Origin of the sequence: Lentzea kristufekii, assembly GCF_033949925.1 — a bacterium.
Classification (GTDB): Bacteria; Actinomycetota; Actinomycetes; order Mycobacteriales; family Pseudonocardiaceae; genus Lentzea; species Lentzea kristufekii.
The window spans coordinates 171951-284966 of record NZ_JAXAVV010000004.1; the positions used below are offsets into that span (position 1 = coordinate 171951).

General features: G+C 70.2%; 113 protein-coding genes (1 of these 113 cut by a window edge). 47 read left to right on the top strand and 66 right to left on the bottom strand.

Annotation, left to right across the window (positions count from 1 at the left end; all coding sequences use genetic code 11):
- Window positions 1-45, bottom strand: the start of a protein-coding gene (locus SK571_RS10015; RefSeq protein WP_319983746.1) for a hypothetical protein. Its footprint begins 1104 nt before the window's first position; only the first 45 of its 1149 coding nucleotides appear in the window; it begins with the start codon at window positions 43-45; its stop codon lies off the left edge, out of view.
- Between the two features lie 157 nt (window positions 46-202).
- Between SK571_RS10015 and SK571_RS10020 the strand changes: the two genes are divergently transcribed.
- Entirely contained in the window at window positions 203-835 is a 633-nt protein-coding gene (locus SK571_RS10020) for a hypothetical protein (protein ID WP_319983747.1), read from the top strand.
- A gap of 3 nt (window positions 836-838) precedes the next feature.
- The gene (locus SK571_RS10025; protein WP_319983748.1) at window positions 839-1942 is read left to right on the top strand and encodes an RES domain-containing protein; all 1104 of its coding nucleotides are present in this window, start codon (window positions 839-841) and stop codon (window positions 1940-1942) included.
- Between the two features lie 36 nt (window positions 1943-1978).
- Here SK571_RS10025 and SK571_RS10030 read toward each other — a convergent pair whose 3' ends face one another.
- The 5 genes from SK571_RS10030 to SK571_RS10050 are packed head-to-tail and all read right to left on the bottom strand — an operon-like array spanning window position 1979 to window position 7743.
- The gene (locus tag SK571_RS10030; RefSeq protein ID WP_319983749.1) at window positions 1979-3346 is read right to left on the bottom strand and encodes a cellulose binding domain-containing protein; all 1368 of its coding nucleotides are present in this window, start codon (window positions 3344-3346) and stop codon (window positions 1979-1981) included.
- Window positions 3331-4752 (bottom strand): beta-N-acetylhexosaminidase, encoded by a 1422-nt coding sequence (locus tag SK571_RS10035; RefSeq protein WP_319983750.1) that lies wholly within the window; start codon window positions 4750-4752, stop codon window positions 3331-3333. The genes SK571_RS10030 and SK571_RS10035 overlap by 16 nt, the downstream gene beginning before the upstream one ends.
- Complete coding sequence (locus SK571_RS10040) at window positions 4749-5570, bottom strand: carbohydrate ABC transporter permease (RefSeq protein ID WP_266037124.1); 822 nt, start codon at window positions 5568-5570, stop codon at window positions 4749-4751. Before SK571_RS10040 ends, SK571_RS10035 begins: the two co-directional genes overlap by 4 nt.
- On the bottom strand, window positions 5567-6511 hold the full coding sequence (locus SK571_RS10045) for a carbohydrate ABC transporter permease (protein ID WP_319983751.1): 945 nt from the start codon (window positions 6509-6511) through the stop codon (window positions 5567-5569). Before SK571_RS10045 ends, SK571_RS10040 begins: the two co-directional genes overlap by 4 nt.
- Window positions 6508-7743: an extracellular solute-binding protein gene (locus SK571_RS10050; protein WP_319983752.1), complete on the bottom strand. Its 1236-nt coding sequence runs from the start codon at window positions 7741-7743 to the stop codon at window positions 6508-6510. The genes SK571_RS10045 and SK571_RS10050 overlap by 4 nt, the downstream gene beginning before the upstream one ends.
- Before the next feature lie 179 nt (window positions 7744-7922).
- Between SK571_RS10050 and SK571_RS10055 the strand changes: the two genes are divergently transcribed.
- A complete protein-coding gene (locus SK571_RS10055; RefSeq protein ID WP_319983753.1) occupies window positions 7923-8684 on the top strand; it encodes a GntR family transcriptional regulator in 762 nt (253 codons plus the stop codon).
- Here SK571_RS10055 and SK571_RS10060 read toward each other — a convergent pair whose 3' ends face one another.
- Together SK571_RS10060 and SK571_RS10065 are read right to left on the bottom strand one after the other, a co-directional pair.
- A complete protein-coding gene (locus SK571_RS10060; RefSeq protein WP_319983754.1) occupies window positions 8685-10382 on the bottom strand; it encodes a cation:proton antiporter in 1698 nt (565 codons plus the stop codon).
- 51 nt (window positions 10383-10433) lie between these two features.
- Window positions 10434-12047, bottom strand: coding sequence for a purine-cytosine permease family protein (locus SK571_RS10065; protein ID WP_319983755.1), 1614 nt, complete (start codon window positions 12045-12047; stop codon window positions 10434-10436).
- Window positions 12048-12125: 78 nt separating this feature from the next.
- On the opposite strand from SK571_RS10065, the gene SK571_RS10070 reads away from it, so the two are divergent.
- Window positions 12126-12593, top strand: a complete 468-nt coding sequence (locus tag SK571_RS10070; RefSeq protein WP_319983756.1) for a hypothetical protein — start codon at window positions 12126-12128, stop codon at window positions 12591-12593.
- Window positions 12594-12944: 351 nt separating this feature from the next.
- Here SK571_RS10070 and SK571_RS10075 read toward each other — a convergent pair whose 3' ends face one another.
- Window positions 12945-14918 (bottom strand): WD40 repeat domain-containing serine/threonine protein kinase, encoded by a 1974-nt coding sequence (locus SK571_RS10075; RefSeq protein ID WP_319983757.1) that lies wholly within the window; start codon window positions 14916-14918, stop codon window positions 12945-12947.
- Between the two features lie 123 nt (window positions 14919-15041).
- The gene (locus tag SK571_RS10080; RefSeq protein ID WP_319983758.1) at window positions 15042-15668 is read right to left on the bottom strand and encodes a class I SAM-dependent methyltransferase; all 627 of its coding nucleotides are present in this window, start codon (window positions 15666-15668) and stop codon (window positions 15042-15044) included.
- Window positions 15669-15738: 70 nt separating this feature from the next.
- On the opposite strand from SK571_RS10080, the gene SK571_RS10085 reads away from it, so the two are divergent.
- A complete protein-coding gene (locus SK571_RS10085; protein ID WP_319983759.1) occupies window positions 15739-16659 on the top strand; it encodes an AraC family transcriptional regulator in 921 nt (306 codons plus the stop codon).
- Window positions 16660-16733: 74 nt separating this feature from the next.
- Complete coding sequence (locus SK571_RS10090; protein ID WP_406601961.1) at window positions 16734-17219, top strand: GtrA family protein; 486 nt, start codon at window positions 16734-16736, stop codon at window positions 17217-17219.
- A 27-nt stretch (window positions 17220-17246) separates the two neighbouring features.
- Here SK571_RS10090 and SK571_RS10095 read toward each other — a convergent pair whose 3' ends face one another.
- Together SK571_RS10095 and SK571_RS10100 are read right to left on the bottom strand one after the other, a co-directional pair.
- The gene (locus SK571_RS10095; RefSeq protein ID WP_319983760.1) at window positions 17247-18485 is read right to left on the bottom strand and encodes an RNA-guided endonuclease InsQ/TnpB family protein; all 1239 of its coding nucleotides are present in this window, start codon (window positions 18483-18485) and stop codon (window positions 17247-17249) included.
- A gap of 386 nt (window positions 18486-18871) precedes the next feature.
- Entirely contained in the window at window positions 18872-19228 is a 357-nt protein-coding gene (locus tag SK571_RS10100) for a VOC family protein (RefSeq protein ID WP_319984023.1), read from the bottom strand.
- 217 nt (window positions 19229-19445) lie between these two features.
- Here SK571_RS10100 and SK571_RS10105 point away from each other — a divergent pair, with 217 nt between their 5' ends.
- Genes SK571_RS10105 through SK571_RS10115 form a run of 3 tightly spaced genes read left to right on the top strand, consistent with a single transcriptional unit; the run spans window position 19446 to window position 21263 of the window.
- Window positions 19446-20294 carry a lytic polysaccharide monooxygenase gene (locus SK571_RS10105; protein ID WP_319983761.1) on the top strand — a complete coding sequence of 283 codons (849 nt, stop codon included), beginning with the start codon at window positions 19446-19448 and terminating at the stop codon, window positions 20292-20294.
- A complete protein-coding gene (locus SK571_RS10110; RefSeq protein ID WP_319983762.1) occupies window positions 20294-20827 on the top strand; it encodes a DUF305 domain-containing protein in 534 nt (177 codons plus the stop codon). Before SK571_RS10105 ends, SK571_RS10110 begins: the two co-directional genes overlap by 1 nt.
- 34 nt (window positions 20828-20861) lie before the next feature.
- Window positions 20862-21263 carry a PRC-barrel domain containing protein gene (locus SK571_RS10115; protein WP_319983763.1) on the top strand — a complete coding sequence of 134 codons (402 nt, stop codon included), beginning with the start codon at window positions 20862-20864 and terminating at the stop codon, window positions 21261-21263.
- On the opposite strand, the gene vanX is transcribed toward SK571_RS10115, so the two are convergent.
- The 4 genes from vanX to SK571_RS10135 all read right to left on the bottom strand — a co-directional run bounded on the left by vanX (window position 21260) and on the right by SK571_RS10135 (window position 24521).
- The gene (gene vanX / locus SK571_RS10120) at window positions 21260-21859 is read right to left on the bottom strand and encodes a D-Ala-D-Ala dipeptidase VanX (RefSeq protein ID WP_319983764.1); all 600 of its coding nucleotides are present in this window, start codon (window positions 21857-21859) and stop codon (window positions 21260-21262) included. The two genes, SK571_RS10115 and vanX, sit on opposite strands and share 4 nt — an antisense overlap.
- Window positions 21856-22854 (bottom strand): D-alanine--D-alanine ligase family protein, encoded by a 999-nt coding sequence (locus SK571_RS10125; RefSeq protein ID WP_319983765.1) that lies wholly within the window; start codon window positions 22852-22854, stop codon window positions 21856-21858. Before SK571_RS10125 ends, vanX begins: the two co-directional genes overlap by 4 nt.
- The gene (locus tag SK571_RS10130; protein WP_319983766.1) at window positions 22851-23813 is read right to left on the bottom strand and encodes a D-isomer specific 2-hydroxyacid dehydrogenase family protein; all 963 of its coding nucleotides are present in this window, start codon (window positions 23811-23813) and stop codon (window positions 22851-22853) included. The genes SK571_RS10125 and SK571_RS10130 overlap by 4 nt, the downstream gene beginning before the upstream one ends.
- 69 nt (window positions 23814-23882) lie before the next feature.
- A complete protein-coding gene (locus tag SK571_RS10135; protein ID WP_319983767.1) occupies window positions 23883-24521 on the bottom strand; it encodes a TetR/AcrR family transcriptional regulator in 639 nt (212 codons plus the stop codon).
- 134 nt (window positions 24522-24655) lie between these two features.
- On the opposite strand from SK571_RS10135, the gene SK571_RS10140 reads away from it, so the two are divergent.
- The 3 genes from SK571_RS10140 to SK571_RS10150 are packed head-to-tail and all read left to right on the top strand — an operon-like array spanning window position 24656 to window position 28126.
- On the top strand, window positions 24656-25459 hold the full coding sequence (locus SK571_RS10140; protein ID WP_319983768.1) for an SDR family NAD(P)-dependent oxidoreductase: 804 nt from the start codon (window positions 24656-24658) through the stop codon (window positions 25457-25459).
- A 4-nt stretch (window positions 25460-25463) separates the two neighbouring features.
- On the top strand, window positions 25464-26591 hold the full coding sequence (locus SK571_RS10145; RefSeq protein ID WP_319983769.1) for a DUF5938 domain-containing protein: 1128 nt from the start codon (window positions 25464-25466) through the stop codon (window positions 26589-26591).
- On the top strand, window positions 26591-28126 hold the full coding sequence (locus SK571_RS10150) for an acyl-CoA synthetase (protein ID WP_319983770.1): 1536 nt from the start codon (window positions 26591-26593) through the stop codon (window positions 28124-28126). The genes SK571_RS10145 and SK571_RS10150 overlap by 1 nt, the downstream gene beginning before the upstream one ends.
- On the opposite strand, the gene SK571_RS10155 is transcribed toward SK571_RS10150, so the two are convergent.
- Window positions 28101-28529, bottom strand: coding sequence for a hypothetical protein (locus SK571_RS10155; RefSeq protein ID WP_319983771.1), 429 nt, complete (start codon window positions 28527-28529; stop codon window positions 28101-28103). The genes SK571_RS10150 and SK571_RS10155 overlap by 26 nt on opposite strands.
- Before the next feature lie 130 nt (window positions 28530-28659).
- Here SK571_RS10155 and SK571_RS10160 point away from each other — a divergent pair, with 130 nt between their 5' ends.
- Window positions 28660-29268 carry a TetR/AcrR family transcriptional regulator gene (locus SK571_RS10160; protein ID WP_319983772.1) on the top strand — a complete coding sequence of 203 codons (609 nt, stop codon included), beginning with the start codon at window positions 28660-28662 and terminating at the stop codon, window positions 29266-29268.
- Here the strand turns inward: SK571_RS10160 and SK571_RS10165 are convergent.
- Together SK571_RS10165 and SK571_RS10170 are read right to left on the bottom strand one after the other, a co-directional pair.
- Complete coding sequence (locus SK571_RS10165) at window positions 29265-32267, bottom strand: MGH1-like glycoside hydrolase domain-containing protein (RefSeq protein ID WP_319983773.1); 3003 nt, start codon at window positions 32265-32267, stop codon at window positions 29265-29267. The two genes, SK571_RS10160 and SK571_RS10165, sit on opposite strands and share 4 nt — an antisense overlap.
- 24 nt (window positions 32268-32291) lie before the next feature.
- Window positions 32292-33449, bottom strand: a complete 1158-nt coding sequence (locus SK571_RS10170; protein WP_319983774.1) for a glycosyltransferase — start codon at window positions 33447-33449, stop codon at window positions 32292-32294.
- Window positions 33450-33507: 58 nt separating this feature from the next.
- Here SK571_RS10170 and SK571_RS10175 point away from each other — a divergent pair, with 58 nt between their 5' ends.
- Entirely contained in the window at window positions 33508-34161 is a 654-nt protein-coding gene (locus SK571_RS10175; protein WP_319983775.1) for a class I SAM-dependent methyltransferase, read from the top strand.
- On the opposite strand, the gene SK571_RS10180 is transcribed toward SK571_RS10175, so the two are convergent.
- On the bottom strand, window positions 34118-34741 hold the full coding sequence (locus SK571_RS10180) for a cation diffusion facilitator family transporter (RefSeq protein WP_319983776.1): 624 nt from the start codon (window positions 34739-34741) through the stop codon (window positions 34118-34120). The two genes, SK571_RS10175 and SK571_RS10180, sit on opposite strands and share 44 nt — an antisense overlap.
- A complete protein-coding gene (gene cmtR, locus SK571_RS10185; RefSeq protein WP_319983777.1) occupies window positions 34734-35051 on the bottom strand; it encodes a Cd(II)/Pb(II)-sensing metalloregulatory transcriptional regulator CmtR in 318 nt (105 codons plus the stop codon). Before cmtR ends, SK571_RS10180 begins: the two co-directional genes overlap by 8 nt.
- A gap of 229 nt (window positions 35052-35280) precedes the next feature.
- On the opposite strand from cmtR, the gene SK571_RS10190 reads away from it, so the two are divergent.
- Both SK571_RS10190 and SK571_RS10195 read left to right on the top strand, forming a co-directional pair.
- Window positions 35281-35673, top strand: coding sequence for a class I SAM-dependent methyltransferase (locus tag SK571_RS10190; protein WP_319983778.1), 393 nt, complete (start codon window positions 35281-35283; stop codon window positions 35671-35673).
- A gap of 142 nt (window positions 35674-35815) precedes the next feature.
- Window positions 35816-37177: an alpha-amylase gene (locus SK571_RS10195; RefSeq protein ID WP_319983779.1), complete on the top strand. Its 1362-nt coding sequence runs from the start codon at window positions 35816-35818 to the stop codon at window positions 37175-37177.
- Between the two features lie 52 nt (window positions 37178-37229).
- Here SK571_RS10195 and SK571_RS10200 read toward each other — a convergent pair whose 3' ends face one another.
- From SK571_RS10200 to SK571_RS10215, 4 genes are all read right to left on the bottom strand, one after another.
- A complete protein-coding gene (locus tag SK571_RS10200; protein WP_319983780.1) occupies window positions 37230-38363 on the bottom strand; it encodes a S1 family peptidase in 1134 nt (377 codons plus the stop codon).
- 158 nt (window positions 38364-38521) lie between these two features.
- Window positions 38522-39622 carry a zinc-binding dehydrogenase gene (locus SK571_RS10205; RefSeq protein ID WP_319983781.1) on the bottom strand — a complete coding sequence of 367 codons (1101 nt, stop codon included), beginning with the start codon at window positions 39620-39622 and terminating at the stop codon, window positions 38522-38524.
- Window positions 39619-40032 carry an acyl-CoA thioesterase gene (locus tag SK571_RS10210; protein ID WP_319983782.1) on the bottom strand — a complete coding sequence of 138 codons (414 nt, stop codon included), beginning with the start codon at window positions 40030-40032 and terminating at the stop codon, window positions 39619-39621. Before SK571_RS10210 ends, SK571_RS10205 begins: the two co-directional genes overlap by 4 nt.
- 13 nt (window positions 40033-40045) lie before the next feature.
- A complete protein-coding gene (locus SK571_RS10215; protein ID WP_319983783.1) occupies window positions 40046-42415 on the bottom strand; it encodes a helix-turn-helix transcriptional regulator in 2370 nt (789 codons plus the stop codon).
- A gap of 203 nt (window positions 42416-42618) precedes the next feature.
- On the opposite strand from SK571_RS10215, the gene bdeA reads away from it, so the two are divergent.
- On the top strand, window positions 42619-43455 hold the full coding sequence (bdeA, locus tag SK571_RS10220) for a bis(hydroxyethyl) terephthalate hydrolase (protein ID WP_454780183.1): 837 nt from the start codon (window positions 42619-42621) through the stop codon (window positions 43453-43455).
- Between the two features lie 94 nt (window positions 43456-43549).
- On the opposite strand, the gene SK571_RS10225 is transcribed toward bdeA, so the two are convergent.
- Both SK571_RS10225 and SK571_RS10230 read right to left on the bottom strand, forming a co-directional pair.
- Window positions 43550-44773, bottom strand: a complete 1224-nt coding sequence (locus SK571_RS10225; RefSeq protein WP_319983784.1) for an MFS transporter — start codon at window positions 44771-44773, stop codon at window positions 43550-43552.
- Window positions 44770-45744 carry a helix-turn-helix transcriptional regulator gene (locus SK571_RS10230; RefSeq protein WP_319983785.1) on the bottom strand — a complete coding sequence of 325 codons (975 nt, stop codon included), beginning with the start codon at window positions 45742-45744 and terminating at the stop codon, window positions 44770-44772. The genes SK571_RS10225 and SK571_RS10230 overlap by 4 nt, the downstream gene beginning before the upstream one ends.
- A 95-nt stretch (window positions 45745-45839) precedes the next feature.
- Here SK571_RS10230 and SK571_RS10235 point away from each other — a divergent pair, with 95 nt between their 5' ends.
- Window positions 45840-46235: a RidA family protein gene (locus SK571_RS10235; protein WP_319984025.1), complete on the top strand. Its 396-nt coding sequence runs from the start codon at window positions 45840-45842 to the stop codon at window positions 46233-46235.
- Between the two features lie 184 nt (window positions 46236-46419).
- Here the strand turns inward: SK571_RS10235 and SK571_RS10240 are convergent, their stop codons facing one another.
- A complete protein-coding gene (locus SK571_RS10240; protein ID WP_319983786.1) occupies window positions 46420-47223 on the bottom strand; it encodes a PaaX family transcriptional regulator in 804 nt (267 codons plus the stop codon).
- Window positions 47224-47314: 91 nt separating this feature from the next.
- Here SK571_RS10240 and SK571_RS10245 point away from each other — a divergent pair, with 91 nt between their 5' ends.
- Genes SK571_RS10245 through SK571_RS10265 form a run of 5 tightly spaced genes read left to right on the top strand, consistent with a single transcriptional unit; the run spans window position 47315 to window position 52236 of the window.
- Complete coding sequence (locus SK571_RS10245; protein WP_319983787.1) at window positions 47315-48193, top strand: SDR family oxidoreductase; 879 nt, start codon at window positions 47315-47317, stop codon at window positions 48191-48193.
- Between the two features lie 11 nt (window positions 48194-48204).
- Window positions 48205-49080 (top strand): amidohydrolase family protein, encoded by an 876-nt coding sequence (locus SK571_RS10250; RefSeq protein WP_319984026.1) that lies wholly within the window; start codon window positions 48205-48207, stop codon window positions 49078-49080.
- Window positions 49077-49535 carry a MaoC family dehydratase gene (locus SK571_RS10255; protein ID WP_319983788.1) on the top strand — a complete coding sequence of 153 codons (459 nt, stop codon included), beginning with the start codon at window positions 49077-49079 and terminating at the stop codon, window positions 49533-49535. The genes SK571_RS10250 and SK571_RS10255 overlap by 4 nt, the downstream gene beginning before the upstream one ends.
- Window positions 49536-49544: 9 nt before the next feature.
- A complete protein-coding gene (locus SK571_RS10260; protein WP_319983789.1) occupies window positions 49545-50861 on the top strand; it encodes an MFS transporter in 1317 nt (438 codons plus the stop codon).
- Entirely contained in the window at window positions 50800-52236 is a 1437-nt protein-coding gene (locus SK571_RS10265; RefSeq protein ID WP_319983790.1) for an acyl-CoA synthetase, read from the top strand. The genes SK571_RS10260 and SK571_RS10265 overlap by 62 nt, the downstream gene beginning before the upstream one ends.
- Here the strand turns inward: SK571_RS10265 and SK571_RS10270 are convergent.
- A complete protein-coding gene (locus SK571_RS10270; RefSeq protein WP_319983791.1) occupies window positions 52205-52837 on the bottom strand; it encodes a TetR/AcrR family transcriptional regulator in 633 nt (210 codons plus the stop codon). The genes SK571_RS10265 and SK571_RS10270 overlap by 32 nt on opposite strands.
- A gap of 97 nt (window positions 52838-52934) precedes the next feature.
- Between SK571_RS10270 and SK571_RS10275 the strand changes: the two genes are divergently transcribed.
- Window positions 52935-53708 carry an SDR family NAD(P)-dependent oxidoreductase gene (locus SK571_RS10275; RefSeq protein ID WP_319983792.1) on the top strand — a complete coding sequence of 258 codons (774 nt, stop codon included), beginning with the start codon at window positions 52935-52937 and terminating at the stop codon, window positions 53706-53708.
- Between the two features lie 326 nt (window positions 53709-54034).
- Here the strand turns inward: SK571_RS10275 and SK571_RS10280 are convergent, their stop codons facing one another.
- Window positions 54035-56866 carry a BTAD domain-containing putative transcriptional regulator gene (locus SK571_RS10280; RefSeq protein ID WP_319983793.1) on the bottom strand — a complete coding sequence of 944 codons (2832 nt, stop codon included), beginning with the start codon at window positions 56864-56866 and terminating at the stop codon, window positions 54035-54037.
- 53 nt (window positions 56867-56919) lie between these two features.
- On the opposite strand from SK571_RS10280, the gene SK571_RS10285 reads away from it, so the two are divergent.
- Entirely contained in the window at window positions 56920-57783 is an 864-nt protein-coding gene (locus SK571_RS10285; protein ID WP_319983794.1) for an alpha/beta fold hydrolase, read from the top strand.
- A 25-nt stretch (window positions 57784-57808) separates the two neighbouring features.
- Here the strand turns inward: SK571_RS10285 and SK571_RS10290 are convergent, their stop codons facing one another.
- The 6 genes from SK571_RS10290 to SK571_RS10315 all read right to left on the bottom strand — a co-directional run bounded on the left by SK571_RS10290 (window position 57809) and on the right by SK571_RS10315 (window position 62592).
- Window positions 57809-58174 carry a sunset domain-containing protein gene (locus SK571_RS10290; protein ID WP_319983795.1) on the bottom strand — a complete coding sequence of 122 codons (366 nt, stop codon included), beginning with the start codon at window positions 58172-58174 and terminating at the stop codon, window positions 57809-57811.
- A gap of 9 nt (window positions 58175-58183) precedes the next feature.
- On the bottom strand, window positions 58184-59149 hold the full coding sequence (locus SK571_RS10295) for a hypothetical protein (RefSeq protein WP_319983796.1): 966 nt from the start codon (window positions 59147-59149) through the stop codon (window positions 58184-58186).
- Window positions 59150-59253: 104 nt separating this feature from the next.
- On the bottom strand, window positions 59254-59772 hold the full coding sequence (locus SK571_RS10300) for a hypothetical protein (RefSeq protein WP_319983797.1): 519 nt from the start codon (window positions 59770-59772) through the stop codon (window positions 59254-59256).
- Window positions 59765-60865, bottom strand: coding sequence for a hypothetical protein (locus tag SK571_RS10305; protein ID WP_319983798.1), 1101 nt, complete (start codon window positions 60863-60865; stop codon window positions 59765-59767). The genes SK571_RS10300 and SK571_RS10305 overlap by 8 nt, the downstream gene beginning before the upstream one ends.
- Window positions 60866-60877: 12 nt before the next feature.
- Window positions 60878-61264 (bottom strand): FixH family protein, encoded by a 387-nt coding sequence (locus SK571_RS10310; RefSeq protein WP_319983799.1) that lies wholly within the window; start codon window positions 61262-61264, stop codon window positions 60878-60880.
- On the bottom strand, window positions 61261-62592 hold the full coding sequence (locus tag SK571_RS10315) for a hypothetical protein (RefSeq protein ID WP_319983800.1): 1332 nt from the start codon (window positions 62590-62592) through the stop codon (window positions 61261-61263). The genes SK571_RS10310 and SK571_RS10315 overlap by 4 nt, the downstream gene beginning before the upstream one ends.
- 135 nt (window positions 62593-62727) lie before the next feature.
- Between SK571_RS10315 and SK571_RS10320 the strand changes: the two genes are divergently transcribed.
- Together SK571_RS10320 and SK571_RS10325 are read left to right on the top strand one after the other, a co-directional pair.
- Window positions 62728-63861 carry a sensor histidine kinase gene (locus SK571_RS10320; RefSeq protein WP_319983801.1) on the top strand — a complete coding sequence of 378 codons (1134 nt, stop codon included), beginning with the start codon at window positions 62728-62730 and terminating at the stop codon, window positions 63859-63861.
- Window positions 63858-64517 (top strand): response regulator transcription factor, encoded by a 660-nt coding sequence (locus SK571_RS10325; protein ID WP_319983802.1) that lies wholly within the window; start codon window positions 63858-63860, stop codon window positions 64515-64517. Before SK571_RS10320 ends, SK571_RS10325 begins: the two co-directional genes overlap by 4 nt.
- Window positions 64518-64555: 38 nt before the next feature.
- On the opposite strand, the gene SK571_RS10330 is transcribed toward SK571_RS10325, so the two are convergent.
- From SK571_RS10330 to SK571_RS10345, 4 genes are all read right to left on the bottom strand, one after another.
- Window positions 64556-65185, bottom strand: a complete 630-nt coding sequence (locus SK571_RS10330) for a hypothetical protein (RefSeq protein ID WP_319983803.1) — start codon at window positions 65183-65185, stop codon at window positions 64556-64558.
- 95 nt (window positions 65186-65280) lie between these two features.
- Window positions 65281-65925 carry a response regulator transcription factor gene (locus SK571_RS10335; RefSeq protein ID WP_319983804.1) on the bottom strand — a complete coding sequence of 215 codons (645 nt, stop codon included), beginning with the start codon at window positions 65923-65925 and terminating at the stop codon, window positions 65281-65283.
- Window positions 65910-66962, bottom strand: a complete 1053-nt coding sequence (locus SK571_RS10340; RefSeq protein WP_319983805.1) for a hypothetical protein — start codon at window positions 66960-66962, stop codon at window positions 65910-65912. The genes SK571_RS10335 and SK571_RS10340 overlap by 16 nt, the downstream gene beginning before the upstream one ends.
- The gene (locus SK571_RS10345; protein WP_319983806.1) at window positions 66955-67983 is read right to left on the bottom strand and encodes a sensor histidine kinase; all 1029 of its coding nucleotides are present in this window, start codon (window positions 67981-67983) and stop codon (window positions 66955-66957) included. Before SK571_RS10345 ends, SK571_RS10340 begins: the two co-directional genes overlap by 8 nt.
- A gap of 101 nt (window positions 67984-68084) precedes the next feature.
- Between SK571_RS10345 and SK571_RS10350 the strand changes: the two genes are divergently transcribed.
- The 3 genes from SK571_RS10350 to SK571_RS10360 are packed head-to-tail and all read left to right on the top strand — an operon-like array spanning window position 68085 to window position 70416.
- A complete protein-coding gene (locus SK571_RS10350; RefSeq protein ID WP_319983807.1) occupies window positions 68085-68651 on the top strand; it encodes a VanZ family protein in 567 nt (188 codons plus the stop codon).
- 30 nt (window positions 68652-68681) lie between these two features.
- Window positions 68682-69347 (top strand): response regulator transcription factor, encoded by a 666-nt coding sequence (locus SK571_RS10355; RefSeq protein WP_319983808.1) that lies wholly within the window; start codon window positions 68682-68684, stop codon window positions 69345-69347.
- Window positions 69340-70416 (top strand): sensor histidine kinase, encoded by a 1077-nt coding sequence (locus SK571_RS10360; RefSeq protein ID WP_319983809.1) that lies wholly within the window; start codon window positions 69340-69342, stop codon window positions 70414-70416. The genes SK571_RS10355 and SK571_RS10360 overlap by 8 nt, the downstream gene beginning before the upstream one ends.
- Here the strand turns inward: SK571_RS10360 and SK571_RS10365 are convergent.
- Window positions 70391-70978 (bottom strand): GrpB family protein, encoded by a 588-nt coding sequence (locus tag SK571_RS10365; protein ID WP_319983810.1) that lies wholly within the window; start codon window positions 70976-70978, stop codon window positions 70391-70393. The genes SK571_RS10360 and SK571_RS10365 overlap by 26 nt on opposite strands.
- A 169-nt stretch (window positions 70979-71147) precedes the next feature.
- On the opposite strand from SK571_RS10365, the gene SK571_RS10370 reads away from it, so the two are divergent.
- The 4 genes from SK571_RS10370 to SK571_RS10385 are packed head-to-tail and all read left to right on the top strand — an operon-like array spanning window position 71148 to window position 72978.
- The gene (locus SK571_RS10370) at window positions 71148-72194 is read left to right on the top strand and encodes a M12 family metallopeptidase (RefSeq protein WP_319983811.1); all 1047 of its coding nucleotides are present in this window, start codon (window positions 71148-71150) and stop codon (window positions 72192-72194) included.
- A gap of 11 nt (window positions 72195-72205) precedes the next feature.
- Window positions 72206-72391 carry a hypothetical protein gene (locus tag SK571_RS10375; protein WP_319983812.1) on the top strand — a complete coding sequence of 62 codons (186 nt, stop codon included), beginning with the start codon at window positions 72206-72208 and terminating at the stop codon, window positions 72389-72391.
- Window positions 72392-72404: 13 nt separating this feature from the next.
- The gene (locus SK571_RS10380) at window positions 72405-72662 is read left to right on the top strand and encodes a hypothetical protein (RefSeq protein WP_266036695.1); all 258 of its coding nucleotides are present in this window, start codon (window positions 72405-72407) and stop codon (window positions 72660-72662) included.
- Window positions 72663-72666: 4 nt separating this feature from the next.
- Window positions 72667-72978, top strand: a complete 312-nt coding sequence (locus SK571_RS10385; RefSeq protein ID WP_319983813.1) for a hypothetical protein — start codon at window positions 72667-72669, stop codon at window positions 72976-72978.
- A 1-nt stretch (window position 72979) separates the two neighbouring features.
- Here the strand turns inward: SK571_RS10385 and SK571_RS10390 are convergent, their stop codons facing one another.
- A complete protein-coding gene (locus SK571_RS10390) occupies window positions 72980-75088 on the bottom strand; it encodes a discoidin domain-containing protein (protein WP_319983814.1) in 2109 nt (702 codons plus the stop codon).
- Window positions 75089-75269: 181 nt separating this feature from the next.
- Here SK571_RS10390 and SK571_RS10395 point away from each other — a divergent pair, with 181 nt between their 5' ends.
- Complete coding sequence (locus SK571_RS10395) at window positions 75270-76178, top strand: DUF1996 domain-containing protein (RefSeq protein ID WP_319983815.1); 909 nt, start codon at window positions 75270-75272, stop codon at window positions 76176-76178.
- Window positions 76179-76210: 32 nt separating this feature from the next.
- Entirely contained in the window at window positions 76211-76366 is a 156-nt protein-coding gene (locus SK571_RS10400) for a hypothetical protein (RefSeq protein ID WP_319983816.1), read from the top strand.
- Here SK571_RS10400 and SK571_RS10405 read toward each other — a convergent pair.
- The 7 genes from SK571_RS10405 to SK571_RS10435 all read right to left on the bottom strand — a co-directional run bounded on the left by SK571_RS10405 (window position 76357) and on the right by SK571_RS10435 (window position 85155).
- Window positions 76357-78555, bottom strand: coding sequence for a discoidin domain-containing protein (locus tag SK571_RS10405; protein ID WP_319983817.1), 2199 nt, complete (start codon window positions 78553-78555; stop codon window positions 76357-76359). The two genes, SK571_RS10400 and SK571_RS10405, sit on opposite strands and share 10 nt — an antisense overlap.
- Before the next feature lie 94 nt (window positions 78556-78649).
- Window positions 78650-79663 carry a LacI family DNA-binding transcriptional regulator gene (locus SK571_RS10410; RefSeq protein WP_266036689.1) on the bottom strand — a complete coding sequence of 338 codons (1014 nt, stop codon included), beginning with the start codon at window positions 79661-79663 and terminating at the stop codon, window positions 78650-78652.
- 39 nt (window positions 79664-79702) lie between these two features.
- Entirely contained in the window at window positions 79703-82795 is a 3093-nt protein-coding gene (locus tag SK571_RS10415; protein WP_319983818.1) for a PA14 domain-containing protein, read from the bottom strand.
- Window positions 82796-82924: 129 nt separating this feature from the next.
- Window positions 82925-83566 carry an HAD-IA family hydrolase gene (locus SK571_RS10420; protein ID WP_319983819.1) on the bottom strand — a complete coding sequence of 214 codons (642 nt, stop codon included), beginning with the start codon at window positions 83564-83566 and terminating at the stop codon, window positions 82925-82927.
- 8 nt (window positions 83567-83574) lie between these two features.
- Window positions 83575-83832, bottom strand: coding sequence for a DUF6510 family protein (locus tag SK571_RS10425; RefSeq protein WP_266036686.1), 258 nt, complete (start codon window positions 83830-83832; stop codon window positions 83575-83577).
- A gap of 13 nt (window positions 83833-83845) precedes the next feature.
- Window positions 83846-84586, bottom strand: a complete 741-nt coding sequence (locus tag SK571_RS10430) for a ferredoxin reductase (RefSeq protein WP_319983820.1) — start codon at window positions 84584-84586, stop codon at window positions 83846-83848.
- Window positions 84556-85155: a sulfite oxidase-like oxidoreductase gene (locus tag SK571_RS10435; protein WP_319983821.1), complete on the bottom strand. Its 600-nt coding sequence runs from the start codon at window positions 85153-85155 to the stop codon at window positions 84556-84558. Before SK571_RS10435 ends, SK571_RS10430 begins: the two co-directional genes overlap by 31 nt.
- A 55-nt stretch (window positions 85156-85210) precedes the next feature.
- Here SK571_RS10435 and SK571_RS10440 point away from each other — a divergent pair, with 55 nt between their 5' ends.
- Complete coding sequence (locus SK571_RS10440) at window positions 85211-85996, top strand: crotonase/enoyl-CoA hydratase family protein (protein WP_319983822.1); 786 nt, start codon at window positions 85211-85213, stop codon at window positions 85994-85996.
- Here SK571_RS10440 and SK571_RS10445 read toward each other — a convergent pair.
- Entirely contained in the window at window positions 85974-88073 is a 2100-nt protein-coding gene (locus tag SK571_RS10445) for a penicillin acylase family protein (protein ID WP_319983823.1), read from the bottom strand. The genes SK571_RS10440 and SK571_RS10445 overlap by 23 nt on opposite strands.
- Window positions 88074-88163: 90 nt before the next feature.
- The gene (locus SK571_RS10450; protein ID WP_319983824.1) at window positions 88164-89018 is read right to left on the bottom strand and encodes an ABC transporter permease; all 855 of its coding nucleotides are present in this window, start codon (window positions 89016-89018) and stop codon (window positions 88164-88166) included.
- 18 nt (window positions 89019-89036) lie between these two features.
- Here SK571_RS10450 and SK571_RS10455 point away from each other — a divergent pair, with 18 nt between their 5' ends.
- Window positions 89037-89693, top strand: a complete 657-nt coding sequence (locus SK571_RS10455; RefSeq protein ID WP_319983825.1) for a response regulator transcription factor — start codon at window positions 89037-89039, stop codon at window positions 89691-89693.
- Here the strand turns inward: SK571_RS10455 and SK571_RS10460 are convergent.
- Complete coding sequence (locus SK571_RS10460) at window positions 89677-92382, bottom strand: ATP-binding protein (protein WP_319983826.1); 2706 nt, start codon at window positions 92380-92382, stop codon at window positions 89677-89679. The genes SK571_RS10455 and SK571_RS10460 overlap by 17 nt on opposite strands.
- A gap of 109 nt (window positions 92383-92491) precedes the next feature.
- Between SK571_RS10460 and SK571_RS10465 the strand changes: the two genes are divergently transcribed.
- A complete protein-coding gene (locus tag SK571_RS10465; protein WP_319983827.1) occupies window positions 92492-92812 on the top strand; it encodes a hypothetical protein in 321 nt (106 codons plus the stop codon).
- Entirely contained in the window at window positions 92809-93318 is a 510-nt protein-coding gene (locus SK571_RS10470) for a YceI family protein (RefSeq protein ID WP_319983828.1), read from the top strand. Before SK571_RS10465 ends, SK571_RS10470 begins: the two co-directional genes overlap by 4 nt.
- On the opposite strand, the gene SK571_RS10475 is transcribed toward SK571_RS10470, so the two are convergent.
- The 8 genes from SK571_RS10475 to SK571_RS10510 all read right to left on the bottom strand — a co-directional run bounded on the left by SK571_RS10475 (window position 93306) and on the right by SK571_RS10510 (window position 101408).
- Window positions 93306-94007 carry a class I SAM-dependent methyltransferase gene (locus tag SK571_RS10475; RefSeq protein ID WP_319983829.1) on the bottom strand — a complete coding sequence of 234 codons (702 nt, stop codon included), beginning with the start codon at window positions 94005-94007 and terminating at the stop codon, window positions 93306-93308. The two genes, SK571_RS10470 and SK571_RS10475, sit on opposite strands and share 13 nt — an antisense overlap.
- Window positions 94004-94705: a class I SAM-dependent methyltransferase gene (locus tag SK571_RS10480; protein WP_319983830.1), complete on the bottom strand. Its 702-nt coding sequence runs from the start codon at window positions 94703-94705 to the stop codon at window positions 94004-94006. The genes SK571_RS10475 and SK571_RS10480 overlap by 4 nt, the downstream gene beginning before the upstream one ends.
- A 27-nt stretch (window positions 94706-94732) precedes the next feature.
- Entirely contained in the window at window positions 94733-95236 is a 504-nt protein-coding gene (locus SK571_RS10485; protein WP_319983831.1) for a prolipoprotein diacylglyceryl transferase, read from the bottom strand.
- Window positions 95237-95278: 42 nt separating this feature from the next.
- A complete protein-coding gene (locus SK571_RS10490; RefSeq protein WP_319983832.1) occupies window positions 95279-96436 on the bottom strand; it encodes an RNA-guided endonuclease InsQ/TnpB family protein in 1158 nt (385 codons plus the stop codon).
- 425 nt (window positions 96437-96861) lie between these two features.
- Window positions 96862-97179 (bottom strand): prolipoprotein diacylglyceryl transferase family protein, encoded by a 318-nt coding sequence (locus tag SK571_RS10495; RefSeq protein ID WP_406601962.1) that lies wholly within the window; start codon window positions 97177-97179, stop codon window positions 96862-96864.
- A gap of 61 nt (window positions 97180-97240) precedes the next feature.
- Window positions 97241-99022, bottom strand: a complete 1782-nt coding sequence (locus tag SK571_RS10500; RefSeq protein WP_319983833.1) for a CocE/NonD family hydrolase — start codon at window positions 99020-99022, stop codon at window positions 97241-97243.
- Between the two features lie 120 nt (window positions 99023-99142).
- Window positions 99143-100261: a fatty acid desaturase family protein gene (locus SK571_RS10505; RefSeq protein WP_319983834.1), complete on the bottom strand. Its 1119-nt coding sequence runs from the start codon at window positions 100259-100261 to the stop codon at window positions 99143-99145.
- Between the two features lie 79 nt (window positions 100262-100340).
- On the bottom strand, window positions 100341-101408 hold the full coding sequence (locus tag SK571_RS10510; protein ID WP_319983835.1) for a ferredoxin reductase: 1068 nt from the start codon (window positions 101406-101408) through the stop codon (window positions 100341-100343).
- A gap of 137 nt (window positions 101409-101545) precedes the next feature.
- On the opposite strand from SK571_RS10510, the gene SK571_RS10515 reads away from it, so the two are divergent.
- Window positions 101546-102637 (top strand): helix-turn-helix domain-containing protein, encoded by a 1092-nt coding sequence (locus tag SK571_RS10515; protein WP_319983836.1) that lies wholly within the window; start codon window positions 101546-101548, stop codon window positions 102635-102637.
- A gap of 102 nt (window positions 102638-102739) precedes the next feature.
- The gene (locus tag SK571_RS10520) at window positions 102740-103285 is read left to right on the top strand and encodes an RNA polymerase sigma factor (protein ID WP_406601966.1); all 546 of its coding nucleotides are present in this window, start codon (window positions 102740-102742) and stop codon (window positions 103283-103285) included.
- 4 nt (window positions 103286-103289) lie between these two features.
- Here the strand turns inward: SK571_RS10520 and SK571_RS10525 are convergent, their stop codons facing one another.
- A complete protein-coding gene (locus SK571_RS10525; protein WP_319983838.1) occupies window positions 103290-103502 on the bottom strand; it encodes a hypothetical protein in 213 nt (70 codons plus the stop codon).
- A 120-nt stretch (window positions 103503-103622) separates the two neighbouring features.
- Between SK571_RS10525 and SK571_RS10530 the strand changes: the two genes are divergently transcribed.
- From SK571_RS10530 to SK571_RS10550, 5 genes are all read left to right on the top strand, one after another.
- A complete protein-coding gene (locus tag SK571_RS10530) occupies window positions 103623-104414 on the top strand; it encodes an anti-sigma factor family protein (protein ID WP_319983839.1) in 792 nt (263 codons plus the stop codon).
- Window positions 104411-105169 carry an ABC transporter ATP-binding protein gene (locus SK571_RS10535; RefSeq protein ID WP_319983840.1) on the top strand — a complete coding sequence of 253 codons (759 nt, stop codon included), beginning with the start codon at window positions 104411-104413 and terminating at the stop codon, window positions 105167-105169. The genes SK571_RS10530 and SK571_RS10535 overlap by 4 nt, the downstream gene beginning before the upstream one ends.
- A gap of 83 nt (window positions 105170-105252) precedes the next feature.
- A complete protein-coding gene (locus SK571_RS10540; RefSeq protein WP_319983841.1) occupies window positions 105253-106014 on the top strand; it encodes an ABC transporter ATP-binding protein in 762 nt (253 codons plus the stop codon).
- Window positions 106011-107363: a hypothetical protein gene (locus SK571_RS10545; RefSeq protein WP_319983842.1), complete on the top strand. Its 1353-nt coding sequence runs from the start codon at window positions 106011-106013 to the stop codon at window positions 107361-107363. The genes SK571_RS10540 and SK571_RS10545 overlap by 4 nt, the downstream gene beginning before the upstream one ends.
- Window positions 107360-107923: a hypothetical protein gene (locus tag SK571_RS10550; protein ID WP_319983843.1), complete on the top strand. Its 564-nt coding sequence runs from the start codon at window positions 107360-107362 to the stop codon at window positions 107921-107923. Before SK571_RS10545 ends, SK571_RS10550 begins: the two co-directional genes overlap by 4 nt.
- Here SK571_RS10550 and SK571_RS10555 read toward each other — a convergent pair.
- Genes SK571_RS10555 through SK571_RS10575 form a run of 5 tightly spaced genes read right to left on the bottom strand, consistent with a single transcriptional unit; the run spans window position 107920 to window position 112870 of the window.
- Entirely contained in the window at window positions 107920-109134 is a 1215-nt protein-coding gene (locus SK571_RS10555) for a GDSL-type esterase/lipase family protein (protein WP_319983844.1), read from the bottom strand. The two genes, SK571_RS10550 and SK571_RS10555, sit on opposite strands and share 4 nt — an antisense overlap.
- A gap of 59 nt (window positions 109135-109193) precedes the next feature.
- Window positions 109194-109850 carry a response regulator transcription factor gene (locus tag SK571_RS10560; protein WP_319983845.1) on the bottom strand — a complete coding sequence of 219 codons (657 nt, stop codon included), beginning with the start codon at window positions 109848-109850 and terminating at the stop codon, window positions 109194-109196.
- Window positions 109847-110971 (bottom strand): sensor histidine kinase, encoded by a 1125-nt coding sequence (locus SK571_RS10565; RefSeq protein ID WP_319983846.1) that lies wholly within the window; start codon window positions 110969-110971, stop codon window positions 109847-109849. The genes SK571_RS10560 and SK571_RS10565 overlap by 4 nt, the downstream gene beginning before the upstream one ends.
- On the bottom strand, window positions 110968-111795 hold the full coding sequence (locus tag SK571_RS10570; RefSeq protein WP_319983847.1) for a CPBP family intramembrane glutamic endopeptidase: 828 nt from the start codon (window positions 111793-111795) through the stop codon (window positions 110968-110970). The genes SK571_RS10565 and SK571_RS10570 overlap by 4 nt, the downstream gene beginning before the upstream one ends.
- A gap of 10 nt (window positions 111796-111805) precedes the next feature.
- Window positions 111806-112870 carry a MerR family transcriptional regulator gene (locus tag SK571_RS10575; protein ID WP_319983848.1) on the bottom strand — a complete coding sequence of 355 codons (1065 nt, stop codon included), beginning with the start codon at window positions 112868-112870 and terminating at the stop codon, window positions 111806-111808.
- Window positions 112871-113016 lie beyond the last annotated feature (146 nt).

A 113016-nucleotide genomic window follows, 5' to 3' on the forward strand; every position in this document is an offset into this window, starting at 1 on the left:
CTCGATGTCGGCGGCCGAAACGTAATAACCGACGGATGAGCTCATTGATCCTCGCGGCTGTCCTGGGGGTGCGGACGGAGAACGAAACTACGTGCGGTTCCGCGCATTTCCCGGGCACGACAATCAAATGTCCTGTTTCTGACCAAATTTTCCCGGTTCGGCCGGGGCAGAATGTCCCCTCTACGGAACGGGAGTGGTGCCCGTGGCGGTGCAGCACATCATCGACGCGCTCGTGAAGGACTGGAACAGGGTCACCGACCTGCTCGGAAGCGACGGGCGCGCCCGGTTGCGCGGTCTTGTCGACGCGTTGCGGTCCGCTCGGAACGCCGATGAACGAGCAGCCGTCGCGCACGCGCTCACCCGCCTGCTCGGTGAGCTCCTGCCGCACGACGACCCGGTTTTCACCGATGCCGGAGTGCGTTATTCCAACCCGGGACAAGTACGCGAACTGGACCGCCTCCTGGTCGCGATCTCGGGCGACGCCCAGTTGTACGGACGCCCGCGCAGCGCAAAAGAACGCATTCTCACCCACGAATGGGAATCGGCGTCCGACCTGCGCGAGCGCGGGCACGCGCCGGACGCGTTCGGGGTGATCAAACTCCACCGCGACGACGGCAGCGCGTCCGTGCCGCTGTTCCAGTTCGACGAGTCGGGCGCACCGCTGGAGGTCGTGTTGCGGGTGAACTGGTTGCTGCGCGCACACGAGGACCCGTGGGGCGCCGCGGACTGGTGGTTCAGCGTCAACGCCTGGCTCACCGAGCCTCCGTTCGAACTGATCGGACGCAGGCCGGACGAGCTGCTGGTGGCCGCCGCGGTCGCGATGGCGGAGGGCTGAGCCGTGCCCGACATCCCTCCCCCGCCGAGACTCACCGGCACCCCGGTCCGCGAGACCGTCCCGGCCGGACGGACCTTCTACCGCGTCCATTCCGCCGCGCTGAGCCCGTTGATCTTCGATCCGCAGCACAGCGGCGCGTTCGGCGGCGGCCGGTTCGACGCGTGCGCGGGCGCCTCCCACCGCACGATGTGCATGTCCGCGGCACCGGAGACGGCGATCGCGGAACGGTTCCTGCGCGAGTTCGCGGTCACCCGCGGCGTCCAGCGCGTCCTGCCCGGGGTGGCGCTCGCCGGTCAGGTGCTGAGCGAGGTCCGCACCACCAGCCCGCTCGACCTGATCCGCCTGTACTCGGCGCAGGACCTCGCTCAGACACACCAGGACACCTGGCTGACGACGACCACTCCGGACAGGTTCCCCGCGACCCGGCAGTGGGCGGCATGGCTGCACGACCAGGTGCCGTGGGCGGACGGGATTCTCTGGCAGTCGATCGCGGACATGCCCAGGGAGACCGTCGTGCTGTTCGACGATCGGTGCACCGCACCACCGGACTCCGGCGTGCAGCGCGCGCTCGACTCCCCGATCCACCTGCCGTGGCTCACCGACCAGCTCAAGCCGTACGGCGTGGAGATCGACCCGCCTCTGCCGTCCTCGCCGAGGTTCTTCATCAACTTCCGCACCGGCGACGCGGAGGCCGTTCCCGAGCTGCTGCACCGGGAACTCGTCCGCCGGCTCGGGGAGAAGGCGGTGTTCTACGACGTTCGGTCGATGAGACCTGGTCTGGCGGACTTCGCCGATGCGCTCGAACAGAACGTGCGCAACTGCGAGACGGTGATCGCGGTCGTCGGCCGGCGCTGGGAACACCAGACGAACAACGACGGCGCGCGGTTCCTGGAGGATCCGGGGGACTGGGTGCGCAAGGAGCTGATCCTCGCGCACCAGACCGGCAAGAAGGTGGTGCCGGTGCTCGTCGGCCTGCGGTCCGCGCTCAGGACGGCGGCGCTGCCGGAGGAACTGCATTACCTCGCGAGCATTCAGGTCCACCACCTGCGCCGCGGATACGGCGACTTCGACATCGAGCAGCTGGTGAACGAACTGCTCCACGAGTGAAGGGGCGCCCCGAAGACCTTCGGGGCGCCCGTCCGGTCAGACGTTGTCGGTGTGCGTGACGCCCGCGGTGCGGTAGTCCTGCACCGCCGTCCTCACCTGGGCCGGGCTCAGCACCTGGTCCTTGGCGAAGTACACGTAGTCGACCTCCTGCTGGTAGGCGCGTTCGGCACTGCTGCCCTGCAGGCCGCCCGAGATGAACCACAGGTTGAAGTTGATCGACATCGGCGTCTCCGGGTAGTACTTGTCGCCGTGGTCGGCGACCAGGTTGCCGTCGATGTAGTACTTCACCCGGCCGTTCGCGACCTGGAAGACGAGGTCGTGCCAGCCGTTGTAGCTCTGGCGCTGTTCGTTGTGGATGTTGTCGGCGACCCACGGTTCGTTCTGGTAGGTCTCCCAGGTGGTCTCGTACATGACGTTGGCCGGCTCGCCCCAGCCGCCGTTGGGCAGGTACTCGAAGTCGATCTCGCCGTAGTTCGGGGCCATCGGCGCGTCGAGCGGGGTGATGGTGAAGAACGTCTGCACGACGTGGTCGCCGTCCGGGCCGAAGATCGGCGCGTCGCTGAACTTCACCCTGGAGGCGTAGGTGCCCTCGAAGAACTTGCGCTGGTGCAACATCTCCGTCTGCTTCGCGGCGGAGCCGTTGTTCCACGAGTCGAGGCGCATGACCTTCTGGCCGTCGACCGTCGGGAACGTGACGCGCGAGGCGTCCCATTCGGCGCCGGGGACACCGGGGCCGCCTCCGCCGGAGCGGACGGTCCAGCCGCGCTGGCTGATCCGCGAGTCGCTCGAGCTGGTGTAGGCGAAGTCGTCGAACAGCTTGGGGCCGTTGGGGTTCGGCGCCGTCGTCGTGGTGGTCGTGGTGGTGGGCGGGCTGCCGCCGGGCGGGGTGCCCCACAGCAGCGTGCCGCCGCGGTGGACGGTCACCCTGTTCCACGCCGAGTAGGTGCTCTCACCGCGGAACGAGTAGTCGTCGGTCTGGGTGATCGGGCCCCAGTTGGTGCGGTAGAAGCGGAGCTGCAGGTCGCCGGAGTCGGCGCCGGGGTTCAGCGTGCCGGCACCGGAGGTGAAGCCGACCTCCAGGTAGCGGTCGGCCGGGCCGCCGGTCAGGGTGCCGAACTGGCCGGTCACGTTGCCGCAGCCGCGCACGGCCCACGAGCAGGCGAACCGGTAGCCGACGTCCGGGGTGTCGCTCTTGAAGTAGTAGCGGATCTTCACGTCGGACAGCGGCACGCTCGTGGTGCCCGAGTTGACCAGCTTGAACCACGGTTCGGCCTGGTCGGTGGTCGCGCCGGACGCGCTGGTCCGGTACTGGGCGGTGATCGCGTCGGCGGCGAACGCGTTCGGTGCGACGGCCAGCGCGGCCACCGCCAGTGCCGCGCAGGACGCGGCTAGGAGTGCTCGCAACGTTCTCTCCTCATTTCGGCAGGGACGGACAGGGCGGCGAGCCTGGACGAGTGGAGGCGCATCCGGGTGGTGAAGCCCTCCCACTCGGGGCGCTGGGACCAGAGGGTGTCGGCCAGCGCGGCAAGACGGGGAAATGCCAGGTATTCGAGGTGGTCGCGGGAGCGGACGTGCTCGGTCCACAGCTGGCACTGGGCGCCGAGCACGCCGTCGGGCAGCGGCACGTGGTAGACGTCGCGGGCCGTCACGACGAACCCGGGCTGGCCGGGTGGTTCGTGCGGGCCGTCCGACTGCGGGTAGTCGAGGTAGGTGGAGGTGTGCGGGGCCATCACGACGGGCTGACCCCGGTCCAGTGCCTTGGCGGCCTGGGTCTCGTCCTTCCACGGCATGAGGACGGAGCGGGGGTCTCCGGTCGGTTCCCACGCGGCCGTGACGCGGCCCCGGTCGAGCAGGTACTTGCCCGCCTGGCGGAGGAACCGGCCGTGCACGTCCTCCGGCAGCAGGCACTCGTCGCCGCCGAGGTGGACGTGCTCGCCGGGGAACACCTCCAGCACCTCGGCCAGCACCTCCCGGACGAAGCCCATCGCGTGCATCCCGAACGCCGCGTCGCTGATGCCCCAACGGGTCCAGACGGGCAGTGCTCCGGGCGCGATGCCCAGGTCGGGAAAGGCGGCCAGATCGGGATAGGCGGCCAGCGCGGCGCGGGCGTGGCCGGGCATCTCGATCTCCGGCATGATCCGGATGCCGCGCTCGGCCGCGTGCGCGACCAGTCCTTCCAGCTCGGTGCGGGTGTAGGTGCCGCCGTGCGGGACGCCGTCACCGTTGGTCTCGGTGCGCCAGCCGCCGATCGAGGTCAGCAGCGGGTGCGCGGGCACCGGCATGCGCCAGCCCTGGTCGTCGGTCAGGTGCAGGTGCAGGACGTTGAGCTTGTGGAACGCCATCAGGTCGATGAACCTGCGCAGCACGTGCACCGGCTGGAAGTGCCGGGCCACGTCGAGCATGAACCCGCGCCACGGCAGCCTGGGCAGGTCGCGGATGTCGACGCCGGGCAGCGTCCAGTCCACATCGGACGTCCTGCTCGACCGGAGTGCCTCCACCGGGAGGAGCTGCCGGATGGACTGCACGCCGTGCGCCAGACCGTTCGGCGTGCCGGCGCGCAGGAGGACGCCGTGTTCGTTGACCGTGAGCGCGTAGCCCTCCGCGCCGAGACCGACGAGCTTGGCGTCCAGGGCGATGACGATCTGGCCGTGGTCGGCGATCGGCAGCGGGAGTCCGGTGGCGGGCCTGAGCAGAGCGCGCAGGAGTCTCGCCGCGGGCTCGGCGCCGGGCGTGACGCGCACGCTCGTGCCGCAGTCCAGCGTGAACCCCCTGCTGCGGCGCACGATCCTGGCCGGGAGTGGAACGATCACCCTTTCACCGCCCCTCCGACGATGCCGGTGGTGACCCGGCCCTGCAACACGATGAAGATCAGCAGCACCGGCAGCATGAACAGCGTCGACGCGGCCATGGTGGCCCCCCAGTCGGTGCCGAAGGTGTTGTTGAACGAGGACAGCCAGACCGGCAGCGTGCGGTCGTCCTGGTCCTTGATGATCAGCACGTTGGCGAAGGCGAACTCGTTCCACGCGGTGATGAACCCGAACAGCGAGGTCGCCAGCAGACCCGGTGCGAGCAGAGGGAACACGACCTTGCGGAACGCCTGCCCGCGCGTGCAGCCGTCGACCTGAGCGGCTTCCTCCAGGTCGACCGGGATGGCGGCGAGGAACCCGCGCAGCGTCACGATCGTGAACGGCAGCGTCATCATGAAGTAGACGAGCGTGAGGATCCAGAGCGTGTCGAGCATGCCGGTGTCCCTGGCGATCACGTAGATCGGGATGAGCAGCGCCTCCCACGGCGTCATCTGCGCGACGAACACCATCAGCACGAACGCCCTGCGGCCCTTCCACCGCAGCCGCGCGATCGCGAACGCCGCGAGCAGGGCGACCAGCAGCGCGAGCACCACCGCACCGCCCGCGACCAGGAGACTGTTGCGCCAGAACGAGAAGAACCCCTTCGCGGCGATCGCCGTGCCGAAGTGGTCGAACGTGATCGGCACGGGCAGGAACGTCGGTGTCGCGCTCTGGATGTCCTTGGTGGGCTTGAAGGCGGTGAGCACCATCCAGTAGACGGGGAACACCGAGAGGACGAACACGACGAGCGCCGCCGTGGTGCGCGAGATCCGGCCGATCATGCTTCCCGCTCCTGCCGGTAGAGCTGGCGGAAGTACGCCAGCAACGCGAGCACGAGCAGCACCACCATGAGCATCGACACGGCCGCGCCGAGGTCGTAGCGCTGCAACGACTGCGCGACCTGGAAGGCGTAGACCGGCAGCGTCGTCGTGGCCTGGCCGGGACCGCCCTGGCTGATCACCCAGATCTGCACGAACGCCTTGACGACCCAGATCACCTCCAGGCACGTGATGAGCCCGAACATGGCGCGCAGCAGGGGGAACGTGATGGTCGAGAACACCCGCCACGCGCCGGCGCCGTCGATGCGCGCGGACTCGTACAGCTCCTGCGGCACGGTGATCATCGCCGCGTACAGCGACAGCGCGGCGAACGGGATCGACTGCCAGACGATCAGCGTCACGAGGATCCCGAACGTCGCCTCGCCGTCCGCGAACCACGTGTAGTCGCGGTACTCCTCGAAGCCCAGCGCGACCAGCGCCCAGTTCACGACGCCGAGCCGGGACTGGAAGAGCCACTGGAACACCGTGGTCGCCGCGATGATCGGAGTCGCCCAGGTGAGCACGAGCCCGCCCATCACGAGGAGCCTGAGCCACTTGCCGAGGCGCACGAGCAACAGCGCGACCAGCGTGGACAGCACCATGATCAGCACGACGTTGATCGCGGTGAACCACAGCGTCCGCCTGACCACAGCCCAGAACTCGGGGTCGGACAGCACCTTCACGTAGTTCGCGAGACCGACGAACTTCGCGTCGCCGCGCACCAGCTGCGGCAGCCCGAACTCCTGCAGCGAGATGATCACGTTGCGGACCAACGGGTACAGCAGCAGGTACGCGGTGGTGAGCAGGGTGGGAGCGATCAGGAGGTACGGCAGGACGGGTCGTTCGCGGCGCTTCGGCGGGGCCGGTGCGGTGTCCTGCACCGGCCTCTCGGCGAGGAGCGTCATTTGCCGGAGTTGAGGGCTTGGGTGATCACTTCGTCGGCCTTCGCCGCGGCTGTCCGGGGGTCGGCGCCGGTGAGGACCGAGGTCTGGAACTCCTTGATCGGGTTGCGGGCCTCGACCGCCGCCCAGTTCGGCGAGTTCGGCGTGGCGAACCCGTTGGCCGCACCGGCCGCCATCGCCGCCGTGCCGGGGTCACCGCCCACCGAGGACGCGAGCGACTTGCGGTTCGGCACGTAGTTCATCGCCTTCGCGAGCTCCACCTGCCACTTCTCGCCGGCGAGCGCCTTGACGACCTCGTACGCGCCGTCCTGGCGTGAGGACGCCAGCGGCACGATCAGGTCGGAGCCGCCGGTGAACACCGCGCCGGGCTTGTCCGCCGTCTTGCCGGGGATCGGGAAGAAGCCGATCTTGCCCTGCAGCGCCGGGTTGGCCTTCGTGACGAGCTTTGCCGCGCCGGGCACCGCGATGAACTGCGCGACCTTGCCGCCCGCCACTACGTCAGTCTGCTGCGGCTTGGCCTCGTCGGAGTCCTTCGGACCGTCGCCGAGCGCCTGGAGCTGCTTGTAGAAGTCCATGCCCGCCAACGCTTCCGGCGTGTTCAGCGAGCCCTTCCACCTGTCGCCGTCCTGCCGCGCCAGGTCGCCGCCCTCGTCCCAGACGAACCCGGACAGCGTGTACCAGTTCTGGCCGGGCAGGTAGATGCCCTGCTGGTCACCCTGGTCGAGCTTGGTGGTGGCGGCGAGCCACTCCTCGCGCGTCTTCGGGGGCGTGACCTGGGCCGCCTCGAACAGGTCCTTTCGGTAGATCACGACCCGGTTGGCCGCGTAGAAGGGGATCCCGAACTGCTTCCCGTCCACCGCGCCGGGCTCGCTCAGTCCGGGAATCCAGTCGTCGCCCTGCAGTTCCGCCTTCTTGGCGGACAGGTCGGTGACACCCTTGCTGGCCACGTACTGGGCGACCTGCGTGTTGCCGACCTCGATCACGTCGGGCGGATCAGTGCTGGCCAGAGCACTGGTCACCTTCTGCGTGATGCCGTTCCACTCCTGGATCTGGATCAACAGGTCGAGGTTCGCGTGCTCACGTTCGAACTCGCTCTCGAACTTCGACACGAACTCCTCGGTGGCCGTGTCCTTCATGAGCCACACGGTGATCTCCTGCTTCTCACCTCCGCCGGCGGACGAACCGCAGGCGGACAGCGTGAGCGCCAGGACGAGTAAGGCAGCGGAGCGCGACACGACTCACCTCTCGCTGGGATGTGACCAATTGGTCAGGTCCGATGGGAGTGGGTAGAAAGTGGCATAGACCACTTCTCAGGTCAATCCCCTGGTTGGATCCGTGGGAGCGCTCTCGATCTTCGTCAGGCTGGTTACTTACCAGTGGTATGCCATACTGGCCGCCGACCGAGCGGAGGGGCATGGCCGAAGCGATCCTCAAGCGCGAGCAGGTCCGCGACTACCTGCTCGAGCTCATCGAGACCCACCCGGCGGGTGCCCCGATCCCCGCCGAACGCGTGCTGTGCCAGCAGCTCTCGGTCTCGCGCCCCACCGTCCGCTCGGCCGTGGAGGAACTCGTCAACACCGGCCTGCTCGTCCGCCAGCACGGCCGGGGCACCTTCGTGGCGCGCGCCAAGATCACCCAGGAGATGGTCTCCGACACGGGATCCATGTCCCTGCCCCAGGCCTCGGGGACCTGGTCGTCGCGCGTGCTCGAACACGCCCGCATCGCCGCCGGCGCCAGGGTGGGCCGCCGCCTGAACCTCTCCCCCGCCGCCGAGATCCACTACATCGCCCGCCTGCGCCTGGTCGACGGCGAGCCGATGGCGCTGGAGCACCTGCACGTGCCGGCCGCGGTGGCGCCGGCGCTCACGTTGCACGACATGGAGTCCGGCGACTTCTACGAACGGCTGCGCGAGCACGGCGTCCACGTTTCCGAGGCCGTGCAGTCGATCGAGCCCACCGTGGTCAACGACTCGGAGGCCTCGCTGCTCGGTGTTCCCGTGCTGGCACCGGCTTTGCTGTTCGAGCGGCTGACCACGGACGCCGAGGGCCGGCAGGTCGAGTACGTGCACTCGATCTACCGCGGCGACCGGTACCGGATCGTCTCGCGGCTGACGCTCGGGGCCTCGCCGCGCAACGCCGTGGACGTGCAGGCACGGGTCAGCGGCAACCCGTTCTGATCACATGAAGCGAGTGCTCTGCCGGTCGACGAAGTTCTGGGCCTTCTCCAGGGTGTGCGAGGCGTAGGTACCGCTGGCACGCGCGTCCAGCAGCGCGTTCTGCTGTGCGTCCGCCATCATCCGCTGCAGCTCGAAACGTTGGTGCATCGACTCGTCGGCGTCCTGCTCGGTGAGCTTCTTCTCGATGCCCTCGCTCATCGCGATGATCCGCTCCAGTGTCTGCTCCAGCAGGTGCTCGTCGAACGGCTCCCCGTTCTCGCGGCACAACGTCGAGCTCTCCAGCAGTGTCCGGCTCGCCGTCACCAGCTCACCCGCCAGCCGGGCGTACTCGCGGCGTTCGTGGTCCTCGTCGTTGCCGCGGATGCCCAGCCACCTGATCACCAGCGGCAACGAGCCGCCCTGCACGACCAGCGTGAGGATCGCGACGGTGAACGCGATCAGGATCAGCTCGGAGCGGTACGGCAGGTCCTCTGGCAGCGTCTGCGCCGCCGCCACCGTCACCACGCCACGCATCCCCGACCAGGCGAGCACCGCGCCACCGCGCCAGCTGAGGCCCTCGCTCGCGTAGAACGCCACGTCGGCCTGCTTGCGTTGCAGCATCCGGATTCCGCGGTCGTACCGCTTCTCCTCACCGGGCGCCGGACCTCGCGCGGTGAAGCGGTCCACAAAGGACTCCAGCTTGCCGGTGAACGCGTCCGCGCGGCGTTGCTGGCGGCGCAGCAGGGCGATCACCGGGATGGTGAACGCCACGCGCAGCACGACCAGCGCCACCGTGGCCAGCACACCGAGCACGAGCGCCCGCGTCACCTCGTCGTCCGCCACGGCACCGATGACGGACGTCAGCTCGAAGCCCATCAGCAGGAAGACGCCGTTCTCCAGCAACAGCTGGATGGTGCGCCAGTTCGTGCGCTCGGAGATGCGGTCGTGCGCGGTGAACCTGCGCGCGCTCTGGTGTCCGGTGATCAGCCCCGCCACGACGACGGCGATCACGCCCGACGCGTGCACCTCCTCGGCCGGGATGAACGCCAGGAACGGCACCACGTAGGAAATCGCGGTCGTGAGCACCGGCTGACCCTGGATCCGCGCCCGCGCCCACACCGACACGATGCCGACGGCGGCGCCGATCGCGACGCCCGCAGCCACGGCGTAGGCGAAGTCGCCCACTGCGCTGCCGAACGACACGCTGGCGGTGATCGCGACGATGGCCGTGCGCAGCAGCACGAGCGCGGTCGCGTCGTTGACCAGCCCCTCGCCTTCGAGGATCGTGACGAGGCGGGGTGGCAGGCCGAGCTTCTTGCCGATCGACGTGGCGGCGACCGCGTCCGGCGGGCTGATCACCGCGCCGAGCGCGAGCGCGGCGGCGAATCCGATCTCCGGCAGCAGCCACCAGATCAGCAGGCCGGTTCCGAACGCGGACACGACCACGAGCAGCACCGACAGCGCTCCGATGGTCGCGAAGTTGCGCCTGAAGTCGACCACCGGCACGTTCACCGCCGCCGAGTACAGGATCGGCGGCAGCACGACCACCAGGATCCACTCGGGTTCGACGAACAGGTGCGGCGCGCCCGGCAGCTGACTGCAGCCCATGCCGACGAGCACGAGGAGCACGGGTGCGGCCACGCCCAGCTTGGGCGCGACGTACGACACCACCACGATGATCAGCACGGCCGCGACGGCGAGCAAGGCCCATTCCTGCATGACGTGCAGTTTGTCCGATCGGGACGGACCTCGCCCGCGCAGCCACGCCGGTCAGGAGGCGGGGAGCACGTGCTGCCCGTCACGGTCGGTGCTCAGGCACAGCGAGCAGATCTCACCGCCGAGCGCGCTGGCCGTCATGTCCGGCCGCTCGTACGACTCCCCGCACACCACGCAGTCGTACCGCCTCGCGCTCGGGTTGCCGTCCTCGTCGAGCATCGGCTCCGCGATGCCGTCGTCGGTGCGGCGCAGGTAGAACCGGCCGCGCGTGAGGACCGCGAGCAGCGGCGTCAGCACGATCGGGATGCCGACCGCGACCAGCGGCGAGTACGGCTGGACCGCCGCGCCGAACAGTCCGAAGTAGACCGAGATGGAGAGGATCGACGAGGCGAGGAACGACCCGACGCCGACCGGGTTCACCGCGAACAGCATGCCGCGGCGGAACTCCGGCTGCTTCGGCGACAGCTTCAGCAGGTACTTGTTGATCGCGATGTCCGCCGCGACCGTGACCACCCACGCCATCGCGCAGTTCGAGTAGAAGCTCAGCAGGTTGTTCAGGAAGCTGAACATGTCCGCTTCCATCAGCACCAGTGCGATCGCGAGGTTGACCAGCACGAACACCAGCCGTCCCGGGTAGTGCCTCGTGACGCGGGTGAAGGAGTTCGTCCACGCCAGCGACCCCGAGTAGGCGTTGGTGACGTTGATCTTCACCTGGCTCAGCACCACGAGCACCAGTGCCAGCGGCACCACCAGCCAGGCCGGCATGAACTGCTTGAACACCCCGGTGAACTGCTCGATCGGCTCCACCGCCGCGACCTTGCCGACGGCGTCGAGCACGTAGACCGCCATGAACGCGCCGATCGCCTGCTTGAGCGCCCCGAACACCACCCAGCCCGGACCGGCCATGATCATCGACGTCCACCACGCCCGCCGGTTCTCGGCGGTGCGCGGCGGCATGAACCGCAGGTAGTCGATCTGCTCGCCGATCTGCCCCATCAACGACAGGCAGACGCCCGCGCCGAGCATGACCGCCGCGGTGTTCACGCCGCTGTCGCCGTACGCGAGCCAGCGGCCCACCGAGTCCGGGTCCGCGATCACCAGGTAGAGCAGCGGCGCCACCATCAGCAGCAGCCACAACGGGTTCGTCCAGCTCTGCAGCTTCGCGAGCACCCTCATCCCGTAGATCACCAGCGGGATGATCACCAGTGTCGACGCGAGGTACCCCAGCCACAGCGGCAGGCCCAGCGCGTACCGCAGGCCCTGCGCCATGATCGAGCCTTCGAGCGCGAAGAAGATGAAGGTGAAGCTCGCGAAGATCACACTGGTGATCACCGAGCCGTAGTAGCCGAACCCGGACCCGCGGGTGATCAGGTCGAGGTCGATGTTGTACCGCGCCGCGTAGTAGGCCAGCGGGAACCCGGTCACGAAGATGACGATCGCCGCGAACCCGATGGCCAGCAGGGCGTTGCCCGTACCGTGCGCGAGACCGATGCCCGCGCCGATGGAGAAGTCCGCCATGTAGGCGATGCCGCCCAGCGCGGACGCCCCGACGACGGCGGGCGTCCAGCGCCGGTACGTCCTGGGCGCGAACCGAAGGGTGTAGTCCTCGAGCGTCTCTTTGGACGCCACAGGAGCCGGAGCGCGCTCCACAACCTCGTCAAGGGTCATGGACCTCGACGCTAGGAAGTCCGCGTTTCAGCGGATCACACCGCTTGTGACGGGCCGATGACGCTATGTTCACCCGTCATGGATGATCTCGTGACGTTCATGAAGCAACGCAGGCTCGCCGACGAAGAAGCCGCCGAGACGTGGGCCGTGCGGGCCGCGACCATCTCGGAGTGGGCGCGCAAGGTCGTGGCCCTGCTGACGAACCACCAGATCCCCGCCGAGCACACGCTGCACGACACGGTCGGTGGCCAGAAGGTGCGGATCGCGTCCGGATGGATCCTGCTGGCCGCCAGGACCCCGAGCGCGACCCACCCCGGAGTGTTCAAGGAGGCCGGGATCTTCCTGACCCCGGCCGCGGAACTGTGGCAGTACGACAACGAGTGGCCGACGGCAGCCCGGCTCACCGCGACCATTCCCGCGTTCAGGACGCCGGACGGCGCCGTCATGCGGGCCCGCTGCGAGTGGATCCTCGACAACGTCATCGAGGCGTTCGCGGACACACTGGAACGTCACGGCATCGACGTCTTCGAGCTGGAAGGGCTCTAGTAGAGCGTCGCGGCTAACTCTTGGATTAGTGACGAGCGGGAGGGACGCCGGCAGGTGGCCGGGCTTCGATCATGAAGATCGCGCTCTCATGGCTGTCACCTGCACGGTTGGCGGTACTTGAGGTGATCAGCAAACGATTGCGCCGGCAGTTTTCTGCCGCCAACTCGGCGGCAAATGTGCGTGAGAGCGCGACCATTCGGGGCTTTCGGTAACGAGCGACCACACCGCCCAGCCCTCTGCCCTGCTCAACGGAGCACAACTTAGCCGCGACGCTCTACTAGTGCCGCGACCGGCAGCCTTTGCCCCGTGTTTCGGCGGTCAGACGGGCGCATCGTGGTGCCGGTCGCGGCACTAGCTCTCCAGGCTCCAGATCCGCACGGACTTGTCGTCACCACCGGCCGCGATCCGCTTGCCGTCCGGCGAGAACGCCACCGTCTGGATCTGGCCACCCGCACCGATCACCGTGGCGCGGATCTTCTTGGACGCCACGTCCCACAGCTGCACGAAGTTGCCCTGTCCCCAGGCCGCGACCGTCTTGCCGTCCGGGTGGAACAGCGCGCTCGAGAGGGTGAGGCCGTCGTCGGCGCGCGGGAACACCGCCTTGCTCTGGCCGGACTGCACGTCCCAGAGCTGCATGCTGTTCCTGCCGTCGCCGTCGACGACCGCCAGGGTCCTGCCGTCGGGCGAGAACGAGCCGCCGTCGCCGGTCGAGTCGTTGACGGTCTTGACCGTCTTGCCCGTCGCGGGGTCGACGATCTTGATCTCCTGGTACTTGCTGCCCGCGTAGGCGAGCAGCTTGCCGTCCGGGCTGAACGACAGCTCGCTGCTGCCCCGCGCCTCGGTCAGGCCGATCTTGACCTTGCGGGTCGCCACGTCCCAGACCAGCAGGCGGCCGGTGTGGGTGATGCCGACCAGCGTCTTGCCGTCCGGGTGGAAGCGCAGGGTCTTCATGATGGAACGGCTGTCGTCCAGGCCGCCGATCATCGAGCGGTCGGCGATGTTCCACAGGTACGTGGTGAAGTCGCCGGTGCGGTTGCCGCCCGCCGCGAGGGTCTTGCCGTCCGGGCTGATCGCCACCGCGCACGCCGACGCGCCGCCGGGGCCGTCCGGGTTCTGGACGGTGCCGATGAGCTTGTTCGTCGTGGTGTCCCAGATGCGGACGAGGGCACCTCCGTCACCCAGGCCGTCCTCGGCGCTGGCGAGGATCCTGCCGTCCGGGCTCCACGCGACCGACGACACCGATTCCTTGTGGTCGACCAGCTGGACGTGCTCGGTGAACTCCTGCGGACGTCCCGGCTCGGTCACCTGCGAGGTCGTCGACTGCTCGGAGCCGCCCTCCTTGTTCGAGGCCGCCTTGTTGTCACCGGTGGACGGCAGCTGCGCCGCCTCGCCGTCGTTCTTCCTGGAACCGAGCCACCACGCGGTGCCGCCGCCGACCGCCACGACCGCGCCGACCCCGGCCAGCAGCGCCGTGCGTCTGCTGACGCCCGACTTAGCCGGCACGGGCAGCACGACGGGCACGCCGGCGAGCATCGCGAGCGCCTGGTCGACCGTCGCGCGGTCGGCGGGGTTCTTGCACAGCAGGGCACCGAGCAGCGACGCGAGGTGCCCGGCGCGCCGCGGGGGCGGTGGGTCCTGGGTGAGCAGCATCGACAGGGTCGTCATGAAGTCCTGGCCCTGGTACGGCGGCCTGCCCTCGACGGCGGCGTACAGGGTCGCGCCGAGCGACCACAGGTCCGTGGCCGGGGTGATCGGCGCGCCGGTGCCCTGCTCGGGCGCCATGTACGCGGGCGTGCCGACGATGGAGCCGTCGGTGGTGAGCGGGACGTCGCCGGTGAGCCTGGCGATGCCGAAGTCGGTGATCACGACCCGGTCGCCGGACAGCAACACGTTGGCGGGCTTGAGATCGCGGTGCACGATCCCCGCCTGGTGCGCCACCCTCAGCGCGCTCAGCATCGACGTGGCGATGTACGCGACCTGGTCCGGCGGCAGCGCGCCGTGCGACCTGATGGCGTCGGAGAGCGATCCGCCGCGGACGAACTCCATCACGATCATCGGGGTGCCGTTGTACTCGACCACGTCGTGCACGGTGACGATGCCGGGGTGGTTGAGCTGACCGGCGAGCTGTGCCTCACGCATGGCGCGCTGGCACAGCAACGCCCGCTGCTGCGCGTCGAGCCCGGCGGGCAGCAGCAGTTCCTTGATGGCCACCTCACGGCCGATGACCTCGTCACGGCCGAGCCACACCCGGCCCATGCCGCCGGTGCCGATCACCTGAACGAGCCGGTAGCGCTGCGCCACCAGACTTCCCGTCGCATCTGTCACGGCACGCAGCCTAGATGGGGGAACACGCTCCCATGACGATAACCGGCAAGTTCGCAATCCATTGAAACTGTTGGCAGCAAAGCAACATCATGCGCACTCAATCGGTCGACAATGGACTTGTCCCTAGTGGACCTTCGCGACCTCGATCCCCACTGTGCCGAACATCCGCAGCTTCCGCATCCTGGTCGGTTCGGTGGTGAGCCCGGCCGCCGCGATCCGCTTCGGCACGGCGTCGCCGACGTTGTCGCGCAGGTGGTCCTTCGTCGGCCCGTGGTCGTGGAACACGGCGTCGGCGAGCACCAGCACCCCGCCCGGCCGCAGCACGCGGCGGACCTCGGCGAGCATCTCGTCCTTCGACGGGGTGTCGAGGTGGTGCAGCATCAGGCTGGAGAACACGACGTCGAACGAGGCGTCCGGGAACGCCAGCTCCTGCGCGAACCCCTTGTCCAGCTTCGCCCGCAGGCCCGCACGACGCAGTTTGCGCTCCGCCCGCGCCAGCATCTTCAGGTCCGGATCTACGCCGAACAGTTCGACGTCCCGATGACGTTTTCCGGTGGCCCGCAACAGGTTTCCGGTGCCGCAGCCGACGTCCAGCACGCGCTGCCCGCTGCGCAGCCCGGCCGACGTGACCATCTCGTCGTGCACGCCGGCGAGCCCGGAGACCAGGTGCACCACTTCGTAGAGGGGCAGGAGGTAGTGCTTGCCCATTCCTGGCAGGTAGTCCCGCTCCTGGGACGATACTTCGGTCATGCTTTGATTCTGACTGCTGCCAGGGCAGTATTTCTGTGCCGATCCACGGTTTGAATGGGACGATTCGACGGTGCGAACCCAGCGGACACCCCTCCACGGCGACGAGCCCGCGCAGTACGCCTGGCGGCCGGCTCCCGGCGAGCTCTCGGTGGCGGTCGTCCCGCTCGGGCACGGCGCGGACTTCGACGGCGCGCACGAGGCCCACTCCCACGACTTCCCCGGCATCGCCTACTTCGAGACGGCCGGCGGCGTGGTCCGCCACGGCCGGCAGGTCAGGCAGGTCGAGGCCGGCGACCTGTTCGTCATCGCGCCCGGCGACGTGATGGGCCAGGCCCGCAGCGACGACCTCCTCGGCGCCCGCGGCTGGGGCGTCTTCTTCACCGCCGACGCGCTCGGCCCCGAGACTCCCGGCGCACACCTGGCGTGGCGCACGCATCCGCTGCTGTTCCCGTTCGTCCACGGCCGCGCGACCGGCGCGTTGCGGCTCAAGGTCCCCCAGGACCACCGCGACGGGTGGACCGCTCGCATCGAGGCGCTGCACGACGAACTGCGGCACCGCGGCGACGGCTACCGCGAGGCCGTGCCGGCGCACCTGACACTGCTGCTGGTCGCGGTGTCGAGGCTGGCCGCGGACGTCGTCGGCGACCTGCGCGAGAACGCCGAACCGCTGCTGGCCGAGGTGTTCGACGTGATCGAACGGCGCTACCCGGAACCGTTGTCGCTGCGCGAGGTCGCCGCCGCGGTCAGCATCTCCCCCGGCCACCTCACCTCGACGGTGCGCAGGCGGACCGGCCGCACGGTGCAGGAGTGGATCACCGAGCGCCGGATGGTCCAGGCGCGACGGCTGCTGGCGGTGACGGACCTGCCGGTCGGCGACATCGGGCGGCAGGTGGGCTTCTCGGACGCGGGCTACTTCGCGCGGACGTTCGGCAAGCTGCACGGGATGAGCCCCACGCGTTGGCGGCGGTTCAACCACCTGAACGCCAGCTGAACTCCTGCGGACGGCCTGTCGATCACCGGGCTTTTCGTCGTATTCGTCCCTCTGCGCCGTGGCACTGTCGGACCATGACCGGCGGGACGCCCACGATGAACGACAAAGACCTCGGCACGAGGTTCCACGACCTGATGGAAGTCGTGGTGAGGCGGCTGCCGTTCGGCCTGTCCCGCGTCGTGGCGCCGAGCCTGCTCGGGTTCGCCCTGATCAACGGGTTCACGTTCGGCGTCGACCTGCTGCTGCTCACCGCGTTCCGCAGCGGCCTCGGCCTGCCGGTGCCGCTCGCGTTCACGATCGCCTACGTGCTCGCGTTCGGCCTGAGCTTCGTGCTCAACCGGGCGCTGAACTTCCGCTCGCACGCGCCGGTCGGACCGCAGGCGGGCCTGTACGCCGTCGCGATCCTGATCAACTACCTGGCGTTCATCCTCGGCGTCGGCAGCGCGCTGACCGAGATCGGCCTGCAGTACCACCTGTCCCGGATCGTCGCCGGCGCGTGCGAGGCCGCGTTCATGTACAGCGTGATGCGCTGGATCATCTTCCGCGACGCGAAGGACTGACCTACTGCAGTTGACATCCTCTCCGTCCTAAAGAGCGGCGGAGATTCTCTCCACGCTGCGCGTGGACCGCGCGGCGTCTGAGTGGGTTACCGCTTCGCGGCGCGGTGCCAGCACGGATGCTGGTCTTACCTGCGCTCCACGGTCGTTTGAGTTGTCCGCCTGCCCGGCGGCCAACACGTTCCTGGCGGCGTTGATGTCCCGGTCGTGGACGCTGCCGCACCGGCACGTCCACGACCGCACGGACAGCGGTTTCGGCCCATCGACCCGCCCACACTCCGAGCAGGTCTGCGAGGTCGGCAGCCACCGGTCGATCCGGGCGAAGGCACGTCCGTACCGGTCCGCCTTGTACTGCAGCATGCCGGTGAAACCAGCCCACCCGGCGTCGTGCACGGACTTCGCGAGCCTGGTGCGGCCCAGGCCGGCCACGCACAGGTCCTCGACGTAGACCGCTTGGTTGTCGCGGATGATCGCCGTGGACAGCTTGTGCTGCCAGTCCCGCCGCGTGTCGGCCACCCTCGCGTGCGCGCGAGCAACCTTGACGACGGCTTTCTTGCGGTTGTTCGAGCCCTTGACCTTGCGGCTCAGCGACTTCTGCGACCGCGCCAGCCTGCGCGCCGCCTGGCGCAGGAACCTCGGCGCCGCCACCTTCGTGCCATCCGAGAGCACCGCGAAATGCGTCAGACCCAGATCGATACCGACCTCGGACTCTGCCGCCGGCATTATCTCGTCCTGCTTCGTCATGACGACGAACGAGGCGAAATACCGGCCGGTCGCATCCCTCACGATCGTCACCGAGGACGGTTCAGCAGGCAGCTCACGCGACCAGCGCACCGCGAGGTCACCGATCTTCGGCAACCGCAACCGCCCGTTGCCCAGCACCACGAACCGGGCGTTGCGGGTCAACCGGATGGCCTGCCGGTTGTCCTTGCGGGACCGGAACCGGGGCGGGGCTACCTTGCGGCCCTTGCGTTTGCCCGTGACCGAGGCGAAGAAGTTGCGGTACGCGTTGTTCAGATCCGCCAGCGCCTGCTGCAACACCACCGCCGACACCTCACCCAGCCACGCCCGCTCTGGCGTCGCCTTGGCCAGGGTGATGACCTGCTTGGACAACTCTCCGTCCGACAGGTACCGCTGGTCATTCTCACGGGCCGTCTGGCGTGCGCGCAGCGCATCGTTGAACACCACCCGCGCACAACCGAACGCCCGCGCCAGCGCGTGCTGCTGGGCGGGCGTCGGGTAGACGCGGAAGTTGTACCGCAGCTGCACAACCCGATCCTATTCGACTGGTTTCATGGCCGACACACCGTGTTGCCGCGCTTCACCCGCACCTGGTTGTCGTGACCATGCCCGGCACACACTGTTCGGCAATCGGCAACCGACCAGGCCGGAAGAGATCACCCGAGCGGTCCACACCAGCACATCAAACAGCGGAATCCAGTGCACGCACGGCCGTGACCGGCTTCCCGCGCGGGCCTTCACCACCGGGCTGAAGCACGGCGCACTAGCCCGCATCACCGGCAGCCTCCGACCTCGCCGACCGAGCGGGCGGGGACGTCCTCCGCGTTCTTGCCCTGCGGCCGGCCGACTGGCGCCGCCGCAGCAGGTCCCAGCACTGGTCGAGGACCCGTCTCGAAGCAGCTGATCTCCCGACTCTACGACGATCTGGCGGCGTCCGCCCCGGCCTGCGGCAGCGCCGCCAGCGACAGGCTGTTGCCGTCCGGATCCAGCACCTCGACGTGCCGCACCCCGTTGGAGTACGTCTCGACGGGCTCGTGCCGGACCCCGTGAGCGGCGAGCCGTTCCAGCGCCCCCTCGAACTCGCTCAGCGCCACGCCGAACGTGACCATCGACCCGCCCACGCGTGACGACCGCACGTCACGGGCGTCGAGCACGATGTACGCGTTCTCCCCCACCTGCCAGAGGTGTTCCTCGCCGATGATCTCGTCCGCCTCGCGGCCGAAGAACACCCCGTACCACTCCAGCGACCTCACCAGGTCGCTCACACACATCACGCTGTGCAGGTCCACGCGATCCACCCTCTCCACATCGTCCTGGAGGGATGGACCAGCGACGCGCTCCGAACTCATCGCACCAAGGGCGATTCGTCCGCTTGGTCCAAGCGACTGGTTCAACCAATTGTTTACCCTTGTGAACAGGGCCGCCGACCCGTCACGCGAACCACCTCCTCATGGAAGTGGTCGCCACCTCCGCCTGCCAGGAGGCGTTGTGAAGACACGTGCTCGGCTAGCCCTAGCAAGCCTCTCCGCCACCACCGCGGTCGTCGTCGCGTTCATCGTGCCCACGACGCCCGCGATCGCCCACGGCACGATGTCCGATCCGGCCAGCCGGGTCTACACGTGCAAGAACGAGGGCCCGGAGACGCCGAAGTCCGACGCGTGCAAGGCGGCCGTGGCCGCCGGTGGCACGCAGGCCTTCTACGACTGGAACGAGGTCTCGCTGCTCGAAGCCGGCGGGCGCCACCGTCAGCTCATCCCGGACGGCAAGCTCTGCAGCGCGGGCCGCGACAAGTACCGCGGTCTCGACCTGCAACGCGCCGACTGGCCCGCCAAGCGGGTCTCGCCCGGACCGCTGACCGTGACCTACCACGCGTCGGCACCGCACTCGAACAGCAACTTCGAGTTCTACATCACCAGGGACGGCTGGAGTCCGACGCAGCCGCTGCGCTGGTCGGACCTCGTGCACATCCAGACGTTCAACGGCCAGAACCCCAGCACGTTCACGAACTGGACGCTGAACCTCCCGAACCGCTCGGGCCGCCACGTCCTCTACTCGATCTGGCAGCGCGTGGTGGGCAGCAACGAGGCGTTCTACACGTGCTCGGACGTCGACTTCGGCGGCGGCACCACCACCCCGCCGACCACCACCACGACCCAGCCGCCGACCACCACGACCACCACCCAACCGCCGGTGAGCGGGACGTGGGCCGCGGGCAGGACCTACTCGATCGGCAACCGCGTCACCTACAACGGCGTGAACTACGAGTGCCAGCTCGCGCACACCGCGATCGCCGGCTGGGAACCGCCGGCCACGCCGGCCCTGTGGCGACGCCTCTGATGCGGTTCTTCTTGCTGGCGCTCGCCTTCGTGGTGTCCGGCTGCGCGGCCACGCAGCCGGACACCGTGTTGCGCGGCGATCCGCTGGACGTGATGTTCCTGCAGATGATGCTGCCCCATCATCAGCAGGGAGTGGAGATGGTCGCCCTCGCGCAGGACCGGGCGCAGAACGAGGAACTGCGCATGCTGGCGGCCGCGATCGCGCAGACCCAGGCGGCCGAGGCCGACACGATGAAGGGCTGGCTGACGGCGTGGGGTGAACCGCTGACGGCGCCGCCGGACTCGCACACGGGCCACGGCGGCATGCGGCAGTCCGATCCCGAGGAGGTCGCGAGGCTGACCGCGTTGCGCGGTGCGGAGTTCGACCAACGCCTGCTCAACGTCATGATCGCCCACCAGGACGACGCCGTGCAGATGGCGCGGTGGGAGACGAGCAGTGGTGCCGACTCGGAGGTGAAGGACCTCGCGGACCGGATCGAGAAGTCCCGCACCGCGCAGATCGGCATGATGAAGAAGTTCCTCGACCGGGCGTAGCGGGGTACCCCGTGGCGGACCGAAGGAGGCCGACATGCAACCCGTCCCGTTCGTCCCTTGGGTGTGGCGTGATCCGTCGTGGACCGATGAGCCGGACCAGGACCAGGACCTCGCGGATCGCCCCGACACCGGCCTGATCGGCTACGAGGTCGAAGCCACCGACGGTGGTATCGGCAAGATCGACCAGGACAACGCCAAGGTGCCGCACGACTGTCTGATGGTCGACACCGGCCCGTGGATCTTCGGCCGCAAGGTCGTGCTCCCGGTCGGCACCGTGCGGCACGTGGACCACGCGGAACGCAAGGTCCACGTCGACCGCACGAAGGAGCAGATCAAGAACGCGCCGGAGTACGACCCGGACGACCACGACGACTACCGCAAGCGCACCGACGAGTACTACACCGACAGCTATCGGCTGATGCCACCGATGCTCTAGCCGATCGGGAAGTCGAAGTACGTGTCCGGATAGGGCTCGTCGATCAGCGTGTAGTGCCACCACTCGCTGTCGTAGCGGCGGAACCCGCAGGCTTCCATGATCGAGCAGAGCTGCTGCCGGTTCGCCGCTGCGACTTCGCCGACCGCGGCACCGTGGTGCGAAATCGGGTCCATCAGGTCGTGGCCGCCGCCCATCGGGGCGAGCTCACCACTGTCCAGGTGGTAGAGCGTGAGGTCGACGGTGCTGCCGCGGCTGTGCCCCGACTTCGCGGCCACGTAACCCTGTCCGAACATCTCGGCCCTGGTGATGCGCGGGTGGTGGCGTGCCTTCGTGCGGCCGTCCTCGGGCTGTTCCGCCCAGCGCAGGAAGCAGTCGACGGCGCGTTGCGGGCGGTAGCCGTCCCACAGCAGGAGGCCGAGACCGAGCGACTCGGCCTTCTCGTGCGCCATCGTCAGGGCCGCGACCAACGCCTTCGTACCGACGATCCGGTTGACGAGGTAGCCGTCGACGGGCTTGCCGGTGAAGTTGTCCCACGTGGCGTACTTGGCGTCCCAGCGGATTCCGGGCACGTCCACGAAGACGAAGTCGGCGTTCACTGGAGCTTTCCCGTCAGCGCCAGCGACACCAGGCGGTCGATCACGTCACCGAGGGACAGCCCTGCGGCCGCCATCATCCGCGGGTAACGGCTGTAGGAGGTGAGACCGGGCATCGTGTTGACCTCGTTGAGGACCACCTTCCCGTCCGGCGTCAGGAACATGTCCACCCGCGCGAGACCCGAGCAGCCCAGCGCGCGGTAGACGACCTTCGCCGTCTCCTGGACCAGCGCACGCGCCTCCTCCGGGATGTCCGCGGGCACGATGAACGTCGAGTTCTCCGACCCGGCCTCGGGAGTGCTCTCCTGGTGTATCCGGAAGAAGCCGTGGGTCAGCGCGACCCGGTCCAGCTCGCCGACGACCAGGTCGTCCCCTGTGCCCAGGATCGAACAGCCGATCTCGCTGCCCGTCACGGCCTCCTCGATCACGACCTTCGAGTCGTACTGCCGGGCGACTTCCAGCGCGACGGGCAGTTCGTCCTCTGTGGACACCTTGGTGACGCCGAACGACGAGCCCGACCGGGCCGGTTTGACGAAGACCGGATAGGCGGGCGAGTCCGGTGTGCCGGTCCAGAACGCCGGCGTCGCGACTCCGGCGCTTCGAGCGACGACGTACGTGAGCGACTTGTCCATGCACAGCGCGGAACTCTGGACGTCGCACCCGATGTACGGGATGCCCGACAGCTCCAGCAGGCCCTGCACCGCGCCGTCCTCCCCCTGCCTGCCGTGCAGCACCGGGAACACGACGTCCAGGCCCATCGCCTCGAACCGGCCGTCGTCCAGGACGAGCAGTCCGCCGGGCGAGAGCACGACCGGGCGGCCGTCCTGGGCGGCCGGGCCCGCGCAGAGCTTCCAGTCGCCGCTGCGCGTGATCTTGATCCAGCACGGGTCGTACTTCGCGGGGTCGAGGTTCCGCGCGACCTCCCGCGCGGACTTCACCGAGACGGGATGTTCCTCGAACGTCCCGCCGAAGATGATCCCGATCTTCACCTTGGTCATTGCATTCCCCCGTTCGCGAAGCTCAGACAATTGATGAGGCTGTTTTCCACGGTGTCGCTCAGGGCGTGGTCCGTGTAATAGGCGGTGTGCGGAGTGATCAGCACGTTCGGCAATCTGCGCAGTCGCAGCAGCGCCTCGCTGTCGATGTCGCGAGCCCGGCAGTCGGTGTAGAAGATTCCTTCTTCACCTTCGATCACGTCCAGCGCCGCTCCGCCGAGACTGCCGTTTTCCAACGCCTCGACCAGGGCCTTGGTGTCGATGAGCGGGCCACGTCCTGTGTTGATGACGACCGCACCGTCTTTCATCAGCGCGATGCGATCGCGGTCGAGGAGGTGATGGGTTCCCGGGTTCAGCGGGGTGTGCAGGGTGACGACGTCGCTCACCCGCAGCAGTTCGTCCAGGGGCACGTAGTCGGCCGAATTGCGGGGCCGGCTGTCGTGAGCCAGCACGCCGCAGCCGAAGCCGCGCAGCCGGTCCATCACCGCCACGCCGATGCGGCCGGTGCCGATCACACCGATCGTCAGGTCGCGCAACTCCCTGCCGCGCACCGCGTTCAGGCGGTAGTCGTGCAGGTCGGCGCGCCGGAGGACGGACCTCACGTCGCGCACGACCATCAGCATCAGCATCACCGCGTAGTCGGCGACGCTGTCGGGCGAGTAGGCGATGTTCCCGACGGTGATGCCGAGGCTCTCGGCGTACTCCACGTCGATGTGGTCGAAGCCGACGCTCCTGGTGGAGATGTACCGGACCCCCACGCGGCCGAGCGCCAGAAGAGTGGAATCGGTGATTCGGGATTTGTGGCCGACGCTGACGCATTGGTTTCCGCGGGCCAGTTCGGCGTTGGCCTCGGACGCCGGTGCCTCGGTGATGGTCGGCGTCACACCGCAGCGGGGTGCCATTCTCCGGAACAGGACGGCCTCGTCCTGCTCGCACCCGTAAATCGTGATGCCTGTTGCCATGTCTCCCAGTCAAGGAGAAACGGCGTTGCGAGCCCGTATGCGGTTTTTGATATCTCCGCGATACGGCCGCTATTCGGCCTTGGACACCAGCAGGTCGATCACGGCGGGGAGATCGGCGCGCAACTGGGCCACGGCGTCGGCATTTCCGGTGAAGTGGTGCAGCAGTGCCCGCTGGAAGATGCCGTCGAGCGTCACGTAGGTGGTGCCCGGCGACGCGGCGGGCGTGCCGCCGAGGAGCTCGGCGTAGCGGTTGACGACCCGCCACACCATGTCCTCGCGGTGGCCGTCGATCTCCAGCACGTCGGCGCGGAACGACCCGTCGAACAGGCTCTGGTTGCGCAGGTCGTACCAGAGGCGGTGCAGCGGCGCGTCCCGGCCGAGGGTGTCGAAGAACATCGCCACGAACTCGGCGCGCAACTGCTCCGCCGTCGTCGACGTGGCCACGACCTCGTCGTCGCGCGTCACGCAGACGACCTCGTACTGGCGGACCGCCTCGGTGATCAGGTCGCGCTTGTCCTCGAAGTAGTAGTGCAGGACGCCGTGCGAGAACTCGGAGTTCTGCGCGATCTCCCGCAGGCTCGTGCGGGCGTAGCCCAGCTCGGCGAGCGTGTGCAGCGTCGCCACGGCGAGCTCGGTCCGCCGGGCGTCGAACTTGTCGACCTGCCGGCGGGCGAGGCGGTCCTGCTTGCGCGAAGCAACTTCTGTCACGCCTCGGATCGTAACGCTCACCGCGCCGAATCTTGACCATTCGTCCAAAAAATCTTGGACAGTCGTCAAAGAAAAACTTGACGACTGTCAAGGAGTGGCTAGGGCGTGAGCCATCTCACCTAGGAGGCGACTCAATGACGAGTTATCAGCTGAGCGGGCGGAAAGCGCTGGTCACCGGGGGTGCACGAGGGCTGGGCGCAGGCATGGCGCAGGCTCTCGCCGCGGCCGGGGCGTCGGTTCTGATCGGCGACGTCCTGGAGGACGAGGGCAAGCAGACCGCCCAGGCGCTGCGTGACTCGGGAGCGACGGCGAAGTTCGTGCCGCTGGACGTCACCGACGACGCGAGCTGGGCCTCAGCGGTGAGCACGGCAGTCGACGCGCTCGGCGGCCTCGACATCCTCGTGAACAACGCGGGCATCGAGATCACCAGCCTGATCACCGAGCTCGAGCCCGCCGACGTCCGCAGGATGCTGGACGTGAACGTCCTGGGCACCGCCCTCGGCATGAAGCACGGCCTGCGCGCGATGCGTCCGGGAGGAGCCGCGGGCAACGGCGGCTCGATCATCAGCGTCGCGTCCGTCGCGGCGACCATCGCCTTCCCCGGCATCAGTGTCTACTCGGCGACCAAGTCCGCGATCGACCGCCTGACCAGGGTCGCGGCCGCGGAGTCCGGCAAGCTCGGCTACGGCGTGCGGGTCAACTGCATCTACCCCGGCCTCACGCCCACCGCGATGGGCAACCAGCTGGCCGTCGACTGCGCTCAGCTGGGCCTCTTCCCCTCGGTCGAGGCCGCCGTCGGCGCGGTCGTGGAGCTCACGCCGCTCGGCCGGCTCGGGCAGGTCGACGACATGGCCGACGCCGTGGTGTTCCTCGCGTCCGACGCCTCCAAGTTCATCACCGGGGCGGGCCTCCCGGTCGACGGCGGCATGGGGATGTGACGCGATGCCCACGGACAAGCCTGCAGTGGTCTACGGGGCCGCCGGCTACACCGGACGCCTGATCTGCGAGTACCTGCGCGAGTACGGGATCCCGTTCCTCGCCGCCGGCCGCGATGGCAAGAGGGTCAAGGAAGCGGTCGACGCCGTGCCCGGCATCGACACGGTCTCCTACGACATCGCGGAGGTGGAGCACACCGAGGAGGCGCTGACCGAGGCGTTCACCGGCACCAAGGTGGTGCTCAACACCGTCGGCCCCTTCTCCCGCTACGGCCACGAAGCCGTGCGGGCGAGCCTGAATGTCGGCGCGCACTACACCGACACCAACGGCGAGCAGGACTGGATGATCGACGCCGACGCCCAGTACGGCGCCGAGTTCGCCAAGCAGGGCCTGCTGATCTCCCCCGGCATCGCGCAGATGTACACGGTCGGTGAGATCGCCGCGCAGATCTGCCTGGAGCAGCCCGGACTGGACACCTTGGACATCGGGGTGTTCTGGAAGGGCTATCCCACCGTCGCCTCCACCAACACCATCCTCACGAACGCCGCGTTCTCGAAGGCCTACTACCTGGAGCAGAACGAGTACGTGGAATGGCCGGCGGACGCGGGCCTCTACGAGCTCGTCGTGCCCGGCCAGCACGAGCTGGGCCTGGCGCTGCCGTGGGGCGGGACCGCGCATCCGGTGTGGTTCAAGAGGGATCCGCGCGTCGCGTCGGTGCGGGCGCTCGGCGGCGTGTTCAACCGGCCGTTGATGCTCGGTGTGCCGCAGATCGTCGCGGCGGCGCTGGAGCAGATGGAGGGCAAGTCCGACGCGGAGAAGTACGAGATCGTCGACGCGTTCTCCGCGCAGGTGCGCAGTGAGATGCCGCCGCGCGAGAACCCGCGGATCAACATCTCGCTCGACTCCGTGCACGCCTCGGGTCCGCTGGGCCGCGCGCACTGCGTGATCCACGGCAACTGCAACTACAAGCAGACGGCGTTGCTGAACGTGCACGCCGCCGTGCACCTGTTGCAGGACGCGCCGCGCCGGACCGGGTTCGCGTCGGGCTGCCAGGCGTTCGGGCACCGGGAGCTGCTGGGCGCACTGCGGTCGTTCGGCCTGGTGCTCGACCCGATCCTCGAAGTGCACCGCTGATGCGGCTCTGCGACTACCTGGACAAGGGGGCGTCGCTCGGAGGCGACGCCCCCTGTCTGACCATCGGCGGCTCCTCGCAGAGCTACGCGGAGGTCCAGCGGCTCTCCCGCGCGATCGCGGGAGCGTTGCAGGGCAGCGGGATCGGTCCTGGCGACCGGGTCGCGGTGCTGTCGGCGAACGACCCGCTGGCGCTCACCTGCGTGTTCGGCATCTCGCGGGCCGGGGCGGTGTGGTGCCCGGTCAACCCCCGCAACGAGGCGGCGGAGAACCGCGAGCTGCTCGACCTGTTCGGGTGCCGGTGCCTGTTCTTCCAGGCGAGGTTCGCCCCGCTCGTCGACCGCATCCGGGGTGACCTGCCCGCGCTGACCACGCTGGTGTGCCTGGACGGCGAGGCGGAGGGCGCGGTCACGTTCACCGACTGGCTCGCGCGTTCCGGACGTGAGCCGGAACCGGTGACCGTGGCCGACGACGACCTCTGCGTGCTGGCGGGCACCGGTGGCACGACCGGGCGGCCCAAGGGCGTGCGGCTGACCGGGCACAACCTGGAGACCGCGACCGCGCTGACCCTGATGAGCTACCCGTTCGGCCACCGGCCGCGGTACCTGGCGCTCGCCCCGCTCACGCACTCGGCGGGCGTGCTGACGTTCCCGATCATGTCGCTGGGCGGCGAGACGGTGATCATGCCGGAGCCGGACCTCGGCGAGTTCCTGCGGCTGATCGAGCACCACCGGATCACGCACGCGTTCCTGCCGCCGACGGTGATCTACGGCCTGCTCGACCATCCCGCGCTCGACTCGACGGACCTCGGTTCCCTGCACTGCCTCTGGTACGGCGCGGCGCCGATGTCCCCGGTGCGGCTGACCGAGGCGCTGCACCGGATCGGGCCCGTGATGGGTCAGCTGTTCGGGCAGACCGAGGCGCCGAACATGATCGCCACGCTGTCCCCCGCGGACCACTTCCTGCCCGACGGCTCGATCGCGCACGAGCGGCTGTCGTCGGCGGGCAGGCCCACACCGCTGACCCAGGTGGCGATCATGGCCGCGGACGGTGCCCTGCTGCCCGCCGGTGAACGCGGCGAGATCGTCGTGCGCGGCCCGCTGGTGATGGCCGGGTACCACGAGAACCCGGCGGCCACCGCCGAGGTGAGCGCGCACGGCTGGCACCACACCGGTGACATCGGCTACCTCGACGCCGACAACTACCTGTTCATCGTCGACCGCGCCAAGGACATGATCATCACCGGCGGGTTCAACGTGTACTCGGCCGAGGTCGAGCAGGCGTTGCGGGCGCATCCGGCGGTCCAGGACAGCGCGGTGGTCGGGCTGCCCGACGCGAAGTGGGGCGAGCGGGTGACGGCGGTCGTGCAGCTGCGTGCGTCCGGTCATGCCGACGCCGACGCGTTGATCGCGTTCGTGAAGGAGCGGCTGGGCAGCGTGAAGGCGCCCAAGCAGGTGGAGATCTGGCCGGACCTGCCGCGGTCCAAAGTGGGCAAGGTGCTCAAGGCCGAGATCAGGCAGCGACTTTTCGATTCGTGACAGCCCCGCCCGGGATCACGAGGATGAGGGACATCACCACGAGCAGCCCCAACAGGACGACGTTCAGCGCCCGGTCGAGCGGCTCGTACACGTGCAGCATCGTCAGGTGGTAGAGGAAGTGCAGCGTGTTGAACACCAGCAGCGTGGCGCCGGCCAGCGGCACGACGGCCGGTTTCCTGGCGTGGGCCAGCGCCATCAGGCTCAGCGCGGTGAACGCGAGGTAGACCGCGCCGACGTCCTTGGCGAAGTGCTCGTTGTACGGACCGAGTTGCGGCAGCCAGCGCAGTCCGAACCCCGGAAACGTGTCGAACCAGGTCCTCGTGGCGAAGTAGGCGAAGATCCCGACGTACGCGGACGTGACCGCGATGAAGGCCAGGCTGATCCGGTCGAGCAGGAGTTTCACAAGACGGTCCTTCGTTCGCGTTGCAGGGCTTCGTGACCACGTCATCAGGTGGACGATGTGGCGCTTCGATTCGTGACAGCCCCGCCTGAGATCCGTCGCCGAGCGGAGATCGCCGGGTAGCGTTCTGGTCGTGGAACCAGTCGCGCTGCCGTTGGGCCGTCCTCGCGAGGAGCGGGCCGATGCCGCGCGCAACCGTGCCCACCTGATCGAGGTCGCCCGCGAGATGGTCGCGGAACTGGGCGCCGACAAGGTCACGATGGACGGCCTCGCCGAACGCGCCGGGCTGGGCAAGGGCACGGTGTTCCGGCGCTTCCGCACCCGTGCGGGCATCTTCCACACCCTGCTGGACGAGGAGGAGAAGCTCTTCCAGCAACGGGTGCTGGCCGGGCCGCCGCCGCTGGGTCCCGGGGCGCCGGCGGCCGAGCGGCTGGTCGCGTTCGGACGGGCCCGGCTCGAGTTCCTGGTCGACCACATCGTCCTGGCACGCGCTTCGCTGGACCCCGGCCGGCCCGTTCCCGCCAGGGACAGCCCCTCGCTGTTCCACGTCCAGATGCTCCTGAGCGAGGCGTGTCCGGACGAGGCCGCCAGCGGCACCCTCGCCCTCCAGCTCGTCGCCGCGCTGGAAGGGCCGGTCCTGCTCTACCTGCGGACGCAGGACGGCGACGCGCCCGACCTGGGAGCCGTGGTGCACGACCTGATCACCAGCTGGCAGGTCCTGGTCGAGCGCGTCTGCGGCTAGGCCCTGGTGCGCACGGTGAAGCGGTCGATCGTCAGCGCGCCCGCGTCCAGCCGCAAGCCGAGAGCCGGTGCCCACCCCGCGACGACCGGGGGATCCACGACGGACCCGATCGGCGCAGACCGCAGCAGCGTCCACCGGCCGGCGTGTTCCTGCCAGCTGGTCAGCTGACCGTTCTCGACCACGACGGCGAGCCGGTCGCCGGGTGCCCAGGCCAGGGTCGCGCAGCAACCTCCGGTGGCCTCGTCACCACGACGCACTCCGGCCACGGTCACGTCCACGCCCGAGGCCTTGCCCGCGTTGTTGAACCAGGCCAGGGCGAAGTCGCGGTTCCCGGCGGTCTGCCCCAGGAACAGGCTGTCCTCCGGCGCCGAGCCCGCGAACGACCGGGGTTCGACGACGACCGCCGTACCTCGGACGGCACCGGCCACCGGCGCGGCCAGCACCGCACCGGCACGCGTCCCGGCGCTCGCGGTCAGCACGCCGTCCGCGACCTTCAACGCCGGTGGCGGTTCGCCGAACGTGTCGTCCACGCGGTACGAGGCGAGACGGTCCGTCTCGAACGTGTCGTCCCAGACGACGGTGGAGTAGGCGGCGGGATCGAAGACGGTCTGCGCGGAGCTCAACGCCGACGTGACGCCACTGTCACCGGAAGCCGTTGCCAGCAAACGGATCGGGGCCCGTTCACCCAGTGCCAGGCCGTCAGGTGCCGTGACGCGCCACCGGGTGACGAGGCTCCGGCCTGTCCCGAGCTGCGCGGCGTAGGCCGACGACAGTGGCACCGCACTCCACCCTGGCGGCACGGCCAGCGTCGCCCGGACACCGCGCAACGGTTGCTGCGCCTGCAAGGTCGTGGTCGTCTCGACCGCTCCGGCGCGGACCGCGAGATCCTCCGGCACCGAGGCGCGCAGCCCTCGGACGGGTGACCGCCACGACGAGAACGACGTGACGCCGACAGCTCCGCCGTCCGCGCGGCGCGGCAGGATCCGCACCCGGCTGGTGGTCACCGCCGGTTCCACCAGAACGCGGTTCAGCTGACGTGCCACCGGTTGCGCGGGGGTTCTCCGCTGGCCGGGGATGTCACGCCATTGGCCGTCCCAGTACTGCAGGTCGAACGTCGTCGGCACGCGCACTCCCCCGCCGTCGTCGTAGAACACGACGCGCAGGTCGGAGATCGGTGCCGGCACGCCGAGGTCGACCTCCAGCCAGTCCGCGGAGTTCGGGCTGCCGTACGACGTCCAGCGCGTGCCGGGCACGTCGAGGTGGAAGTCCTGGCCGTCGATCGCCTTGGCAGGCGGGTCGGCGCTGTAGCTGTGGGACGCGCGGGCGGCCGGGAACCCGGTGCGGCTGACGTTCGCGAAGTCGTCGACGAGCTCCGGGACGTCCGCGGAGGTGCGCGGTGGGATCGTCAGGCGCACCGGCGCCAGGCCGGCCTGGGTGTGCGTGAGCCTGCCGTCGAGCCAGACCCGCAGGCCCGCGCCCTTGCCGTAGCGGCTGCCGTCCCTGTCCCACAGCACGGTCAGGTTGTGCCCGTGGTACGGCACGTTCTCGGCGGCGAAGTGCGTCCAGGAGTCCGGTACCAGCGGCGCGATCGACACCGCGTTCCCGAGCTGCGGCCGGATGCCGAGCAGGCCGGACAGCACGTTGTCGTTGAACGTCGAGTGGTTGTAGTCCTCGCTGTGGCCCTTGCCGTCGTACAGCCAGCGGTTCTCGTCGGGGTGGTGCGCCTCGGCGACGTAGGGTTCGCCGTTCTTGCGTTGCGTCAGCGCATAGCCGCGCAGCACCGCGAGGTAGTCGTCGCGGTCGACGTAGGACTGCGCCGGGTAGTCGATCAGCAGGTTCGCCAGCGCGGTCAAGGTCTGGCTGGTCGCGAACGGCCAGCTGGGGCCGTTCCAGCGGCAGCAGCCGTTCAGCGCGTCCCGCATGAACCACGGGCTGCGGCGTTCGGCGGTGGTCGGGCCGTACGGGGCGGCGAACCCCTGCGGGTCGGTCAGTTGCGCCCATGCCGCGCTGTTCGCCGCTGGTGGCATGTGGAAGTACCACGGCACGAAGCCGATCGCCTCGCGGTCGGCCAGCTTGGTGCGGCCGGGGTTGTCGTCGCGCATCACGTGCTTGTAGAACTTGCCCGCGTCGTCCCAGAGCCACCGCTCCTGGTTCGCCCGCAACGCATCCGCGGCCTGCTCGAACGGCCGCGCGCCGGCGGCGTCCCCCCGCGCCTTGAACAGCTGCGCGATCGCCCGCGCGTCGCCGTACTGGTAGGCGTTCAGAGTCGGCCGGAAGCCGTCGCCACCGTGGTAGGGATCGGGGCTCTGGTACGAGCCGGCCGTGTACTCCATCGCATCCCACACCGGTGTCTGCCAGTAGAGCCCCAGCTCCTGGTCGAACTGCGGTGACCAGCGCTGCCACTGCCGCACGAGCTCGGGCAGCCGGTCGGTGGCGAACCGGGAGCGGCCGTCGACGGCGGCGCGTGCGGCCACGGCGTCGGCGGCCCAGAACGAGTACTGGTGGGCCCAGTCGGTGGTGTTCTTGTTGAGGAAGTCGGTCGCGGGCTTCGGACCGGCTCCGGAGCCGCGCAGCCAGTAGTCGACGTAGTCGTCCAGATAGCGGTGGTCGCGCAGCCAGCGGCCCTCGTAGGCGTGGTGACCCGCCGCGGCGACGATGCCTCCGTTGGGAGCCGAGTAGCCGACCGGGCCGAGGAACTCGGAGACGATCCAGCCGTCCTTCGGGCCGGTGTACTTGAGCGCCTCGCGGTAGGTCCGCCAGCGGTAGTAGTAGGTGTCGCGGATCTCCCGGTCCGGCAGGTCGACGAACGGGATGTTGGCCTCGTACCAGGCCGGCTCCGGGACGCTGCCCAGCAGCTCTGCGTGGTCGAGGAAGTTCGTGCCCGCACCCACCGCGGGGTACGGGTCAGGTGCCGCCGCGCGGTCCTGCCGTGCCACCGCGGGCCCTGCCGTCGAGATCGTCAACACCGCAACCACGAGCATCGTCATTGACACGCGCATGGGCTCATTGAAGTGGGAGCGCTCTCAACGCGCAAGACTCAACGCAGTCCGACATACCTCCACAGGATCTCGAACATCGGCGATCGTCGCCGCTGCCAGAGCCGCCGCCGCGGCGAAGCCGGGGTCGCCCAGCACCCGCGTCACGGCGTCCTCCAAAGCCTCCACGGTGGACGGCCGCACGACGAGTCCGCTCCCCTGCCGCGCGACCCGGCACGCCATCTCCCACTGGTCGCCACCGCCGGGCACCACCACGACGGGAACGGCGGCCCGCAACGCCTTGACCAGCATCCCGTGCCCGCCACCGCACACCAGCACCGCGGCCTGCCGCAGCAGCGCGTCCTGGTCGCCGGGCCCGGACCGCGCCCACGAGGGCAGTTCAGCCGGCGCGGGCGCGAAGGTCGACACCACCGCCCGCACGCCCTTGTCCCGCAAGGCTTCCAGCGTCATCTCCGCCATGCCCCGCGTCCCGGTCCACGCCGTCGACGGCGCGACCACCACCAGCGGCGCGTCACCCGGCGGCGGGCTCAGCGTCTCCTTGCTCGCCTCCCACAGCAGCGGCCCGACGACGTGCGCGTCGCGCGGCCAGTCCGGCCGCGGCACCTCCAGCGCGGGCAACGTCGCGATCAACCGCGCCGCCGGGCCCGTTCCCCGAGCGTCGAGCCCGATCCGTTGCCGCACAACGGCACGCTGCCGTTCCCCTTGACGGAGCGACCTGGCCGTCAGTGCCCGCAGCACCGAGTCGCGCAGCCTGCCCCGCACGCCGGTCCCGGCGGCCAGCCCGCTCCCCATCGGCGGCAGCCACTTCGACGGCTCGTAGAGCGGATGCGGTGACAGCTGCACCCACGGCACGCCGGCCAGTTCCGCGGCCATGCTCGCGCCCAGCGCGAGGACGTCGCACACCACCAGATCCGGTTCCAGCGCGGCGAGCTGAGGAACGAGTGCCAACGCCAGCGTCGCGGCCTGGTCGTGCAGCGCGCGCCCGAGATCCGGCACGTCCCGCAGGTCGTCCAGCGACAGGCCGGGCACTCGCGAGGCGGTGATCCCCTCGGCGAGGGCGGGCTCGACCCAGCGTTGTCCCGTCAGCAGGACCGGGGTGTCGCCCGCCTCCGTGAACCGCAGGCACAACGCGATGGCCGGCACCACATGACCGGGATCGCCCCCGGAGACAACCACGACTCGCACCGGGGCAGATCTAGCCCTCTTCGCCCGGCCTGTCCAGTGTTCGTGTTGGCTGGACGGCATGGATCAGACCCGCTGGCAGAGGTACTGGGACCGCAAGTCGGCGACCTACGACGCGGAGATCGGCGTCCTGGACCGCCGGGTCTTCGGCGACTCCCGCCAGTGGGCCTGTTCCCAGGCGGCCGGGGAGGTGCTGGAGGTCGCCGTCGGCACCGGCCTCAACCTGCCGCACTACCCCGCCGGGGTCGCGCTGACCGGCCTGGACCTGAGTGAGCAGATGATCGAACTCGCCCGGTCCCGCGCCGCGGAGCTCGGCTTGGACGTCGTGCTGCGACAAGGCACCGCCCACGCCCTGCCGTTCGATGACGCCTCGTTCGACACCGTCGTGTGCACGCTCGGCCTGTGCGCCATCCCCGACCACGAGACCGCGGTGGCCGAGATGGTCCGGGTGCTGCGGCCGGGCGGACGGCTGATCCTCCTCGACCACGTCGCCAGCTCGTCCCGTCTCGCGCGGGGCGTGCAGTGGCTCGTGGAGCGGATCACCGTTCCGATGGCGGGCGAGCACTTCCTGCGCCGCCCGCTGCACCTGGTCGAGGCCCGCGGCCTGGTCGTCGAGCAACGGCAGCGCTTCAAGCTCGGGGTGGTGGAACGACTCGTCGCCCGCAAGCCGGTCAGCAGCAGTGGTGACCCCGCCACGCCTCACGACCTTCCCTGACCGCCACCGCGGCGATCACGAGCGCCGCCAGCGGATCGGCCCACCACCAGCCGAACAGGCTGTTCACCACGAGACCCACCAGCAGCACCGCGGACAGGTAGGTGCACAGCAACGTCTGCTTCGAGTCCGCCACCGCGCTCGCGGACCCGAGCTCACGCCCGGCCCTGCGCTGGGCGTAGGACAGCCACGGCATGACCAGCAGCGACACCGCCGCGAGCACGATGCCGACCGTCGAGTGCGCGGCCCGTTCACCCTGCACCAGCGACAGCACGGACTCGACGCTCACGTACGCCGCGAGCGCGAAGAACGACACGGCGATCACCCTGAGCGCCGTCCGTTCGTGCTTCTCCGGGTCACGCCCGGCGAACTGCCAGGCGACCGCGGTCGCCGACGCCACCTCGATCACCGAGTCCAGTCCGAACCCGATCAGCGCCGTCGACCCCGCCACCGTGCCGGCCGCGAGCGCGATGACCGCCTCGACCACGTTGTAGGTGATCGTGGCGGCGACGAACATCCGCACCCGTCGCTGGAGCACGAGCTTGCGCTCGTCCACGACGGGCGCACAGCAGGCGTCACTCATCGGCGCAGTCCGGTCCGGGCTCGACGGCCAGCACGACGTCCACGAGTTCGCTGATCGCGCGCTTCAGGTGCGGGTCCGCCAGCTCGTAGCGCACCTGACGGCCCTGGTAGGTCGCGACGACCAGGCCGCAGCCGCGCAGGCACGACAGGTGGTTGGAGACGTTCGACCTGGTCAGCTGCAGATTCTCGGCGAGCTGGGCGGGATAGCCGTGGCCGTCGAGCAGCGCGATCAGGATGCGGCAGCGCGTCGGGTCGGCCAAAGCGCGGCCCAGCCGCGCGAGGGCCGTTTCCCGCGTCTCACAGGTCAGCATGAATCGAACTGTACAGCCGGAGCTGAACAGTTCAGCGCACGCGGTCGGTAGCGCAGCCGGCGAGCAGGATGATCAGGACGGCTGCGAGCGCGTGGTCACCGCTGAGCGCGCAGGCGCAAGCGAGTGTGAACCAGAGCACAAGCCTCATGCAGCGAGGTTAGGGACCGTACGACGAAGACCGCATCTCATTTGGGCAAGGCTTGATGGTCCCTTAAGCAAAACTGAAAACGTGACGACGAAGGAGTTCTGGGACCGGCACGCCGCTACGTTCGACGACGAACCTGACCACGGGCTGCGCGATCCGCGAGTGCGCGACGCCTGGGCGAGGCTCCTCCTGCCGCTCGTCCCCGAGGCGTCCTCAGTAGTGGATCTCGGGTGCGGCACCGGCAGCCTGTCGGTGCTGCTCGCCGAGGCCGGCCACGACGTGCACGGCCTGGACCTGTCCGAGGAGATGGTGAAAGCCGCGCGGGCCAAGGCAGCGGCCGCGGGCGTGGTCGTCGAGTTCGGCACCGGTGACGCGGCTCACCCGCCGCACCCGAAGGTGGTCGCGCCGCTGACGAGCGAGGACCTGTGGGGCCGTCCGATCGAGGACGAGCGCTACCTCGTCGTGAGCCGGCAGTAGTCGGCGTCAACGTCCTCGCGCTTTCCTCCGGTCGCGGAGCGCGCACTAGGCCGAATTACTCCGGAAAGTTCTTGCAACGCTTTGCCCGGTGTGCGTGCGGATGCTACGACGTTCAGTGAACCCCTGCACACAAGGAGACAACGTGGTTTCCTCGGCTTCGCGCACCCTTCTCGTGGTGCTGCTGATCGTCGGACTGTCCACACCGGTGCAAAGTCTTGCGGCGCCACCGGGCGCCAAGGACGTCACCGTCACCCTGTTCCAATGGCCGTTCGCCCGCGTGGCGGCGGAATGCACGAACGTGCTCGGCCCCAAGGGCTACGGCTACGTCGAGGTCTCCCCCGCGACCGAGCACGTCCAAGGCCCGCAGTGGTGGACCAGCTACCAGCCCGTCAGCTACCGGATCGCCGGGCGCCTCGGTGACGAGAACGCCTTCCGGAACATGGTCAGCACCTGCCACAACGCGGGTGTGAAGGTCATCGCCGACGCGGTGATCAACCACATGAGCGCCGGATCGGGCACGGGCACCGGCGGTACCGGCTACTCCAAGTACAACTACCCCGGCGTGTACAGCGACTGGGACTTCCACCTGTGCCGCTCGCCGATCAGCAACTACCAGGACCGCTCCAACGTCCAGAACTGCGAGCTCGTCGGTCTGTCCGATCTGAACACCGGCAGCGAGTACGTGCGCGGGGCGATCGCCGGGTACCTGAACCGCCTGATCGCGATGGGCGTCGACGGGTTCCGCATCGACGCGGCCAAGCACATGGCCGCCGGCGATCTCGCCGCGATCAAGGGGAAGCTGAGCAACCCCAACGTGTTCTGGGTGCACGAGGTGATCTACGGAGCGGGTGAGGCCGTGCAGCCCGGCGAGTACACGGGGTCGGGTGACGTGGACGAGTTCCGCTACGCCTACGACCTCAAGCGGATCTTCCAGAACGAGAACCTGGCCTACCTGAAGACGTTCGGGCAGCCGTGGGGCTTCCTGCCCAGCGGTCAGGCGCGGCCGTTCGTCGACAACTGGGACACCGAGCGCAACAACTCCACCTTGACCTACAAGGACGGTTCGACCTACACGCTGGCGAACGTCTTCATGCTGGCGTGGAACTACGGTGCGCCGCAGGTGTATTCGGGTTACGAGTTCAGCGACAAGGACGCCGGTCCGCCCGGCAACTCGGTCTGCTACAGCGGCTGGAAGTGCCAGCACGCCTGGACGCAGATCGCGAACATGGTCGCGTTCCGCAACACCGTGGCGGGCACCGACGTGAACAACTGGCAGGACAACGGGTTCGACCTGATCGCGTTCGGCCGCGGCAGCAAGGGTTTCGTCGCGATCAACCGCGAGACGTTCGCCGTGACCCGCACGTTCCAGACCGCGCTGCCCGCCGGGAGCTACTGCAACGTCCAGGAGAACGGCTGCGTCCGCGTGACCGTCGACTCCTCCGGCAGGTTCACGACCACGCTCGGCGCAGGAACCGCCCTGGCACTGCACGTCAACGCACGCTGAGACGAACACCGGCTGTCCACCGCTTCACGCGGTGGACAGCCGGGCGTTCTCATCAGGCGGTGTGCAGCCTCAGGCCGTACACGTTGAGGATCTCGTTGATCGGCTGGAACCACGTGCGACCGCCGCTGGTGCAGTCGCCGTAGCCGCCGGACGTGACGCCCTGGGCCTGGTCACCGGTGATGAAGGAACCACCGGAGTCGCCACCCTGGGCGCAGACGCTCGTGCCCGCCATCTGGTGCACGTCGCCCTGCGCGTAGCGGATCGTCTCGTTGCGGCTCTGGATCACGCCGCAGTGCCACTGGGTCGTCGAACCCGAGCGGCAGACCGAGGTGCCGACCGGTGCCTCCCAGGAACCGCGCACCAGCGCGTCGGGCACGCGTCCCCAGCCGAGCACGACGGGCACGGTCCACCAGCCGCCACCGGTGCGCACCCACGCGTAGTCGTTGCCGGGGAAGGAGGATCCGGCGAAGTTGCCCTGGTAGGAGCGGTCCCAGCCGTAGACGGCCGCGCCGTTCCCGCCGCAGTGGCCCGCCGTGACGTAGCCGCCGTGCACCGAGAAGCCGATGGAGCAGCGGACGTTGCCGGTGTAGTACGGGTCGCCGCCGACCGTGCCCGCCGCGAACGGCTGCGGCTGCTGCACGCCCTCGGTGCGCACGGTGATGGAGCCGAGCTGACGTGCCTTGTCCAGGAACGAGGCCACCTCAGCGGTCTGCTTGCCCGCCTCGACGTTCACCACGACGGTTCCGGTGCGCGGGTCGGGGTGCCAGCTCGCCACGGCGGAGGGCACCGACCCGGACGCGGACAGGGCGTCGAGGCGGTTCTTCTGCGCCGCCATCGAGCCCGCCGAACGACCGACGACCACGGCTTCGGCACCGGTGGCCTCGACCTTGCGTGCGGCCGTCCGGTCCGTCACGGCGACGACCAGGCGGTTCTTCGTCTCGTCGAACCAGCTGCCGGCGAGCGCGGCACCGGCCTCGCTTTCGGCGCGCGGCGCGATGGCCGACGCGCGCTGTTCCTTCTCCAGACGCAACCGCGCCTGGGCCTCGGTCAGCCCGAACGCCGAGCTCATCGCGGTGAGCAGGCCGGGTGACATCACCTTCTCCGACGCCTGGGCAGGCACGGTGAAAGTGGACCCGACCAGCACGAGTGCCAGCGCGGGCACGATTCTGGGCATGGTGAAGCGCATGCTCATCTCCTTGTCCGTACAGGGATCGCTGCCCGCCCCGTTGCGGGAAGCGGCGAACATGAGAGCGCTCTCACCGTGGCGCAGACAGCCCGCGGTGGTCAACAGGTGACACCGGAACTGTCCTGCCCGATTCATGCCCGGATGGGCTGAACCGGGCATCACTCCATGACGACGACTTGACGGACGGCCTCTCCGGAAGCGAGCTTCGCGAACCCTTCGTTGATCTCGTGGAGCCCCAGCCGCCCGGACAGCAGGCCGTCGACCGGCAGCCGTCCCGCGCGGTAGAGGTCGACGAACCGCGGCACGTCCCGGCGGGGCACGCACGAACCGAGGTAGCTTCCCTTGAGCGTGCGTTCCTCGGCGACCAGGTTCAGCGCCGGCAGGCTCACGGTGCGGTCGGGGTGCGGCAGGCCGACGGTGACGGTGGTGCCGCCGACGGCCGTCGCGGCGTACGCCTGTTCCAGCACCGCCGCCACACCGGTCGTGTCGATCACCTTGTCCGCGCCCCCACCGGTCAGGTCCCGGACGTGGGCGACGACGTCCGGTCCGCCCGCGGCCTCGTGCGTCGCGCCGAGCGTGAGGGCCAGCTTGCGCTTGTGTTCGACCACGTCCACCGCCACGACCTGCGTCGCGCCCGCCGTCACGGCCGCGAGCACCGCCGCCAGGCCGACACCGCCGAGCCCGAACACCGCGACCTTCTCCCCCGGCTTCACCTCGGCGCTGTAGAACGCGGCGCCCGCACCGGTCAGCACGGCGCAGCCGAACAGCGCGGCGACGTCGAGCGGCAGGTCCTTCGGGACTCGGGTGGCCGACCGGCCGGAGATCACGGTGTACTCGGCGAACCCGGACACGCCCAGGTGGTGGTGCGGACGCGTGCCGTCCGGGAGTGTCCAGCGGCGCTGACCGCTGAGCAGCGTGCCGTCGCGGTTCGCCGCGGCTCCGGGCTCGCACAACGCCTGGCGGCCCGACGCGCACCGGCGGCAGGCACCGCACGCGGGCACGAACGACAGCACGACGTGGTCACCGACCTCGAACTCGGCGTTCGGACCGGTCTCCACGACCTCGCCCGCGGCCTCGTGGCCGAGCACCATGGGCAACGGGCGGATGCGCGAGCCGTCGATCACGGACAGGTCGGAGTGGCACAGGCCGGTGGCGTGCACGCGCACCAGCAGTTCGCCGGGACCGGGCGGGTCGAGTTCGAGGTCCACGATCTCGAGCGGCCCGCCGACCCCGGTCAGCACCGCGCCTCGCGTCTTCACGCCGCCACCAGCCCTTCCATCGCCGTGCGCAGGTGCGCGGGGATCTCCACCGGTTTGCGGGTCTCGCGGTCCACGAACACGTGCACGAAGTGACCCTCCGCCACGACGTCCTCGCGTCCCTCGAAGAAGAAACCGACCTCGTAGCGCACGCTCGACCGGCCGAGGTGCCCCACGCGCAGGCCGGCGTCGAGCGCCTCCGGGAACGACACCGAGGCGCGGTAGTTGCAGTGCGACTCCACGCAGAGCCCGATCTGCTGCCCGGCCTGGATGTCCAGCCCGGCGCCGATCAGCCACGTGTTGATCACGGTGTCCATGAACGCGTAGTGCACGACGTTGTTCACGTGGCCGTAGACGTCGTTGTCCGCCCATCGGGTCGGAATCCGCTGCCAGTGCCGGTACTGCTCGCGCACGCGACCTCCATCGTCAATCGAGTCTCCTGGTGAGCTCGACCCTCGACCGCACGCCGAGCCGCGCGAAGATGTTGCGCAGGTGGTGCTCGACGGTGCGGTGGCTCAGGAACAACCGCGCGGCGACCTCGCGGTTCGTGGCGCCCTCGGCGACCAGCCTGGCGATCTGCGCCTGCTGCGGCGTCAGGCCGGGGTGGTCCTTGGGCTCGCTCGTGGAGTCGCCGGCCGCGCGCAGTTCGGCGCGGGCCCGCTCGACCCAGTGATCAGCCTGGTAGGACTGGAAGATGCGCACGGCGTCGCGCAGGTGTTCGCGCGCGGCCTTGGGCTTGCGGCCGCGCCGCAGCCGGTTGCCGTACAGCAGCTCGGTCTTCGCGAGTTCGAGAGCGGTGCCGCTGGCGCGGTGCAGCCGGATCGCTTCCTCGAAGTGCTCGTCGGCGGTACCGCTCTCCAACAGGCCGTGACAGCGGTGCGAGAGCGCGAGGCGAGCCGTGCTTCCCGTCGAGCCGGCCCACTTCTCGAACGGTTGCAGCGCCCTGTCCGCGGTGGACGGCTTGCCGCACGCCACGGCGGCCTCGACCACGTGCGGCGCGGCCATCACCTTGATGCCGGCGTGTCCCGGCTGCAGCCGGAGCCGGTCCAGCGCGTCGGCGGGCCGGTCGCGCGCCAGGTCGACGCACGCGAACGCCCAGGCGCCGAACGTGCCGGGCCGCGTGAGACCGCGCTGGGTGATCTGCTCCGTGGCGGCGTCGATGCGGTGCAGAGCCGTTTCCGCGTCGCCTCTCAACGCCGCCAGCAGCGCGAGGATCGTCAGGTGGTCCACCACGGCGTTGTGCTGCCCGATCGCCGTCGCCGCGTGCACGCCCTCGGTCGCCGCGGTCAGCGCCGCCGCGTGCTGGTCCAGCAGCAACGCCGACAACGCCCGGTACACCAGCGCCCACGGCACCATGGCGGTGAACCCGCTCTCCCGCGCGGCCGTGACCGCACTGGTCGCCATCTCGTGCGACCTGGTTGCGTCCCCGAGCACGTAGGCGGCCTGGCTCGCCCAGATCCGCGCCTGCGGTCCGGGGACCTGGTCGGCGAGGTCGACGACGGTGCGCAGCGCGACCAACGCCTCGTCGTGCCTGCCGTCGAACGTCGCCAGCATCCCGGTGAGGTGGTCGAGCGTGAGCCGGGTGGCCGGCGGCTCGTCGGAGCGGCGGATCTCCTTCGCGAACTCGGCGACGGCGGTGTAGCGGCGGTGGTCGCCGGCGATGCTGGCCGCCTCACCCGCAAACCCCAGCGCGGCCACCGCGAGCTCCCGGCGTGTGCCGACCAGGCCTTTCGCGGCGCGGATCAGCCGGTCCGCCGCCACGTCGGGGAGGCTCTCACCGAGATCGATGCCGCCGACGACCAGGTCCATCAGCGCCCTGAGCTCCGGCGTGTAAGTCATCTTCGTCGCGGTGCGCAGGACGGCCCGCGACCGGTGCGGCTCGCCGTGCGCCCAGTGGTCGGCGGCGGCCTTGAGCAGGTGGTGCGCCTTCTGCTCGGGATCGGTCGTGAGGCGGGCGGCGCGGTCGTGGTCACGCGCGGCCGTCGCGAAGTCGCCACACCGTCGCGCGTGTTCGGCGTGGACGGTCAGGACGTCGGCGAGCCCGGCGTCCTGCGTGGTGACCGCCTGGTGCCACGTCCGGCGTGCACCCGGCGGCAGGGTCTCCGCCAGAACGGCATGAGCCCTGCGTCTCAGCGGTAGCGGCACGTCCGCCTGCAGGGCGGACCGGACCAGCCTGCGCGAGTCGAACAGCGGCCCGGCCTCGGTCACCGCGTCCAGGTCGAGCGTCTCGGCGTCGACCTCCTCGTCCACCGCCACCATCGCGACGACGTGCTGCGCCGCGGGGGACAACGCGGCGAAGCGGGCTCGCCACCGCTGCCGCAGGGAGCTGTTCTCCGGCAGCACCTCCGGCGCCGGAGCGACGCCCCCGAGCTGCGCGGACGTGAGCGAACCGGCCAGCTCGACCAGCGCCAGCGGGTTCCCGCAGGCGAGGTCCACGAGGTCCGCGGCGAGGGCGGAGGGCAGGCCGGGCACGAGGTCGTGCAGCACGCGAACGCTCGTCACGGCGTCCAGTGGATCGAGCGTGACGCTCGGCAGCCCACGTGGTCCGCCCTCGGTGGCGATGAGCAGAGCGCCCTCCGTCCCTGCCACGTCACGCGCAAGCTCCAGAAGGTCGTCATCAAGCTCGGGGACGTCCACGCACAACAACGCGTCGTAGGTGTCCTGCACCGCGTTGAGCAGCGCCGTCTTGCCCGAACCAGCCTCACCACACAACACAAGCACTCCGCCGCGCCCAACGCGCGCACGGTCGACCAACGCGTCCACGGCGACGCGTTGCCGCTCTCGGCCACGCAGCATCAGACCAGTCTTACGGCGGTTGCCGCTCCTCCGGAAGGGGTAAGGACCAAATTCACCTACCACCGTTAGTTTTGCCACCGAAGTTGTTCACCGAGACCGGTGGTTGCACCGATGCGCACGTGGAGTCCGTGGTTGCAGGGTCGAGTCGTTCCTCCCCCTGTTCCCTGCCGAATGAGGTGTACAGCGCTGTGCAACTCCGCACCCTGATCCCCGTCGCGCTCTCCATGGTGCTGCTCGGCGGCACCGTCGCCCAGGCGGCCGACAACCCGTACGAACGCGGGCCGGCCCCCACCAACTCGAGCATCGAGGCCAGCCGCGGCCCGTTCGCCGTCTCGGAGACCTCCGTGTCGTCGCTGGTGAGCGGCTTCGGCGGCGGCACGATCTACTACCCGACCAGCACCTCCGCCGGCACGTTCGGCGCGGTGGTCATCTCCCCCGGCTACACCGGCACCCAGTCGAGCATCTCGTGGCTCGGCCCGCGCCTCGCGTCCCAGGGCTTCGTGATCTTCACGATCGACACGAACTCGATCTACGACCAGCCCGACAGCAGGGCCTCGCAGCTGCTGGCGGCCCTCGACTACCTCACCCAGCAGAGCTCCGTGCGCACCCGGATCGACTCGTCGCGCCTCGGCGTGATGGGCCACTCCATGGGCGGCGGCGGAACCCTCCGCGCGGCCAGCCAGCGCCCGTCACTGCAGGCGGCGATCCCGCTGACGGGCTGGCACACCACGAAGAACTGGTCGACCGTCCGCGTCCCGACCCTGGTCGTCGGCGCCGAGGACGACTCCATCGCCCCGGTCTCGTCCCACTCGGAGCCGTTCTACACGAGCCTGCCGTCCACCTTGGACAAGGCGTACCTGGAACTCAACAACGCCTCACACTTCGCCCCGAACTCGTCCAACACGACGATCGCGAAGTACAGCATCTCGTGGCTCAAGCGGTTCATCGACAACGACACCCGCTACGAGCAGTTCCTCTGCCCGGCGCCGGGACGCAGCACGTTGATCGAGGAGTACCGGGACACGTGCCCGCACTCCTGATCCGCTGAACACGGGTCGCGGCGCTGACCGAGCGCGGGGCGCCGCGACCCGATCCAGGTCGTTCGAGCACCCGGACGGCCGACAGGGCCCTGTCTCACGTGTGGTCGCGGTACTTCTGACCACGCAGCACCGGCGACACCCACGCCGTGACGACGCCTGCCGACAGCACCACGAGACCCGCCGCGATCCCCGCTCGCGGATCACCGGCCGCGACCGACAGGGCACCTGCCAGGGCGGCGCCGAGAGGCCGGCCGAGGCCCCAGGCGATCATCCGCGCCGTGGTGTTGACCCGCGACTGCAGTTCCTCCGGACACACCTCCTGCCGGTAGGTGATCCCGTTGATCACCACGACGGCACCGGCGACGCCCCAGTAGGTCGCCGCCGCGCACGCCACCAGCCAGTGCCCGCTCACGAGCACGAGCACCCCGCCCAGCAGGGAGAGCGGCAACGCCGCGAGCGCCACCCCGGCGCTGCCCCAGCGAGCGGTCACCCGCGGCAGCAGGCGGGAGGCGATGATCGCGCCCAGGCCCCAGCAGCTGAACAGGGCCGCGAGCCTGGCGTCGCCTTTCGACTCCACTCCGAGCACCTGGTCGGCGAACGGCACGAGCAGGGCGATCCACGCACCGCCGGCCACCGAGTGCGTCGCGCCGACCAGGGTGAGGATCCGGATGACCGGTCCGTGCCAGAGGAACCGCAGCCCCTCTCGCATGTCCGCGACGAGTTCCTTCCCGCCACGCACCGGCCGCGGGTTGGCCATGCTGCTCGTGATGGCGCGCAACAACATTGCCGACCCCACAGCCGTCAAGGCGTTCACGGCCAACAGTGCCGCCGGAGCAACGACAACCACGACCAGGCCGGTCACACCCGGCACCACGAGCTCCACCACGGTCGTGCGCCCGAAGATCGTCGAGTAGGCGGCGGTCAGCTTTTCCTTGCCCACCAACGCCGGCAACGCACCGAAGTTCGCCGCGTCGAAGAACACGAAAGCCGTCTGCGACGCGAACGCCACCACCACGACGTGCGGCGCGGTCAGTCCGCCCGCCAGCCACGCCAGGACCACGCTCAGCAGCACGGCGGCGACCGTGAAGTCCATCGCCACCATCATCAGGCGGCGGTCCAGCCGGTCGGCGAGCGCGCCGGCCGGCAACCCGAACACCAGGTACGGCAACGCCTCCGCCGCCGTGACGGCCGACGTCCAACCAGCCGAGCCGGTCAGCTGGTAGACGAGGACGGGCAACGCCACCGTGGACACCACAGCACCGACGACCGAGAGCACCCGTGCGTTCAGGTACCGGCTGAAATCGCGCTCGGTGCTCACCGCACCGCCTCGCCGTACCGGCCGGCGACCGCGGCGGCCCGATCCCTCAACGCGGCACGCAACCACTGCGGTTCAAGGGCTTCCGCGCTCGTGGAGAGCTGCCACAACGCCCACTCCGCGTGCCGCGCGTCCTGGAACGCGACCTCCATCCGCAGCCAGCCGTCGTCGGTCTCCTCGGCGAGCACGGCCAGTGCGGTGCCCACCAGCTCCTCCCGCCGCGCCGGGTGCACCCGCAGCACGACGGCGACCTGGTCACCACCGGTCCGGAACCGCGTGCTGCGTTCCTGCCAGGCCCGGTCGAGGTCGACCCGGTCCGGTCGCTGCGCGGGTTCGCCGAGTTCCTCGGCGGCCAGGATCCGCGAAAGCCGGTAGGTCCGGTCCTCCCCCGCCTTCGTGGCCAGCAGATATCCCTGCTCCCGCACGGTGACCAGCCCGATCGGATCCACCGTGCGCCACTCCGCCGCCTTTCCCTTGGCCTCGTAGTGGATCCGCAACCGGTGTCCCGCGAACACCGCGCGACGAACCTCCGCCACCACCGCGTCCGGCAACTCCTCCTCCACCGCACGCCGCGAGAGGAGGTCCATCTCAGGATCGATGAGCAACCGTTCCGCCGCACCGGCCGCCGTCTGCCGAAAGCTCTCGGGCAGCGCGTCGACCACCTTGAGCATGGCCGAGGCGAGCGACGAGCCGAGCCCGAACACCTGCGCGCCACGGCGTGAGCCGGCGACCAGCAGGGCGAGCGCCTCGTCGTGGTTCAGGCCGGTGAGCTCCGTCTGGAAACCGGGCAGCAGCGCGAACCCGCCGTGCCGGCCGCGTTCGGCGTAGACCGGGACGCCGGCCGCGGACAACGCCTCGATGTCGCGCAGGACCGTCCGGGTGGACACCTCGAGCTCGCGGGCGAGGGTGGCCGCCGACAGCCGGCCGTGCCGCCGCAGCAGCAGGACCAGCGAGACCAACCGGTCGGCACGCATCCGAAAACCGTACGGGAATACGTGACACAGGATGTCGTGTATTGCTTGCGAGGCTGACGGCACTGTCGAAAAGATCGAATGGAGCTGTCGTGGCTGTGGAACGAACGCCGGTCAACCCGTGGACGTGGTCGGCGGAGCTGGGCTACCACCAGGGCGAGGTCGTCACCGGGCAGACCCGGACGCTGTACTGCGCGGGCCAGACGTCGATGAACGGCGACGGCAAGCCCGAGCACGCCGGTGACATGGGGGCGCAGCTGGCATTGAGCCTCGACAACCTGGAGGCGGTGCTGGCCGAGGCGGGGATGTCGCTCGCGAACCTCGTACGCCTCAACGTTCACACCACGGACGTCGACCTGCTGTTCCAGCACTATGGCGTGCTGGCGGCGCGGCTCGGCCAGGCGCGGGTGGCGCCGCCGACGACGATGCTCGGGGTGAGCAGGCTGGCGCTGCCCGAGCTGATGGTGGAGCTGGAAGGGACGGCCGTGGCGTGACGCTCCAGGTGGTGCCGGCAGCCTGAACACACCTGGGGGAACTCGCTGGCGAACGCTGCCGAGAGGCGCGGCGCCCAGCTGCGCCGAACGGGCCCCGGAAGCACGCGCAGCCGCTCGTTGATCGTTGAGCGGCTGCGCGTGCCGTTCTCCACTTCTGATGACTTTCACCAGCGCCACAGTTCAGTCAGCGCTGCATCTGGACAGCGGGCACCTCGATCGACTCGACGGCGGCGGCCGCGAGCGGGGTCGCCGTCCCGGCGTAGCGGGTGGCCAGGGACTGGAACAGCCGCTCCGCCTCGATCGCGGGCCAGTCGCCTGCCAGCAGTTCGGCCGGCAGGTGGGGGTCCTGGCGCACGAGGTCGAGCCAGTCGCCGTGCAGCACCAGCTGGCGGGCCAGGTCGTCCGGCAACGAGACGTCCGGCTCGCGCCACTTCGCGAGGAAGTCCTGGTAGCGGGCGGCGATGGCGGCCGTGTCGAACGCGCGGCGGGCCAGGTCCGCCGCCTCGGTCGGCTTGGCGTGCTGCGCGGTGAAGACCGTGACGTTCTCCGCCAGCCCTTCGACCAGCTCGGTCACGTCGCGGGCGCCGGGTGCGATCCACAGGCCGTTCTGCACCGGGCCGAAGCCCGCCCACTGCAGCTGCGAGCGCAGGTCGTGCCGTTCGCCGCGGCGGCCCTCCGGCAGGGAGAAGCCGACCAGGGTCCAGGTGCCGTCCCAGTCGCGGTTGACCGCGCCGCGCTGCCAGATGCGGCGCTCACCGTCCTGCAGCACGGCCGTCGCACGGGGAGTCAGTCCGAAGTAGACCTTGCGGCCGTTGCGGTGCTTGGCGAGCAGACCGCGCGACGTCATGCGCGTCAACGTGGAGCGCACCGCCTCCTCCGAGACGTCCACGCGCCCGAAGACGTCGATCACGCTGCCCGAGTAGACCGCGATGTCGCGGCCCAGCACGTACAGGCCGAGGAAGTTCAGCATCAGGGACTGGGGCGTCACACCGCTCACGATACATGTTGGGCAGCATCTAGACGAGCGTCATGAATATGCCCTACTTTGGGTCGCGACCCCCACGGAGAGGACTCGCCTGATGGAGCTGTCGGGAAAGGTCGCGATCGTCACCGGTGCCGGTCGCGGGCTGGGCCGGGCGTACGCGGAAGCGTTGGCGCGCAACGGGGCCCAGGTCGTCGTCAACGACGTGGACGAGGTCGTCCACGAGGTCGCGGCGAGCATCGGCGGACGCGCGGTGATCGCTCCGGTCGGGACGGCCGAGACCGCCCAGTCGCTCGTCGACGCCGCCGTCGAGGAGTTCGGCCGGCTCGACGTGCTGGTCACCAACGCGGGCGTCCTGCGCGACCGCGTGCTGTGGAAGATGAGCGACGACGACTTCGACGCCGTGATCAACGTGCATCTGCGCGGCACCTTCACCTGCGCACGCGCCGCGGCCGTGCGGATGCGGGAGCAGGGAACGGGCGGCAGCCTCGTGCTGGTCTCGTCGCCCGCCGGCCAGCGCGGCAACTTCGGGCAGACCAACTACGCCGCCGCCAAGGCCGGGATCGCCGCCATGGCACGGACCTGGGCGCTCGAACTCGCCCGGTCCGACATCGCCGTCAACGCGGTCGTCCCCGTCGCCGCCACCGAGATGACCCGCACGATCCCGGCGTTCGCGCCGTTGATCGAGGAGTCGGAACGCACCGGCGCGCCACTGCCGGAGTGGGTGCGGCGCGACGAGGGCCTGGGCACCGTCGAGGACGTCGCCGGACTGATCGTCTACCTCGCCTCGGACGCGGCGAAAGGCGTGACGGGACAGGCGATCGGCATCGGCGGCGACCGGCTCGCGCTCTGGTCGCACCCCGCCGAGAAGCAGGTCCTGTTCGCGGACGGCGGCTGGCACGCGGACTCGATCGCCGAGCGGTTCGGCGAGTTCGAGGCCGAGACCTACGGGATCCCGCAGCCGGTGGCCCGATGAACGTTCCCAAAATGGATGTGGACAGCCTCGTCGCCATCGACGTCCACACCCACGCGGAGGTCTCCGCCGACGGCCACAGTTCGCTCAGTCCCGCACTGCTCGAGGCGTCCGCCAAGTACTTCAAGGCCGCCCACCGCCAGCCGACGATCGCCGAGACGGCCGAGATCTACCGCGAGCGCAACATGGCCGCGGTGATCTTCACCGTCGACGCGGAGCACGCCACCGGCCATCCGCGCATCTCCAACGAGGAGATCGCGGCGTCCTGCGCCGAACACGCCGACGTGCTGATCCCGTTCGCGAGCGTCGACCCGTGGAAGGGCCGCACGGCCGTCCGCGAGGCCCGCAGGCTCGTCGAGGAGCACGGCGTGCGGGGCTTCAAGTTCCACCCGAGCCTCCAGGACTTCTCGCCGGACGACCGGATGGCCTACCCGCTGTACGAGGTGATCGAGGAGCTCGGCGTGCCGGCGCTGTTCCACAGTGGACAGACCGGGATCGGGGCCGGTGTGCCCGGCGGTGGTGGCATCAGACTCAAGCACTCCAACCCGATGCTCGTGGACGACGTCGCCGTGGACTTCCCGCACCTGCGGATCGTGCTCGCGCACCCGTCGTTCCCGTGGCAGGACGAGGCACTCGCGGTGGCCACGCACAAGCCGTTCGTGTACATCGACCTGTCCGGCTGGTCACCGAAGTACTTCCCGCCGCAGCTCGTCCGCTACGCCAACACCCTGCTGCAGGACAAGGTCCTGTTCGGCTCGGACCACCCCGTCATCACCCCCGACCGCTGGCTGGCCGACTTCGCGAAGCTGGAGATCTCGGACGAGGTCCGTCCCAAGATCCTCAAGCACAACGCCGCCCGCCTGCTCGGACTCGTGAAGGAGGACGCGTGACCATCTCCGTCCAAGGAATCGCAGAACTCAGGGCCCTGGCGGGACAGAGCCTCGGGTACACCGACTGGTTGCAGATCGACCAGAGCCGCGTCGACACGTTCGCCACCGCCACCGACGACCACCAGTGGATCCACGTCGACCCGGAACGCGCCGCCACCGGGCCGTTCGGCGGCACGATCGCGCACGGCTACCTGACGCTGGCGCTGCTCATCCCGTTGATGACCGAACTCCTCGAGGTCTCGGGCGTGCGGATGAGCCTGAACTACGGGCTGGACAAGGTGCGGTTCCCCGCGCCCGTGCCGGTCGGCGCCAAGATCCGGCTGCTCGGCCAGGTCGCGTCCGTCGAGGACGTGCCGGGCGACGGCGTGCAGCTCACCGTCGACTTCACCGTCGAGATCGAGGGCTCCGCGAAGCCCGCTTGCGTCGCACGTGCCGTCTACCGCCACTACACATGAGGTGAAGTCATGGCGCCAACAACGCAGTTACGCCGTGCAGTCGCGTCGAGCTTCCTCGGCAGCGTGATCGAGTACTATGACTTCCTGCTCTACGCCACGGCCTCCGCGGTCGTGTTCAACAAGGTCTTCTTCTCCTCGCTCGACCCGCTGGTCGGCACGATCGCGAGCTTCGGCACGTTCGCCACCGGCTACCTCGCCCGGCCGCTCGGCGGGATCCTCTTCGGACACTACGGGGACCTGCTGGGGCGCAAGAAGATGCTCGTGCTGACCATGAGCCTGATGGGCGTGGCGAGCTTCCTGATCGGCCTGCTGCCCACCTACGCCCAGGTCGGCTGGCTCGCGCCGGCCGGGCTGGTCCTGCTGCGGGTCGTGCAGGGCATCTCCGTCGGCGGCGAGTGGGGTGGCGCCGTGCTCATGTCGGCCGAGCACGCCACCTCCCGGCGCGGGCTGTGGGCGAGCTTCACCAACGCCGGCGCGCCGTGCGGCATGGTGCTGTCGACGGCCGCGCTGACCGGTACCGCCGCGCTGGTCGGCGAGCAGGCGTTCCTCGACTGGGGCTGGCGGGTGCCGTTCCTGCTGAGCGTGGTGCTGCTGGGCATCGGCCTGTTCGTGCGGATGAAGGTGGAGGAGACGCCGGTCTTCAAGGCCGAGCGGAAGCCGGGTTCCCTGCCGTTGCTCGACGTCCTGCGCAACCACCCGCGCACCTTGGCGCTCGGCGTCGGCGTCGGCCTCTCGGCGTTCGTCGCGCAGTCGACGCTGACGACGTTCGTGCTGGCGTACGGCGTTCAGGCGGGCAACAGCAGGCAGATGATCCTCAACGCGCTGACGCTGTCCTCGGCGCTCGCGGTGATCGGCATCATCGGCTGGTCGGCGATGTCCGACAGGGTCGGGCGCCGGCCCGTCGTGCTCGTCGGCGCCGTGCTCATGGCGGCGTTCGGGTTCGTGCTGTTCCCGATGGTGGACAACGGGCTGATCGTCGTTGCGCTCGTGCTCGGCCAGGCCGTGATCCACCCGATGATGTACGGGCCGCTGGCCGCGCTCTACAGCGAGCTGTTCAACACCGGCAGCCGGTACACCGGCGCCTCGCTCGGCTACCAGCTGGCGGGTCTGGGCGCGGGGCTCGCGCCGTTGCTCTTCGCACAGGTGCAGAAGACCTCCGGCACCGGTGCGATCCCGTTCATCCTCGCGGCGTTCTGCCTGCTCACCGTCGTCTGCACGGTGACGCTGCACGAGACCAGCCGGACCAGCCTGACAGGAGACAGGAATGCGCAACGCGGGACTGGGCAGCTGGCCACACCGCCGAGCACGCATGGCGCCGAAGCGTGAGGCGTTCACCTACGACGGCGTCTCCACGTCGTACGAGGAGGTGGCCGTCCGCACGACCCGGCTGGCGTGGCGGTTGCGGGAACTCGGGGTCCGGCACGGTGACCGGGTCGCGTACCTCGGCCCGAACCACCCGTCGTTCGCCGAGACGATGTTCGCCGCGCACCAGCTGGGCGCGATCTTCGTACCGCTGAACTTCCGCCTCACCCCGGCCGAGATCAACTACCAGCTCGCCGACTGCGGCGCGCACGTGCTGGTGCACGCGCCGTCGCACCAGGTGGAGCACCCGCGGGCGGTGTCGCTGGCCGCGTACGAGGACTGGCTGCTCCAGGGCTCCGACGAGCCGTTGGACGAGCCGGTCGGCATCGACGACACCGCCCTGATCCTCTACACCTCCGGCACCACCGGCAGGCCCAAGGGCGCGATGCTCAGTCACGCCAACCTGCTGTGGAACACCTTCAACCTGATGATCGGCGTCGACATCGCCTCGGACGACGTCGCGCTGGTGAGCGCACCGCTGTTCCACGTCGCCGCGCTCGCCCAGACGCTCCTGCCCACGTTCATCAAGGGCGGGCACAGCGTGATCACCTCGCGCTGGGACGTCACCGAGTGCGTCTCGTTGATCGAGAGGCAACGCGTGACGTGGATGTTCGGGGTGTCCACGATGTACGCCGACCTGGCCGCCTCCCCGTCGTGGCCCGCCGCCGACCTGTCGTCGTTGCGGGTGCTGCTGTGCGGCGGGGCGGCGGTGCCCGACGCGGTGATCCACGCCTACCAGGACCGGGGCCTGGTGTTCTGCCAGGGCTACGGCCTCACCGAGACCGCGCCCGGTGCCACGTTCCTGGAGGCCGCCGACAGCGTGCGGAAGGCGGGTTCGGCCGGTCCCCCGGTGTTCTTCGGCGATCTGCGGCTCGCCGACACCGGCGAGATCGAGGTGCAGGGCCCGAACGTCACGCCGGGCTACTGGAACGACCCGGTCGCCACCGCGGCCGCGTTCACCGAGGACGGCTGGTTCCGCACCGGCGACCTGGGACGACTCGACGACGGGCACCTGCACGTCCTCGACCGGCTCAAGGACATGTACATCTCCGGCGGCGAGAACGTCTACCCGGCGGAGGTGGAGAACGCGATCACCTCGCACCCGGACGTGGCCGAGGTCGCCGTCGTCGGAGTGCCGGACCCGCGCTGGGGCGAGGTGGGGCGGGCGTTCGTCCGGCCTCGCGACGGTGCGCTGGTGGACGCCGCCGGGTTGCGGGAGTTCCTGTTGCCGCGCCTGGCGAAGTACAAGATCCCGGTCCACGTGGAGGTGGTCGCCGAACTGCCGCGCACGGGGTCCGGGAAGGTCCTCAAGCCCGCGCTGCGCCGGTTGCCGCTGTGACCGCGTGGCGGGCCAGGACGGTCTGGACCGCCTCGTCCACCGAGTGGGCCATGGCCTTCTCGGTGGGCGCCCAGTTCACCAGCAGCATGCGGGGCCAGAACGCGAAGTTCGAGATCATGCCGAGGAACTGCGTGGCGGCCAGGACCGGGTCTGCGACGGTGAGCGTGCCGGCCTCGTGCTCGGCGGCCAGGTAGTCGCGCACCGCGTCGAAGAACGGCTGCTTGCCGAGCTTGAACTGGGTCTGCCCGAGTTCGGGGAAGCGTGGTGCCTCGGCGATGACGATGCGGAACAGGGCGACCATGCCCGGCCGCGTCAGCAGCGCCACGTACCGGGTGCCGAGCGCGGTCAGGCCCTGGAGCGGATCGCCGGGCGGCGGAGTGAGAGCGCCGTCCTCCGTGCGCCAGTAGTCGGTGACGATCGCGTCGAACAGCTCGGCCTTCGTCGGGAACTGCTTGAACAGCGTCGCCTTCGACACCCCGGCCGCGTCGGCGATGCGCGCCAGTGAGGTCTTGTCGTAGCCGGACTCCAGGAACAGCCCGGTGGCGGCCTCGACGATCGCCGTCCGCTTCTGCTCCGCCATGCGCTCGTGGTAGGTCGGCACGCGCTCCAGTATGCCACGAGGTGAGTCACTTGACTCACCACCGCCGTTCCGCCTAGCGTGCCGAGGCGAGTCACTCAACTCACCTCTGGAGGAAACGATGGGACGCTTCGACGGGCGGACGGTGTTCGTCACCGGCGCGACGAGCGGAATGGGTGCGAGCCACGCGCGGGGCTTCCACGCGGAAGGCGCACGGGTCGTGATCGCCGCACGCGACATGGACGCGGGCGCGAAGGTCGCCGAAGAACTCGGTGAGCGGGCGTTCGCCGTGCGGCTCGACGTGACGGACGAGGACGCCTGGGGCGAGGCCGTCCGTGCCGCGGAGGAGCGGTTCGGGCCGGTGTCGGTGCTGGTGAACAACGCGGGCGCGCAGCACGCGGCCGCGCTGATCGAGGACACCTCGCGCGAAGTCTGGGACCGGACCCTGGCGGTCAACCTGACCGGGCAGTTCCTCGGTATCAAGCACGTCGCGCCATCGTTGCGCAGGGCCGGCGGCGGGTCGATCGTCAACATCGCCTCGACCATGGCCAACGTGGGTTCGCCGTTCTACGCGCCCTACGTGGCGAGCAAGTGGGCGCTGCGCGGACTGACCAAGACCGCCGCGCTGGAGCTCGGCAGGGATGGCATCAGGGTGAACTCGATCCACCCCGGCGTCGTGTCGACGCCGCTGATCAACGAACCGGTCGCGGCCGGTCAGCCCGCGATCGGCGACCTCTACTCCCCCGCACCGTTCGCCGTGCCGCGACTGGGTGAGCCCGGCGAGTTCACCGCGCTGGTGCTCTACCTGGCGTCGCAGGAGGCGGCGTTCGCGACCGGTTCGGAGTTCGTGCTGGACGGCGGTCTGCTGCTGGGACCGGCACTAGCCGGTGTCTGACAATTCCGTCGGGCGATAGTGGCGGCCGAGGGATCCGCGCCTCTCACCGAACGAAATTGTCAGACACCGCCTAGCCGCAATGCCGATCGGTTAGGTATTACGGCTGGTCAGATGCCTCGTGGCGGACTCTTCCTGGGAGTGCGGCAGGCGACTGACCGCAGTGCGGTCGACGCGGCGGCCCAAGATCACTTGCGGGAGCGCTCTCAAGGCTGCGAACAGCCCGGTTGGTGGTAGTTATGCGCTCGATGATCATGAGTTGGTAGTACTTGCAGACGCCCGGTTCGCTGTGAGAGCGCGAACATCGAAATCGGCATGACCGATTGCGCCTAGCCGCGTAGGTACCCGGAGATCGGGCCGAACGTGAACAGCCCGGTGCCCGCCACGAGTTCGCCCTTGGCGGGCAGGAGCAGCGCGTGTGCGCGCTCCGCGAGTTCGTCGTCCCGCAGCCGGGTCGCCGCCATCGCCAGCAGGCAGGCACGGACCTCCGTGAGCAGGTCCGCCGGCCCGTCGGGAAGAGCACGCGCGGCATTCACCGCCTCGTCGTGCGGCAACGCCAGCGGGCGCACCCAGTCCAGGTGAGGGCCCCAGTCATCGGCGAGGTCCACTGTGGATGGACCGTGCAGGCTGAGCAGGGCCAGCGGCAGCAGTCCCCGTTCCATTCCCCACATGCCGGTGCCCTTGACGCGATCGGCCGCGGCCCGGTACGCGCTGTCGGCTTCGGCCGTCTTCCCGGCTGCCGCGAGTTTCAGTGCCGCGTACCAGTCGGTGAAGAGGCCGACCAGCGGCAGGTCGTGGCGTTGTGCCAGTTCGTCGGCTGCGGCCGCGTGCTGGTCGGCGGTGCCGAAATCGGCCAGCGCGCAGCAGGCCTGGACGAGAATCAGGTGGCCCAGCACCTCGTGGGTCACCAGGCGGCCGGACGCGACCTCGAGGAGTTCCCGGCCGATCGCGGCACGTTCCGGAGCCAGGCCGGTGCGGTGGAACGTGTGCATGAAGCGGGCGTTCAGTGCGAACGCCAGCAGTTCGGGGTCGCCGAGGGCATGAGCTGTGGCCTCGGCTTCCCGCGCTTCATCGAGGCGGGCGCCGGTGCCCCGGTCCTCCATCGCGATCGTGGCGAGCAGACGGGCTCGGGTGGCGGTCGGGCCGGGAAAGGCGGGCAGGATCCGTTCCGCGGCGGCGACGAGCTCGGCGGAGTGGGCCGGGTCGTCGTTGGTGGTCCAGATGCCGGGGACGTCGAACGACCCGATCACCTCGGCGACCTCCTGCGGGCCGCCGGCGATCCGCAACGCGACCGAGCGCTGCTCGCGGGCCGCTTCCAGGTCGCCGCTCACGGCCAGCGCCCTGGCCAGCCCGGTCAGCAGGCCGAACCGCGCCGAACCGGCGGCCTCGATCGCCGCACGCCACAGCGTCACCGCTTCACGCGGTGAACGGGTGAGCTCGGCGGCACCCGCCAATGCGCGGACCGCGGACTCGCTGCGCACACCCGCGAGCCGGTAGTGGTGCGCCAGCAACGGCACGTCCTCCGGGTGCGACGACTCCACCGCCGACGCCGCGAGCGCGTGCCACCGCGCCCGCCTGGTCAGCGACACCTCCTCGTACAACGTGTCGCGCACCAGCACGTGGGTGAACCGGGCGAGACCGGGCGCCACCTCCACGAGGAAGCCGGCTTCCAGGCCGAGGTCCAGCGCGTCGAGCACGTCGGCACCGGCGATCGCGGCGAGCAGGTCCACCTCGACGTCCCGCCCGAGCACCGATGCCTGGTGCAGCACCGTCCGCGCCGCTGCCGGCAGTCCGGCGAGCCGGTGGCGCAGCACGTCGCGCACACCCGGCGGAACGGAACCGAGGTCGCCGCCGGACTCGACCAGCCTGACGAGTTCCTTGACGTAGAACGGATTTCCGCCGCTGCGCTGGTGGATCGCCCTCGCGTCGAGGGATCCCACCAGTGCGGCGACCGCCTCCTCGTCCAGGCCCACCAGCTCGACCCGGACGGGTTGCGCTCGCGCCAGAGCCTCCAGCGGCACGGCGGTGCGCGAGGTCGCGACGACCAGCACCCGGCCGGACAACCGGCCCGCCGTGAACGCGGCCAGCACCGCGAGCGTCTCCTCGTCGGCCTGGTGCAGGTCGTCCAGCACCACCAGCACCGGCGCCGCCGACTCCACTGTGGACACGACCGCCCGGCGCAGGTGGAACCGGTCGGCCGCGACGAGCTCCTCCCCCAAGGCCTCGACGACCTGCTGCCACGGCCACGCCACCGGGGCGTCCTCGGGACAGCGCGCCCAGACCGTCGTCCAGCCGCGAGCGCCGAGCACGCTGCCGAACTCCTCGGCCAGCGCGGTCTTGCCCACCCCGGCCTCGCCGGTCACCAACGCGATGCCCAGCCCCGCCTCCGGCACGGCGGCGTCCAGCGCGGCCAGTTCGGAGGACCGTCCCACCAGCCGTGACTCCGTGGAACCCAGCAGGCGGGGCGACTGGGCGAGGATGTCCGACTCCAGCGCGCGGAGTTCCTCCCCCGGATCGACCCCGAGGTTCTCCACCAGGGCGTGCCGTGCCTCGCGCACGGCTCCCAGCGCGTCGCCCTGCCTGCCCTCCCGGTACAGCGCCAGCGCGAGCAGGCTCCAGGCCTTCTCGCGCCACGGATGTCCGGCCAGGTGGGCGCGCAGGTCGGCGACGACCTCGGCGGAACGGCCCAGGGCAAGGGCAGCGGCGGCCCGGCGTTCGACCGCGACCAGCCGCAGTTCCTCCAGCCGGTCGATCTCGGCCCGTGCCCAGTGGAACTCGGCGAACTCGGCGTACGCGGGCCCGCGCCACAACGCGAGCGCGGCGTCCAGCACGGACAGGTCGCCGCCGAGCATCTCCTCGAACCGCCACGCGTCCACGTCCGACGCGAGCAACGCGTACCCCGCGCCCTCGGTCACCAGCAGCGTCGAGGGAGTCCGGGGTGGACGATCGGGTTCCAGGGCCTTGCGCAGTGCGCCGACGAACGTCTGCACCGTGCCTACCGCGCCGTCGGGCGGGTCCTCCCACAGGTCGTCGACGAGCGTGCGCACCGGCACGACGCGGCGCCGGGCCACCAGCAGGCGCGCCAGCACGGCGCGTTGCTTCGGGCCGCCGAGGCGGGCGGATCCCGCGGTCAGCGGGCCCAGCACCCCGAACGTCACCACCCGCTGACCCCAACGCTGATTCGTTGCTGATCGGGCACCCGCACAGTGGTCACGTGAACCACACCGCATTCGACCACCAGCGCGTTCAGGTCTCCGAGGGCATCGAGCTGAACGTGGCCACCACCGGCCAGGGCAGCCCGGTCGTGCTGCTGCACGGCTTCCCGCAGACCCACCTCATGTGGCGGCACGTCGCCGCCGACCTGGCCGCCGACCACACCGTGATCATGCCGGACCTGCGCGGCTACGGCGACAGCGACAAGCCCGCCGACACCGGCCTCACCTACGCCAAGCGCACGATGGCCGCCGACGTCGTGGAGGTCGCCCGAGCGCTCGGGCACGACAGGTTCGCCCTGGCCGGGCACGACCGGGGCGCGCTCGTCGCGTTCCGGACCGGCCTCGACCACCCCCGGCACGTCACGCACCTCGCGTCGCTCGACGTGCTGCCGACGCTGGACATGTGGGACGTCATGCGCGGCACGTCCGCCGCCGTCGGGTTCCACCTGTTCCTGATGGCCCAGCCGCCCGGCCTCGCCGAGCAGATGATCAGCGCGACCCCGGACGCGTTCTTCGGCCACTTCCTCGACATCTGGAGCCGGCAGCCGTTCCCCGCGGACGTCCGCGCCGAGTACCTGCGCGCGAGCCGCGAGGCCGTCACGTCGATCGTCGCGGACTACCGGGCCTCGGCGACGATCGACGTCGAGCACGACACCGCGGACAAGAACGCGGGGAACCAGCTGGAGATGCCGGTCACCGTGCTGCAGCAGGACTGGGGCGCGGCGCTCGGCTTCGACGCCAAGGCGCTGTGGCAGGCGTGGGCGCCCGACCTCGACCACCGCACGGTCTCCTGTGGACACTTCATGGCCGAGGAGGCACCGGACGTCATCGCGGCGGCGATCCGCGACCTGCTGAAGCGCTGATCCTCCCCGGTGTCCCGAGCCGGCCTCAAGCCCTGACGCGGCCCTTGGTGGTCCACATCCGGTAGCCGGCCGACACGGCGTCGGCTTCCGAGGCGAACGCCATGTCGCCCTTCATCCGCCGGTAGTACGGGGAGTCGGGCGTGTGGTAGACCATCGTCTTCGAATTGCCCTTGACCGGCAACGGTCCCTGCCTGGGCTTCGGGTCGGCCGGTGCCAGGGGCTGCTCGGCGATCACCACCTGCTCCGCCGCCGGGCGGGGTGCGGGCAGGGCGATGCGCGTCTTCGGGCGTTCGGGCTGCAGGCGAGCGCGGACCGACAGCCACGTCACCAGCGAGCCGACGGCGAAGGACACCAGGCACAGCAGGAACATCTGCGAGAACAACCAGAGCACAGCGAACTCCTAACGGACTACGACGTCGACCTGGCGTGTGGCCGGGTCGTACTCGCCGCCGGGGGCGGGACGGGTCTCGATGGCGATCAACGCGGGTGCCACGCCCTGGCCGACGAGGACGTCGCGGACCAGTTCGCCGCGTTTCGTCGCCATCGCCTGGTCGGTGCCGTGCGCCACCAGCGTGATCGAGGCGCGCGGGGCGACCAGCAGCATGCGGCCGACGCGCTCGATGAGCACAGGGCCGTGGCCCTCGTACGCCGTGGTGCCCTGCACGAACCGGATCGCGCCGTTGCCGTTGACCAGGCGCGAGATCGAGTCGTGCAGGGCCTCGACGTTCAGGTCACCGACGGCCGCGGAGGAGCCGACCTCGATGCGGTCGGTGACCTGCAGGCCGTTCGCCGCCTGCCGGACGGCGTCGCGGACCGCGGTCGCCCTGGCCTCGTCGGGCACTCTGGCGGCGATCACGACCTGTCCGTTGTGGACGGTCGTGGTCACGTCCGAGACCTTCGCGGACAGCGCGGCGGAGAGCACCCGCCCGATCACGGCCGGCGGGATCGGCAGCAGACCGCCGAGCCGGAGCGCGGCCGTGACGCGGTGGTCGTCGGACCGCACGGCTTCCAGCAGCGCACGGCGTTCCGCGTCGTCGGCGACCGCGCCGGACACCAGGATCTCGGCGCCGCGCACCGCCAGGAGCAACTGCTCGGGTTCGGCCGCGCGCACGTCGGTGTCGCCGACGCCGTTCACATCGGACACCACGGCGCGCACCGCGTCGACCGAGCGCGGCGAGACCTCGCTGACCACGACCGATCGGCCTTCCACGGCCACCACGCCGTGGTAGCCGGCCTTTCCCAGCGCTGTACGCACCTCGGAGTGCAGCGTCCGTTCGACGCCACCGCCGTGGACGAACACGCCGGTGGTGGCGAGCAACGCGGGCACCAGGAGCCCGCCGATCCAAACCGCGTGAGGCAAGCGCACGGCGAACTGGGTATCGGACCGGGTCGCCGAAAATCCAGCTGGCCCAGCCATTCGGACCGAACTTCACCCGGTCAGGTGGCCGGGTGAAGCTCGGACCTCATCTGCTATTCAACGGTGGCGCGCGTCCGGCGCCAGGCGACCACGATCAACGCGATCAGGCCGAACAACGGGATCGTGCTGATCGCCCAGGACAGACCCATCGGCGGCCCCGGCTGCTCCATCACCTGGAGGTTCTTCAGCTCACCCGTGCCCGCGCCCGCCGGGCCGTCCACGTCGAACCGCATCGTCCACGTCCCCGGCTCGGGCAGGGCGAAGATGTCCAGGCCCCACACCTCGCGCTTGCGGGGGTGCCGTGCCAGTGGGCTGTCGTCGCTCTCCACGTCCCCGCGCAACAGCGTCAGCGTGCCCTTCTTGCCCTCGATCCCGTTCTCCGGCGCGAAGGTGAAGTCCAGCGACTGCATGGCCTTCACCGGCCACGTGCTGAAGCCGATGGTCAGGTCGTACGGTCCCGCCTGCACCTTCTCGGTGTGCACGACGTTCACCGGCTCGAAGGCCGGCGCGGGGGCGGTCGGTCCGAGCAGCAGCGCGACCGTGCCCGCGAGTCCCAGCAACGTCTTACGCATGGCTGTCTTCCTTTGCGGGTGCGAGGTGGCGGAGCATGTGACCGAACCGCCGGCCGAGCATTCCGGCGAGGGCGCCGAGCACCGCGCCCGCCACGACGGTGGCCACGTACCGTTCCAGGGCGGGGAAGTTGCTGCCCTGCACGAGCATCCGCTGCAGGGGCGCGCAGGCCGTGATGATCACGCCGCCGATCGCTCCGGTGAGCCAGGCGGGCAGTCCCCGCAGCAGTTCCACGGCGACCGCGACGAGGATCAGGCTCATCGGGATCATGTTGGGCAGTCCGGGAATGCCGTCGGCGTAGTCGCGCAACGGCAGGCCGGTGGCGTCCGCGTAGACCTTGGTGGCCCACGGGGAGAACCACCAGAACACGGCTTGCAGCGCCGCGACGACGACTCCGACGGCCAGCGCGCCGCCGCGTCGCTTCAGGACGTACGCGCCCATGAACAGGATCATCACCGAGAAGAACGCACTACCCGCGTTGACCGTGTTGACGGCACCGCCGGGCAACGCGCGCAGGCCGAGCACGGTCACCATGCTGAACGCGAGCAACGTGCCCGCCGCCGCGGCGACGCCGTACGTTCCCCAGCGCTGGTCCCGAGCGACCGCGAAGATCATGACCGCGCCGACCATCGTGATCGAGATCGACAGCAGCAGCCCGATGTGCGGCGGCGAGTCGATCACGGCGTCGAAGCCGTACAGGCCGTGCCACCGCTGGTCCCACAGTCCGTAGACCAGGAACAGCGCCGCGCCGATGCCGGAGATCAGGTACCCGACGGGGGCGGCGAACGTGCGGCCGAACACGCCGACCGCGCGCCCGCCGACCACCGGGTCGACCGCCTTGCCGCGCTTGGAGTCCGCCGTCGTCAGCAGCACGACGGCGAGGCTCGCCAGGCCCGAGATCGCACTGCCCGCGTACAGGAACAGGTGCGGCAGGGTGAAGAACGTGTCCGGGCCGACGTCGGAGTGCCATTGGATGTCCCAGGTCAGGCCGATCAGCGAGATCAGGGTGCCGCCGACCACGACGCTCGCCGGGACCAGCCCCCTCGGGACCGTCCTCGCCGACGACGCTGCCGTCGCCGTGATGTGCACAGTCATGACCTCCCCCTTCTAGGTGAGCAGCAGCGGGATGACGACCCGCTCGCCGCGCAGTGACAACGTGATTTCCCACTGACCCGCCATGAACAGGTCGACGCCCGCGACCTCGTACCGGCCGGGCGCCCGCGGTGCCGCGGTGATCGGGGCGAGCGCGTGGCCCATCTGCGGCATCGCCGGTTCGACCGTCACGTCGCCGTCGGCGGCGTTGCCGGACCGGTCGGTGATCCGCAGGTCGAACGAGTTGCTGCCGGACCGCGTGCTGGCGGGCGTGAGCTCGAACCGGAGCTGTGCGCTCTCCGCGAGGTGGGGCCGGGCCTCGACCCCGCGCGGCCACAGCACCAGCAGCGCGGCCACCACCGCGATCACCGCGGCCACGACGGCCGTCGTCGAACGCTTCACTTCGAGGCCACCTTCCCGGCCGGGACGTCGACGACCTTCGGCACGGTGACGACCGAGTAGTCCCGTTCGACCTGGATCCACACGAGGTACCGGCCCGGCAACGGGAACGAGTAGGTGAACGGCACGTCCGGCCCGTAGGCGGCGACGCTCTCGTCGGGCCTGTCGGGCAGGCCCGGGGTCTGCGGGAGCATGGAGTGCACGTGCGCCCAGATCGGGGCGTCCACGGCGGTGCCGGTGACCGGGCCGACGACGATCATGTGCCCGAGCATGCCCAGCCACGGCTGCAGGTCGCGCTCACCGAACTTCGCGGTGATCGTGCTCGGCCGGCCCGCCTCGCGGATCTCCATCGTCGTCTCGGCTTCCGCGTCGTGCCGGGGCGCGGCCGTGCCGGAGACCTCGACGCTCGACCGCAGGAGCTGCACTCCCCCGCCGCGCCGGGCGATCTCGGCGGCGAGCGCGTGCGTGCCCTGTTCGGGGTCGCTCAGCCGGGCGCGGAACTCACCCGGCGCCGTGCGGACCGGGTGGAGGTGGCGCAGGTGCCCGGACGGCGACACCACGACCAGGTGGATGAACGCGCTGTCGTGCACCAGGAGGTCGTCCACGGGCCGTCCCGACGAGCCGTCGGTCAGGCTGAGCACGAGGTCCTTGCCGTCCATGCCGGGCACCATGTTCACCGGCGGCCGCGAGAAGTCCATTATGGACGTTCGCTCGTAGGGGTTCATGACGTTGTCGTACGTCGGATCGAGCTGCGTGCCGGGCGCCGCGACCGGTGGGATGCTCGGCGCCAACAACGCCGCCGTCACGCCGACCGCCACCGCGGCGACCATGCCCGCCGTGGGCACGAGCGCGAGGCCGATCTTGCCGAACACCGCCAGCAGCAGTGCCGCCAGCAACAGCACCCCGGCCGCGATGAACCCTCCGTAGGTCGCGTTCTCCCACGGCGACGGCACGAGCGCCGGCACGACGAACGGAATGGTCGCCTCGTCGACCGCGAGCTCCCACGGACCGGGCCGGTCCACGTGCAGCAGCCCCGAGTGGAAGCCAGGTGTGGCACCGAGAACGACCTTGGCGGTGCTGCTGGACGCTCCCGCCGCGCGCAACGTCAGCGTCAGCTCGCCCGGCGGCGTACCGGCGTGCGTCACCACGTCGACGTGCACCGGTCCCGGCACCTCCGCGACCCGCCGGATGATCACCGTGAGGTCGCGGTCGCCGAGGCTCTGCGCGACGTGGATGTCCGCGCCGGACTGGGCACCGTCGGCCAGCGCGGGGGCGGCGATCCCCAGGAGCGCCGCCAGCGCGAGCAGGAAGGTCACGACACGTCGTTTCATCGCGACCGAACGTATCGATCACGACCTCGCCGCCGCGTCACTGCGAAGACGGAAACCGCATCCCCCGCGCGGGGGATCTCCGACCCCTGCGAAGCGGGAGGTTCTCAGGGGCGCCATCGGGCAGGATTGCGCTCGATGGATCTGATCAAGCTGCCCCTCAAGCACCAGTCGTGGCTGGTCGCGACCGTGTGCATGGTCGTGGACGGCGGGTTCGTGCTGCTCGACCGCGAACCGTTGCCGCAGACCGTGGTCGTGCTGCTGATGACGCTGGCCGTGGACGCGATGCTGGCCGGTCCGGCCCGGCTGTCGCTGTGGGTGGCCGCGGCGCAGGCGGCCGTGCCGGTGATCGTCCTCGTCGCGATGCGCAACGGGATCGACGCCAACGACGCCGGACTGCTGATCGCCGGGTACCGGGCGGGGGCGTGGCTGCGCGGCACACCGGCGTACACCTCGCTCGGGCTGCTCTCGGCCAGCCTGATGGCCTGCATGGTCATCAACGGCTACGGCCCCCTGTACGCGGTGCTGGTGGCGGCCAAGGGCGCGCTGCTGCCGTGGCTCGTCGGCCGCTACACGACGGCGCGCCGCGCGTACCTGGCCGAGCTGGAGAAGCGGTCGGCGATGGCCGAGAAGGACGCGAAGGCGGCGGTCACCAAGGCGATCACCGAGGAACGCGGCGCGATCGCCCGCGACCTGCACGACGTGATCATCCACCACGTGAGCGCGATCAACCTGCACGCCGGCGCCGCCCGTCTCGGTCTGCCGGACGGCAATCCGAAGCTCACGAACTCGTTGCGCGCGGTCGAGACGTCCAGCCGGGCGGCCATGGTCGACCTGCGGCACCTGCTCGACCTGTTGCACGGCGACAAGTCCGAGGGCGCGCGGCAGCCCGGACTCGACAACGTCGACGAACTGCTCGACGGCGTGCGCGCGGCAGGCCTGCCGGCCCGGCTCGAGGTGCGCGGGCAACGGAGGGACGTGCCGGAGTCGTTGGACATCACGGTCTACCGGATCATCCAGGAGATGCTCACCAACGCCCTGCGGCACGGCGACGCGTCCGGCGTGACGGTGGCGCTGGAGTACGCAACGGACTCGCTCACCATCGCGTCCCAGAACACGGCGGGTTCCGGTGAGGACTCCGGCTCGGTGCGCCGCGGTCTCGTCGGCATCCGCAACCGCGCGGGCATGTTCGACGGCCGGACCAGGTCCGGGCTCGACGAGGACGGCCGCACGTGGCGCACGACGGTCACGTTCCCCCTGGAGGCGTCATGACGTTGACGGTGCTGCTGGCCGACGACCACGCGATGCTGCGCTCCGGCATGCGCGCGATCTTCGACACGCAGGACGACCTCCGGTGCGTCGCGGAGGTCGCGGACGGCAAGGCCGCGGTGGCGGAGGTCGCGCGGCTGCGCCCGGACGTGGCCGTGCTCGACATCCGGATGCCCAAGCTGGACGGGCTCGGCGCGACGGAGATGATCCTGGCCGATCCGGCGAACCGCACGAAGGTCCTGCTGCTCACGACCTACGACACCGACGAGTACGTCTACCGCGCGCTCAAGGCCGGGGCCAGCGGGTTCCTGCTGAAGTCGCTGCCGCCCGAGGAGCTGATCTCGGCGGTGCGGGTGGCGGCGCGCGGGGACGCGTTGATCGACCCGTCGGTGACGCAACGGCTGATCGCGCGGTTCGCCGTCAGCCTCGCCCCTCCCCCGACGCCGCCGGAGCTCGAACTGCTCACCGCGCGCGAACGGGAGGTGCTGCAGCTCGTCGCGGCGGCCTGCAGCAACGCCGAGATCGCCGCGCGGCTGCACGTCGGGGACGAGACGGTGAAGACGCACGTCTCACGGGTGCTGGCCAAGCTCGGGTTGCGGGACCGGGTGCACGCCGTGGCGTACGCGCACATCAACGGGCTGGTGCAGAGCGGCCGCTGAGCCGCGGGGACCCCTCGTCGACCCCGCGGGTCACCGGCTCAGCTCTGCCAGACGACCGGCGACTTGACGTAGTCGTCGCCGCGGTTGTACTCGGCCCCCGCGACCTTCAAGCCGTCCTGCGCCGCGCTCAGCACGCACGTCTCGTACGTCTCGCCGGCGGCCTTGAACGTCTTGGGCGCGCTGGTGGAGTCGCACTTCGGGGTGTCACCGCTGATGATCACGCCGGTGCCCTTGCCGTCCTCACCGAGGCCGCGCAGGCCGATCGAGGTGAAGCTCAGGTCGGTGCCGCTGAGGTTCTCGACCTTGGCCCGCAGGTAGAACGGCGTGATGTTCTTGGCCTTGTCGCCGAACTTCGCCAGGTCCTCCTTCGGGCCCGCCTCGATGGCCGTGACGGTGATGGCGATGGTGCCGGTCTTGTCACCGGTGGCCACGGGGATCACCGCGCGGGCGCCGACCTTGAGCTTCGTACCGGGAGCCGTGACGTCGCCACCGGCCGGGACCGGCGGCGCCTCCTTCGAGGTGGAGGTCTCCTTGGTGCTCGTGGCGGTGGACGTCGTCGTGTCCGTGGCGGGTGTCGCGGTCCCGCTGGTCTCGGAGCCGCAGGCCGACAGCAGCAGGCCCGCCGTCGCGACGGAGGCGATGAACAGGGGGCCACGGGCGTGCGTCACTGCGGATCTCCTCGGACTGCGGAACCTGGGGTGCCCAGGACGTTAGGCCAGATGCCGGAACGGCGGTATCGGTCGTTCACACCACACGCCGGGGCTCAGAGGTCGTCGAGGCCGATCAGCCCGTCCTGGATCGCCCGCGCGACGAGTGCCGCCTTGGTCGGTGCCTGCCTGCCGATCGCCGCGTACTTGACCCTGATCCGCTCCAGGTGGGAGTTCACCGTGCTGAGTGTGATGTTCAGGCGTTGCGCCACGAACTCCTTCGACTCGGACTGGAACCACTCGACCAGGACCTCGGTCTCGCGCGGCGAGAGAGCGGGCCTCGTGTCCGACCTGTCGCCCGCCAGCGCGCCCGCGAGAGCCGGCGGCGTGTACGACTGCCCCTCGGCCGCCGCCTTGACGGCCTGCACGAGGTGCTCGGCGCCCTCGGCCTTGGTCAGGTAGCTGAGTGCGCCGATCTCCAGGCATTGCAGGACTATCTCGTCGTCGGCGCGCATCGAGTAGACGACGACCTTGCGTCCGTCCTCGACCAGCTTGCGCAGTGCGGACGTGGCGGGCGCGACGCCGCCGAGGTGCAGGTCGAGCACGACGACCGCCGCGCTCGCGCCGGGACCGGTCCAGGCCACCGCGGGGTCCTCGCCGCTCGCCACGAGCTCGATGTCCGCTGTGGACAGCCAGTGCGCGACTCCCGCCCGTACGACGGGATGGTCGTCGACCACGACCGCCGTCACGTCGTCCGCCATCGCGCCTCGCTCCTCACCAGTCCGCTGTGGACGCTCGTCTCGACGACGACCGCCCCTGTCCTGCCCGGTGCCGGCAGCGTTTCGGGCGCGTCCGCCACCACCGCCACGCGCACCTCCGTCGCGGTGCGCAGCAGGCTCACCTTCGCACGTCCGTCCGCGACGGCGAGCGCCTGGGCCATCGGTGCGACCAGCTCGCGACGTACCTCCGTCGGCACCGGTGTGGCCGTGCCGCTGACAGCGAGCGAGACGACGACACCGCGCCGTTCGGCGACGTCCACACACGCTGTCAGTTCGTGCAGCAACGGGTCGGGCACGTCGTCGTTCTCCGCGAACAACCTGCGCAGCTGCACGGCCGCGACCGAGCAGCGCAGCCTGGTCGTCTGGTCGGCCACGCTCGCGCGTTCGTCGGCGAGGTCGGCGAGCAGCGGCAGCAACGCGCCCAGCTGGCCCTCGAACCCGGCTCGCAGGTCCTGTTCCCGCTGGCGGACCAGCTCTTCGCGGGTGCGGGCGGCGTCGTGCTCGGCGGCGGCCTCGGCGGCCAGCCCGGCGTCGCGGTGCAGGACGCGGTTGATCACCATGACGCTGAGCTGGAAACTCGTGCCGCTGAGGATCACGACTCCGGCCGTGCCGATGTCACCGCTTCCCTCGCGCACGAACCACGCGATGCTGAAGGAGATGTGCGCGCTCAAGGCCACTATCAGCGCCGCCGGTCTCTCGACCAGCACCAGCAGCAGGTACCAGCCGGCGAGCCCGAACCCCCAGTCCGCCGGGCTGAACGACGCTCCGGCGGGCAGCGCGGTCGTCGCCAGCACCGACGAGACGAGAGGTGCGGCAGCGAGGAACGCCGGCGTCGGCACCGCGGCCGCGACACATCCGGCCACGACCGCCAGCACGGCCGTGAGCAGCCCGTACGCGATCCACGCCGCCGGGCCGTGCGGATGTGCGACGAGCTGGGGCAGCATGAGGACGAGCTGGACGGCGAAGACGACGACCAGCAGGACCTGCCTGGTGGTCGTGGCGACGGTGTGGTCAGTCATCGGCGGTCCACTCCAGCCGCGCGGTGGTCCCCGCCGGTCCGGACTCGACCACCGCCGTGCCGCCGGTGGCTTCGAGGCGCCCGACCACCGATCCGCGCAGGCCGCGCCGGTGCTCGGGCACTTCAGCGGGAACGAAGCCCCTGCCGTCGTCCTTGATGACGACCACCGCGCCTCGTCCCCGCGTCACCGTCAGTTCGGCTTCGGTCGTGCCCGCGTGGCGTTCGACGTTCGTGAGCAGCTCACGCGCGGCCCGCACGAACTGCAGAGCCACCCCGGCCGGCACCGGCACGACCTCGGCCTCCACTCGCACGTGCACGGAACTGTCCCGCGCCACCGCCGTGAGCGCGGCCCCGAGGTCCACGGTCCCCTGCGCGTTGCCCCGCTCGGCCAGCACGACCAGGTCCCGGCGGGCCTGAGCCGCGACCTCCTCGGGATCGCCACCGTGCGCGGCCATCAGGAACGTCGCGGCAGCCGTGTCGTGCAGCAGCGCGAGGTACTCCCGCTCCCGCCTGCCCTGGTCGAGTGCGATGGCCGCGGCCCGGCTCCGCTCCGCGGCGCGTTCCCTCAGCGCGTCGACCCTCCGGCTCGACCTGCGCAGCAGCTCGTACGACAGCCGGGCGAGCACCGACTCCAGCACCGCCCGCACGAGCACCCCTGGCCCGGTGGTCATGACCTGCACCGCGAGCAACGCCACCGTCGCGGGCACGCTCACCTTCGGCGGCCACTGCCACTGCCAGGTGATCAGCGTCGTGGTGAGCACCGTGATCACCCACTGGTCGGCATCGGCTCCCAGCACCACCGACAGCACCACGACGCGGAGGAACGCCACGGGAAGCGCCACGCGGGGCAGCCGGAAGTCGGCGACCGTGCTCACCGCGACCGCCGCGAACAGCGACCAGCCGAGCGGTGAGTGGAGCGAGAAGGCGCCGAAGAGGCTGATCAGGACGATGCCGGCGCCGCGGACGGGACCCGCGAGACGGGACACCGTCGCAAGCAGCCTCGCCTCCAGCACGTCCGGCATTCTCCGCGAGCCCCTCCCGGACCGCCTGGCCGGGCCACATGTCGTCCGCGTATCGAAAAACGCGTACGCCCTCGCAACGGCCGTGCGCCTTCACTTGGAGCGTGCTCAACACCTGGCAGGAGTGGGTCGGTACGGAGACCGGAGTCGTGATCGGCGCGGTGCTCGGAATCCCGGTGGCCGTGCTCGTGATGCTGCTCCTGGCGCTCCACCGCAAGCTCAAGCGACACACCCACCCGTGGCGGACGGCGCTGGCCGAGGTCGGCATGGTCTACGGGTCGCTGCCCTGGGTGTGGATCATCATGCTGCCCGGCGCGGAGCCGGGTGACACGGGCGAGCTGAGCCTGGTGCCGTTCGCGGACCTGATCGACCTCGTCGAGCACCGGGACGCGGGCCAGATCGTCGGCAACATGCTGGTGTTCGCGGCGCTCGGGTTCTTCGCCCCGCTGAGGTTCGCGGCGCTGCGGTCGGCGTGGCGGGTGCTGGCGTTCGCGGCGGCCTGCTCCGCGTTCCTGGAGATCGCGCAGTTCGTGCTGCGACTGGACCGGGTGTCCTCTGTGGACGACGTGCTGCTCAACGCCGCCGGCGCGGCACTGGCCTCGTTCGCGTCCCGGTGGTGGTGGCGCCCCAAGCCCGCGCCGGTGGAGGAACGGCACCTTGTCGCGGTGTGACCATCCGGGCGATCTGCCTAGGCTGACGACATGCGTGTGCTGATCGTGGAGGACGAGCTGCACCTGGCCGAAGCCGTCCGGGACGGGCTCCGGCTGGAGGCGATCGCCGCGGACATCGCCGGGGACGGGAACACGGCGCTGGAGATGCTGAGCGTCAACTCCTACGACCTCGCGGTGCTCGACCGCGACATCCCCGGTCCGTCCGGCGACGAGGTCGCGCGGCGGATCGTCGCGTCCGGCAGCGGCATGCCGATCCTCATGCTCACCGCCGCCGACCGGATCGACGACAAGGCGTCAGGGTTCGGGCTCGGTGCCGACGACTACCTGACCAAGCCGTTCGAGCTGCGGGAACTGGTGCTGCGGCTCAGGGCGCTCGCCCGCAGGCGTGCCTACGCGCGGCCGCCGGTCAGCGAGATCGGTGGCCTGCGGCTCGACCCGTTCCGGCGTGAGGTCTTCCGAGACGGGCAGTACGTCGCGCTGACCCGCAAGCAGTTCGCGGTGCTCGAAGTCCTGGTCGGTGCTCAAGGTGGCGTCGTCAGCGCCGAAGAGCTGCTGGAGCGGGCCTGGGACGAGAACGCCGACCCGTTCACCAACGCCGTCCGGATCACGGTCTCGGCGCTGCGCAAGCGACTCGGCGAACCGTGGCTCATCGCGACCGTGCCGGGCGTCGGCTACCGCATCGACGCGGATGGCTAGGCCCCCGGGACTCAGCGCCCGCATGAAGTTCACCCTGAGCTACGCGGGCATCGTCGTCGTGGCCGGCGCCGTCCTGATCGGGCTGGCCTGGTGGGACCTGCTGCGCTACGTCCCCGACAACGACCAGGGCCTGCTCTTCACCAGTCCCAACCGCTACCTGCTCTCCCGCATCTTCGGCCGCGCCGCCGCGATCGCCATGGTGTTCCTGGTGGCGTTCGGCCTGGTCGGCGGGTGGCTCCTGGCCGGTCGGATGCTCTCCCCGCTCGACAAGATCGCCGACGCCGCCCGGCTGGCCTCGAAGGGGTCTCTGTCGCACCGCATCCGCCTTCCCGGCAAGGCGGACGAGTTCCGCGAACTGTCCGACGTCTTCGACACCATGCTCGAAAGGCTCGAGTCGCACGTCGACGAGCAGCGCAGGTTCGCCGCCAACGCCTCCCACGAGCTGCGGACGCCGCTGGCGATCTCGCAGTCACTGCTCGACGTGGCCCGCCAGGACCCGTCCCGGATCGACGCCGAACTCCTCGACCGCCTGCACACCGCCAGCCGCCGCGCGATCGACCTCACCGAGGCCCTGCTGCTGCTCAGCCGCGGCGAGCGGGGCGTGTTCAACCGAGAGCCGGTCGACCTGTCCCTGGTCGCCGAGGAAGCCGCGGAAACCCTTCTCCCCCTTGCCGAACGGCGCGAGATCGAGCTCAAGGTCACCGGTGAGCCGGCGACCACCACCGGCTCCGCGGAGCTGCTCCTGCGGATGGTGACGAACCTCGTCCAGAACGCCATCGTCCACAACCTCCCGACCGGCGGCACGGTCACCGTCCACACCGAACCGCAGCACCAGGCGTGCGTGGTCCGGATCGAGAACACGGGCCGCCGCCTCGCCGCGGACCTGGTGCCGACGCTCACCGAGCCGTTCCAGCGCGGCGGCGAGCGCGTCCGCGACGACGATCACGCGGGTGTCGGCCTGGGACTCGCCATCGTGCACAGCATCGTCCGCGCGCACGAAGGCGCCCTCGACATCGCCCCGCGGCCGGAAGGCGGCCTGCGCGTCACGATCCGGCTGCCCAGCACCTGACCTGTGGCTGGATCTCGTCGAAGAACGCGGTCTTGGCACGCGTGTAGTCGTCGTAGTCCGGCTCGCCCGCGTGCTCCTCGGCGAGCCTGCGCTTGATCTGCTCGTAGCGCCGGGCCTGCCCGGGGTGGCACCGCAGCCAGTCGCGGAAGTCCACGACCCACCGCGCGAACGGCGAATCCACGCGGCGGACGTGCAGGATCGCGCCCTCGGCCGGGGAGTGGAACAGGCGCTTCTCGTAGGCCGCGTCGTCGGCCTGGTCCCCCGGCCTCCTGCTGTCCCTGTGCACACCGGGCGAGTCCGGCCTCGAACCGTGCGCCGGCACGAACGGCGTCGACGCCAGGACCTCGGTCAGCCGGGCATGCGGCGGCAGGTCCGGCATGCGCACCTGCAGGTCCACGATCGGCTTCGCGCCGAGTCCCGGCACCGCGGTCGACCCGATGTGCTCGTAGCCGAACCCGTCCGCACCGGGCAGCGCCGCGAACGCCGACCGCACCCCGTCGAGGAGGTGCCGTGCGCGAAGCGGCCAGGCGGAGTCGTACTCGACGATGACGGCGGACGGCATGTACCCGACCTTAGTCTGATCCAGGAAGTCGCCTTCCGGCGCTTTTGCGTTACACCACCACTTTGGACTCTCCATCAATTCTATGAATGCGACGGAGGCCTTCGGCCCTAGGCGTTGTGGACATTCGGGGATCACGCTTGTTCGTCTTCTGCCATGACGGGAGGGCACGATGACCGAGCCGAGTGGCACGGTGACCGGCAGCGGCCAGTTCCGCGTCGGACCCGAACTCAGAACCGGCGTGATCGAGACCCGGGGCCAGGGCGTGAAAGCCGTTCTGTACACCGAGGTCGACGGCGAGCCGATGGTCGAGGGTGACATCGTGCTCACCCTCGCGCGGGAGGACGAGCTCCACGAGCGGGGCGTGGTCATCCCAGGTCAGCAGTTCCGCTGGCCGGGTGGCCGGGTACCGTTCGAGATCGACCCGAACCTGCCGAACCAGGCCCGCGTGCACAACGCGATCGCGCACTGGGAACGCAACACCCGCATTCGTCTCGTGCCGAGGAACGCGACGGACACGAATTTCATTCGTTTCCAGCCCGGCGGTGGCTGCAGTTCTCCCGTGGGCATGCGCGGAAACCAGCAGAACATCACGCTGGCACTCGGCTGCGAGACCGGGGCGACCATTCACGAAATCGGGCACAGCGTCGGCCTGTGGCACGAGCAGAGCCGCGAGGACCGCAACAACTTCGTGACGATCGATTTCACGAACATCCAGCAGCAGAGCGCCCACAACTTCAACCAGCACATCACCGACGGCGACGACGTCGGGCCGTACGACTACCACTCGATCATGCATTACCCGCGTCGGGCGTTCGCGATCGACACCGGCCGCGACACGATGACGCCGGTCCAGAACGCCGAGATCGGCCAGCGCGAGGGACTCAGTCCCGGCGACTGCGCGGCGGTGCGGTCGATGTACAGCGGCCTCGAACCGGCGGCGGTGTTCCGGGGCGTGCAGTTCACCGGGTCCGTCCCGGCCGGCACGACCAGGCGGTGGTTCACCCACAGCTGGCCCGCCCACTGGTACGTGCTGTGGACGGTCGTGCCGACCGCGCCCGCGGCCGACGGTGCGGCGCAGATCGAGTGGACCACCCAGGTCACCCGGCAGTCCGGCGGGCTGCTCAAGTACTTCCTCGCCATCACGAACCTGACCGGCGGCCAGGTCGACGTCGAGGCCCGCTACGACGTGCTCGGCTGGTCGCCGGGCGCACTGTGAGAGGAGCCGCCATGAACGCCGATCTCGACGGCGGGGCCGCCCCCGCGTCGCTCGACGACCTGGTCCTCGCCGAGCCGCTCGACCTCGCGGGCGACGGCGGTGCGGCACCGGATGCCGCGCAGGACACCGGGGACGCCGTGGCCGAAGAGGCCTCGCACGCGGCCGAGGACGCCGGTCCCGCGCCCGAAGCAGAGTGAAGGGAGAGTCCCGATGCGACTTGGTGTGCAGTTCCGGGGACAGGTGCCCGGCGGGTCGTCGCGGCGCTGGTTCACCCACAGCTGGCCGGAGGGCTGGCGGGTCGTGTGGATGGTGGTGCCGACGTGGCCGATGGTCGACGGCGGCGCGCAGATCGAGTGGAAGGTGCAGGTCGACCGGCAGGCCGCCGGGCTGATCAAGTACTTCATCGAGATCCGCAACCTCACCGGCGGCCCCGTCGACATCGAGGCCCGCTTCGCCGTGCTGAACTGACCAGGTGCACGGCACCGTGGTGATACCGGCGGGCACGCCCGCGTTCGGCCGGGCCGTGCTGCGGGTGCGGCTGCTCGACGTCTCCCTCGCCGACGCGCCGGCCGTCACGAAAGCCGAGCACGTCGGGGAGTTCCGCCGTGACGACACCGCCGAGCAGCGCCTGCCGTTCGATCTCGGCCTGGCTGATGGGCCGGTGCTGACCGTCGCCGCTCACGTGGACGTGAGCGGCGACGGGCGGGTTCGTCACGGTGATCTGGTCAGCACCAGCGCCATCGAGCCGTCGGAGGGCGTGGTCGTGCTAGTGGAACCGGTGTAGGTCAGCGCCGGTAGACGCCGAACTCGTAGAGCGAGTAGCCGAAGCCGGTTCCTCGTTGCGTGGCGTGCAGACGGACGTACCGGCCGGTCGCCGTCACGTCGATCGCGTCCACGCCACCGTTCCCGGTCGTCGTGCCGTAGACCGAGCGCCAGCCGTTGCCGTCGTCGGACACCTGGATCTCGTACGCACGACCGAAAGCGCCCTCCCACACCAGCTGCACGTGCTGGAACGTCGTCACCGCGCCGAGGTCGACCCGGATCCACTGCGGATCGGCCCAGTCCGTGGCCCAGCGCGAAGTTCCGTTGCCGTCCACCGCGTTCGACGGCGGGAACGGCGCGCCGTCACCGACCTGCTGGTACGACGAGGCGGTGGTCGCCTTGCCCTGGGCCACGTTCACGCCGGACGGCTGCGGCGCCACGACCCGCACGGACCGGGTCTCGATGCCGATGTTGCCGCGCCCGTCCTCGGCCACGACGTAGACCTTCCACACGCCGAGGCGGTCCGGGGCGGTGACGGTGAGGCGGTTTCCGGCGACCTGCACGGGCGTTCCGGCCAGCCCACCGCTGTTGTCGACGTACTTGCTGTTGAACGCGGCCGACCACGCGATGGCGTCCCCGTCGGGGTCGGCCGCGGCGACGTCGACGGTCAGCGGTGCACCGGCCGCGACGGTCTGCGGCACGGTCATCGAGGAGATCACCGGCGGGGTGTTGGCGGGAGTGGCACCACCGAACGCGCGCTGGACCGAGTAGAACGAGAGCCGCTTCTTGCCCGCGGGCGTGAGGTTGAACCAGACCGCGCCGAAGTCGTACTCCGTGCCGTAGTGGAAGAGCGTGCCGCCGAACGAGACTCCGGTGTGGCCGACGATGCAGTTCCAGGCCTGGGTGTAGCCGTCGCGCTTCTGCACGTCGGTCGGCTCGGCAGGCACGCCGTTGGCGTCGTTCGGCACCTCCCACTCCCCCGCGGGCCCGGCCTCGGTGAGGATGTACGGCCTGGTGTAACCGCCGGAGATCCAGTCCTGCCGCACCTGGCAGACGTTGCCGTAGGAGTTGACGGAGTACAGGTCGAGGTCGGGCGTGTGCGCCTTGAGGTACACCCACGCACCGGTCCACGCGTCGGTGTTCGTCACCGGGTGGCCGGTGTCGATGGCGTGGATCGCCCGCGCCGCCTCGTTCAGGTAGCGGGCGTACGCGACCCGCTGGTTCTCGAGCTCCGCGCCGGAGTAGCAGTTCTGCAGACCGAGGATGGACTCGTTGCCGACGTTCCACATCAGGACGCCGGGGTGGTCCTTGTAGGTGGTGACCCATTGACGGATCTGCCCGAGCACGTCCGCCTTGTACTGGGCGTCCGTCACGTAGTTCACGCAGCCGCCGGAACCGGGACCACCGCCGGGCAGCAACCAGAAACCGTTGATCACGCGCAGTCCGTTGGCCGCGGCCGCGTCGAGCAGCGGGCGGGTCGAGGCGTCCGTGCCCCAGGTCCGCAGGGTGTTGACGCCCATGGACTTGAGTTCGGGCATGTACCGCGCGGCGTCGGCGGCGGGCGGCCCCCAGGTGAGGCCCTTCACGACCCACGGCCGGCCGTCGACGGTGAGCTGCCAGTTGCCCTGCGACCCGGTGACGTGGACGCCGCTTCCCGGTACGACGCCGCCCTGCGTGCCGTAGACCCGGAACTCCCACAGCGAGACGCCGTACCCGTTGGCGCGCTGGGTGGCGTTCAGCCGGACGTACCGGCCGGTGCCGGTGACGTCGTAGCCCTGCCTGCCACCGGTGGACCCGGTCACCGACCGGATCGGCTGCCACGCGTCACCGTCGGCCGAGACCTGGATCTCGAACGCCGTCGCGTAGGCGCCCTCCCAGTCGAGCTCGACCCTGCTGAGCGCCGACGAGGCGCCGAGGTCGACGCGCAGCCACTGCGGGGCACTCCACTCGCTGGACCAGCGGGTGTCACCGTTGCCGTCGACCGCGGCCGAGGCGGGAGTGCCGCTGTTCTCGGTCGACGAGGCGAGAGCGGGTTTGCCCTGGGAGAGCAGGGCGGGGGCGGCGTGAGCCGGTAGGACTGCCAGGCCGAGGAGCACGGCGATCACCGTGCAGATGGAGCGGACGCGAACCATCGCGCCTCCTGCCACAGGTAGGGATGTAGGAGGAGAGCGCTCTCACAACCCTGCCGACGAACGTTACGACCGGACGTCGGCAGTGTCAAAGTACCGGTCTTGACACCTCATGAGGGCTGGCGGGACGCTAGTTGGGAGAGCGCTCTCCAAGCCGGTTCCCCACGTCGGCAGGAGGACATCGGTGTCCAGAAAACTCAGCGCGTTGACGATGACGGCTGCCCTGGTGGCGGCAGTGGTCGTGGTCGCGACCAACTCGGCCCAGGCCGACGACCTGGTCACGCACCACGAGTTCCAGGCGAACTGCTCGGTCACGACCCACCTCCCGGACGACCCGATCGTCTTCCCGGGACTGCCGGGCGCGTCGCACATGCACACGTTCCTCGGCAACCAGTCCACGAAAGCGAGCAGCACCAACGAGTCGCTCAAGGCAGGCCAGACCAACTGCAGGACGCCCGACGACAAGTCCGCGTACTGGTTCCCGTCGGTCATCAACGGCGACCAGATCGTCCCGCCGGACTTCCCGCAGGTCATCTACTACAAGTCCGGCATCCTGAGGTACCAGGACGTCGTGCCGTTCCCGCCGGGCATCCGGTTCGTGGTCGGCAGTCCCGCGGCCACGCAGGAGCAGTTCCGCACCGCGCCCGGCGCGGTCGAGGGCTGGGAGTGCGGCGACAGCTTCCACAACTGGGACATCCCGGCGTACTGCCCGCCCGGCACGCAGCTCAACGTCCGTTACCAGGCACCGAGTTGCTGGAACGGCCGCGACCTCGACTCGGCGGACCACAGGTCGCACATGGCCTATCCGGACCGTGCGACGCTGGCCTGCCCGCCGAGCCACCCGGTCGCGGTGCCGATGATCGAGTTCAAGATGGCGTTCCCGGTGTCCGGTGACATGTCCCGCGTGCGGCTCTCCAGCGGTCGCGGGTACAGCTGGCACTACGACTTCATCAACGCCTGGGACGCGCCCACGCAGGCCGCGCTGGTCCGCCACTGCATCAACGGCGGCCTGCAGTGCGACCCGCGCGGGTTCGACCTGTACAAGCCGAATCGGGGTGCCGCACTAGGACCGGACTACCGGTTGCCGCGGTGAGGTTCCTCGCCTCGTGCACCCCAGGGCGGCGCGTGCCCTGGGGTGTTTTCGCGTTGCCGTTGTTCGCGGGGTGTGCCGGGCTCGCTCGCAGTGACCAGGAGAACGGAACGGACGCCGCGACCGAGGAGTTCGCGGCGTCCGTCGAGTCATCCCGCAGGGATCAGCTCACCAGGCTCGGTCAGGGGTAGTTCACGACGTACCGGACCTGGTTCGCCAGGTCCGCCTGACCGCCCGTGCCGTTGATGACGTTGGCGATCGTGCCCACGCCACCCAGTGACACCGTCACGAGGTGCGTGAACCGGACTCCCGACCGGTTCGGCGCCTCGAAGCCGTTGTCCGTCACGATGCTCGGATCGGCCTGGTTGAAGGCGTACACGCCGACACCGAACGCCTCGTGCGTGGTCACCGAGTCGGCGACCTTGTAGCCGGCCCAGCCCCGCTTGGACCCGTTCATCCACGCGGCCTGGTTCGGCGGGTCGTACGGCAGCTCGTTCTGGTACAGGTAGACGCGGCCGCCGTTGCCGTTCCACACCAGGTTGTGCTGCTGGTAGTGCTCCACGAACAACCCGTACGCGATCACGTTGTCGCCGTTGACGACCACGCCGTTCTGGCCGGGGTTCGCGGTCCAGCCGACGCCCTCACCGTGGTCGGCCCGCCACACCCAGGTGTGGTCGATGATCGTGTTGCGGCTGTTGACGCGCATGCTGACCGTCGCCTTGCCCGCCTGCGACCCGCCGACGCGCAGGTACACGTCGTGCAGCGAGGTCGGGTTGGCCGCGTGCGAGTTGGCGCTGGAGTCGCCGACCTCCAGCAGCACCGGGGAGTTCTGCACGCCGGCGTCGACCAGGAACCCGGCCAGCCTGACACCGTCCACATCGGACGTCGTGAGCGCGGCCTTGCCCGCGGTCGGCGTCAGGGTGGCGAGGCCGAGGCCCAGCACGACGGTGTTCGGGCGGGTCACCCGGATCGTGTCGTCGAGCTGGTGGATGCCCGGCGTGAGCAGCAGGTGCTTGCCCTGCACCAGCGCGGCGTTGATCGTCGCGGCCGGCGTGCCGGGCTTGACGATGAAGAAGTCCGCGAGCGACACCGACGTGCCGGGGTTGCCGTTCTCCCAGCTCGTACCGCGCGAGTTCTGGCGCAGCGCGGGCAGGAAGACGCGGTACTCACCGGAGTTGTCGAAGTACAGGTACGGCTTCTCCCGCGTCACCGGCGAGGTGTCGACGGTCGTGTGCGACGGGTTCGGGAAGTGGTTGGGCGGTGCGCCCTGTGTGCCGGCGAACACCATGTTCCACACCGACCCCGACCAGCCGCCGACGAGGTTGCTGTTGCGGGTCAGGAACTGCTGCTGCGAACCGGAGACGGTCACGCCGTCGATCTTGCTGTCCACGATCAGGCCACCGCTGGCCCAGCCGTCGTAGCCGTTCCACAGGTGTGCCTGGCCGCGCAGGTGCATCCGCCGGTACGCGGTGGCCTGCGAGACGGCCCAGCGCTCGATCTGGTTGGGAGGCAGCGTGACCGAGAGGTTCTCGGTGCCGCGCCAGAAGTTCTGCGTGGCGTTGCCGAGGTTGTTCGGGTCGTTGCCCTGCTGCAGCCAGTCGGCCTCGACGCGGATGTGGCCGTTGATGTTCACGTCGTCCGGCATCAGCCCAAGACCGACGATCTGCGTGTAGAACCGAAGGTTCACATCGGCGTTGTAGCTGCCGGGCTTGAACAGCACGGCGTGCCGCTGCGGGCCGAACTGGTTGGTCTTCATCTGCGTCGCGATGGAGTCGAGCCGCGACTGCATCTCCGACTGCGAGGAGCCTGGACCGTAGACGTGCACGTTCGGGCCGAAGTCCGGGTTGCGCGGGTCCGTCGGCGTGACGCCGGGGGTGTCGGGCGTGGTGGTGAAGACTCCCAGCTCCCACAACGAATAGCCGTAGCCGGTACCGCGCTGCGTGCCGAGGACGCGCAGGTAGCGGCCGGACCCGGTGACGTCGACGGACTGCGTGCCGCCGGTGCCGGTGGTGGTCGAGTGGACGTTGCGCCACGACGCGGAGTCGGCGGCGTTGTCGGTCACCTGGACCTGGAAGGCCTTGCCGTAGGCGCCTTCCCAGCTCAGCGAGACGCGGCAGACCTCCTGCGTGGAGCCGAGGTCGACCTGCAGCCACTGCGGGTCGGAGAACTGCGACGACCAGCGGGTGCCCGCGTTGCCGTCGACTGCGGCCGACGCGGGCGTGCCGCCGTTCTCCGTCGAGGACGCGGTGGCGGGGCGGTTGAGAGCGACGTTGGAGGTGCCGCACGCGGCGGCTCCCGCTTGGGAGGTGACGCTGATCGTGGTCACGAGACACAGAGCGGCAGCGGCGAACGCGGCGGCCCTGGACAGGGTTGAGCCCATGGTCCTGCCTGACGGGGGAAGGGCTGAAAGCCTTGGACAGGGGCGTGAGAGCGCTCTCCCAAGGGACGTTAACGCCGGGTGTCGAACAGGTCAATCAGGCAGAGGCCCGTACGACGAGTTCCGGTTCGAAGATGACGGATCTCGGCCGTTGTCCCGGTTTTTCCAGCTCCGCGAGCAACAGGTCGGCCATCTGAGCGGCCATGCGCTCCACCGGCTGCCGGATCGTGGTGAGCTGCGGGCGGCAGGCCAGGGCCGGCGCGCTGTCGTCGAACCCGACCACGGCGACGTCCTCCGGCACGCGCAGTCCGTGCTCCAGCAGCACGTCCACGGCCGCCTGCGCCATCAGGTCGTTCGCGGCGAACACCGCGTCGAGGTCGGGGCACTCGGTGAGGAGCCGGTGCATCGCGGCCGCGCCGCTCTCGGCGGTGAAGCCGCCCTCGGCGGTCGGGACGTACGGGAACCCGTGGCGGGCCATGGCGTCGCGGAAACCGGCGTGCCGGTCCTGGCTCGCCAGCACGTCCATCGGGCCGGAGATGGTGGCGATGTTGTACCGGCCCGCCGCCACCAGGTGGTCGGCGGCCAGCCGCCCGCCCGCGCGGTGGTCCATGTCGACGTAGCCGATCGGCATCGGCCTGCCGGGCCGCGCGTAGAGCACCGAGGGCACACCGGCTTCGAGCAACCGCGCGGGCAGCGGGTCGGCCGGATGGGTGGACACCAGCAGCGCGCCGTCGGCGCTGCCCTGTCTGAGGAACTCGACTACCTCGGTGCGCGCGTGGTCGGAGTCGGCGAGCATGAGCACCGGGTGCACGCTGTGGCCGCGCAGGAAGTCGACCACACCCGCCGTCACCCGGCCGAAGAACGGGTCGGTGAACACGTCCGATCCCCCGCCCGCGCCGGAGATCACCAGCGCGACCGTGCCGGTGCGGCGCGTGACGAGAGACCGGGCCACGCGGTTGGGCGTGTACCCGGTCTGCTCGATCGCGTTGCGCACCGTCTCCTGGAGCTCAGGATCGACGTTGCGCGTCCCGTTGACGACCCGGGACACCGTCGCGCGGGACACGCCCGCGACTCTGGCGACGTCCTCCAACGTGGGTGCGACCCTGCTCATGCACCGGTTGTACCACGCCAGGAGAGCGTTCTCCCAACATCAGGAGGTGACGACCACGTCCTTGATCGCACCTCGCCAGAAGTCCACGTTCTGGCCGTTGTACTTGGCTCGTCCCACCGCGAACGCGCCGGTGCTCTCGATGGCGGGTCCCGCCGGTGCCGTGGCGACCAGCGCGCCGTCCAGGTAGAGCCGGATCTCGCCGCCCTTGCGCTCGCCCTTCAGTTCGTACCAGCGGCCGATCTCCGGCGTGATCTCGTAGCAGGCCCGGTTGCCACCGGGGGTGCTGAACGCGAACGCGCCCTGGCCGTACTGCAGGTAGAAGGGGTTCTCCGCCTGACGACCGTCCTGGCTCACCGCGGAGGCGTAGTTGCCGGGCAGTTCGTCCAGGCGCACCTTCGCGGACACCGCGTAGTCCTTGGTCGTGTCGACGACCGGGCCGTAGGTGTCCGCCGAGCCGTTGCGGAGTTCCAGCGCCCCGTCCTTCCAGGTGGCGCCGGTCGGGCTGAGCGTCAGCGGGTTGCGGCCGCTCGAGTCCTTCGCCGTCGTTCCCGTGGTCTCGTTCAGCTTCCACTCACCGCTGCCCGCGTACGGGTACGGCTTGCCCGCGTTCGCCCCGGCCTCGATCACCCGCCGGTTGATCTCGCGGACGGGACCGGGGTCGACCTTGATGCGCTTGCGGTCGTAGGTCCACAGGCCGTTGAGCTCGCCCTCCAGGTCGGTGACCTGCGTGTAGACCGACGCGGACATCTCCTGGCGCGCCTGGCCCAGGTAGAACGTCCGGGTGTTGTCGACGTACTTCGCCGTCAGCGCCGCCTTGTCCGGCACGCCGCTGTAGATGGCGATCGGTGCACCGGGCCACTGGTGTCCCGGCGTCCGCAACGTGAAGCCGCCGTGCTCGCCGTCCATCACGACGCGCTTGCCGTCCGGGCGGGCCGGGTCGGTGTTGTTGTAGTCGTGGTGGTCGATGACGTCGCCCTTGCCGCTGTCGCCCTTGGAGGCGCAGCAGTTCACGCCGCTGTGCGCGCTGACGATCCGGCTCGGGTCGGCCGCCTTGACGTCGTCGGTGATCTGACCGGTGACGGTGCGGTCCCACTCGCCCCAGCCCTCGTTGAACACGATCCACGCGTAGATCGACGGGTGGTTGTGCATCTGCTGCATCAACTCGCGGCTCTCCTTGAGGAAAGCCTGCTGCGCCGTCGGGTTGCTGCCGTCCTCGACGGACACGAAGTCCTGCCACACCAGCAGTCCCAGCCGGTCCGCGTGGTAGTACCAGCGGGCGGGTTCGGCCTTGATGTGCTTGCGGACGGAGTTGAAGCCGAGGTCCTTCTGCGCCTTCAGGTCGAAAACCAGCGCCTCGTCGCTCGGCGCCGTGTTCAGGCCGTCCGGGTAGAAGCCCTGGTCCAGCTGCATCAGCGAGAAGATCGGCTGGCCGTTGAGCGTCAGCTTCGGCGTGCCGCCGACGTTCGCGATCCCGGTGGACCGCATGCCGAAGTAGCTCTTGACCTTGTCCTTGCCGAGCGTGACGTCGAGCTTGTAGAGGTACGGGTCGTCCGGCGTCCACAGGTGCGGGTTCGGCACCGGCAGCGCCAGCTTGGTGTTCGCCGGTCCGGTGACCGTGCCGACCTGCTTGCCCTTGGCGTCCCTCGCTACCGCGGTGACGGTGGCGTTGCCGGCGGACTTGACCTCGACGGCCAGTGAGCTGGTGGCGAGGTCCGGGGTCGTCCTGATCTCGTCGATCCCCTTGTCGGCCACCGGTTCCATCCACACGGTCTGCCAGATGCCCGACGACGGCGTGTAGAAGATGCCGCTGGGGTTGGGCGACTGCTTGCCCTTGGGCTGGTGCGGGCCGGTGGTGTCGGTGACCGCGACGACGATCTCCTGCTCACCGCGCTTCAGCGCGTCGGTGACGTCCGCGCTGAACGCCGTGTAGCCGCCGGTGTGCTCGGCGACGAGCTTGCCGTTCACCCAGACCTTCGCGTGGTGGTCGACCGCGCCGAAGTTGAGCTTCAGCCGTTGCCCGGACCCGATCCGCCAGTCGTGCGGGACGCTGACCGTGCGGCGGTAGAACATGTGGTCCTCGTGCCGCTCGAGACCGGAGAGCTGCGACTCGATCGGGTAGGGCACGACGACCTTCTCGCGCAGCCTCTTCCCGAACACCGGCTGCTCGCCGGCCTTGGCGGCCGCGAACTCCCAGGGGCCGTTGAGGTTGAGCCACTTGTCGCGTTCCAGCTGCGGCCTCGGGTACTCCGGCAACGGGTTGCGCGTGTCGACCTTCTCGCCCCACGGCGTCCTGAGCCGTTCCGTGGAGACGTTGCCGACCGTGCGCGCGGTCTTCTCGACCTTCTTGCCGTCGACCGCGAGCGCGCCGGCGCCGTCGTAGTAGATCCGGACCCGTTGGCCCTTCAGCACTTCCTCGGCCAGCCGGATGGTGAGGCGGTTGCGGCTCGTCGTGACGACCGAGATCGGCATCGGCGTCGCGTCGACGTCGATCCGAAGGTGGTCCTTCAGGTCCGACGTGCCCGAGATCCGGCCGTCGAACTCCGCGGTGAGGGTCCGGCCGTCCTTCGAGACCCCGGCCGTGCGCGGCACGACCTGGAAGCCGGCCGGCGGCGTGAACGCGGACTCCGGCACGATCTGCTTGGGCGTGGTCGCGCTCGACCAGCGCAGGAACATGTTGGCGCCGCCGACGTCCTGGAACATCTCCAGCCTGAAGTCGTACTGGCGCCCGGCGGTGAGCGTCACCGGCGCGCTGGTCTGCTCGCGGTCCCAGTCGGGCACCCAGTGGTCGATCACCGGCTTGCCGTCGATCAGCAGCCGGAACCCGTTGTCCCCGACGGCGTAGAACGTGTAGTCGCCGGTCTGCGGCACCGCGATCTGCCCGGTCCACCGCGCGGTCGTGTGCTCGGTGCGGCCGTTCAGGAACCCGAACACACCGGTCAGGTCACCGTGGTTCACGTCGGCGTCGAGCACGGTGCCGCCCAGGGTCGCGAAGTCCCGCGCGCCCGGTGCCGACATGCTGAAGTACTCGCCCTTCAGACCGTGCACGGGCTCGGCGGCACCCGCGGACGGCGTGCCGGGCGCTATGCCCAGCGCCAGCAGCAGCGCGACGAGTACGGGGGCGGTTTTCTTCATCGGCGAAGATCCCCTTCGTTTTTACAACGTTGTAAGAGCGCTCCCATACATCCACGCACACGGCTCGGAGGCCGGGCTACGGCCGAACGGAGGTATCGGGCATGTCAAACCGGACAGGTTTCCGGGACGTCACGAGGCGCGGAGGTCCTCGGTCACCTCGATGCCGCGCCCGGTCCACCGGACGGCCCGCAGGTCAGGCACGACGACGGGTGCGGGCGTGTGCAGGGCGCCGGTGCCGACGCCGACCACGGTGGCGGCCTCGGCGGCGAGACCCGCGGCGACCCCGTTGCCGCTGTCCTCGAAGACGAGGCAGTCACCGATCGGCAGCCCGAGCTTGTCCGCCGCCTTCAGGTAGCCCTCGGGGTCGGGCTTGCCCCGCGTCACGTCGTCGCCGTTGATGACCACCGACGGCAACGGGATCCCCACCGCGGCCAGCCGGACCGTGAGCAGTTCGGGCGGAGCGGACGTGACCACGGCCCAGTTGCCCGGCAGCGCGTCCAGCAGCTCGCGGGCTCCGGGGATGGGGGCGGTCGACCCGGCGTCGGCGACCTCGATCTCGTTGATCCGCCGCAACGCGCCGGCCCGCGCGGAGGCGGGCACGTGCATGCGGACCGTGTCCGCGGCACGACGGCCGGGCAGGCCGCGCAGGACCTCTTCCGGGTCGACGCCGAACTCGTGCGCCCACTGCGTCCACGCGCGTTCGGCGGCGACCGTCGAGTCGGTCAGCACGCCGTCCATGTCGAACAGCACCGCCCGGCAGGCCAGGTTCATCGTTCTCCTCACGGCAGCGGGATCTCCAGGCTCACCGTGCCGCGCAGGTCCAGCCACGCGCGGTCGCGTCCGCGCACCAGCCGCAGCACGACCTCCTCGCAGTGCGGGCAGCGCGCGACGGTGCCCGGAGCGCTCTGGTAGACGCGCAGGCTCGCCACCGGACCTTTGTACCCGCAGCCCGAGCACTGCCCGGTCGCGGCGGTCAGGTCCACCGCGAAGATCTCGCGGAGGTCTCCCGCCAGCGCGTTCCCGTCCACATGACTCATCGGTGCTCTCCTGTCAGCCGAAGCGTTCGGTGCGGACGCGGCGGGGGTCGTGGCCCAGCGCCACGAAGATGTCGGACACCGTCTCGACGAACCCGGTCGGCCCGCACACGAAGACGTTCGGGGTGAAGTCGGCGGGCCAGGCGTGGGTGTTGAGGGTCGCGAGACCCAGGCGTCCCGGTGGCTCGGGCGATCCGTCCGGGGCCTGGCGGGTGTAAGCGACGTGGACGTCGAGGCCGCCGTCCTCACGCGCACGCCGGCGCAGCTCGTCGGAGTAGTAGACGTCCTCGGGCGTGCGCACCGAGTAGATCAGCCGGAACGGCACCCTGCTTCCCTCCGCGGCCCGCGTGCGGATCATCGCCATCAACGGTGCGATGCCCGATCCGCCCGCCACGAGCGTCACCGGCGCCTGGTCGGTCGCACGCCAGACGAACCAGCCGCCGACCGGGCCGCGCAGCTCGATCCGGTCGCCGGGCGAGAGCACGTCGCACAGGTACGGCGACACCTCGCCGTCCTCGACCCGCTGCACGCTCAGCTCGAACCGCTCCCCGTCCGGCGCGGAGGAGATCGAGTAGCTGCGCTGCACCGAGTAGCCGTCCTCGGCGGTCAGGCGCACGTCGACGTGCTGGCCCGGCAGGTGTCCCGGCCAGCCGGGCACGTCGAAGACCAGGCTGCGCGCGCTCTTGGTGATGTCGGTGGCCTCGGCCAGTTCGGCCTCCCGCCAGGTCAGTCGCCCTGATACCGCTGCTCGCGCCATGGGTCTCCGTAGTCGTGGTAGCCCGCGCTTTCCCAGAAGCCGGGTTCGTCCTCGAGCAGCAACTGGATCCCGCGGACCCACTTCGCCGACTTCCAGAAGTACAGGTGCGGCACCAGCAACCGCGCCGGCCCGCCGTGTTCGGGCGTGAGCTCGTCGTCGTCGTACCGGTACGCGATCCACGCCTGGCCGTCGATCAGGTCTTCCAGCGGCAGGTTCGTGGTGTAGCCGCCGTAGGACTGGACGAGCGCGTAGTCGGCGGCCGTCTCGACGTCCTCCAGCAGCACGTCCAGCGAGACGCCCTTCCAGCGGGTGCCGAGCTTGGACCACTTGGTGACGCAGTGGATGTCCGTCGTGATCTTCTCCGCGGGCAGCTGCATCAGCTGCTGCCACGACCAGTCGTACCGCTGACCGGCCTCGGTGTTGATCGTGAACTGCCACCGGTCGGTCGGCACGCGCGGCGTCGGCCCCGCCGTGAGGACGGGGAAGTCCTCTGCCAGGTACTGACCGGGCGGCAGCTGCACGTCCGGTGACTGGCGTCGCCCGGTGAAACCGGGAGAGACGATTGGCATCGTGTCAGTAGACGCCAGCGGCGAGCCGAACGCCACTGCTGATCACGGAGGTCACATGGACGTCAGGGTCGAGATCACCGGCACGACGACGTTGATCAGGATGAATCGCCCGGACCGGCGCAATGCGGTCGACGGGCCGATGGCCGCCGAGCTGCGGGACGCCTTCCTGGCGTTCGAGGCGGACCCGTCGCAACGGGTGGCGGTGCTCGCCGGCGAGGGCGGGACGTTCTGCGCCGGGGCGGACCTGACCTCCGTCAGTGATCCGGCCCGGCGCAACGAGCTCGATCCCTCCGGTGGCGGGGCCGGGCCGATGGGGCCGACGCGGTTGCAGCTGAGCAAGCCGCTGATCGCGGCCGTCAGCGGGTATGCGGTGGCGGGCGGGCTGGAGCTGGCGCTGCTGGCCGACCTGCGGGTGGTCGAGAGCGACGCGGTGTTCGGGGTGTTCTGCCGGCGGTGGGGGGTGCCGTTGATCGACGGAGGGACCGTGCGGTTGCCACGGGTTGTGGGGCTGGGGCGGGCGTTGGACCTGATCCTGACCGGACGACCCGTGCACGCCGAGGAGGCGCTGGCGATCGGGCTGGCGAACCGGGTGGTCGAGCCGGGGCAGGCGGTGGCGGCGGCGCTGGAGCTGGCGGGGCAGATCGCCGGGTTCCCGTTCGAGTGCGTGCTGGCCGACCGGGCGTCTGCCTACGGCGGGCTGGACCTGTCGTTGGCGGACGCGTTGCGGGCGGAAGGCGCGGCGGGGGTGCCGATCGTGGCCAGGGAAGGCGCGGCCGGTGCCGCCCGGTTCGCGGGCGGCGCCGGACGGCACGGGCAGTTCAGCGGAGACGGCGAACGCTGAGATCGGGGTTGACGGCGATCTCCCGTTCGGTGAACGCCCCCTTGACCCACTGCTTCTTCGCGTACAGCCGGGCCTGGTCGGTGTGGTGCGGCGAGGCCGGGTCCGCGGACTGCCCGTAGATGAGCATCGAACTCATCCGCGGGCCGTTCTTCGTCAGCTCCACCGCCATCACGAAGCTGGAGCCGTGCGGGATCTCCGGAGTCATGCCCGGCCGGGGCGGGCCGGGCACCGAGATGACGTTGAAGCAACCCTCCGGGCCGCGGCACCCGTGGATCGGGATGCCCTCGTACTGCTGCACGGCGTCGAGCGGCACGTCCACCGCGACTCCGGCGGCCGCGAACATCCGCACCGAGTCGGCGAAGGCCCGCTGGACGCCGGGGTCGTGCGCGTTGATGCCGCGCGGAGTGTGGACGGGGTCGGCCGGGTCGAACGGCACCTGCCAGAGCCTGGTGCCGGGACGGCCGGTCAGCACGAGGAACGAACGCCAGAAGTAGGCGCCCCGGCTGTTCTCGCCGGTGTCACCGGTTCCCGGCCAGGCTGCCAGGGCGGCGCAGGCCGTGCGGACGTCCACGGGCTGACCGTCGGTCGCGGGCAGAGTCGGGTTCGCCTGGCACATCGTCACCACGGCGGCGCGGCCCTGCTCGGCGGTGAGGTTGCGGTTGCCGACCATCGAGGATTCCAGAGTGGACAGTGTGAAGTCGTTGGTGCCGATCATGTCCAGACCCATCCGGGTGCGCGCGGAGCGTTCGGTGCCCACGTCGCCGACGATCGACGGGTAGCCGGTCAGCGGCGCGGCCGGGTTGGCGAGCCACGGGCTGTCGTTCATGTTGCTCACGTGGTCGCGCCGGACGAGGTGCGGCAGCCGGCCAGGGCCGAACCTGCCCGGTGTCACGGCGTCGGGGTCGGTGCCCCAGCCGCAGTCCGATCGGCTGCCGTCGAGGACCACCAGGCCGATGGGTGTGCTGACACCGCAACGGGTTCGCTGGTCGTCGGTGACGTGCGGGACCACCTGGACGTCACCGTAGTACGCGGTGCCGGTGGCGTCCGAGGCGAGCGTGTTGACCCACGGCAGGGCCTGGTGCCGCACGAGTGCCTTGTGCAGGTCGGACACGCTGCGGGCGCGGGCGATGGCGAGCCACTGGTCGACGACCTGCAGGTTGCCGTGGTTGGCGTCGCGCAGGACGAACGCGCTGGTGTCCGTCCACTGCAACGCGCGGTCGTCCTCGACCACCGGGCCGTCCGGGGTGCGGTAGAGGGTTCTCGTGGTGCCGCCGGCGGTGACCTGTTCGGCGATCATGCGGTGGGTCTTGCCGTCCACGACGTAGCTGGTCGGGTCGCCGGGGACGAGCGTGAGCTTCGAGAGCGTGACCGTCTGCGCTTCGGAGGCCGTGTGGGTCCAGCCGAGCTTGTCGTTGTGGCCGATGTTGACGAGCGGCAGGCCGTACAGGCCGGCACCGCTGACGTTGAGCTCGCCGGGGATCGTGAGGTGGTGCTGGTAGAAGCGCCAGGTGTCGTCCCAGTCGAAGTGCGGGTTGCCGAGCACCATGCCGGTGCCCGGCACAGTCGCGTCACGACCGAGCGCGATTCCGTTGCTGCCTGGGCGTTCCGTCGCGACACGGGCCGGCGCCACGATCGCCGATCCCGGCGGCTGTGCCGACACGAGTTGCTCCTGGAACCCTTCGCTCCCGGTCAGCCCCGCCACCTGGTGGACGCGCCGCCAGACGTCGATCTCGGTGATCGGCCGCGCGTACGTCTTGCAGGCGGCGGGCAGGCCGTTCTCGGTGAGGTACCGGTTGAACCCGGCCACGTAACCGCGCACCAGATCACGGGCCTGCTTCGACGGGCCGCGGGCCAGTTGCCGCTCGACCACCTCGGACTGGTTCAGCCGCTGGTAGTAGAGGTCGCTGTCCACGTTGCCCGGCCCGAACCAGCGGGACCGCTCGGCCGCGAGCGTCACGACGATCTCGGCCATCACGCAGGCGTTGTCCTGCGCGAACGCGTACCCGAGGCCCTGGCCCGCACCGCGGTAGTCGGCGGCCAGCACGTGCGGGATGCCGTAGGACGTCCGTCTGATCACCGTCCCGCCGCCGGCGACCGCGGGCGGGCTGGTGGCCAGAACTCCTGCTATCACAAGCGATAACGCCAACAACCGGCGCATGGAATCCCCCTATTCGTTGTGCAGAACCGTGGCGATCGAAAGCCGCGCCGCTCCCCTGGCAGGCACGACGGCGCCCAGGACGGCGATGACGACGCCGGTGAGGGCCAGCAGTGCGAGCAGCGGCGCGTGGTAGACGTTCATGAGGATGTCGACGGCGTCGGCCTGGCCCGCCTGCGCCATCGCGGGCACGACGAGCCGGTGCACGGCGATGCCGATGGGCACGCCGGCCACACCGCCGAGCACTCCCAGGCCGCCCATCGACGTCACGAGCAGCACGGTGACCTGGCGCGGTGTCATGCCGATCGACTTGAGCATGCCGAGGTCACGGCGCCGTTCGCGGGCGTTGAGCACGACGGTGTTGAACACCCCGAGCGCCGCGACCGCGCCCAGCACCAGCGTCAGCACGACGGACGCGCTGATGATGATCACGGCGGTCGACGAGGTGCCGTCGCGCGGCGGCAGGACGCGCAGTCCTGGATCGGCGGCCCGCACCGCGCTCGTGAAGGTGTCGCGGTCCGTGCCGGGAGCCGTCTGCACGAGGTAGGTGTCGGCCCGGGTGCCCGGCACGAGAGCGTCCACCCCGGACCAGTCGGCGAAGATCTCGTCGGCGTTGTTGGTCAGCACGAGCCCGACGATCCGCACCTGCGTCCGGTTCCCCTGCGCCTGCACGGTGATGGTGTCGTCCAGGGCGAGCCCGCGCTGGTTCAGGAACCTCGACGGCACCGCGACCTGGCCCGGACCGTCCGGCCAGTGCCCGGACAGCACGCGGGGCCGGAAGTCGGTGTCCCCGCGGTGGAACAGGATCGTGGGTGGCGACCTGGACGCGCGCAGGCGGCTCGGCGGCGGGTTCCGCGTCCGGGCCAAGATCCCGGTCGAGCGGCCGTGAGCGGGCCGCGGGTGGTGATCGCGGACGACCAGGCGTTCGTGCGCATCGGGTTCCGGATGATCCTGGACTCCGGCGGCGTCGAGGTCGTCGGTGAGGCGGCGGACGGGGCCGAGGCGGTGACGGCGGTGCGCGACCTGCGGCCGGACGTCGTGCTGATGGACATCCGGATGCCGGGGATGGACGGGCTGGAGGCGTGCCGGCGGATCGTGCGGGAACCGGGTGACTGCCGAGTGCTGATGCTGACGACGTTCGACCTCGACCGGTACGTGTACGAGGCGCTCGCCGCCGGTGCCAGCGGGTTCCTGCTCAAGGACGTCACGCCGGAGCACCTCGTCGCGGCCGTGCGGCTGATCGAGACCGGTGACGCCCTGCTCGCGCCGTCGATCACGCGCAGACTGGTGGAACGGTTCGCCGCTGGCGTCTCCGTTCCCGCCGTGCACCGGGATCTGGCCGCGTTGACGCCACGGGAACGCGAGGTGCTCACGCTCGTCGGCAGCGGACGGTCGAACTCGGAGATCGCCGGCCACCTCACGCTGAGCGAGGCGACGGTCAAGACGCACGTGGCCCGCATCTTCGCCAAGCTGGAGTTGCGCGACCGCGCGCAGGCCGTCGTGCTCGCCTACGAGACGGGCCTGGTCACGCCCGGCGCGTGAGTTCCCACGCGGCGATCTCGGTCCTGGTGCGCAGTCCGAGCTTGGCCAGAACGCTGCGCACGTGGGTCTCGACGGTGCGTTCGCTCAGGTGCAGGCGGGTCGCGATCTGGCGGTTGGTCAGGGCCTGCGCGACCAGGTCCACGACCTCGGACTCGCGCGGTGACAACGGGTCCCGCGCCTGTTCCGCCGCGCCGATCCGTTTGAGGAGCCGATCGGCCTCGGCCAGCCGGACCGGCATGTCCAGCGCGCGGAACTCGGCCGCCGCCTCGGCCGCGAGCGTGCGGGCCTCGGGCAGATCGCCCTGCTCGACGAGGGCGCGGGCGAGCCCGAGCCGGCTCAGCGCGGCGAACGGCCGGGCGCCGATGCGGGCGTTCATCTCCAGGGCCAGCCGGTAGTGGCCGGCCGCGACCTCCGTCCGTCCGCACGTCATCGCGAGGTCGCCGAGCAACCGCGGCGTTGCGGCGGTGGAGAACACCGCGCCGGACCCGTCCGCGGCGAAGCACGGGTCCAATGTGGACAGCACGGCGTAGACGCCCGCTGCCGCCTCGGCGTCGTCGAGCATGCAGGCGATCACCCCGATCTGCCCGACCAGCGGAGCCCACGTCGGCCCGGCCTCCAGCACCGCCGGCATCGCCCGGAACTCCTCGAACGTCGCCCGGGCCTGGTCGGTCTGCCCGAGCATCGCGTGCAGGAACGGCACGTAGACGCGGGCCAGCGGGATGTCGCCGACCAGCTCGATCACCTCGAACACCTCCCGCGCCGCCGCCTCGTCGACGCCGCCGACCAACTGCGCCAGCTCGTTGCGGAACGCGTGGTACATGCCCTTGGCCGCCGAGACGCCCATCCGCTCGGCCACGGCACGAGCCGTCTCGTTGCACTCCTGTGCCCTCTGCAACTGCCCGACCAGCGCCGCCCGCGTGGCGCGCAGCCGGTGCAGGTGCCACCACGCGACCCCGTGCTGCCGCGCCGCCGCGAACTGCTCGATCAGGTCCAGCTGCCGGTCCACCTCGGCCAGGTCCCCCACCTGGATCGCCGCGTCGACCAGCCAGACGTGGCCCCACAGCTCGGCGTGCGGCTGCCGTGCGGTCTCGGCCAGCACCACGGCCCGGTTCGCGAGCTCGACCCGTTCGTCCCGGAACTGCGGCGCGCACAAGGTGAGGTGCCGCGCGTGGATGCCGTCCAGCTCCGCGTCCGGATCACCGCTGCGCACGGCGAGTTCCAGCGCCGTGGCGGACAACTCGCGCGCCCGCTGCGCCGCACCGGTCGTGGTGGCCGCCATCGCCCGGCGGGCCAGCAGCCGGGCCCTGGTCGCGGTGGCCTCGTGCGGGAGGTGCCGCAGCGCGGTCGTGCAGAGCTGGTCCACGGCGGCCAGCAGCGAGCGGTCGCCGAGGCCGGTGATGACGAGGGCGGCCTCCGCCATCAGGTCAGGGGCGCCGGCCTGCTGGGCCAGGCGGGCGGCGGTGCGGCAGTGGGCGAGGCTGGCCTGGGTCTCTCCCGCGAGGAACTCGGCGCGGGCGAGGCAGAGGGTGAGCTCCGCCGTCTTCTCCTCAGCCGTCTCCAGTGCGAGCGCCGCGAACCCGGCCGCCTCGTCGTAGGCGAGTTCCGCGGTGGCCGCTCTCGCCGCCTCCGTCGCCCACCGCGAGCACTCCGCGGCGGCGTCCGTCCCACTCGCCCGGCGCCACTGCGTCGCGATCCGTCCCGGCGCACCGCCAGCGGCGGCGAGTGCCAGCGCGCAACGCCGATGCAGCTCCGCCCGCGCGGAAGGCGCCAGGTCCTCGTACACGGCGTCCCGCACGAGAGCGTGCGTGAACGCCAGCGCCCCGTCGTCGGCCTGCAGAACCCTGGCGGCGACGGCGTCGTCCAGCGGTGCGGCGGGGTCCTCCCCGGTGACGGCCGCGAGCAGCGCGGGGTCGATCCGCTCCCCCAGGACGCTGGCCACGCCGAGCACGTCACGGGCGCGCGGACTCAGCCGGTCCAGCTTGGACAACACCAGCCGGTGCAGTTCCAGGTGTCCCGCGGCCTCACCGCTGTCGAGCAGCATGCGCACGTACAGCGGGTTGCCGCCGGTGCCGTCCACCAGCCGTGCCGCCAGAGACTCCGGGTCCGGTTCGGCCGTGGCGGAGCGAACCCACCCGGCCACGTCGCCACGGGTCAGCCCGCCGAGGTGCAGGGCTCGAGCGGGCATCACGCCGGACAGGTCTCCCCCGGCCTCACGACAGGTCGCGACGACCAGGATCCGGGAGGCGGGCAGTTCGGTGGCGAGGTGGGCCAGCAGGCGCAACGACGTGCGGTCGGCCCAGTGCAGGTCCTCCAGCACGAGCAGCAGCCCGCTGGGTGCGGCCTCCGCCACCAGGGCGTCCACCGCGTCGGCGAGCAGGGCGAAGCGGGCCGAGTCGTCCGTGCCGGAATGCGCGCCGGAGAGCACGTGATGCAGCGCGGGCAGGGAACGGGCGAGGCGGCGCCACGGCCACAACGGAGGCATGCCGGGATCGTCGACGGCGTGGCCTCGTGCGACGGGGATGCCGTACGAGCCGGCCATCGCGGCGACGGCCGTGGCCAGGCGGGTTTTGCCGATGCCCGCTTCGCCGACGACCAGCACGAGACGACCCGCGCCGCCCGCCGCCGCGACGAGACCCGCCCGCAGCGAGGCCAGTTCGCGGTCGCGGCCGAAGATCGGGGCGTCCTCCACGCCGGGAGTATCGCCGACCGGTGGCGGTTCGGTACCGCACTCCGTACTGGCACGGATCCGTGTCGCCCCGGCCGGGCAGAGACTCGGTGCACCACCCGAGGAGGCGACCATGTACGCGCAGCTCACCTACTTCGACGGGCCCCGCGGCCCCGAACAGCTGGCCGCCGCGGACTTCGCGGCGAAGCAGCGGATCGCACCGGCGGCCATGAAGGTGCCGGGCAACATCAGGACCTACGTGCTGCGCCGGGCCGACGGGTCGGAGGTCGTGCTGTCGATCGCCGAGTCCGAGCAGGCGCTGATCGACACCCAGAAGGCGATCATGAGCACGCCGCTGCTGCCCGGCGAGGACCCGGCGTTGCTGCGGGGCGCGGACCGCGTCGAGATCTACCCGGTCCTCGAGGTCTTCGAGCACGACGGAGCCCGGTCATGACCGCCACGCGAGCGCTCGCCGCCGGCGTGTGGCAGGCGGACCTGAGCCGCAGCACCGCGTCGTTCCAGGTCGGCAACCTCGGCCGCAAGGCGAACGGCACCGTGCCCGTCACCGCGGGGACCGTCGAGATCGGCCCGGACGGCGCGTTGCTGGCCGTGCACGGCACCCTGGACCTCGGCGCCATCGACACCGGGATCGCCAAACGCGATCAGGACCTGCGCAAACCTCGCCTGCTCGACCTCGACCGGCACCCCGTGATGACGTTCACCGCGACGTCCGCGCGGGCCGCGGGCAACGGCTGGCACGTCACCGGCACGCTGGCCGCGAGGGGCACCGAGACCGAACTCGGCGGGACCGTCGAGGTGTCCTCACTGGACGGACGCGAGGCGGTGCTGACCGCGACGGCCCGGCTGGACCGCAGGACGCTCGGCATCCGCGCACCGGGGTTCATGATCGGGCGGTACGTCGACATCACCGTCACCGCGGTGATCGCTCAGTCCGCCTGAAGGACGAAGAACAGGAAGTTCGGGGCGTCCGCGTAGTGCGCGAACTCCCTCGGGAACAGGTCGCGGGCCTCCGGCAGCGCAGGCGGCTCGCTGATCGAGGAGATCCGGAACCCGGCCGCGGCGAACGCGTCGGTCATCGCGTGCAGCGGCCGGTTCCAGAACGTCACCTCGACCACCCGGTCCCCCACCGGCCACCGCGCGGGGCGCGGACAGGTCGAGTAGTAGCCGGGACGGCGTCCCGCGAGGCGTTCCTCGCAGTAGGCGGCGGTGGGGTGGTTGACCGAGACGATCAGCCTGCCGCCGGCCCGCAGCACCCGCCGGACCTCGGCGAGCGCTGTGCCCCAGTCCTCCAGGTAGTGCAACACCAGCGACGCGATGACGTCGTCGAACTCGGAGCCGGGGAACGGGAGGGGCCCGTCAAGGTCGGCGACCTGCACGTCCGCCCCGGCGCCGAGCCGCAGCCGCGCCTGCTCCACCATCCCGGCACTCACGTCGACACCGCTCACGACCGCACCCCGCTCGCGCAACGCCGCGAACAACGGTCCCGCACCGCATCCGGCGTCGAGGAGCCGCCGCCCGGCCACGTCCCCGGCCAGCGCGAGCATCGCCGGCCGCTCGTAATAGGCGTTCGCGTAGCTCTTCTCGTTGTCGGCCGCGTACGCCTGCGCCACGGTGTCGTAGGAGCTCAAGCCGCCTCCAGCACGAAGAACAGGAAGCTCGGCGCGGTGGCGAGCAGGTGGTAGTCCTCGGGGAACAGCTCACGGGCCTCCGGCGCCGGCGGGGGTTCGCTGATCCGGGTGATGCGGAACCCGGCGGCGGTGAACGCGTCGGTCATCGCGTGCAGCGGCCGGTTCCAGAACGTCACCTTGACCATCTGATCACCCACCGGCCACTCCCCCGCCTGCGAGTAGACGGCGAAGTAGTCGGGCCTGCGCCCCTGCATGCGTTCGATGATGTACTCGGCGGTGGGGTGGTTGACCGACGCGATGAGCCGGCCGCCGGTCCGCAGCACCCGCCGGAACTCGGTCAGGGCCGGCCCCCAGTCCTCCAGGTAGTGCAACACCAGGGACGCGACGACGTCGTCGAACTCCTCGTCCGCGAACGGCAGCGGGCCCGCGATGTCCGCGACCCGCACGTCGGCGGCCGCACCGAGGCGCAACCGCGCCCGCTCCACCATGCCCGTGCTCACGTCGATGCCGCTCACGACCGCACCCCGGTCGCGCAACGCCGCGAACAACGGACCCGCGCCGCAGCCCGCGTCGAGGATCCGCCGCCCGGCCACGTCCCCGGCCAGCGCCAGCGTCGCCGGCCGCTCGTAGTAGGCGTTCTGCAGGCTCTTCTCGTTGTCCAGGTCGTACGCCTCGGCCACGGCGTCGTAGTCGCTCATGCGATCGATCTTGCCCGAGGTTCGTGGTCACGGGTTCGAGTCAGCCGCGTCTGCGGGCAGAGACGTGCGACTCGGCGCCGGAGCTGACCCGAGGTCCTCCCGGCCTGGATGCCGCCGTGCCGACCACAGCGTCAGCGCGGCGGCACCCAGTCCCAGGACCAGCGAGGTCCAGATGTTCAGCCGCAGGCCCAGGATCGTGTTCGCCTGGTCGATGCGCAGCGCCTCGATCCACAACCTGCCCAGCGTGTAGAGCACCACGTACAGCCCGAACGCGCGGCCGTGCCCGAGCCGGAACCGGCGGTCCGCCCAGATCACCACGGCCGCCGCGGCGAAGGTCCACAGCAGTTCGTACAGGAACGCCGGGTGGAACGTCCCCAGCACCACGGGCGCTCCGTCCGGACCGATCACCGCGCGGCCCGCGTCCAGGTCCCACTCGTGGATCGTGAGTGCCCAGGGCATGTCGGTCGGCCTGCCGTACACCTCGTTGGTCAGCTTCTCGGCCCTGAAGGGCCGAGCTTGCAGCTCGGGCACCACTGGCTGTGGTGTGGTCGGCTGCGTCTGGACAGTCACTGATCAGGCGGCTGTCGGGGCGGCTGACTGGCGCCCCGCGTTCCACGCGACATCGGCTTTGTGGCTGATGTTGCGGGAAGCGTTGTAGTCGGCGTTCGCGGTGTAGCGGCAAGAGCGGCAGACGAACCGGGCTTGGCTGGGCCGATTGCGTTTGTCGATGTGGCCGCACTCGGAGCAGCCTCGCGAGGTGTTACGCGGGTCCACGAACTGGACCGGCACCCCGGCGCGCTGGGCCTTGTAGGTGATGAAGGCCCCGAGTTGGTGGAACGCCCACGAGTTCAGTACGACGCGCTGTGGTTTCCTCAGCCGTGCCCGGTCGCGGATTCCGGCCAGGTCTTCCAGGCCGATCCCGCGTCCGGTGCGTTGCGCGGTGGTCACATACTGTTTCGACAGGACGTGGTTGGTGTTGGCCACATGCCGCGATTCCCGGCGGCGCAGCCGTTTGAGCGTGCGTTTGGCGGACTTGGTCTTCTTGCGTTGCAGTTTTTGCCGCAGACGCTGCAGGTGCCGCCGATAGCGGTTCACGCGGCGCCCGGCGGCGCGGTCGCCATCGCTTGTGGTCGCGACGTTCACGATCCCCAGGTCGATGCCCAGCCATCCGGACGGCTCGAACGTCTCCGGCTCCGCGATGTCGCAGGTGGCGATCAGAAACCACATGCCGTCGTGGTGCACGAGGTCCGTCTCGCCCCGCCGGTGCTCACGCAACATCGTCAGCTGATCCGGCGAACCGGTGAACCGCAGATTCTTCATCCGACCGGCCGTGGTCCAGATCGACACCGTCCGCGCGTCGTGATTCCACGACAGACAGCGGTCGTCGAACGGCTGCGCCGCGTCCAGCCGGAACCCGATCGGTTTCGACTCCGCTTTCACGCGGCGCTTCGAGCCTTCCGGGCCGAGATTGCCGTTGCGGATGTTCGCGTGCAGCGTGGTGCAGGCGTCGGCGGTCTTGCGGATCACATGCAATGCCGGCTGAGCCGACAGGCCCCGCGCTTTCAGGCACGCATACGCCAGTCGCTGCAGTGCCTGACGGGAGAACACCCGCCGCTCGAACGCCATCCGCGACACCTCATCCGCGGCCTGGTTGCAGGCGTGCAGGGTCGCCGCCAACGCCGACGCCTGCTCAGCGTCCGGCAGCAGCTTCAACCGCACGACGATCTTCACAACGACCATCCTATCGTTGGCCTGTGTCACCTCGGTGGGGGCCGAACCTCGATATCCGCAGAGGCCGCAGCGTCTTCTACACCCTGCCCGCACACCTGGTCTTCGTCACCAAGTACCGGCGCGGCGCGTTCACCGGCGAGACCGGCCACCTGCTTGTGCACCACCCGACCACGTCGCCCTCTCCCGGCTGGTCAACAGCCTCAAAGGCGTCTCGTGCCGGCACCTGCGCCACGACTTCCCCAGCCACATCAAGAAGTATCTGTGGGCAACCACTTCTGGTAACCCTCCTGCGACGAAGCACCGCTCGACATCATCAAGCAGTACATCGCCATCCAGAAACGCCCCGGCTGATCTGGCGGTACCAGAGCGCCGCGACACCACAGAGCGCATTTCCTCCCGGCCGTGAACGGCCGGGCCTCCTGCGGTTAGCCCGTTGAACCAGTTGCCGAGACGGCGGATCCGTTGTGCCAGCAGGGTTCCAGGTGCTGACGCGTCGGCCAGCGGAGATGCGCGACGCCGGCTCGCCTGGCACCGATCCAGGCTCCGAGCGCGCCGAACGGAACGCCCCAGGTGGCGATCTGGTTGATGACACCGGGCCTGCCGCCGCGCTGGACGTAGCGGCGCTCGGTCAGCCAGGCGGCCACGAGCACGCCGGCGATGATGCAGAACGCGTAGGCGCGGATCGGCACCGGGCCGAGGTGCCACACGCCCTGGGTCGGACTGGGGATGGCGGCCAGAAGCATCGCGCCACACTAACGACGCCGGGGCCCGCGCACTGTGAAGTCCGCAGGCCCCGGCTCGTCATCACCTGTTCAGCGCACCGCCGACGATCGGCAGCACCACTTTGCTGACACCCAGCGACACGGTGAGCGAGACACCACTCGCCGCCGTGTCCGCGGCGATGTAGCCGTTGTGGTTCGTGACGAGCACGATCCCGATCCGGTGCCCGGCCGGGATCAACGCGTCCCTGGCGTGCAGCTTCCAGGTGACGTCCGCGGTGGACCCGTTGGTGGGCAACGGGGTCGCGGTCTCCAGCGACAGGCGGTTCTTGGCGTCGACGGCACCCTTGGTCAGCATCGTCGCCGAGACCGCCTGGATCGACACGTCCGGAGGACGCGCGCAGCCGGTCTTGTCCCGCAGGTCGTTCCGGCCGCACACCTCGGTGGACAGCTGCAGCGGACTGCGTTCGGACAGCACCGCCTGCGTGCTCGGGCCGTAGTCCACCAGCAACGCGGTGAGCGGCGTCGACGCCCGGTTCGACCCGATGCGGACGGTCAGGCTGACCTCACCGGACAACCGCGCGTCCTTCGTCAGCGGTGCCGTCACGTAGGCCAGCCGGCCGGTGTTCGCGGTCTCAGGGTTGGCCATCATGGCCGCCTCGCTGATGTTCGCGTTCGCGCGCAGGCTCTGCGTGCCGCTGGGAACCGGTGCGGCGGTCAGCGAACCGGACATGCCACCGGCCGCCGGACCGAAGTACAGCGTGGTGTCCTCGGTGTCCGGCCGCGGCCACGAGGCGGCCTGTTCCCAGCTGCCGTCGGGCCTCTGCACGTCGGCCATCGGCTCGTTCATGATCCCGTTGTCCGCGCCCTTGAGCCAGTGGTCCATCCACAGACCCATGACGCGCTGCCACTCGGCCTGGCGGAACGAGATCGGGTCGAGGTGCCCGCCCCGGTGCAGCCAGATCTTGCGCGGTACGTCGCGGTCCGCCAGTTCCTTCCACCAGCGGCCGAACTGGGACGGCTTGACGTTCCAGTCCGCCTGGCCGTGCACGGCGAACACCGACGCGGACACGTTCTGCGCGCCCACCCGGTAGTCGCGGGCCTTCCAGAACGACGTGTAGTCGAAGGACTCGTCGCCGTCCTCGCGCGACAGCTGGTCGAACACCGGCTTGCACTTCGCCTTCTGCGCCGCGCTCACGACGTAGTTGGCGAGGAAGGTCGGGTAGTTGGACTCCCAGCCCTTGTACCCGATGCCCTGGTCACGGGCGTACTCGTACCAGCTGGAGATCGCGGCGATCGGCACGATCGTCTTCACACCGGGGATGTTCGCCGCGGCGGCCGCGTTGGGCAGCGTGCCGTTGTAGGAGACGCCGAGCATGCCGACGTTGCCGGTGCTCCAGCTCGCGACCGCCGCCCGGCCGTCGGCGTAGAACGCCTTGGCGCGGCCGTTGAGCCAGTCCACGACCGCGCGGACGCTCGCGGTGTCCTCGGGACCGCCCGTGGTCGGGCAGCCGGTCGAGCGGGAGGTGCCTTGCATCTCCATCTCGACGACGGCGTACCCGCGCGGCACGAAGTACTCGTCGTACCAGCGGCCGAAGCCGCGCGGCACGTTCGTCGCCGACGCGGCCGTCGCACCCAGCCCGTAGTACGGGCTGGCCTCCATCACGATCGGCACTCGCCCGGCCGTGTCGGGCCGCATGACGTCGGCGGCGATCCGGTCGAGCTTGCCGTCCGCGTCACTGTCGATCGTGGACTCGACGTAGACGGTCTCGGTGATCGCCGCGGCGGCAGGAGCCGCGTTCGAGGCAGGCGTGTAGATCGTCGCGGCCATGAGCAGGGTGGCCGTGACGAGGTAGACCCTTCGCATGAGTTCCTCCGTCGGAGGGCCCGATGAAGCAGCAGGGGTGGAACTCGGGCCCTACGAAGGAATCTCACCGAATCCGGCGGTGTCGCCGGTACGGCCGAAAGATCTGAACCATTGCCTGTCTCAGGCGGCGACCAGTTCCTTGTCCTTGGCCGGCGCCTTGACCTTGGGCTTGCGGTTCGGCAGCGACAGGCGGAACACCTTGTGCCACGCCGAGAAGACCTGCTTGGGCAGCGGGCCGGTCACGTAGTCCAGTTCGTACTTCTCGAACAGCGCCTTCACCTTGACCGCGACCTCGGCGTACCGGTTGCTCGGCAGGTCCGGGAACAGGTGGTGCTCGATCTGGTGCGACAGGTTGCCGGTCATGAAGTGCATGGCCTTGCTGCCGCTGATGTTCGCGGAGCCCATCATCTGGCGCAGGTACCACTGGCCGCGCGTCTCGCCCTTGATCGAGCGGCGCTCGAAGGTCTGCACGCCCTCGGGGAAGTGCCCGCACATGATCACCGAGTGCGACCAGATGTTGCGGACCAGGTTCGCGGTGAACGTCGCCGCGAGCGTGGTCAGGAACGACGGGCCCGACAGCAGCGGGTGGATCACGTAGTCCTTGAGCACCTGCTTGCGGATCTTGCGGCCCACGGCCCTGGCACGCGCCCGGAACTCCGGGTTGTTGCGGCGGCGCTTGTGCAGGTTCTTGCCGAGCTCCAGGTCGTACGCGGCGATGCCGTACTCGAAGAAGCACGCGTTGATGAAGTTCCACAGCGGCTGGCCCAGGTGCATCGGGTGCCACTTCTGGTCCTCGTCCACGCGCATGATGCCGTAGCCGAGGTCGTTGTCCTTGCCGATCACGTTGGTGTACGTGTGGTGCAGCTCGTTGTGCGAGTGCTTCCACTGCTCGGCCGGCGAGACGTGGTCCCACTCCCAGGTGGTGGAGTGGATCTTCGGGTCGCGCATCCAGTCCCACTGGCCGTGCAGGATGTTGTGCCCGATCTCCATGTTGTCCATGATCTTCGCGACGGACAGACCGGCGGTGCCGATGATCCAGGCCGGCGGGAAGAGCGAGAACAGCAGGATGCCGCGGCTGGTCAGCTCCAGCTTGCGCTGCACCGAGATGACCTTGCGGATGTAGGCCGCGTCCTTCTCACCACGACTGGCGATCACCTCGTCGCGAATCGCGTCGAGCTCGCGGCCGAGCTCCTCGATCTGCTCGTCGGTCAGGTGGGCGGTGGGATCGATGGCGGTCATGAATCTCGCTTTCCGGGAAGCAGTGGCTGGGGGAGGGCCACTTCGCGGGGGGAAGGAATGTCCGTGGTGGGCGCGCTGGCTAGCGTTCGAGTTCGCAAGGGCCCGCTGCGGCGGACACGCAGGTCTGGACGAGCACGTGGGCGGTGGGGCTGTCCTCGGCCTGGGTGATCTCGCCGGTGCGCAGGTCCCGCACCGCGCCGGACTTCAGCGGCGTGACGCAGCCGAAGCAGATGCCCATGCGGCAGCCGGACGGCATCAGCACGCCCGCCTCCTCACCGACGTTCAGCAACGGCGTGGCACCGTCGGCCTCGACGGTCTTGCCGGTCTTGCCGAACGTGACCTCGCCACCCTCGCCGGCCACGACCACGGTCGGCCGGAACCGCTCGGTGTGCAGGCGCTCGGCGATGCCGTGCTCCGCCCAGTGCGCCTCGGCGGCGTCGAGCAGACCGGCCGGGCCGCAGGCCCAGGTCTCGCGCTCGGCCCAGTCGGGCACGAGCTCGTCGAGCTTGGCGACGTCGAGCATGCCGTCGGTGTCGGTGTGCAGCTCGACCAGCTTCAGCGCCTTGTCGGCGACCAGGTCGTGCAGGTCGTTGCGGAAGATCACGTCTTCCTCGCGCGGCGCGGAGTGCACCATCACGACGTCGGCAAGGCGCGAGTCGCGCAGCATGCCCATCGCGGGCGTGATGCCGCTGCCGGCCGTCAGGTAGAGCACCTTGGCGGGCTTGGCTGCGGGCAGGACGAACTCGCCGGTGGCCTGGTCGAGCTGGATCACCGTGCCGGGCTTCGCCTTGCGGACCAGGTGGTTGCTGACCTTGCCGTCGGGGATGGCCTTCACGGTGATCGTGATGCGGCCGTCCGCGCGGCTCGTCGGCGACGTGACCGAGTACGCACGCCACAGGCGCACGCCGTCGACGTCGATCCCGATCCGGATGTACTGACCGGCGACGTGACCGCGCCAGCCCTTGCCGGGCTTGATCACGATCGTCGCGGCATCGTCTGTCTCGCGGTGTACGGCCTCGATGCGGCCGCGCAGGTCAGCACCTGCGCGGAGGGGACTCACCAGGTCGAGGTAGTCGGACGGCAGCAGCGGCGTCGTGACCAGCTCAAGCAGTTTCCACGCCCTGCTGCGGAGGGCGGCACTCGTCATGTCTCCAGCTTGATGCGCCCCAGGGCGTAAAGTCCTGTCCGTAGGACGTGAATCTGCCGGGCTGGATTGTTCGCGGGGAACAAATCGTGAGTCACGCAATGCAGAGGGCCACCGAACTTGCCCTCGATGAGAAGACCGTGACCGCGTTGCGGGCGGTCCTGAGGCCGACCGCCGACGAGGTCGTCCGCGCCATCATCACCGAGGTGCCGAGCTACGCCAACGCACTTTCCGGACGTATGGGTGGCACCATCCGCCGTGCCGTTCGCACGGCGCTCGGACTGTACTTGGACCTCGCGAGTGGGACAGGCGGGGGCGGCGACGCCAGCGACGCGGCCTACGAACTCGGCCGCGGCGAGGTGCGCGACGGCCGTTCGATGGACGCGTTGCTCAGCGCGTACCGCGTCGGCGCCCGCGTGGCCTGGCGAGGCCTGGCCGCAGGCGCCGTACCAGCGGGTCTGCCCGCCGCGGAGGTGGCGAAGTTCGCCGAACTGACCTTCGCCTACATCGACGAGCTGTCCGCCGCCAGCGCCGCGGGCCACGCCGACGAACTGGCAGCGCGAGGCCTCGCCCACGAGCGCCACCTCGAACAACTGGCCCGCGACCTGCTGGCCGGCGCGAGCGCCGAGGTCCTGCTGGCCTCCGCCGGACGCGCCGCCTGGCAGCCGCCGACCACGCTGACCGTGGTCCTGCTCCCCGCGTTCCAGGCCCGCCCCGCCTACCGCTCGCTGGACCCCGGCACCCTCGTTCTGGACGACCTGCCGGACTCGACCGGCGTGCTGTTCGTCCCCGACGCCGACCGCGCCCACCTGCTACGACAGCTCAGCCACCGCCACGCCGTCGTGGGGCCCGCGCGTCCATGGATGCGTGCCTCCGCCTCGTACGAACGGGCCGTACGCGCGCGCTCCCTCTCCTCTGACATCCGCGACACCGAGGAGCACCTCGCCTCTCTCGTGCTGAGCGCGGACCCGGATGCCTACGCCGACCTGCGCGCCCGCGCCCTGGCACCCCTGCTGGCACTCCCGGCCACCACGGCCCGAAAGCTCGAGGAGACGTTGCGCGCCTGGTTGCTGCACCACGGCCGGCGCGAGGAGGTGGCCGCCACCCTGTTCGTGCACCCGCAGACCGTCCGGTACCGGATGGGGCAGCTCCGTGACCTCTTCCCGGACCTAGGGTCTCCGCAGCGGGTCTTGGAGCTGACGCTGGCCGTGGGCCTGCCTCCGACGGATTAGTTTCGGTCAACACTGAAGCTATTATTCAAATTGCTGTGGCACACACCACAGCTGGGCGAGAACCTGGGCGTCGATCTCGACGTCCTGCGGAGTGTGAGAGCCATCCGGGGTGAGGCCGGCCTCGACGAGGAGCAGCTCGTGCGCCGAGTCGCACGAGGTGACCGCCGCGCGTTCGAAGAGCTGTACCGCCGCACCTCGCCGTGGCTGACCGTGCGGCTGCGCAGACGTTGCTCGGACGAGCAGATCGTCGCCGAGGTGCTGCAGGAGACCTACCTGGCCGTGTGGCGGGCCGCGGACGCGTTCGCCGGCGCCGCGTCAGGCGGCACCGCGGTCGGCTGGCTCTGGACCATCGCCGCACGCAGGCTGATCGACGCGTTCCGCCGCCGCGCACACCACGCCACACCACCCGCCGCAGCCGCCCCCGCCCCAGCCGCCGCGGCCGACGAGGAGGTGCTCGACGGAGTGGTCGGGGACGAGGTGGGCGACGCGCTGCGCCGCCTGGCGCCGGAGCTGCGGCAGGTGCTGCAGGCGATGGTGCTCGACGGGCTGTCGGTGCGAGAGACGTCGGTGCTGCTCGGGGTGCCGGAGGGCACCGTCAAGACCCGCGCCCGGCGGGCGCGGATCGCGATGAGGGAGGCCCTGGCATGACCGCTCATGGCGCCGTGGCGACCAACAGCACCACCAGCCACCGCCCTGATCCGCTCGGCAGCACGGCGGCCACCCGCTCCTCCGGCCTGCCCAACGCCACCGCCGTCCACCGACCCGACCCCATCAGCTGCCAATCCGGCACGCCCGACAGCACCGCCGCCTCACACCGGCCCGGCCCGCCTGACGGCACCACCGCCACCCACCGACCCAGCAGCACCACTCGTCAGCCCGGTCCGCCCAACGACCCCGCGGCCCCCCACTCCCCCACCAGTGCCACCCCCGTCCACCGCCCCAGCCCGCCCGAGCACCCGCACAACGCGACGCAGGAGGCGCGACCATGACCACCAACCACCCCAGCGACCACCTCCTGCACCGCTACTCCCACAGCGACGACGACATCCCCGCCGACGAGCTGTGGGCCGTCGAATCGCACCTGGAAACCTGCGCCCCGTGCCGCGCGAGGCTCGCCCCCGAGCCGATCGCCGAGGCCGTGTGGGCCAACCTCTCGCCGCTGCTGGACCACACCCCGCAGATGCCGCGCGCGCGGGCCTGGCGGCGGGTGCACGGGTGGGTCTCGCCTGCGGCGGGGCCGTGGCTCGCGATGATCCTGCTGGTCATCGCCGCCGCCGTCGCGCTCGACCGGGCCGGGTTCGCGGTGGGCGACAGGGTGTCGCTGGTGCTGCTGGTCGCGCCGGTCCTGCCGGTGCTCGGCGTCGCGGCAAGCTGGGGGCGGTCGCTGGACCCGGCGTGGGAGCTGACCGCCGCCACGCCCCGTGCGGGGTTGCCGCTCGTCTTTCGCCGGACGGCGGCGGTGCTGGCCGTGGTGGTGCCGGGGCTGGCGGTGGCGAGTCTGCTGACGGACGCCGGGTTCGCGCGGTGGTTGTTGCCCTGTCTGGCGTTCACGGTCGGCACGCTCGCGCTCGGGACGCTGATCGGGGTGACGCGGGCCGCGGTCGTGCTGATCGCGGCGTGGGCTTTGGCGATCGTGGCGCCGACGATCGCGTTCAGCCGCACTGCCGTCGCGCTCGGTCCGGCTGCGGCGCCGGTCTGGATCGCGTTGCTGGGTGCCAGTGTGGTGGTGCTCGCGGTGCGGAGGATGGCGTTCACGCGTCTGGAGGCGAACCGATGACCGCGCCCACCACTTACGCCTGGGAGATCGAGGCTCGCGAGCTGCGGGTCAAGGCCGGGCGGCGGATGGCCGTCGACGGCGTCACGCTCACCATGGGGCGTGGCGTGCACGGGTTGCTCGGGCCGAACGGTGCCGGCAAGACGACGCTCATCCGTGCGCTCGCGACCGTGCTGAAGCCGCACTCGGGCGCACTCTCGATGCTCGGCGGCACGGACCTGCGTTCCCTGCGCCGCCAGGTCGGGTACCTGCCGCAGGAGTTCGGGCACTACCGGCGGTTCACCGTGCGGGAGTTCGTGGCGTACGTGGCGTGGCTCAAGGAGATGCGGGACATCCCGGCGGCCGTGCAGCGCGCCGTCGAACGGGTCGGGCTCGCCGATCAAGCGGACGACAGACTGAAAACGTTGTCCGGCGGCATGATCCGGCGCGTCGGCATCGCGCAGGCGATCGTGAACGACCCCGAGATCCTGTTGCTCGACGAACCGACGGCCGGTCTCGATCCCGCCCAGCGGCTCAGGTTCCGCGAGCTGCTCACCGAAATCGGCACCGACGCGTGCGTGGTCGTCTCGACCCATCTGGTGGAGGACGTCGCTGCCGCGTGCACGGACGTCGTGCTGCTGTCCCGAGGAAAACTCGTCTTCCAGGGCACCCCGGACCAGCTCGCGGCGCAGGGCACGGAGCGGCACGCGGGCGACAGCCCGCTCGAACGCGGCTACAGCGCTCTGCTCGGCATCCCAGGCCGGCCCGGCAGCTGGTGACCGCCGTCACAGCATTCCGAGAACCTCGCGACCTCCGCCGCCGTCTAGCCCGTCAAGAGCGAAAACACTTGAGGGAGAACAGGATGCAGGCGATCCAAGCCGACAACCTGGTGGTGCGCGTGGGCGGGCGCAAGGGCCGCGACGCGGTGAACGGACTCAGCCTCGGGCTCGGCCGCGGCGTGCACGGGCTCCTCGGTCCGAACGGCGCGGGCAAGACCACGCTGATCCGCACGCTGGCGACGGTGCAGTCCCCCACCTCGGGCACGTTGTCGTTGCTCGGCACACCGGCGAACGGCAAGCTGAGGCCCGTCCGGCGCAAGCTCGGGTATCTGCCGCAGCACTTCGGCTACTACAAGCGCTTCAAGGTGCGGGAGTTCGTCGAATACCTGGCGTGGCTGAAGGAGATGCCACCAGCACGCATCCCGAAAGCCGTGCGGGAGGCACTCGAACGGGTCGGGCTGACCGACCGCGCCGAGGACCGCATGAAGTCTTTGTCCGGCGGCATGGTCCGCAGGGTCGGCATCGCGCAGGCGATCGTCAACGACCCCGAACTGCTGCTCCTGGACGAACCGACGGTCGGCCTGGACCCCGCGCAACGGCTGCGGTTCCGCGAACTCGTCGTCGAACTGGGCCGGGAAGCCTGCGTGCTGATCTCGACCCACCTGGTCGAGGACGTGGCGGCGGCGTGCACGGACGTGGTGCTCGTCGACCAGGGATCCCTTGTCTTCCAGGGAACTCCGGCTGATCTCGCCACCGCAGGCACGGCGACGCACGTCGGCGACAGCCCGATCGAACGCGGCTACTCGGCACTGATCAGCGCGAAGTCCGGCGGGGGTGCCTGGTGACCGGACTGCGCATCGAACTGCGGCGCTCGACCGCGCTCTGGGCCGGGCTGCTCGTGCTGGTGTCCGGCACGGGAATGCTGCTGCTGGTCACGTCCGAGAATGCGAAGTGGCCGGCCAACTCGACGTCGGCGGTGCTCGAACTCCGCCTGCCCCTGGCCTACGTGTGGGCACTCGTGGTCGGATTCGCCGTCCTGCAAGGCATGCGGGACAGCCGCGCCCAGGTGACCGAGCTGTTCACCGCCACCTCCCGCCCCGGCTGGGTCAGGCTCGGCACGCTCGCCTCGGCGGTGGCGGGTGTCGTCGCGGTGGCGGGTGCGCTGCTGTGCGCGGGCCTGGTGGCCAAGGTCGCGCTCGGCGGAGGGTTCGTCTCGACCGGGTTCGTCCCGCTCATGGTGACCGTGGTGCTCGCCCTCGCTTCGAGCGTTCTGCTGGGACTCGCGGTGGGCCGGTTCCTGCCGCACCCGCTGACCGTGCCGGTGGCGCTGGTCGCCACGTTCATGGTCTCGACCAGCGCGGCCCGGGCGCTCGAAGCGCGCTCGCCCGACGACGAGATCTCCCGGCCGGCGCTGCTCACGCCCGTCCTCGCCCCGCCGAGCTCGGACCTGGTCACGACCTCGACGTCCGTCGACCTGGGTCAGATCGTGTGGTTCACCGGCCTGGGCGTGACGGCGTTCCTCCTTCTCGCCGCACGAACCCACCTCGGCCGGCTGGCCGCGCTCGTGCCGGCCGGTCTGGCGGTCGCCCTCGCCCTGTCGATCATGCCGGTCAGGTACTCCGAGGTGCTGGTGACCGACTCGATCGCGGGCAAGCTGGTCTGCGAGGGCACCGTGTGCCTCAGCCAGGTGCACGCGGCCAGTCTGCCCGCCGTCGCCGCGGTCGGCCGTGACGTCCTGACCAAGCTGTCGGTGCTGCCCGACCCGCCTTCCGAGGTCCGGGAGGACACGTCGGCGATGGCCCACCTGACCGCGCCCCAACGCGATCGCCGCATCGTCTACCTGCAGTCGCAGGGCTTTCCCAGCCCGCTGAGCATGACGGGTGACCAGCTGCGACTGGAACTGCTGGCCGGTGCGGGCGTCGCCGGTTGTGCCGGCCCGAACACCTTCGACACCAGCGGGGGCGTCGTCCGCTACGTGACCGCCGGGTACTTCGACGGGGAACTGGCCGAGCTGGCCTCCGAACCCCTCATGTGGAACAACACCCGGCTGCGGGGCGAGATCGACGAGGCGTGGCGGCAGTTCCGCGGCCAGCCCGCGCAGGAGCAGCTGAACCGGGTCGTGCGGGCGCGGCAGATGTTGCTGGCGTGCGAGGACTCCGACCGCGTGCTCGACGTGCTGAGGGCAGGCCGATGAGGCCGCTCGCGCTGTACGCGCGGTCGCGCGAAGTCCCTGCGGCACTTGTGGTCCTGCCCGTCGTGGTGCTGATCGCGTGGTCGGCGCTGCACTCGCCGTGGACACCGCTCAGCGCGTCGCTGACGACGCTGGCCGCCGTGCTGGTGACGACGGCCGGTCTCGCGGGCCAGGACCCGGAACTCGACAGGTCGACCGCCGTCCCGTGGCCGTTGTGGCGCCTCGGGCACCTCCTGCTCGCCGCGGCGGTGGCCGCGACCTCGGTGCTGCTGGTGCAGGAACTCGGCGGCGAACCGTTCGACGCCGCGTTCGTCGTCCGCGACACCGCGGGCATGATCGGTCTGGCCGGCCTGGCGGCGGCGGTGGCCGGAGCCCGGCTCGCCGCCACCGCGCCGGTGCTGTGGTGGGCGGTGGCGGCGATCATGCCGCCCGCCGGGTCGGCGCTCGGCCGTGTCGTCACGTGGCCGGTCGGTGCCCCGGACGACGCGCTGACCCGGTGGACGGCGGGGGTGCTGTTCGTGAGCGGGATCGCCGCGTACAGCGCACGTGGCGCACGCCGCTAAACGATGGTCTCCAGCGCGATGTAGTCGGCGATCGCCCGCTGTCCCTTGATGTTCACGTGGACGCCGTCACCGACGTCGTACTGGGCGTTGACGCTGTTCGGCTCGACCGGGTCCTCCAGCACCTGGTCGAAGTCCTGCACCGAGGCGCAGGTGTCCGAGCAGTCGCCACCGCGCTTCACGAAATCGTTGACGGCGTGGCGGTCCACGTTGTTCTGGTCGCTGTAGCCGGGCCGGGGCGTGATCGGGGTGACGTGCACGGCGATCCCGGCCTCGCGCAGCCGCTGGAACACCGCGCGGTAGCTGGTGACGATGTCGGCGGCGGTGCAGCCGTTCGCGAGGTCGTTCGTGCCGTAGTAGTAGATGACATCGGTGACGCCGTGCAGCGCCAGCACGTCCCTTTCCAGCCGTGCCAACGCATCCAGACCGACGAACGGCGCCGGGGTGTTCGGGCAGACGGAACTGGTGGTGCCGCTGATGCCGGCGTTGGCGACGGCGAGCTGAGGGCCGGACGAGGCGGTGATGCGGCGGGCCAGCACGTCGGCCCAGCGCTTGTTCGTGCCGAGCTCGGTACAGCCGGGGCCGCAGTCGGTGCTCCCCACGCCGTCGACGACCGAGCTGCCGAACGGCACGACCGTCCCCTTCAGCCGCGGGTTGAGCACGTCGACCGCGCTGACCAGGTAGGTCGACCGCACCGTCTGCGTGTACGCGGCACCCTGGCCGGCGGTGTGGTCGCCCGAGCCGGGCGGGGTCAGGTAGTTGTCGCGGAACGCGGAGTCGTGCCGGCCGGGCACGACCTCACCCGCGACGTGCATGCTGACCGCGAGATCGGTGTCCGGCCTGGTGGTCAGGGACGTGCGGTCGCTCCACATCTCGCCGCCCGCGGGGATCGTCACCGTGCGGCGGCCTCCGAACGTCACGTCGCGCGTGCCCTCCACCGCCGCACCGCCCGCGCTCAGCGCGACAGTGGTCCGGTCGATCGTCAACGGCTGCCTGCCGAACGTGTTCTGCACCCGGATCCGGACCGCGCTGCCGCCCTGGCTGAGGTGCGTGATCATCCGCATCGACTGGTCGTGCAGCGTGACGGGGGCGAGGTTCTGCTGCGACTGCGCCCACGAGGTGAACCACACGGGCCGGTCCGCTAACGCCGCCGGTGTCAGCAGCGCACCCACAGCAACGATGGTCGACGCGATCGCGAGGTTCCGAGTTCTCATACCCCGGTCCTATCGCTTGGTGACGACCAAGTCACTTCTTGTAATCACCCGGTAAGACGCTAGGTGACCAGGCCGCGGCGATAGGCGTAGACGACGGCCTGCACCCGATCGCGCAGGTCGAGCTTGGTGAGGATGCGCGACACGTACGTCTTCACCGTCTCCTGGCTGATGACCAGGGCCGCGGCGATCTCGCTGTTCGACAGGCCCTCCGCGATCAGCCGGAGTACCTCGAGCTCCCGCGGCGCCAGCTGGGTCTCCGCGATCTCCCCGGCGGGCCGGATGCGCGCCGCGAACCTGCCGACGAGCTGCCGGGTCACCTCCGGCGCGAGCAGGGCGGCACCGCTCGCCACGGTCCGGATGCCGTGCAGCAGCTGGGCCGGCGGCGCGTCCTTGAGCAGGAACCCGCTCGCACCGGCCCGCAACGCCTCGTAGACGTACTCGTCGAGGTTGAACGTCGTGACCACGAGGACCTTGACGGGGTCGGGGACGCCGGCGCCCGCCAGCAGCCGGGTCGCCCCGATGCCGTCGAGCACCGGCATCCGCACGTCCATCACGACGACGTCCGGGCTCAGCCTGCCGGCGAGGTCGACCGCCGCGCGCCCGTCCCCGCACTCCCCCACGACCTCGAGGTCCGGCTGGGCGTCGATGATCGTGGCGAACCCGGTGCGGATGAGCGCCTGGTCGTCGCACACCAGCACGCGAACCGGTGCGGTCACGCCGGATTCCCCGCCGGGATGCGCGCCCTGACCACGAAGCCACCGTCGCGTTGTCCCGCCGAGAACTCGCCGCCCAGCACGTCGACCCGCTCGCGCAGCCCGGCCAGACCGCGGCCGCTGCCCCCGACCGCCGTGGACGACCTCGCGCCCTCGGTACCCACCTCCACGGTGATTTCCCTTTCGCCGTAACGCACGTGCACGTTCGTCGGGTTGCCGTGCGCGTACTTCAACGCGTTCGTCAGCGCCTCCTGCACGACCCGGTACGCGACGGCCTCGGCGCTGCCCGCGTCCCGCGTCGCCTCGCCCTCCTCCGCGAACTCCACGGGCTGCCCGGCCAGCCGCGTCTGCTCGACGAGCGTGCGCAGGTCTCCGAGCCTCTCCGTGCTGTGGTCGGGGTTCAGCAGGTTCAGCAGGTGCCGCAGGTCGGTCAGCGACCGCCGGCCGGTGTCGGTGATCGCCTGCAACGTCTGGTCCAGCCGGTCGGGGGCCGCGGTGAGGTACCGCGCGGCCTCCGCCTGCACCACCATCGCGGTCACGTGGTGGGTCACCACGTCGTGGAGCTCGCGGGCGATCAACGTCCGTTCCGCGACACGGGTCGCCGCGGCGACGTGCCGGCGGCGTTCCTCCTCGGCGGTGCGCGAGAGCCGCAGCCACGCGCCGATCGCCCACAGGGCGGCCACTGCCAGGTAGAACGTGACGAACCCGGCCACACCTTCCGTGGCTCCGTTCAGTTCCAGCGCGACGGCCAACCCGACGTACCCGGTGGAGAGCGCGATCACGGTGCCGCGCCGGTGGTGCGACAGGTGCAGCCCGGCACTGATCAACGCGATCGACAGGGCCGTGCCGGCGACGGTGTGGTAGCCGCGCAACTGGTCGACGGCGAACGCGACCGACACCACCGCGAGGCAGACGAGAGGCCACTTCCGGCGGACGACCAGCGGCAGGCACTCCAACGCGATCACCGCGATCGCGAGGGCGTCGAACGGCCGGTTCGGCAGCCCGCCGAGCTGAGTGCCCTTGTCGTGCAACGCGGGCACCAGCGATGCCAGCACGAGCAGCAACGCCAGTGGCGCGTCCTGGACGCGAACGTCCCAGGCGCGCCACCGCTGAAGGCTGATCACGCGGCGACAGTAGCGGCCGGCGCGGTACGGCGACGGCGCGGCATGATGTTGCCGCGGCGCTTCGCCAGCCACAGGAACGCCGCCGTGACGACCAGGCCGGCCAGCACCGAGTACACGCTCGCCTCCGGCCCGAAGTTCCCACCGGTGACGAGCGCGGGACCGGACGTGACACCGTCCAGCAGCCCCTGCGGCGCGTCCTGGCCGGAGACGCTCGTGCTGAAGATGCCGCCCTGGGCGAAGTTCCACGCGAAGTGCACCCCGATCGGCACCCACAGGTTGCGCGTGGCCACGTACGCGGCGCCGAGCATGAGCCCTGCCTCGATCGCGATGGCGAGCGAGCTCCACACCGTGGCGTTCGGGTTGAAGATGTGCGCGAAGCCGAATACCAGTCCACTCAGGACAAGGGAGAGCCACGTGCCGAGGTGCTCCTCGACGATGCGGAACACGACGCCGCGGTACATCAGCTCCTCGGTCACCGCGACGGCGACCATGAACCCGAAGATCGCGATCATGCCGGACACCGAACCCCAGCCGCGCACCTCGTACCCGCCGAGGAAGGTGATGTTCAGGATCACCGCCCCGAACATGGCGAGTCCGACGAGGACACCGCGGCCGAGAGCGCCCGCGGCGATCTTCAGCGAGACCTCGGTGGGCTCCCGGCGTTCGGTCTTGCGCACCACCCAGGCGTACGCGGCCAGCGCCAGCGCCGCCGCGACGACACCGGCGACGAGCGTGAGCGGCGCGTTCCACCCCAACGCCTGCACGCCGGTGGCACCCACGAACGAGACGACCGCGACCAGGAGGAACTGCTTCAGAAATCGCATGGCCGGAACGTTAGGGATTTCGCGCCTCTGGAACGTCACCGTGCGGTGGACATTCGCGTGTAGCTCCTACGGGGGACACCGGGTCGCTTGGAGATGCAGAGGCTTTGAGTGCCGCGGACAGCCAGGCGAACGGCATGAACTCGGCGGACTCCTTCGCGGTCCCGTCGATGGTCGCCACCAGCGACTGGTACCGGGTGTACGGATCGGTGGACGTGGCGGCCTCCTCGATCGACTCGAGGTACATCCGTTCGATGCCGAGCACGTCGGCCGCCAGCTTCTCGCGGTACTCACGACTGTCCGGGATCTCGGTGATCTCGCCCATGTGAGCCGCGTGGAGACCGGCGATCTCGCGCCCCAGCGGCGAGTCCGCCGGCTCACCGGCCTGCTGCGCCTCCTGCGCCCGCACGAGGATCGCGCCTCCCCGTTCGAACACGCCCACCATCTCCGCCGACGTCATCATCGCGGCATCGGGCGCGGAGAAGGTCTCGCGCAAAGCCTCGCTCACCTGACGGCGGAAGTCCGCGTCCTGCAGGAGGTTCGCCAGCTCGATCCACGCCTCCAGCTGCTCGGTGGACGGCTCGTCCGGCAGGACCAGACGGCCGTTGCGCATGAGCCCGAGGAACTCGGGGCTGACTTCGAGGCCCTCGCTGATCTCGTTCCAGAAGTCGTCGAACAGCCGATCGCGCTCCTCGTCGGACATGCCCACCAGCTTGTGCATGAGGATCACCTGGTCCGCCTCGGTGTGCTGCCGGGCGATCGTCCTCAGCACCGCCCGCCTCGACCGGATGCGCCGGGCCTGCTCGTCCAACCGTGACAGGTGCGCGGTGGCGAGTTCGGACAGCGTCACCCGTCCCTCCAGCAGGCGCCGGATGTCGTCCAGGCCCGCGTCCAGTTCGCGCAACGTGCTGACGAACTCCAGCCGGGCGATCGCGTGGACGTCGTAGAGCCGGTGTCCGGCCGCGGTGACCTCGGCTGGGGTAACGATCCCCTGGTCGGAGTAGAACCGGATGGCGCTGACGCTCAGCCCGGTCCGGCGCGCCACCTCTCCGATCGTGTACAGCCTGATGTCGTTCATGAGGCCACTATCGGACCTCAAGCGGCTTGAGATGCAACCCACACGATCGACTTACTTGAGCATTACCAACCCTTTACCTATGCTGACCCCCGAGGGGAGTACTTCCCAAGCGTCTGCCCGGTCAGTACGGACACCCCGAGGTGTCC

Bases quoted from the DNA above. Each gene is read 5' to 3' on its own strand.
- SK571_RS10355 (WP_319983808.1), top strand. From the start codon at position 68,682: ATGCGTGTGCTGATCGTGGAGGACGAGCTGCACCTGGCCGAAGCCGTC.
- SK571_RS10480 (WP_319983830.1), bottom strand. From the start codon at position 94,705: ATGAGCGACTACGACGCCGTGGCCGAGGCGTACGACCTGGACAACGAG.
- SK571_RS10410 (WP_266036689.1), bottom strand. From the start codon at position 79,663: ATGAGCAGGGTCGCACCCACGTTGGAGGACGTCGCCAGAGTCGCGGGC.
- SK571_RS10340 (WP_319983805.1), bottom strand. From the start codon at position 66,962: ATGACTGACCACACCGTCGCCACGACCACCAGGCAGGTCCTGCTGGTC.
- cmtR (WP_319983777.1), bottom strand. From the start codon at position 35,051: ATGCTGACCTGTGAGACGCGGGAAACGGCCCTCGCGCGGCTGGGCCGC.
- SK571_RS10430 (WP_319983820.1), bottom strand. From the start codon at position 84,586: ATGGCGCGAGCAGCGGTATCAGGGCGACTGACCTGGCGGGAGGCCGAA.
- SK571_RS10260 (WP_319983789.1), top strand. From the start codon at position 49,545: ATGGCGCCAACAACGCAGTTACGCCGTGCAGTCGCGTCGAGCTTCCTC.
- SK571_RS10040 (WP_266037124.1), bottom strand. From the start codon at position 5,570: ATGATCGGCCGGATCTCGCGCACCACGGCGGCGCTCGTCGTGTTCGTC.
- SK571_RS10305 (WP_319983798.1), bottom strand. From the start codon at position 60,865: ATGACTGTGCACATCACGGCGACGGCAGCGTCGTCGGCGAGGACGGTC.
- SK571_RS10570 (WP_319983847.1), bottom strand. From the start codon at position 111,795: ATGCGATTTCTGAAGCAGTTCCTCCTGGTCGCGGTCGTCTCGTTCGTG.
- SK571_RS10370 (WP_319983811.1), top strand. From the start codon at position 71,148: ATGACCGAGCCGAGTGGCACGGTGACCGGCAGCGGCCAGTTCCGCGTC.
- SK571_RS10180 (WP_319983776.1), bottom strand. From the start codon at position 34,741: ATGAGTGACGCCTGCTGTGCGCCCGTCGTGGACGAGCGCAAGCTCGTG.
- SK571_RS10550 (WP_319983843.1), top strand. From the start codon at position 107,360: ATGAGGCCGCTCGCGCTGTACGCGCGGTCGCGCGAAGTCCCTGCGGCA.
- SK571_RS10510 (WP_319983835.1), bottom strand. From the start codon at position 101,408: ATGACGAGTGCCGCCCTCCGCAGCAGGGCGTGGAAACTGCTTGAGCTG.
- SK571_RS10145 (WP_319983769.1), top strand. From the start codon at position 25,464: ATGCCCACGGACAAGCCTGCAGTGGTCTACGGGGCCGCCGGCTACACC.
- SK571_RS10060 (WP_319983754.1), bottom strand. From the start codon at position 10,382: ATGCAGGAATGGGCCTTGCTCGCCGTCGCGGCCGTGCTGATCATCGTG.
- SK571_RS10230 (WP_319983785.1), bottom strand. From the start codon at position 45,744: ATGCGTGCCGACCGGTTGGTCTCGCTGGTCCTGCTGCTGCGGCGGCAC.
- SK571_RS10100 (WP_319984023.1), bottom strand. From the start codon at position 19,228: ATGTGTGTGAGCGACCTGGTGAGGTCGCTGGAGTGGTACGGGGTGTTC.
- SK571_RS10300 (WP_319983797.1), bottom strand. From the start codon at position 59,772: ATGCGTAAGACGTTGCTGGGACTCGCGGGCACGGTCGCGCTGCTGCTC.
- SK571_RS10065 (WP_319983755.1), bottom strand. From the start codon at position 12,047: ATGACCCTTGACGAGGTTGTGGAGCGCGCTCCGGCTCCTGTGGCGTCC.
- SK571_RS10090 (WP_406601961.1), top strand. From the start codon at position 16,734: ATGACCGGCGGGACGCCCACGATGAACGACAAAGACCTCGGCACGAGG.
- SK571_RS10325 (WP_319983802.1), top strand. From the start codon at position 63,858: ATGACGTTGACGGTGCTGCTGGCCGACGACCACGCGATGCTGCGCTCC.
- SK571_RS10130 (WP_319983766.1), bottom strand. From the start codon at position 23,813: ATGGCAACAGGCATCACGATTTACGGGTGCGAGCAGGACGAGGCCGTC.
- SK571_RS10320 (WP_319983801.1), top strand. From the start codon at position 62,728: ATGGATCTGATCAAGCTGCCCCTCAAGCACCAGTCGTGGCTGGTCGCG.
- SK571_RS10535 (WP_319983840.1), top strand. From the start codon at position 104,411: ATGACCGCGCCCACCACTTACGCCTGGGAGATCGAGGCTCGCGAGCTG.
- SK571_RS10070 (WP_319983756.1), top strand. From the start codon at position 12,126: ATGGATGATCTCGTGACGTTCATGAAGCAACGCAGGCTCGCCGACGAA.
- SK571_RS10530 (WP_319983839.1), top strand. From the start codon at position 103,623: ATGACCACCAACCACCCCAGCGACCACCTCCTGCACCGCTACTCCCAC.
- SK571_RS10390 (WP_319983814.1), bottom strand. From the start codon at position 75,088: ATGGTTCGCGTCCGCTCCATCTGCACGGTGATCGCCGTGCTCCTCGGC.
- SK571_RS10405 (WP_319983817.1), bottom strand. From the start codon at position 78,555: ATGGGCTCAACCCTGTCCAGGGCCGCCGCGTTCGCCGCTGCCGCTCTG.
- SK571_RS10165 (WP_319983773.1), bottom strand. From the start codon at position 32,267: ATGCGCGTGTCAATGACGATGCTCGTGGTTGCGGTGTTGACGATCTCG.
- SK571_RS10045 (WP_319983751.1), bottom strand. From the start codon at position 6,511: ATGACGCTCCTCGCCGAGAGGCCGGTGCAGGACACCGCACCGGCCCCG.
- SK571_RS10055 (WP_319983753.1), top strand. From the start codon at position 7,923: ATGGCCGAAGCGATCCTCAAGCGCGAGCAGGTCCGCGACTACCTGCTC.
- SK571_RS10140 (WP_319983768.1), top strand. From the start codon at position 24,656: ATGACGAGTTATCAGCTGAGCGGGCGGAAAGCGCTGGTCACCGGGGGT.
- SK571_RS10080 (WP_319983758.1), bottom strand. From the start codon at position 15,668: ATGACCGAAGTATCGTCCCAGGAGCGGGACTACCTGCCAGGAATGGGC.
- SK571_RS10500 (WP_319983833.1), bottom strand. From the start codon at position 99,022: ATGCGAAGGGTCTACCTCGTCACGGCCACCCTGCTCATGGCCGCGACG.
- SK571_RS10275 (WP_319983792.1), top strand. From the start codon at position 52,935: ATGGGACGCTTCGACGGGCGGACGGTGTTCGTCACCGGCGCGACGAGC.
- SK571_RS10150 (WP_319983770.1), top strand. From the start codon at position 26,591: ATGCGGCTCTGCGACTACCTGGACAAGGGGGCGTCGCTCGGAGGCGAC.
- SK571_RS10420 (WP_319983819.1), bottom strand. From the start codon at position 83,566: ATGAACCTGGCCTGCCGGGCGGTGCTGTTCGACATGGACGGCGTGCTG.
- SK571_RS10465 (WP_319983827.1), top strand. From the start codon at position 92,492: ATGTACGCGCAGCTCACCTACTTCGACGGGCCCCGCGGCCCCGAACAG.
- SK571_RS10415 (WP_319983818.1), bottom strand. From the start codon at position 82,795: ATGAAGAAAACCGCCCCCGTACTCGTCGCGCTGCTGCTGGCGCTGGGC.
- SK571_RS10110 (WP_319983762.1), top strand. From the start codon at position 20,294: ATGCGGTTCTTCTTGCTGGCGCTCGCCTTCGTGGTGTCCGGCTGCGCG.
- SK571_RS10315 (WP_319983800.1), bottom strand. From the start codon at position 62,592: ATGAAACGACGTGTCGTGACCTTCCTGCTCGCGCTGGCGGCGCTCCTG.
- SK571_RS10495 (WP_406601962.1), bottom strand. From the start codon at position 97,179: ATGCTTCTGGCCGCCATCCCCAGTCCGACCCAGGGCGTGTGGCACCTC.
- SK571_RS10175 (WP_319983775.1), top strand. From the start codon at position 33,508: ATGGATCAGACCCGCTGGCAGAGGTACTGGGACCGCAAGTCGGCGACC.
- SK571_RS10215 (WP_319983783.1), bottom strand. From the start codon at position 42,415: ATGCTGCGTGGCCGAGAGCGGCAACGCGTCGCCGTGGACGCGTTGGTC.
- SK571_RS10335 (WP_319983804.1), bottom strand. From the start codon at position 65,925: ATGGCGGACGACGTGACGGCGGTCGTGGTCGACGACCATCCCGTCGTA.
- SK571_RS10360 (WP_319983809.1), top strand. From the start codon at position 69,340: ATGGCTAGGCCCCCGGGACTCAGCGCCCGCATGAAGTTCACCCTGAGC.
- SK571_RS10345 (WP_319983806.1), bottom strand. From the start codon at position 67,983: ATGCCGGACGTGCTGGAGGCGAGGCTGCTTGCGACGGTGTCCCGTCTC.
- SK571_RS10115 (WP_319983763.1), top strand. From the start codon at position 20,862: ATGCAACCCGTCCCGTTCGTCCCTTGGGTGTGGCGTGATCCGTCGTGG.
- SK571_RS10200 (WP_319983780.1), bottom strand. From the start codon at position 38,363: ATGCGCTTCACCATGCCCAGAATCGTGCCCGCGCTGGCACTCGTGCTG.
- SK571_RS10505 (WP_319983834.1), bottom strand. From the start codon at position 100,261: ATGACCGCCATCGATCCCACCGCCCACCTGACCGACGAGCAGATCGAG.
- SK571_RS10555 (WP_319983844.1), bottom strand. From the start codon at position 109,134: ATGAGAACTCGGAACCTCGCGATCGCGTCGACCATCGTTGCTGTGGGT.
- SK571_RS10250 (WP_319984026.1), top strand. From the start codon at position 48,205: ATGGATGTGGACAGCCTCGTCGCCATCGACGTCCACACCCACGCGGAG.
- SK571_RS10435 (WP_319983821.1), bottom strand. From the start codon at position 85,155: ATGCCAATCGTCTCTCCCGGTTTCACCGGGCGACGCCAGTCACCGGAC.
- SK571_RS10540 (WP_319983841.1), top strand. From the start codon at position 105,253: ATGCAGGCGATCCAAGCCGACAACCTGGTGGTGCGCGTGGGCGGGCGC.
- SK571_RS10245 (WP_319983787.1), top strand. From the start codon at position 47,315: ATGGAGCTGTCGGGAAAGGTCGCGATCGTCACCGGTGCCGGTCGCGGG.
- SK571_RS10440 (WP_319983822.1), top strand. From the start codon at position 85,211: ATGGACGTCAGGGTCGAGATCACCGGCACGACGACGTTGATCAGGATG.
- SK571_RS10575 (WP_319983848.1), bottom strand. From the start codon at position 112,870: ATGAACGACATCAGGCTGTACACGATCGGAGAGGTGGCGCGCCGGACC.
- SK571_RS10265 (WP_319983790.1), top strand. From the start codon at position 50,800: ATGCGCAACGCGGGACTGGGCAGCTGGCCACACCGCCGAGCACGCATG.
- SK571_RS10425 (WP_266036686.1), bottom strand. From the start codon at position 83,832: ATGAGTCATGTGGACGGGAACGCGCTGGCGGGAGACCTCCGCGAGATC.
- SK571_RS10470 (WP_319983828.1), top strand. From the start codon at position 92,809: ATGACCGCCACGCGAGCGCTCGCCGCCGGCGTGTGGCAGGCGGACCTG.
- SK571_RS10375 (WP_319983812.1), top strand. From the start codon at position 72,206: ATGAACGCCGATCTCGACGGCGGGGCCGCCCCCGCGTCGCTCGACGAC.
- SK571_RS10380 (WP_266036695.1), top strand. From the start codon at position 72,405: ATGCGACTTGGTGTGCAGTTCCGGGGACAGGTGCCCGGCGGGTCGTCG.
- SK571_RS10365 (WP_319983810.1), bottom strand. From the start codon at position 70,978: ATGCCGTCCGCCGTCATCGTCGAGTACGACTCCGCCTGGCCGCTTCGC.
- SK571_RS10125 (WP_319983765.1), bottom strand. From the start codon at position 22,854: ATGACCAAGGTGAAGATCGGGATCATCTTCGGCGGGACGTTCGAGGAA.